The sequence below is a fragment of the Mycobacterium sp. 852002-51961_SCH5331710 genome (assembly GCF_001665535.1).
Taxonomy (GTDB): Bacteria; Actinomycetota; Actinomycetes; order Mycobacteriales; family Mycobacteriaceae; genus Mycobacterium.
Window position 1 is genome coordinate 1 of the sequence record NZ_LZSQ01000117.1, and the last position, 111,559, is coordinate 111,559.

A 111,559-nucleotide genomic window follows, 5' to 3' on the forward strand; every position below is an offset into this window, starting at 1 on the left:
CTCAAAAGCCGAGAATCAGACGAAGGGGGTCAAAATTCGGGCGTCGACACGGGGTCAGTTTTCAGGCGACGCCGACAGGGTGAGGAAGGTAGACCCGCGCCCAGACGCCGCAAGCAGTGATCAGCCCCGGGGATTCGGTGGAGAAAATCGGCTCTCCGCCAGTAGTGATCTTGGCATAGATGCCCGTCCACGGTGGCTCGGGGAGAAGCCCCGCATGACGCACCGCATCCTCGGCCGCCTTCGGAGCAACATCCCCCACCTCTGGATTGCCGACCCGCGCATCCTGCGCAACCGCCGCGAAGGTACTCGGCCACTTCCGCGCCATCGGCCCTCCTATCACCCCGAAGCACTCGTCGAGCGGTTAGTTGAAAACGTAGAAGAGCGGACCGGAGTGCTCGACGGACCACAGCTCACGAGGACGACCAAAGGATCTCGTAGTCCAACCTCAACCCCGACCCGGCAACGATCCCTCTCCGCAAACCGAGCACATCGTGTTCTGATCACGATACTGGGATCGTCGGAAGACGCACGAATGTGCCGTAGACGGGCAAATGGGGTGAGCCGCATAAGCTGCACCTGACAGTGGCTGGCTGTATCGCGTGGTCAGCAGAGCTGGTGTTCAGCAGCCTCGACGAGGAACATGCCGTCGGGCATCGACAGGGACAAGCCCATCTGGTTCTGCGCGCGCCCAACCGCCCGATCAGCGTTGGCTCGCGCAGAGCCAAAGGACAGCCCAGAATCCACCCCGTCGCGGATAGCCTCACAGGCGACTTGGCCGAGGCGGAACGCTTGGGCGTCGGTCAGCGAAGCCTTGACCTTCTTACGCACCTCGGTTAGGTACATGTTCTCGTCGGCGAAAGCCGGAGGAGGCGCGCTAATCGCTACCCCCACGCTGGCCAACAGCACGAGCAAGAATTTGGTCACTGCCATCCCTCCCTACGCTGAGTTCACGACCCAACGGCCACTGCCACATACCATCGGCAGACCGTCGGGCGATTGCGCGGCAAGACCCGTCTCCGTGCAAGGAGATCCCTGTGGGCGAACACCCACCAGAGGAACTGCCGGACCCCAGATGCCGCCGCCGTCAAGAGCGTGACCGCAAGCCATCGGCTGACCGGCGGTGCTCACACCGAAGATGTACTTCTCGGTGTTGCTGCACGGCTGGCCGGTAGCCACACCCACTGTTATGCCCGGGATGGTGCTGGAGGCCCCGGAGTTGCCGGTTAGCGGCGCGGGACACTGGCCAGTACTCGCGCCGATCGAGTTGATCTCGGCGTTCGACCGGGGGTCACCCGCGTAATCAATCAAATTCGTACACCGCTCGGCGGAGGCGGTTGGCGGACACACAACAGCGCCCACCACGATCATCGCTCCTGCCGCAAACACAGTCCTAGACACGCGAATGCCACCCGACAAGTACCTCATCGATCCCCCAAATAAGCGCCCCCACCCGCTTAGCAAACTACCGCACCGAGGCCGAACTAGGGCAAGAACGGACTGGTCAACCTGTACACGCTAGGTGGACGGGTTAAGAAGACGACGATTAATGAGTTCCTTCGTCAAGGGTTACGCGGTCGAGCACGCGACACCAGTTGATCCGCGCTAAGCCGCCGCATGAGTTCACCCCATTTGCTGGAAAGGCATTGCTACAAAGCGGTTGAACCCATAATGATCCCTATCCACCTGTTTGCCGTACGCGAGGGGAGACCGGCGATCATGTTCGGATACAACGTCCACAAGCATCTCGGACGCGTCATTGCCGCTCTTGCCGCTGTCAGCATCCCGCTGTTCGGAGCTGCTGTCGCGGGTGCCGACGATCCCGACCCACACATGCCCAACATGCAATCCGGGTACTGCCCCGGAGGAGGGATGGGGTCGCAAATCTCAATGGCCTACTGCGACGGGGTGAAGTATCCGGATGGCTCTTACTGGCACATCATCCAGTACGGGGCACCGATGATCGGCCATCCGTATGGCCTGTTATCGCCGGGCATGCAGTGTGTTATCAACCCGGACAACGGACCTATTCCACAACCAGCGCCGCCGGGCGGATGCGGCGGCGCGGTTCCACAGCCACCCTCATAGAGCTGGGGATTGGCATGCCTCGGTTGAGGATCTGTTCAGGCATAGCTGCCGCGTTGAGCAGCGTCAGCATCCTCGTCTCGATGCCGACTGCCTTCGCGCAGACACCGGGTGAGGCGTTCTGCGCGGAGAACCAGCGCCGCCTTGATAGGACCAGCGGAGAGATGCCGTTCGAGGTCAACGAAGCTGTCGCATGGCTAACGCAGCAATTTAACATGTCTGAGACTGAAGCCGTCCGTCTCATCGACAATGTAGGCGAGACGTACTGGTCAAGCATGAACGGGCGATGGGAGGTCAAGTGTCATGATCAGTGATCTTGTCTCGCCGAGAACATGTTCTGCACTCGTCGCCGCCCTCTGTCTCATGCCGGTAATCGCGCTACTACCGACCGCGCACGCCGCGCCCAGCGTGTATCAGGAGGCTTGCGAGCTGGTAGCCAGCCAGGAGTACAACTACTACTCGGCGGGCGGTTACGACCATTTGGACGTCACTGAGGTGCGCTGGGAACTGCAGCGCCGGGGGTGGCCTGAGGACGCAGCTCAACTAGGCGCTCAGTACGGCGCTGATGAGTGCATCAATCTTCGACCTGTCCGTGAACCGAATTGGTGATCACGCTGAGCGGAAGGACAGCGAGAATCCCATGAGGCGCAGACGGGCACCACTCGCAAGATGACCTAGCGGCAACGACGGCCTCGATGCCGCCCGCTGACGTGTCGAGGAAGAGTCTCATCAGGCGATGGCCGCTCTTGTTCAATCTGCCTGTAGAGCAACTACTCCTACTGATCGCGTTCTGACCTCAGGCGGGAAGCTCGCCCCCGAGGGCCATCTGCGACAGTGCCGCCGCGATCTGACGGTCGCGACCCTGGGCCGCGTGCTGGTACCTCATCGCTGCCGTTGGCGTGGAGTGACCCAACCGCGCCATGAGTTCGGCAAGTGTGGCCCCGGTCTGCGCGGCGAGGACCGCGCCGGAATGCCGGAGGTCGTGGAACCTCAGATCAGTACGGGCCGCCGCTGTGCGTGCCTTATAAAACTGCCTGTACAGCGTGGCTGGGGCGAGGTGCCCGCCGTGGGCCGCCGGGAACAGGAGCGCGTCGGCACCCTTACCCACGTGCGTGGCCAGGTGGGACTCCAACACAGGGACGAGGTGCGGGGGGATGGCCACGTCACGGATGCCCGCGTCACTCTTCGGGTCGCCCACCACGAACCCTCCCTCGGCGCGCACCACAGCGCGTTCAACGTGTACAACGCCCTCGTGCCTGGTGACCCCTGCGCCGTGCTCGTCGTGCACTACGCGGGTGGTCAGCTCAACGTCTCTGCGGCGCAACTCGGTCAACTCCCCGAACCTCAGCGCACACCACGACGCGAGCAGAATCATGGCCTGATACTGCTCGGGCATGGCCTTGGTCAACACCCCCAGTTCCGGCAGTGTCGCGGGCCGGATCTTCTTCACCCGCCGGGAAGTTCCCGCACCCCGGATCACGCACGGGCTGAGTGCGGCCTTGCCGTCGCTCACCGCCGTATTCATGATCGCGTTGAGCAGCCCATAGGCATGCGCCCGCGCTGTCGGCGTCGCCTTACCCATCTTGTCGTGCCAGGCCCGCACGTCGTCGCTGGAGACCGACGCGACAGGCAAGGCACCAAACGTCGGCAACAGATGCTCGTCGAGCAGCCACTGGTAGTGCTCGCGGGTGCGCACCTTCAACGGCTCACCCCTCACGCGCCGGTCGGTCAGCCAGGCCTTTGCGTAGGTGCGGAACAACAACTTGTTGTCGACCTTTGGCGTGGCCGTCGGGGGCATCCACTCCCCCTTGATGATGTCGGCTTGGCGCAGGGACAACCAGGCCCTGGCGTCCTTCACCGTGAGGAAGGTCGTGGGTGCCTTGTACCGGCGTCCATCGGGGCCGGTGTACCGGGCACGGTGATGCCCTCCGGACAATTGCTCGACGCTGCCGAACGTGCCTCTGGTCCGCGCCACTGGGTGGTCCTTCCCGCGATACTGAGATGGGCAGACAGTGGACTGGAGACCGCCCACGGGCTATGAATGGGCAAAAACTAGCACACTCATTTCCGCAGCCTTCCGCAATCTTCCGGTACGAAAGTACTTGTCTACCATCATGATAGCTGCATCAACCCTGATCACGCCTTGATACCAGCAAACGGTAGATGAGATTCAATCCCAGTATCGCGCACCACAGTTTGTGCAGGGCTACCGCTATATCTAGTCAGCCAATATAAATGCCATGCGATAAATCGAGATGTCCCCCAATGTTGCGCGCGCGCCACACCCAGTAGCGCAGCCCGGCAGGGGCCGACACACTCGCAGCGGAAGTCGTCGTAAACGCGCTCGCGTTCTGGGGGTTAACCCCCAGAAACTTGGAGGTCAACCTCGTGTTGTCACGCGGCCGCACTTCGTAGTTTGAAGGTATGGCTGACATGAATACCGACCGGGATGTGATCGAGGGCGCCCTGTCGCTTATCGAGGCTGACGGCGGGTGGACCCAAGGCGCCTACTACCGCGACGTCGATGGCACTCAGGTGCACCCGGTAGCCGAGTCGCCGGGCAGCTGGGTGCGGGTGCGCACCGAGCACGTCGGCGCGGGAGGTTACCGGACACGCACCGAGCCCGTGGCCGCCCCATGCAGCTTCTGCCTGGGCGGGGCCATACGTGCCGCGGCGGGTTACTGGCACAGCGGGCAGCCTTACGCGGTGCAAGAGCAGATCGATCGGCTGGAATTACTACTCGTGCGGCTGGCCAATTCCGACGGCGCGATGGACTGGCCGGACCTAGACGCCTTCAACGATGACGCGCATACCACCGCGGCCGACGCGGTGCTGCTTCTAAAGCATGCCGCCGCATACGCGGGCGACAGATAGTCGACCTGCCGATCACCTTCTTCTGCGCGGCCAAAAGCCGGGCCTCGCAATAAGTTTCGCAAAGTCGCCAGGACATCCCCTCATCTGGCGGGCCGTTCAGTATGCGCGTTACCCCGCTGCGAGATGTCGTGCTCACCAGAGCCCGGCACAGGCGTTTGTCCTCGATGCGACCGCCACCGCGCCGCTAGCCCACGCTGCCAGGTGTACCGATTGGAACCTGCACACCTATCCAGTTGCACGGCGTCCAGGTTCGCCATGCAACCAGCGCGCACTGCTGCTGAGGACTGAGCGACGGCGCACACGGCGGCATCCCAGGCGCCCCACACACAGCCGGGTCAGCGGACGCAGCACCTCCACCCATGAAACCGCCAGTACCGATCGAAACCGCGACGGTCCCGATCATCAGCAATCGTCTTAACACGTCAAGTCCTGCGTTTTCTCGTTCTTGTCAAAGGGTGCTACACGTAGCGCCAAACCGCCCCCACGGCTATGGCCGTCACCGCTACGCTGACGCAACTCGGGTTCGAACCGCCTGGAACACTCCACTTTTGCTCTCGAGATGGGACGTCGGCGCCTGGCCAGAGTCCTCCCCCCGCAGCCAGTCTGCGCGTGAGACGAGGTATTTGAATCAGGTGTTTCCCTATGTTCTCGTAAATCGCAACAGCTAACTGTCGCCCCCGGTACTTCCATCGTCAGCGACGGGATGCCGGCCGTGTTGGGCCTACGCAATGCGCCTGTCCCGGGCAATAGCTGTCTCACGTGCACTTTTCGACACTGCTCTCGTCAGACGCTCACCCGAACGAGATTGGGCCATTTCGACCTATTTGTAGAAGCAGTGGCGGCTCGAAAGGCGTTTGCAAGGGGCCGATTCGGTCGCCCAGGTCGTTGCGATCGACAACGGTCGCGGCGCACCCATTGCGACCTTGGTTGCGCCGGAGTAAATATTCTTCCAATGCTACTGGGGGAGGACACATTTCATGCGCGGCATCCTGTCGATTGCAAATATGCTTTTCGTTGTCGAGGACTGACACTTGGTCTGCTCGGCTTCTCAGGCCCGACGACGGCTTCGCCGACCTGCTGGGGCGCCATCCCGCCGGGATCAGCACATCAACCATTTTCGAATGGCTCGGCCGGTGATGCCGGCTGCACACATCAGCAAGACACCAGCGACACGAGCATGGCCGACCTCGGCGAGGCTGGCTCGTGGCCCGGCAGTGGGCCTGAGCTGGCTGCGGCCCCGTGGACGACGGTTCCCTAAGGGCGACACGGGTGGCCGTCGGGCTGATCTCCACTTGAACGAAACTCTCCGGCCGCCTACTCCGGCCTACTAGGCTTGCGAAGACCGACCGGTCACGACACGAGGGTGGGACATGATTCGCCAACTGCTCGCCGCTGCCGCCATCGCCGGCGCCGCCATCTGCGCGGCACCGTTCGCCTCCGCGGACGACAACGACTATCCCGACACCCCCGGCCGGTATGCCTCCGACGTACCCGGCATGAACTACGACGCCCACCTCACCGGGCCGTGCTTCAACCTCGAGCGGTTCACCTTCGGGCGTGGCCCGGGCGGCGAAGTCCTGCAGTGCCGCTGGATCGAGAACCAATGGCCGCCGATCCCCACCAACCAGGGATTCTGGCAAGCCTCCTATGAACTCTTTGGCGTTCAGGACGTCGGCGCCCCGTGCCCCAAGCCTCAATCCGCCGCCCAATCCCCCGACGGTCGTCCGATGTTGTGCCTCGGCGCCCGAGGATGGCAGCCGGGCTTCTTCACGCGCGAGGGCTTCTTCCCGAGATAAGCCGTCAGGCGCGCAACGTCTCGCTCGGCGGGGTTCCGTAGGTGCGTTTGTAGACACCGCTGAAGCGGCCCGCGTGCGTGAAACCCCACCGCCCCGCGATCGCCATCACGGTGTCGCTGCGCGGGTCCGCTATTTGCAGTTCGCGGTGCGCTCGGTCGAGTCGCACGCGGCGCAGATACTCGAGCGGCGTCGTCCCGAGGTGCCGACGGAACGCGTACTGGACCGAACGCGGCGTCACATTGACGGCAGTGGCAATATCTTTGAGTGTTATTTCCCTGTTGGCGTTCTCGTTGATGAACGTGATCGCGCGTCGCAGCAGGGCGGACTGAACGCGAGCCGGGTCCACATGGTTGCGCATAGCAATCCGTGGATACCCCGGCGCCGATAACCGAAACGGCTTACGACGCGTTTCACATCCAAGGCATGATTTGCTGATGAACGATCGCATCGAGGTCCAGCGCACCATCGCCGCACCGGCGTCCGACGTCTTCGCCGTCCTGACGGACCCCCAGGGCCACGTCGCCATCGACGCCACCGGGATGCTGCAGGACGCGGAGGGCGAACCGGTTCGCGCGGCCGGCGACAGCTTCGTCGTCCACATGGATCGCGAAGCTCTCAACGACTTCCCCATGGGCAAGTACGACGTCACCGTCTCGATCCGCGATTTCGAGCGGGACAGCCTGATCTCGTGGACGGTCCTCGGTCGAATCCGGCCGCAAGTCGGCCACGTCTACGGCTATCGCCTGGAGCCCGCCGCCGACGGAACGCTGGTGACGTCGTTCTACGACTGGTCCGACATCGACCCGCACTGGCGCGAGGCGGGCATCCTCCCCGTCGTCTCCGAAAGCGCGTTGCGCGCGACGCTGGGCATTCTCGACCGCACGGTCAGGCGCGGCTACCCGCGATCGTCAACCCAAGGTTGACGCACACCATTCGTCAACCTACGGTTGACGGTATGACGCAGTCCGCCAAGATCACCAACCCGGTCCGGCTCGACGACCTCATCGACGTCATCAAGACCGTGCAGTCCGAACCCCTCGACCAGCTCACCGACGCCGTGCTGGCGGCCGAGTCCCTCGGCGAGATCGCCGACCACCTGATCGGCCATTTCGTCGACCAGGCCCGCCGCTCCGGCGCGTCCTGGACCGACATCGGCAAGTGCATGGGCGTTACCAAACAGGCCGCGCAGAAACGATTCGTCCCCAAGACGCCGACCGACGCCGAACTCCTCGACCCAAACGCAGGATTCGGCAGGTTCACTCCCCGCGCCCGCAACGTCGTCGTCGAGTCTCAGAATCTCGCCCACGCGGCCGGCAACGCCGAGATCGGATCCGATCACCTTCTGCTGGCACTGTTCAAGGACCCGAACGGACTGGCCGCCAAGCTACTCGCCGCCCAGGGCGTCGACTCCGACGCCGTGACGAAGATGGTGTCACTTCCGGCGCGGGCCGAAGGCGACCTTCCCGCCCTGATTCCCTTCACCAGCGGCGCGAAGAAAGTTCTCGAACTGACCTTCCGACAAGCACTTCGCCTGGGGCACAACTACGTCGGTACCGAACACATCTTCTTGGCGCTATGGGAGGCCGAGGACGACGACGGCCCTCTGCACCGCATCGGCGTCGACAAGGACCGATTCGAAGCCGAACTGCTCGATGCGTTGCAGGCCTTCACCGAGGAGTGATCTCACAACGGCCGGCCCGGGGGCGTCTTCATGATGTGAGGGTGCGACCGTTCGAAGACGTAGTGGCCGAGCACGGTCCGACCGTGCTGCGCGTCTGCCGCGCCGTCGTCGGTCCCGTCGACGCCGAGGACGCCTGGTCCGAGACGTTTCTGTCGGCACTTCGCGCCTACCCGCAGTTGCCTGCCGACGCCAACGTAGAGGCCTGGCTCGTCACCATCGCCCACCGTCGCGCGCTCGACGTCGGCCGGGCTCGGTCGCGAAGACCCACACCCACCGACGACATGCCCGATCGCGCCGCGCCGCGGGCGGATCCGGCGTCGCACGACCCCGACCTGTGGGACGCGCTCGCCCGCCTGCCCGCCAAGCAGCGCCAGGCCGTCGCCTACCACCACGTCGCCGGCCTACCGTTCGCCGAGATCGCCGACCTGCTCGGCAACTCTGCCGACGCCGCCCGCCGCGCCGCGGCCGACGGCATCAAGACACTTCGCAGGATCTACCGTGAGGACCAATGTCGATGACCACCAACATCTTCGACGAGCTGACCCCCGATGATGAGACGCTCGACCGGTTGCACCGACGGCTGGAACGCGCCGCCGACCACGACGGCGTCCTCGACGTCGCCTACCGCACGATCGACAGCCCCGTCGGCCCACTCCTGTTGGCCGCCACCACCGTCGGACTGGTCCGCGTCGCGTTCGATGTCGAAGACCACGACACGGTGCTCACCCGCCTGGCGCAGACGGTGAGCTCTCGCATCCTGCGCGCACCGGCCCGTCTCGACACCGTCGCGTACCAACTCGACGAGTACTTCGCCAAGCGCCGCACCACATTCGAGGTACCGGTCGACCTTCGGCTCGCAGCGGGCTTTCGCCGCAGCGTGATCGAGCATCTCCGCGACATCGGCTACGGCCGACGTGAGAGCTACGCGGCCGTCGCCGCCGCGGTCGGCAACCCTCGCGCCGTACGCGCAGTGGGTAGCGCCTGCGCCCACAACCCGCTGCCGGTGGTGATTCCGTGCCATCGTGTCGTGCGCTCGGACGGTTCACCCGGTCAATACGTCGGCGGGCCGGACGCGAAGTCGGCGCTGCTGAGCCTCGAGGCGGCCTGAGGGAATGAATCGGCGCGCCGGGCGGTAGAACCTCGCATGAAACTCAACGACGCCGCCCGCGCCCTCATCGGGCAGGGTGCAGACGCCACGCTGGTCACCCTCAATCCCGACGGCAGCCCACAGGTGACGTTGGTGTGGGTGGCGCTGAAGTCGACGCCCGAGGGCGACGAACTCGTCACCGCACACCTCGCCGAGCATCAGAAGGTCCGCAACGTCCGCCGCGACCCCCGCGTCGCGGTGACGATCCTGTCGCCGCAAGGTGTCGGGCAGGCGATGCGGCCGTACCTGGCGATCAACGGCACCGCCCGCGTCGTCGAGGGCGGTGCGCCCGAACTGCTGAAGGAACTCGCCCAAACGCTGTCCAGCCCGGATTCGGGGTTTCCGCCCCAGGACGCTCCGCCCGGGTACCTGACCCGGATCTGTATCGACAAGGTCGGCGGCGTCGGGCCGTGGACGTCCTGACCGGGAAGCGTCTGTAACACGTTTCAGTGTGTGCGATCATTCGGTGATGCGTCGCTGGTTCGTGCTGCTCGTGGTCGCCATGGCGACCGCCGCCGGGATAGTCGCTGCACCCGCCTCGGCGGTGACCGCTCCGATCGGCAGACTGGGCGACACCCTGCAGGTGAAGTTCGAGGGCCTGGTTGCCGACATCACCGTTCACAGCGTCGACCCGTCGCCGATCCCGCCCGGGTTCGGCTATCCCCCGCGGCCCCCGCGTCAGCAGGTCTGGCGAGCCTGGGTGACGGTGCATTCGATTCAGGTGCCGACGCCGTATGCGCAGTCGATCACCTACAGCTTCCGCGGTGTCACGCCGACGGGCGACAGCTACGAACCCCGCAACACCGACGCCCCGGACGCGCTGCAACCGCAACTGAACAACGCGCCCGCCGGTTCGACGGTCAGCGGCGCGGTGTTCTGGGACTGCTACCGCGACCTGGTGTCCAACGTGGTGCTGCTCGACAAGGTCACCGGCGAGCACCTGGCTCAGTGGAACGTGTAGTTGCCGTTGGGCATTGACGTCACGGCGGCCGTCGAAGCCGACCTGCCCGAACTCGCCGACGTCGCCGCCCGCACCTTTCCGCTCGCCTGTCCCCCGGCAGCCACACCCGACAACGTCGCAGCGTTCATCGAGGAGAACCTGTCGCAGTCCCGCTTCCGCGACTACCTCGTCGACCCCGACCGGGCGGTGTTCGTCGCGCGCGCCGGCAGCGCAATCACCGGCTACGCCATGCTGATTCGCGGTGTCCCCGACGACCCCGACGTCCAGCGTGCCGTCGGATCCCGCGCCGCCGTCGAGGTGTCGAAGATCTACGTGCTGCCCGACCACCACGGCGCCGGTGTCGCCACTGCCTTGATGACCGCGGCGGTGCAGGAGGCCACCGATCTGGGCGCTGCAGCGGTGTGGCTCGGCGTCAATCAGCAGAATCGACGCGCGCAACGGTTCTACGCCAAGCACGGTTTCGTCGTCAGCGGCACCAAGACATTCCGATTGGGTGCGGCCATCGAGCACGACTACGTGATGGTGCTCGACCTTCGACCGCGAACAGACGCAAAACTGACGTAATCGGCCCGAAAGTAGGCAGGTTTACGTCTGCTCGCGCGAAGAAGGCGAGCCCAGTTCGCTGCCTTCCCTCGACAGCGCCAGTAGTCGCGACGTCGCGCGCAGATACTTCTTGCGGAATCCACCCGCCAGCATCTCTTCGCTGAAGAGGGTGTCCAGTTTCGCCCCCGACGCCACCACCGGGATTCCCGCGTCGTACAGACGGTCGGTCAACGACACCAGGCGCAGGGCCACGTTCTGGTCGTCGACCGTGTGCACGCCGGTGAGGAACACCGCGCCGATCCCTTCGATCAGTGTCAGGTAGCGCGACGGGTGCATGGTGGCCAGATGCGCGCACAGCGCGTCGAAGTCGTCGAGGGTCGCATTCGCCGACCGTTCGGCGCGCTCACGGACCTCGGTGTCGCTCAACGGTTCGGGCGCGGGCGGGAGATCGCGATGGCGATAGTCCGGTCCGTCGATGCGCACCGTCTCGAAAATGGCTGCCAGCGTGTTGATCTCACGCAGAAAGTCCTGCGCCGCGAATCGCCCCTCCCCCAGTTGCTCAGGCAGCGTGTTCGACGTCGCAGCCACCGATACCCCGCGCTCGACGAGTTGCGACAGCAGCCGCGAGATCAGCGTTGTGTTGCCGGGGTCGTCGAGTTCGAATTCGTCGATGCACACCACCACGTAATCGGCCAACAGTTCGATGCACTCGACGAACCCGAAAACGCTTGCCAGCTGGGTCAACTCGCCGAAGGTCGCGAACGCCTTCGGTTCCGGCAGCCGGTAGTACGACGACGCCAGCAGGTGGGTCTTGCCGACACCGAAACCCCCGTCTAGATACAAGCCGACCCCGGGCAGCACCTCCCGGCGCCCGAACAATTTCTTCTTGCCCGCCCGACGCTGCTCCGCCTGGTCGCAGAACCGGGCGCAGGACTGCACGGCTGCGGCCTGTGACGGCTCGGCGGGGTCGGGGATGTAGCTGTCGAAGCTGACGTCGGAGAACGTGGGTGGCGGCACGAGTTGGGCGATCAGCCGGTCCGGTGTGACGTCGGGGTGCCGATCGACCAGATGTTGCACCGCTCCGGACCCGTCCATGCAGGCACCTTATCGACGTGCTGCAATCGTCTTCATGCCCGATACCGCCGCTGCGGCGCAGTTCACAGTGCTCGGGGCTGACGGCGCCCCGATCGACGGCGCCGACGGGAGGCTCGCCGACTTCTACGCCTACCCGGCCGACCTGCGAAGGTGCTGGGTGCGCGGCAACATGATCGCCACCGTCGACGGCGGAGCGACCGCCGACGGTAAGACCGCGGCGCTGGGAGGCGTCGGCGATCGCACCATCTTCGAGCAGATGCGCTACGCCGCCGACGTGATCCTCGTCGGCGCCGCCACCGTGCGCACCGAGAACTACTCCGGCGCGCAGGTGCCCGTGCCGCAACGCGGCGAGCGACAGGTGCGCGGCCAGGCCGAGGTGCCGCCGATCGCCGTCGTCACGCGGACGGGCAACCTCGACCCGGATGCCCGCTTCTTCACCCGCACCGAGGTGCCACCGCTGGTCTTGACGAGCTCCGCCGCCTGTGACGACACCCGCCGCCGTCTCGGCGGGCTCGCCGAGGTGATCGATGCCTCCGGCGCCCGGCCCGACGAGGTCGATGCCGCGAGTGCGCTCGACGCGCTGGCCGCACGCAAGTTGTTTCGGGTGCTCACCGAGGGCGGTCCGCTGATCCTGAGCCTGCTCATCGAGAGCGATCTGCTCGATGAGCTGTGCCTGACGATCGCGCCGTTCCTGGTCGGCGGCAAGGCGCCGCGAATCGCGACCGGCCCCGGAGAGGTGCTGACGCGGATGCGGCCGGCGCATGTACTGACCGACGACGACGGCTATCTGTACACGCGCTACGTCCGGCTCGGCTGAGGCACGCATCAGTACTGTGGTCGGCATGCATCGGCGTGGTCAGCTGGTTCGGCTCCTCAGCCTGGCATCCGTCGTCGCCTTCGTCGCGGCGTGTTCGCCGGGCCTCGCCGCCAATCCCCGCTTCGCCACCGACTCCGGCGCGGGCCCCCAGGGCGAGCCGGAAACGACCAAGGCGGCCGAGGGTCCGCCGGCCGTCGAGGCGCCGAAGAACGACCTGGCCTGGCGGGAGTGCACGTCGCGGGTGTTCACCGACGCCGCTGTACCCGCCGTACCCGGTGTGACGCTGGACTGTGCCACCTACGACGCCGACCTCGACCCGATCAACGGTGCGTCGGGCTCGGTCAGCATCGGCGTGGTGCGGGCGCGCGGTCCGCAAACTCCCGAGGACGCCGGCCCGCTGGTGATGACGACCGGCACGGACCTGCCGTCGTCCATCCAGTTGCCGGTGTGGCTGTCGCGCGCAGGCACCGATGTGCTCAACACCCATCCGATCGTCGCCGTCGACCGCCGCGGTATGGGCATGTCCGGCGCGCTGGACTGCCGCGACCTGTTCGACCGCCAGGAGATGCTCGACCAGGCGCAGTTCCAGTCCGGCGACGACCCGGTGGCCAACCTGGGCGCCATCGTCCAAACCGCGACGACGAGCTGCACCGACACCATCGCCCCCGGCGACTCCGCCTACGACAATTCGCACGCCGCCGAGGACATCGAGCGGCTGCGAAGCACATGGGACGTGCCCGCGCTGGCGCTGCTGGGTGTCGGGAACGGAGCGCAGATCGCGCTCGCGTACGCCGGATCGCACCCCAACAAGGTCGCGCGCCTGGTGCTCGATTCGCCGCTGCCACTGGGCATCGCCGCCGAAGCCGCGATGGAGCAGCGCGTCAAAGGCGAGCAGGCCGCGCTGAACGCCTGGGCCGCGCAGTGCGCCGCGACCAACTGCGTGCTGGGCCCCGATCCCAAGGCGGCGGTCGACGCGCTGTTCTCGGCCGCCCGCCAGGGCCGAGGTCCCAACGGCGCCGCTGTCGCCACGGTGGCCAACGCGATCGCCACCGCACTCGCTTATCCGCGCGGCGACCGGGTCGAGTCGGTCAATGCGCTGGCCGCCGCCATCGCGGCCGCGCAATCGGGAGATCCGGCTCCGTTCACCGACCTGATCGCCCGCGCCGAGACCCTGCGCGACACCGACGGTCAGTTCGTCAACAGCTGCAGCGATTCGCTGAACCGACCCACTCCGGACCGGGTGCGCGAGCTGGTCGTGGCCTGGGACAAGCTCTATCCGCAGTTCGGCACGGTCGGTGCGCTGAGCCTGGTCAATTGCCTGAACTGGCCGAGCGGTTCAACGCCCGAGGAGCCGAAGAACCTGAAGATCCCCGTGCTGCTGCTCGGCACGCAGAACGACCCGATCGTGGGCAACGAAGGCGTCGCCGCGGTCGCGGCGACGGCGATCAACGCCGGCTCGGCCAACAGGCGAGTCATGTGGCAGGGCATCGGACACGGCGCCTCGATCTACTCGCCGTGCACACTGCCTCCGGTCGTGGGTTACCTCGACAGCGGCAAGCTGCCGGACACCGACACGTTCTGCCCTGCCTGACGCCTCACGCGTTCGGCGGTCGGGTACCGTGCGGTCGTGCGCGATCTTGTGACCGCCCCATTCCGGCCCCGGACCTCCCCGCCCAACGTGGCGTCGGTGTTGAGGCTGATCCTGTGGCCGCTGGCGATCCTGTTCATCATCCACCGCAGCTACGTCCTGGCCACCAACGGCTACATCACCGACGATTACGGGCCCGTGTACCGGGCGGTCGTCAATTTCAAGATGGGCTGGGACATCTACAACGAGCACTTCGACCACGTCGATCCGCACTACCTCTATCCTCCCGGCGGCACGTTGTTGATGGCGCCGTTCGGCTATCTGCCCGTTGACGCATCGCGCTACTGGTTCATCACGTTCAACACGATCGCGATCGTGCTGGCCGCCTACTTCCTGGTCCGGCTGTTCGGCTTCGGCTTCCGTTCGGTCGCGCTGCCCGCGCTGCTGGCCGCGATGTTCTGCACCGAAAGCGTGATCAACACACTGGTTTTCGGCAACATCAACGGATGCATCCTGCTGGCCGAGGTGTTGTTCTTCCGCTGGCTGCTGGACGGCAAGCGCAACCACGAATGGTTGGCGGGCGCGGCGATCGGATTGACCCTGGTGGTCAAACCGCTTCTGGCGCCGCTGTTGTTGCTGCCGCTGCTGAACCGGCAATGGCGAGCGTTGGTGACCGCCGTCGCGGTGCCACTGGCGTTCAACGTCGCGGCATGGCCGTTGATCAGCGACCCGATGAGCTTCTTCACCCGCACCGTCCCCTACATCCTCACCACCCGCGACTACTTCAACAGCTCCATCGCCGGCAACGGCGTCTACTACGGCCTGCCGACCTGGCTGATCCTGTTGTTACGCATCGCCTTTGCCATCATCGCGGTGATCTCGCTGTGGCTGCTGTACAAGTACTACCGCACCCGTGACCCGCTGCTCTGGATGACGACGTCGTCCGGCGTGCTGCTGATCACGTCGTTCCTGGTGTTGTCGCTGGGGCAGGGCTACTACTCGATGATGTTGTTCCCGTTCCTGATGACGGTGGTGCTGCCGAATTCGGTGCTGCGGAACTGGCCTGCGTGGCTCGCGATCTACGGGTTCATGAGCGCCGACCGCTGGCTGCTCGGGCACTGGCCGACGACGGGTCGGTTCCTCGAGTACATGAAGTTCACCTACGGGTGGGGCCTGATGTTGGTCGTGGTGTTCTCGGTGCTGTACTTCCGCTATCTGGACGCCAAGGCAGAAGGCCGTCTCGACGACGGAATCGACCCGGCATGGCTGAACAAGTCGCGATCAGATCCGGGTGCCTCGACCGAGCCGGCACCGCCGGTTGCGCCCCCGATCAGCTGATACCGATTTCGGCTCCGACAGTATTTGCCAACGCAAGGTTATGACGGGCAGCACGCCCGTTATAACCAGTGCTGACGCGCCTTCGATCTCGTACGATTGATTCGCTCGCGGGGTCTGAAGGGGAGGCGCAACATGCCGAGAATCCCGGTAGACCCGCAGTCCATCACGGCGGAGTGGTTGAGCGAGGTTCTCGACGCCGACGTGCGGGTCTGCAAGCTCGAGCAGTTCGGAATCGGCTACGGCCTTCTCGGTCGCCTCTATCGGGCCCATCTCGATGGCGACCCTGACCTGCCGCCGACGGTCGTGGTGAAGCTTCCGACGCTGGACACGACCGCACGGACCCACCTGTGCGAAGACCTGGAGTTCTATCGACGAGAAGTCCGGTTCTACCAGGAAATCGGCCTGTCCAATCCGCTGCCACCCGCCCGGCCGTATTTCGCGGCCATCGACGAGGACACCCACGATTTCGTCCTAGTGCTCGAGGATCTGGGTCGGCTCCGCAACGTCGACCAACTCGTCGGCTGCTCGGTCGCCGACGCTGAAACCGTCATCGACGCCATCGCCCGCCACCACGCCTACTGGTGGGAGAACGATCGCCTCGCGTCGCTGCCATGGCTGACGGTATACACCGATCCGCCCTTTCCTCCGGTGATCATGAGCAACTACCACGCCGCCTGGCCTAAGTGCGTCGAGCGTGTGGGCTCTGAACTGACTCCCCCGGTCCGTGAGTACGGCGAGCGCTTCGCGACGCTGATGCCTTGGTTCCTCGAGGAGGTCTCTCGTCGGCCCCAAACTTTCCTGCACGGGGATCTGCGGTTGGATCAGATGTTTTTCGCCGTGGACGCGGGCGATCCGCCGCTGACGGTGCTGGACTGGCAAGTCACGAATAGAGGTCGAGGCGCCTTCGACGTCGGCTACTTCATCAGCCAGAGCCTGACCCCCGACACACGTCGTGGTTGTGAGGACGAGTTGCTGAACCGCTATCGGAAGCGTCTCGCCGAGCACGAGATCGACTACCCCACAGAACAATTGCGGCACGATTACCGAATCGCCATTGCCTGGTGCTTCCTCTACCCCGTCATCGCCGAGGGCCGGATCGAGGTCGTCAATGATCGCAGCGCACGGTTGGCCCGCACAATGTTTCATCGCGCGGTCGCGGCGGTGGAAGACCACGACGTTTTTACCTTGAGCCCGGACTGACCATGGCCGAAAACCGCCGCACCTGCGCCTCCTGCGGGACGGCGAACGAAGAGGACGCACGCTTCTGCGAGGGCTGCGGTGGCTCACTGGCGCGGGTGTGTGCGACGTGCGGCCTGGAGGCCAGAGCGACCGCTCGGTTCTGCCGCGGCTGCGGGGCGCCGCTCGACGAACTGGCCGCCCCCGCATCCGAACTGCCGATCGCGGGTCCGGCACGCAAAACCGTCACGGTGATGTTCGCCGATCTGGCGGGGTCGACCACCTTCGAGGAAAGGGTCGACGCCGAGACCGCTCGCGAGGTGATCGGTCGCTACCACGAGCTGCTGCGGTCGACCGCGCAGCGACACCGTGCGGGCGTCACCAAGTACATCGGCGACGGCTTCATGGCCGTCTGGGGTGTTCCCGAGATCGGCCCCGAGGACGCGCTGCGCGCTGTCGATGCCGCGGTCGAATTGCAGGACCGGTTCGTCGACCTGGCCGCCCAGGTCGCCGAGACGCACCGCACCGAACTGGCGCTGCGCGTCGCCGTGAACACCGGTGAGGTCGTCGTCGGAGCGGGTGACGCCGATCTGGTGGGCGACGCGCTCAACGTCGGCGCTCGTCTCGAGGCCGAGTGTCCGCGCGGGCGGGTGGTGGTCGGTGAGGAGACCTGGCGGGCCACGCGAGGGCGATACGGCTACGAGTCGCTCGGGCAAGTGCAGGTGAAGGGCCGCCACGCGCCGGTTGCGGTGTACCAGTGGGTCGGACGGCATTCGGATGTCGCGGACGCGGCACCGTTCGTCGGCCGGTCGCAGGAAGTAAGGCGGCTTCAAAACGTTCTCGACGACGCGATCGCGGCGCGTGCAGCCCGGCTCGTGACCGTGATCGGCGACCCCGGCGTCGGCAAGAGCCGGCTGGCGACCGAATTCCTTGTAGCCCAATCGGATGCGTGCGTTCTCCAAGCTCGATGTGCCGTCGAGGGCTCGGTCGCACTCGCGCCGATCGTCGAGATGTTGCGGGCCCGGGATCTCGAATCCGGCATCCCGGCAGGAGTCTCGGAGCGAGATCGTCTGCTGCGCGACCTCAATGGCCTCGCGACCGGCGTACCGGGGTCGGTCGAAGAGAACTTCTGGGCGCTGCGCCGATTCGTCGAGGTGCTGGCGTGGCGCGGGCCAGTTGTGTTCGCGGTCGACGACATTCAGTGGGCCGACACCTTGCTGCTGGATTTCATCGAGCACCTGGTCGAGTGGATCAAGGACGTGCCGGTGCTCGTGCTGGCCTTGGCACGGCCCGAGCTGCGTGAGATTCGGCCCGACTTCGTCGCCGCCAGCCGGTGGGTCGCCGACACGCTGCACCTCGACGGCCTCGATGCGCGGGCGACGGCGGAGCTTGCCGCCAAGGTGTTGGGTGCCACCGAACTCCCGGCCGAGCTGCTACATCGCCTGCCGGCCTCTACGGGCGGCAATCCCCTGTTCGTCCGGGAATTCGTCGGGATGCTCGCCCACGACGGTGTTCTGGTGGAGAATCCGAACGGCTGGCGACTGACCATCGACGTCGACGCCATCACGATTCCACCGACGATTCATGCCCTGCTCGCGTCGCGGCTGGAACGGCTCGATACCGGTGACCGACGCATACTCGAGATCGCGTCCGTGGTCGGCAGCGACTTCTCCGTCGGTACGGTTCGCGCACTCGCCGGCGGTCATGCGGACGCGATCAAGTCCTCGCTCAACCGGCTTCGGCGTCTCGAACTCGCTCAACCCACGGGGACGTACGTCGGCGACGAGGCGGTCTGGCGATTCCACCATGTGCTCATCCGCGACGTGGCTTACCGGCGGCTGCTGAAGTCCGAACGCGCAGACCTTCACGAGCGTCTCGCCGACTGGGTCGAATCAGGCGGGGCGAGTGTGGCATTCGAGGCCGACGAGATGATCGCCCGCCATCTGGAGGCCGCATACACCTATCGGCGCGAATTGGGCACTCTCGACGAACAAACCGACTATCTCGCCCTGCGTGCCGCCCGCCATTACTCGGCATCCGCGCGACGCGCACTCGACCGCGACGAGTTGGTCTCCGCCGGCGCTCAGGCCGCGCGGGGTGCCGCGCTCGCGGCCGCCGACGAGTCCGTACACGCCGAGCTTTTGTTGACGGGGTGCGAGGCGCTTCTGTCCGCAGGCGACGTCACGGCCGCGGCCGCCCTCGTCGAGGATCTCGAACGCATTGCAGGCGAGGCATTGGCGCCGTGGGCCACGTGCTATCGGTGTCAGTTCGGCGTGTACACCGACCCGGAGCGGCTGTTGGAATACGACGCGCGGCTGCAGGCCGCCATCGACGAATTCGCCCGCCGCGCGGACTCTTCGGGCCTCGCGAAGGCGCACCGGGTACGCGCGAGCGCGCGGCTGCGTCTGGGACGGGTCGGCGACGGTGAGGTCGACCTGTTCGAGGCGCTGATCGCGGCCCGACAGAGCAGAGATCACCGGCAGATCACCGCGGCGTTGGGCGCGGCGCCGGGCGCGGCGCTGTGGGGGCCGAGCCCCGTGCCGAAGGCCGGCGGCCGGTGTCTGGACGTGGTTCGAATGCAACGGATGACAACCGCTGCGCCTTCGCTCGAGGCGACGTCGTTGCGGCATCTGGCGGTGCTGGAGCTGCTGCGCGGGCGGCCGGACAAGGCGCGCAAGATGCTCGGCGAGGCTCGCCAGATCGTCGCCGACCTCGGTCTGCGGCATGGATTGATGGAGACGGAGTTGTTCGCCGGGATCATCGAGTCCATGAGCGGCGACCCCGTCGCTGCCGAACCGCACTTCCGCATGGCCCTGGAAGGGTTGGGTGCGTTGGGCGTCGGCGCCGACGCGGGCCTGGCCGCTGCCCTGCTCGCGAGATCGGTTCTTGCGCAGGGCCGCATCGACGAAGCGGATCGCTATGCGACCGAAAGCGAGCGGCTGGCAGGGCACAACCTCAAGACGGCGATCGCGTGGCGCGCGGTGCGAGCCGAGATTCTCTCGGCGCAAGGGCGCCACAGTGAGGCGGCAGCGATCGCCCGGGATGCGGTGGCGGTAGCCAGCGGAACCGACATCGTGCTCGATCACGCCGAGGCCTGCCTGGCACTGAGCCGTGTGCTGGACCAGGCGGGAGATACGAACGGGACCTCAACAGCCCGAGCGGATGCCAAAGCGCTCTACGCGGCGAAGGAGGTGTCGATCCCGGTCGGACTCGTCGACGAACCCGTCGTCGCGCAACCGGAGGAATCCGTTCGGGCAGCACTCGGCCCCGTGGGGGCAAGCGCGCCCGCGACGGCCGGCCGACTCGCGGTCGACAACGATTCCTGCCGACTGCTGCCCATGTTCATCCAGGCGACCAAGGACGGCGATGTCGAGGGTGCCCTCGCCTGGCTCTCAGAGCAGTTCGTCTACGACGACCGGCGGCGACTGAGCGGCGATCCTGTCGTCGGATTAGACGCGATGCGGACTGCCCTGGAGCGTGTTCATGAGCAGTACACGCAGTTCGAGTTCCGCGTCTTGGCGGTCCGCGGCCGGCATCTGCATCTCCTGTGGAGTCGCTGGGCCGACGACGACGGCAATACCGCCACGACGCTGTATGTCAACGAAACCGGAGACGACGGGCGCATTCTCTACCACATTCGGTTCGATGAGGACGATTTCGCGAGCGCCTACCGAGAGCTTGAACGCCGGTTCTATGCCGGAGAAGGTGAGGCCTTCGCCGACGTCGGCGCCGTCGGAACGGAATATATCGTAGCGCTCACTGCGGGTGATCTGAACCGTGCGTTCAATGAACTCAGTTCCCCAGGGTTGCGGTTCGAGAACCGTTCCCGGATCGCGTTCCCCGATCCCGTTGTGAGTGATGCGAAGACAAGTTGGGGTCAACTCAACGCAATGATGCTGTCGACGCGGACGTGGGCGTCGGTCGGTTTCTGGCTCTCTTCTCGCTGCCTCATTGCCCGTATCGAGCGGGAGGCGATCGGCTCCGACAACGAACGCTATTCGTGGGCATGGCTGATCGTGAGCGAGATCAGCGAGGGCGTTTTCGTATCCAGCTGCGTGTTCGACGTCGATGACGAGGCAGCGGCTTTCGCCTACGCCGACGAGCGAGTGCGGGCGACCACCAGCCGGCTTGCCGTGGAAAACCGTGCATCCCGGTCATTGCCGCGCTTCGTCGAAGCGCTGCGGTCACATGATGTCGACGGCGTCCTCGCGGCCTATGCGGACGAGTTCGTCTACGACGATCGCAGACGACTCAGCGGCGCGCCGATCGTCGGACGCGACGCAATGCGGGCCGCGGTCGCCCGAATCTGTGATCAGTACACGCAATTCGATGTTCGCGTGTTGGCCGTTCGCGGAGAACGGCTTTTCATGGCCTGGAGTCGCTGGTCCGACGAGTCCGACAACGCCACGGAGTACCTCCATGTCACCGAGGTGAACGACCTCGGCCAGGTCATCTACGACGGTCGGTTCGATGCGGACGATTTCGAAGGCGCCTACCGAGAACTGGAACGCCGCTACTACGTCGGAGAAGGCGCCGCTTATGCGGAAGCAGCGGCTGTGACGACGGACATCACAATCTCACTGAATCGGAAAGACTATGACCGCGCGTTCGGTGAACTCTTAGCTTCGGACTTCCAGCTCGAAAATCATTCGCACGCTTCATTTCCCGAACTTTCCGCCAGCGAATTCCGCGGCACGCTGGAAGAGCTCGACGACATCGTTGCTTCCTCTCGTGTGTGGACTTCAGCCGTCGAATGGTTGTCACCGAATTGGCTTGTATTCCGCTTCGCACGAGACGCTGTGGGACTGGATGACGAGAACTACGAGTGGTCCAGCATCCACACAGCCGAGATTCGAGGCGGTCGACTGTCATCGATATGCCAGTTCGAAATCGACGATGAGGCCGCTGCATTCGCGTATGCCCAGGAGCGGATGCGGGCAACCAGCAGTCGGCTCGCGGTGACGAATCGCGCCAGCCGGGCCGCCAAGGTCGCGTGGCGCGCATTCCAAGTCGGCGATCTACGGGCGGCCATGGACGGGTGCTCGGATCGGTTCATCTATGACGACCGACGCCGGATGAGCGGCAGTGCGATCGAAGGCCTCGACGGGTTGCGGAACGCCTCAGTTCGGATCCTCGATCAATACCCACATTCCGAATGGCGAACCTTGGCGGTCCGCGGTGATCGACTGGAGCTCGGCTGGAGTCGGTGGTGGGATGACGCGGGAAACGAAACGAGCGGTTTTCACGTCCTGGAGACCGACAGCGATGGCCTGACCATCTATCACGGTCGGTTCGACGAAGTCGACTTCGAAGAAGCGCTCGGTGAACTCGAGCGAAGGTACTACGCCGGCGAAGGCGTGAAGTTCGCCGAGGGTGGTGCGGTGTCGGCGGCGACGTTCGCCGCTATCAATCGTGGCGACTACGACAAGGTGGTAGAAGAACTCAGCACTCCAGCGATGCGCATCGAGAATCGTTCGCGCTCCGGACTTCCCGACCGGTCAGCGGACGATCTACGCTCTGGCTGGGGCCACTTGGACGCTTTGGTCTCCTCTTCGCGGAGCTGGCCCTCGGTCGTCTGCTGGTTGTCACCGCAATGGAGCGTCAGCCGCGTCGAACGCGAGGCGACCGGTGACGACGGCGAGTTGTACACCTGGACATTCGTGCTCGTCGCTGAAGTGCGAGATGGCCGTACGAATTCCCTGTGCCAGTTCGACATCGAGGAAGAGGAGGCCGCGTTCGCGTACGCCGAGGAGCGCGTTCGCGCCGCCCGCAGCCGGCTGGCGGTCAAGAATAGAGCTACCGACGCCGTCGAAGCCGGTTGGCAAGCAATGCGGAGTCACGATGTCGAGGGCCTGGTGTCAACCTACGCCGACAGCTTCGTCTACGTCGATCGACGCCGTCTGAGCGGTGACCCTATCGTTGGTCGCGACGCGATACGCGCAGCGATCCAGCGGGTTCTCGATCAATACAGCCGATTTGAGGTCCTTGTGCTGGCGGTACGGGGAGACCGACTGGCGATGGGGCGTAGTCGCTGGTGGGACGAGGCGGGTAACGAGACGACACAGCTTCATGTTTCCGAAATCGGCGACGACGGTTTGTGTGTCTACGACTGCCGCTTCGACGGAGACGACTTCGAGGGCGCTTATCGAGAGCTCGAACAACGGTACTTCGCGGGAGAGGGTGCGGCGTTCGCCGAGACAGGCGCCGTCGGAACCGAAATGACCCTCGCGTGGAATCGCGGAGATTTCGACCGGGTGTTTGGTGAGTACTTGGCGCCCGACTTCCGGATCGAATCGCGAACGCAGTCGGTTTTCGGCGATCGTTCGGCAGCCGAGCTTCGGTCCACATACGAAAAACTCTGGGATATGGTCGCCTCGACGCAGGTCTGGATCTCGTGGGCGTACTGGCTGTCCCCGACGGTCGGGATAGGCCGCAACGAACGCGAAGCAATCGGCCATGACGGTGAGAAGTACACGTGGACCAAGCTCTACGTCTTCACACTTCGTGACAACCGCTTCACGTCGATGTGCGAGTTCGCTGTGGACGACGAGGACGCGGCGTTCGCGTATGCCGAAGACTGCGTCCGCGCGACGACGAGCCGGCTGGCAATCACAAATCGTGCGTGCGAAGTAGGAGATCGAGTCCTCCAGGCGAGCGAGAGCGGGGACGTCGACACCGTCGTCGCCAATTTCGCCGAGCACTTCGTCTATGACGATCATCGGCGCCTCAGCGGCGACCCCGTCACAGATCGTGTGGAACTCAGGGCGGCCGTGCAACGAATGCTCGGTCAGTACAACCACTTCGACGCCCGCGTGCTGGCTGTTCGCGGCGAGCGCCTTCAACTCGCCCATACCCGGTGGTCCGACGACGCCGGAAATGAGACGTCATATCTCCTCGTGATCGAGCTCGACGCCGATGGACGAATCGCTTTACAGGCCAGCTTCGACGAAAACGATTTCGACAGCGCATATCGCGAACTCGAACAGCGTCACTACGCCGGTGAAGGTGCAGCGTTCAGCGATGCGGGCACGACAACGACCGAATTCGCGATCGCCATCAACGAACGCGACCTGAACCGTGCGTTCAATGACCTCATCGCACCAGACTTCCGTGTTGAAAATCATTCGCGCTCCGGCTTTCCCGAGCGTTCGGTCGAGGGGCTCAGGGCGAGTACGGCCGAACTGAATTCGATGTTCGATTGCGTGCGCGCGTGGAACTCAGCCGTATGTTGGTTGTCACCGATGCATGCCGTCGGCCGCAACGAACGCGAGGCGATCGGTCACGATGGTGAACGGTTCACGTGGTCACGGCTTTTCTTGATGGAGATCAAGCAGCGTCGGATCACGTACTTGTGCATATACGAATTGGATGACGAAGAAGCCGCATTCGCTCACGCCGAAGAGGTCGCCCACGAGGCCGCGACTCGCTTGCCGGTCACCAACATGGCCACCCGAACGTTCCTCGTCGGAGGCCAGGCTGCGAACGCGCACGACGTCGACGCAATGGTCCGACAGTATTCGGAGCACTTCGAGTACGACGATCGGCGGAAACTGGCGGGGAACCCACTACCCGATGTGCGCAGCGGCGCGGAACGCATCTTGGCCCAGTACGACCACTTCGAGGGGCGCATACTGGCCGTCCGCGGTGACCGGCTGCACCTGGCTTGGAGCCGCTGGTCCACCGACGCCGGATATGAGACGGCTCACCTGATTCTGCAGGAGGTCGATGGCGACGGGCGCATCACCTACGAGGGTCGTTTCGACGAGGACGACTTCGAAGGCGCCTATCGCGAACTCACGCGCCGATACTGCCTGGGTGAGGGTGCAACAATCGCTGAGGCAGAGGCGACGCTCGCGGAGTATCCGATCGGGTTCATGAACGGAGACATCGACGGCGTCTTTGATCGCCTCACTGCTCCGGGATTGCGTGTCGACGACCGGTCGCGCTCCCTTTTCGGCGAGCGCTCAGTCGGCGAGTTCCGGTCAACCTATGACGAACTGCTCGCCAGGACCACCTCGCTGCGGGTGTGGCACGCCGCGGTCTGTTGGTTGTCACCGGCGGTGGTGATCGCCCGCTTCGAGCAGACCGCCGTCGGGGCGGACGGCGAGCGGTTCGCGTGGACGCACATCGACGTCGTCGAGATCCGTGACGGGCGGTTCAGCTCGGTCTGCTTGTTCGAAACCGACGACGAGCAAGCTGCATTCGCGTACGCCGAGGAGCTCGCCCATACCGTCCACAGCAGATTCAGACTGACCAACCGGTCCTGCGAGACGGTCGCCGCCCTCCAGAATGCCCTGTGCGCCGGAGATCTCGAGGGAGGTATCGGCTGCTACGCGAACCCATCCGTGTACGAAGATCGACGCCGGCTCAGCGGGGATCCCATTCGCAACGCCGCAGGGCTGCGGCTGGCCGGGGAACGGATCCTGGCTCAGTACAGCCAGTTTCAGTGGCGAACTCTGGCGATCCGTGGCGATTATCTGAGCATGCACTCCAGCGTCTGGTCGGACGACTCCGGCAACGCAACCTCCTATCTCCACGTCTACGAGGTCGACTCCACTGGGCAATTCATCTATGAGGGCCGCTTCGACGAGGACGACTTCGAGAGTGCCTACCAAGAGCTCACGCGCCGGTACTGCGCCGGTGAGGGATCCGCCGTCGCCGAGGGCACCGCACACAACGCCAGGTATCTCGCGGCCATCAACCGACGGGAATGGGACCGAGTGTTCGACGAAATGACGGAGCAGGACATCGAAGCCGTGAGCCGATCGAGCGCAGGCTTCCCTGACCGTTCGATTTCCGAACTGCGCGCGAGCTACGAAGACCTCTGCGCGATGGTCGCCTCGGTCCGTTCGTGGCACTCGATCGAACGATGGGTTTCACCGATGGTGGCGGTGACGCTTCACGAACGCGAGGCGATCGGCCACGACGGCGAGCGATACGAGTGGAGCCGACTCATCGTGGGCGAGTTCAGCGACGGGCTCACCAGGCACATATGCGAATTCGATGTGGACGACGAGGACGCGGCCTTCGCGTACGCGGAGGAGGTTGTTCGTCGTGCCGGCACTAGTAGCGTGGAGTCATGACCACACCGGCTCCCAAACTGCAGCTGACCGATGACGAGTGGCGCAAGAAGCTGACCCCCGAGGAGTTCCACGTCCTGCGCGAGGCCGGCACCGAGCGCCCCTTCACCGGCGAGTACACCGACACCAAGACCGAGGGCATCTACGAGTGCCGCGCCTGCGGCGCCGAGCTGTTCCGCAGCACCGAGAAGTTCGAATCGCACTGTGGCTGGCCGTCCTTCTTCGATCCCGCCGACTCCGACGCCGTCATCCTGCGCACCGACGACTCGCTCGGGATGCACCGCGTCGAGGTGCTCTGCGCCAACTGCCACAGCCACCTGGGCCACGTCTTCGAGGGCGAGGGCTACCCCACCCCGACCGACCAGCGCTACTGCATCAACTCGATCTCGCTGCGACTGAAGCCGTCCTCCTGACGCGTTCGGCGCAACGAGGGCCAGAAGGCTACGCCGGATAGACCGCGAACTCGGCGCGGTCCTCGGTGTCGGCGACGCACTGAAACAGCAACGGCGCGGTCATCGCGTTGCCCGAGTAGCACGTGAACGGGCCGATCACCTGATACTTGTCGCCGTTCAGGTCGTACTTCACCGCGTAGTCCGACGCGGTGATGCAGTCGATGTCGCCTGCCGTGATGTCGATGACCTGACCGAAGCGCGGCGCGCACTTCTCACTGTCGGGGTCCTGCGCGAAACCCGTCGGCGCCGTCGCGAGCGCGCCAACCAGAAAGCCGGCGCCGACCAGCACCTGTGTCCTCATAGGACCATGATGAACGACGCGCTCCCGCCCGCGAGGCCCTTTAGGGCAGGCGATCGATCAGCTGCTCGGCGCTGATCCTCGGCCCGGTGAAGAACGGCGTCTCCTCGCGGACGTGCCGACGCGCGTCGGTGGCGCGCAAATCTCGCATCAGGTCCACGATGCGGTGCAGTTCCGGCGCCTCGAACGCCAGGATCCATTCGTAGTCCCCCAGCGCGAACGCCGGAACGGTGTTGGCCCGGACGTCCTTGTAGCCCCGCGCCGCCATGCCGTGCTCGGCGAGCATGCGGCGGCGCTCCTCGTCGGGCAGCAGATACCAGTCCAGCGACCGCACGAACGGATACACGCAGATGTAGTTGCCCGGTTCCTCACCCGCGAGGAACGCGGGGATGTGGCTCTTGTTGAACTCCGCCGGGCGGTGCAGCGCAACGTTGCTCCAGAACGGATTGCTGACGCGGCCCAAGGTGGTGGTGCGACGGAAGTCGGCGTAGGTGGCCTGCAGAGCCTCGACGTTGTCGGCGTGCGTCCAGATCATGAAGTCGGCGTCGGCGCGCATGCCCGCGATGTCGTACAGGCCGCGCACCACCACACCGCGTTCCTCCTGCTGTTTGAGGAACGTCGCGGTCTCGTCGGCGACGGCCGCGCGGTCCTCGCCCAACTCCCCCGGACGCACGGAGAACACCGAGAACATCAGGTAGCGCAGGGCGGAGTTGAGGGCGTCGTAGTCGAGCTTGGCCATGGTTCTATCGTGCCACGCGCGAGGTGACCAACGCCGCCGCCGCCCTCGTGGCCGCCGACACACACGCCGGAACGCCGATACCGTCCAGAAATCCGCCCGCCACCGCGATCGTCGGCGGCAGTCCCGCCCGCAGTTCGGCCACCAGTGCCCCGTGCCCGGGGCCGTACTGCGGCATCGCGTCGATCCAACGCTGCACGTGGAAGTCGACCGGCTCCGTCCTGACCCCGAAAAGCGTCGCGAGATCCTCCGCCGCCCACGTGAGCAGCTCTTCGTCGCCCACATTGCGGGCCAAATTGTCGCCGAAGCGGCCGAACGACAACCGGACCAGCTCGACGCTGCCGCGTGGACCCCATTTGCGCGACGTCAGCGTGACCGCCTTCGAGCGCAGCCGTTCACCGCTGGCCGCCAGCACACCGGACTGTTGCGGCAGCGGTGTGCCGCCCGGCAGCGCCAGCGCCACCAACGCCGTCGACGCCACCGGAATGCGACCAGCCGCGGCGGCGCTCTGGGGAGCCACCTCCGCAACCAGCCGGGCCAGGCGTGGCGCAGGCACCGCGAGCACCACCGCATCGGCGTGGTAGCAGGCGCCCTCGTCGTCGACGAGTTCCCACCCCCGTGCGTCGCGGTGCAAACCTTGGACCGTGACCTGCCGCCACTGCATCCCCGCGCGGCGGACGAGTTCGTCGACCAGCACCCGGTAACCGCCCTCGACGGCACCGAAGACGGACCCGGTGACCGGCGGTGGCACCGCCTCGCGGACGGCGTCGGTCAGGCTGGGAGCGCCACGGTCGAGGAGGACGGCCAGCGTCGGGACCGCCGAGCGGACGCCGATCGTGCCCGCGTTGCCGGAGTAGACACCGGTCAGGAGGGGTTCGACGGACCGGGTGACCACCTGCTCGCCGAACCGGTCACCAACGAGGTCGGCCACGGACGGATCGGCACCGGGACGCCAGGCGAACGGCCGGTTACGTTCACCCTGCATCCAGGCGATCGTCGCGTCGTCCACCAGGCCCGCCAGCGCCGACGGCTGCGCAGGGATCCCCTGCAGCGTGCCCGAAGGCAGCGGGTGCAGCCGGGCCTGGCTGTAGATCAGCGGTCGTGCGCCGGTCGTGCCGATCTGCCGGTTCGCCAGGCCCAACTCGGCCAGCAACGCGGGCACCTCGGGGCGTCGCGCGACGAACGCCTCGGCGCCGACATCCATCGATTGGCCGCCGATCCGCTCGGTGCGCAGCACGCCGCCCAGCCGGTCCGCGGGGTCGAACAACGTGATCGACGCGTCCGGGCCGGCCGCAACACGCAGCCGATACGCGGCGACGAGACCCGAAATACCGCCGCCGACAACGCAGTACGACGCAGTCACAGCGAGTGCACCAACGCCACCACTTCGGTGATCACCTCGGGGTCGGTCGCGGGTAGCACGCCGTGGCCGAGGTTGAAGACGTGTCCCGCGGCTCCGGCGTCGATCGCCCGGCGACCGTCGTCGACGACCGCACGCGCCGCACGCTCGGCCACCGGCAGGCCCGCCAGCAACACCACCGGGTCCAGGTTGCCCTGCAACGCCGTCCCCGGGACCACCCGGGCGGCGGCGTCGGGCAGCGACGTGCGCCAGTCGACCCCGACGACGGCTGGGGCGCCGTGCCCGGAAGCGGCCTGAGACATTGCCCCCAGCAGTTCGGCGGTGCCGACGCCGAAGTGTGTCATCGGCACACCGGCGGCGGCCAGCGTGGCGAACACCCGGGTGCTGTGCGGCAGCACATAGCTGCGGTAGTCGGCAAGCGACAGCGTGCCGGCCCACGAGTCGAACACCTGGATCGCGTCGACGCCCACGTCCACCTGGACCTGCAGGAACGCGATCGTCACATCGGTCAGCGCCGCCATCAGCGCGTGCCAGGTCTCGGGTTCTCCGAGCATCATCGCCTTGGTGCGCTCGTGGTTGCGGCTCGGTCCGCCCTCGACGAGGTAGGACGCCAGCGTGAACGGCGCGCCCGCGAAACCGATCAACGGCACGTCACCGAGTTCGGAGACCAGCATCCCGACCGCCGCGGCCACCGGCGCGACTTGCTCACGCTGCAGTGGTTGCATGGCTGCGACGTCGGCGGCGGTGCGAATCGGGTGCTCGATCACCGGGCCGACGTCGGGCACGATGTCGAGGTCGATACCGGAGGCCCGCAGCGGCACCACGATGTCGGAGAACAGGATCGCGGCGTCGACGCCGTGCCTGCGGACCGGCTGAAGCGTGATCTCGGTGATCAACTCGGCGTCAAAGCAGGCCTGCATCATCGTGTTCTTGGCCCGCAGGGCGCGATACTCGGGCAGCGAACGGCCCGCCTGCCGCATGAACCACACCGGTACACGGCCGGGTTTGCGGCCGCTCGCGGCGGCCAGATATGGCGAGTCGGGCAGGTCACGGCGTGTGTTCATCGCTGTCAATGCTGCCATGACGACCCGTCGGCGCCCGCTTCGCCTCGATGGACCGGTCGTCCGTACAAGATCGGCGCGCCACGCGCACAGACCTGCTCGAATGGTCTAGCGTCAAACGTCGTGACCACCGCCGAACCGGCTCAGTTCCGCGAAGCGGTGGCGGCGATGAATGCCACCACCGTCCGACCGGAGATCGAGCTCGGCCCGATCCGCCCGCCGCAGCGGCTGGCGCCGTTCAGTTATGCGCTGGGCGCCGAGGTCCGCCATCCCGAGACGGCGATCGTGCCGGAGCGCTCCGAAGGCGACGCATTCGGCCGCCTGATCCTGCTGCACGACCCCGAGGGCGCCGACGCGTGGGACGGCACCATGCGGCTCGTCGCCTACATCCAGGCCGACCTGGACTCCAGCGAGGCCGTCGACCCGCTGCTGCCCGAGGTCGCGTGGAGCTGGCTCGTCGACGCCCTTGCCGAGCGCGCCGAACACGTCACCGCGCTGGGTGGCACTGTCACCGCCACGACCTCGGTGCGCTACGGCGACATCTCCGGCCCTCCCCGCGCCCACCAGCTGGAGCTGCGTGCCTCGTGGACGGCGACGACGCTCGAGTTGGGTCCGCATGTCGAGGCGTTCTGCGAGGTGCTCGAGCACGCTGCCGGGCTGCCGCCTCAGGGCGTGACCGACCTCGGCTCCCGCACCCGCGCCTGACGATGCCGGAATCCGACGAGGCCATCCCGGAGGCGGCCGAGGCCGAAGCGGGCGAACCGGAGGCCACGCCGCTCCTCACGCCCTGCGACGGTGTGCCCCCGCTGTCCGCCAGCGTCAGTGAAATCCGAAGGGCCGCCGAACTTCTGGCGTCCGGCCACGGTCCGTTTGCGGTCGACGCCGAACGGGCCTCGGGATTCCGCTACTCCAACCGCGCCTACCTCGTGCAGATCCGGCGCGCCGGCGCCGGCACCGTGTTGATCGATCCGGTGAGCCACGGCGCCGACCCGGTGGAGGCGCTGGCACCCGTGGCCGAGGTGCTGCGCACCGACGAGTGGGTGCTGCATGCCGCCGACCAGGATCTGCCGTGCCTGGCCGAGCTCGACATCCGTCCGATCAGCGTGTACGACACGGAGTTGGCGGGCCGGCTCGCCGGCTACGAGAAGGTTAACCTCGCCGCGATGGTGCAGCGCCTGCTCGGGCTGCAGCTGATGAAGGGGCACGGTGCGGCCGACTGGTCCAGACGTCCACTGCCCGACGACTGGCTCAACTACGCCGCCCTCGACGTCGAGGTGCTGATCGACCTGCGTGACGCCGTCGCCGCGGTCCTCGAGGAGCAGGGCAAAACCGACTGGGCAGCACAGGAATTCGAGCAGCTGAAGAACTTCGAGGCCGCTCCGACGCGACGCGACCGCTGGCGTCGTACATCGGGGATCCACAAGATCCGCGACGCGCGGGCGCTGGCCGCCGTGCGCGAACTGTGGACCACCCGCGACCACATCGCCCAGCGCCGTGATATCGCGCCGGGCCGCATTCTGCCGGATTCGGCGATCATCAACGCGGCCACCACCGACCCCGACACCGTCGAGAAGTTGACCGCACTGCCGGTGTTCGGCGGTAACCGGCAGCGCCGCAGCGCGAAGGTGTGGCTCGACGCGCTCGCCCGGGCCCGCGCGACGCAGGATCTACCCAAATCGCAGGAGCCGTCGAACGGGCCTCCTCCGGCATCCCGCTGGGCCAGGCGCAAACCCGAAGCCGCCGCTCGGCTAGAGGCGGTGCGCGCGGCGCTCACCGAAGTGTCGCAACGGGTTTCGGTGCCGACGGAGAATCTCCTCTCCCCCGACACCGTGCGCCGGTTGTGTTGGGACTGGGAGCCCGTTGACGACCGAGCCGCGGTGATCGAAGCGTTCCTGCGCGACGCGGGTGCGCGGCCCTGGCAGCGTGAGCTCACCGTGGCCCCGCTTGCCGAGGCGCTGGCCGCGGCCGACGCCAAGCTGGCCCAGCAGCCGGCAGCTCCCGACGAACAATGACCTCTGGGCCTAGCTAGCGGCCCACCTTCTCGACGTGGGCGAGGAAGTGCCGCAACACTTCCCGCGGCGCCTCCAACTGCGGCCAGTGGCCGATGTCGTCGGCGAGCATCACGACGTCGGCCTCGGGAATCACCTCGGCGTACCGCCGCGCCATGTGAGCGCCGGAATTCGGGTCGACGGGCCCGTCGATCAGCCGCATGGGGACCGCGGTTTGACGCATCGCGCGCACCCAGCGGTTGCGATGTGTATAGCGGTCGGCCAGGAAGCGTCCGACCTTGTGCAGCACGCGTTTACCGTCGTTGAACTCGAGGATCTCGTGAAACCGCGTCATCAGATCGCGTGATGGTTTGGTGTTGGGCCCGAACATCTCGTTGATCGTCGACTCCAGCACCTTGCGCGACAACGAACTGCGACCCTGCAAGGGGCTCATCAGGTCGCCCAGCGGGGTCCCCGACATCAACTTCTGCATGGTGCGTGGCGTGTAGGCCTCGTTGAACAACCCGCCGTTGAGCCAGGTGATCGACTGGTACCGCACCGAACCGTACGACTGGTCACCGAATTCGCTGCGCGCCAACAGTTCCTGGCCCACTGAATCGCCCAAGTCGTGCGCCAGGACGTGACACCGCTCGACGTTCAGATGCTCCAGCAGAGCCTCATGCATGTCAGCGTGATCGAGCACCGAGTAGTCGTAGGCGGCCGGTTTCGCCGAGAAACCCATCCCGATCATGTCGGGCGCGATGACGGTGAAGTGTTCGATGAGCGTCGGCCAGATCAGCGACCAGTCCCACGAGTTGAACGGATAGCCGTGGACGGCCAGCAGCGTCGGCGACTGACCGAGTGGCGGGCCGTCGACACGGTAGAAGATCTCGAAGCCCAGGTAATCGAAGTAGTGGCCCGCAGCTTTCCAGCGCTCCAACTCGGCGTCCATCGTCGCAGCCTAGCGGGATTGCCTTGATCGACGGCGCGGCTGTCAGCCGAACTGGCGCGCCAGAAACGGCGTTGAATCCGGCAGCGAGGCCAGCACGGTGCCGCTGTGATCCTCGTCGGGGTAGACCTCGAGCGTGACGTCTTGCCGGTTGGCGGTGAGCTCATCGGCGAATCGCAGCGTGAGATCCGGCGGGACGTCACGATCGAGCAGTCCGACGCCCAGGAAGATCGGCCTGTCGTAGCCGTCGGCGGGGATGCCCATGTAGGCGTCGATGGCTTCCGTCGCCGCGGGGATCGATGCCAGGGGTGCGGAGAAGAACGACGGCAGCGTCGCATCCGTCAACGCGGCGGAAAGCTCGGCCAGACACTCGGTTTCGGCGCGATCGGCGGCGTCGCGGCCGACCGGGGTGAGCATGCCGTCGAGGTCGAGCTCGGGGTGCGCTTCGCGCAACGCCGCGACGATGTAGGCGGTGTAGGCGTTGGCCACCGGTCCCAGCTGCGGGGGCACCGCCATGTCCGGGCCCGCTTGTTTGACGATGTTCTCGACGTGCGCCGGCGTCCCGGTGGCGACGACACCGCGGAAGTCCAGGCCCGCACCGGCGCTGAACTCGGTGGCCCACCGGGCGGTGGCGACCGCGGCGGCCCCACCCTGCGACTGGCCGATCACCGCCCACTTCGGGGACAACGGCAGACCCAGTCCGTGCGCAGCGATCACCGAATCCACCACGCTACGTGCGGTTGTGACGCTGTTGAGGTAGCTCATCAGGCCGGGCGTGCCGAGGCCGGCGTAATCGCTGGCGACCACCACGTAGCCCTGGTCGAGCCAGTGGGTGAGGTACGCGTTGTCCCGGTCACTGCGCGGACGCGCCGACGGCGTGCAGTCGTCGCCGAGGCCGACCGTGCCGTGTGCCCACGCCACGACGGGCCACCCGCCCGGCGGCGGAGGCGTTTTCGGGGTGAAGACGGCGGCGGTGCTCACGGCGGGGCGGTCATGCTGGTCGATCGTGGCGTACAGCATCCGGTAGGCCGACTCCGCGCCGTCCACCGCCAGCGACGGGTCAAGCGGAATCGATTCGATCAGTGCGCCGGGCGCCGGGATCGGCCCGGCGTAGCTTCGTACATCCAGGTTCGACCACTGCGGCGCGTCCGCGGGTGCTACGCCGGGGGTCGCCACCAGGCCGATCGCGATCAGCAGCACGACCGCCAAAACACGAACCACCGCAGCGAGTTTCATTGCCACAGCCTATCGAGCGAGCACGCACGCTCGCCGGACAGGGGGCGATGGCTAGTCGAGTCGCTCGCTGACTTCGGTTTCGTTCACGGCGGCGCCCTGCGCGGCGACCCAACCCGTGATCTGACGTGCCACCGTGCGATCGGTCAGTCCGACCTCGGCGAGCACCTCGCCGCGCGACGCCTGCGCGAAGAACTCCTGCGGCAGTCCGACGTCGCGGCAGGGCACGTCGATCTCGTTGCGGCGCAACGTCGCCGAGACCGCCGACCCGATGCCGCCGCTGACGCCGTTGTCCTCGAGGGTGACGACGAGCTTGTGCTCGCTGGCCAGCGCGGTGATCGCCTCGGGCACCGGCAGCACCCAGCGCGGGTCGACGACCGTCACACCGATGCCCTGGTTGCGCAACAGCTCCGCGACCGCCAACGCCATCGACGCGAACGGTCCCACCGCCACCAGCAGCACGTCGTCGCCGAGACCCTCGGCGGGCACGGCCAGCAGGTCGACACCGTCACGCCGTTCGACGGCCGAGATGTCCTCACCGACATCGCCTTTCGGGAAGCGAATGGCGGTCGGGCCGTCGTTGACCTCGAGCGCCTCGCCGAGTTCCTCGCGCAGCCGGGAGCCGTCACGCGGCGCGGCGACCCGCATACCGGGCACAATGCCCAGCATCGACAGGTCCCACATGCCGTTGTGGCTGGCACCGTCGGGGCCGGTGATGCCCGAGCGGTCCAACACCATCGTCACCGGCAGCTTGTGCAGGGCCACGTCCATCATCAGCTGGTCGAATGCCCGGTTCAGGAAGGTCGAGTAGATCGCGACGACCGGATGCAGACCGCCCATCGCGAGCCCGGCCGCCGACGTCATCGCATGTTGTTCGGCGATGCCGACGTCGAAGAACCGGTCAGGGAAGCGCTGGCGGAACGCGGTCAGCCCTGTTGGGCCGGGCATCGCCGCGGTGATCGCCACGATGTCGCGGCGCCGTGACGCGTATCCGATCAGCGCCTCGGAGAACGTCGACGTCCAACCGGGACCGGGGACCGACGTCGCCAGCCCGGTCTCGGGGTCGATGACGCCGCACGCGTGCATCTGGTCGGCCTCGTCGTTCTCGGCGGGCGCATATCCCATGCCCTTGCGAGTGACGACGTGCACGATCACCGGCATGTTGAAGCCGCGGGCGCGGCGCAGTGCAACCTCGACGGCGTGTTCGTCGTGACCGTCGATGGGGCCGACGTACTTCAGGCCCAGGTCGGTGAACATCACCTGCGGCGCCAGCGCGTCCTTGATGCCGGCCTTGATGGAGTGCATGCACTGGTAGCACACCTCGCCGATGACGGGGACCCCGCGCACGGCCTTGCGGCCCTCCTCGAGCACGCGTTCGTACCCGGGCTGCAGTCGCAGGCCAGCGAGATGCTCGGCGAACCCGCCGATGGTCGGCGCGTAGCTGCGCCCGTTGTCATTGACGACGATCACGACCGGCCGCCGGGCCGCCGCGATGTTGTTCAGCGCCTCCCAGCACATGCCGCCGGTCAGCGCGCCGTCACCGACGACCGCCACCACGTGGCGGTTGCGGTGCCCGGACAGCTCGAACGCCTTGGCCAGACCGTCGGCGTAGGACAGCGCCGAACTGGCGTGGCTGGATTCCACCCAGTCGTGCTCACTCTCCTCGCGCGAGGGGTAGCCCGACAGGCCGCCCTTCTTGCGCAGGGTGGCGAACTCGTGGCTGCGGCCCGTCAGCATCTTGTGCACGTAGGACTGGTGTCCGGTGTCGAAGATGATCGGATCGTGCGGCGAGTCGAACACCCGGTGCAGCGCGAGCGTGAGCTCAACAACACCGAGATTGGGACCGAGATGCCCGCCCGTGGCAGCCACCTTGTGGATCAGGAATTCGCGGATCTCACGTGCTAGATCGCTCAGCTGCGACTGCGATAGGTGCTGCAGATCAGCGGGCCCGCGGATCTGTTCAAGCATTCGTTCAGTCTACGCACGGCCGTCGTAGTCAGTCCTGCCGAGCTTGGTAGACGTCGGGCACACCGTCGTGGTCGGCGTCGGCGGTCTCCTGCTCGTAAATCGCACGATATTGCCTGTTCCGCAGCCTCAACAGGACCGCAGCCAGGGCCGCGGAGGCCAGCGATCCCGTCAGCACCCCGATCTTCACGAATTCGTCACGTTCGGACCCGATCCCGTAGGCCAGGTCGCCGATCAGCAGGGACACGGTGAAACCGATACCGGCCAACATGGCGATGCCGAGCACGTCGATCCACCGGATCGCCGAGTCGAGGTTGGCGCGCGTGACGGCCGCCAGCACCCGGGTGGTCAGGAAGATCCCGACCGGTTTCCCGACGATCAGGCCCAGCACGATGCCGAGCGTGATGGGGTCGGTCATGGCCTCGGTGAACCCGGTGTAGCCGCCGATGTTCACCCCCGCGGCGAAGAAGGCGAACACGGGCACCGCGACACCCGCCGACAGCGGGCGCAGGCGGTGTTCGAAGTGCTCGGCGAGGCCCGGTCCCGCGTCGGGGCCGCCCGCGGCCTCGGAGCGGACCACGGGCACCGTGAAGCCGAGCAGCACGCCCGCGACGGTGGCGTGGATGCCCGATTCGTGCATCAGGGCCCAGGTGGCCAGCGCGAGCGGGATGAGCAGCCACCACGACCGGATGCGGCGCTGCACGCACAGCGCGAACAGGGCGAGCGGCGCCATTGCCGCCGCCAACGCGGGCCAGTTGATGCCTTCGGTGTAGAAGACGGCGATCACCAGCACCGCGAGCAGATCGTCGACCACAGCGAGCGTCAACAGGAACGTGCGCAGCGCGGACGGGAGGTGGGTGGAGATGACGGCGAGCACCGCGACGGCGAAGGCGATGTCGGTCGCGGTCGGGATGGCCCAGCCACGGAGGGCGCCGTCGCCGACGTGGGCGGTCACCGCGACGAAGATCAGCGCGGGCACGACCATCCCGCCGACGGCGGCGGCGATGGGCAGCGCGGCGCGCGCGGGGTCACGAAGATCGCCGGCGACGAACTCGCGTTTGAGCTCCAGCCCGACGACGAAGAAGAACAGCGCCAGCAGCCCGTCGGCCGCCCAGGTGCCGACCGTCAGGCTCAGGTGCATGCCGAACGGTTCGCCGCCGACCTCGAGATCGCGCAGCGCGAAGTAGCTCGCCGACCACGGGGAGTTCGCCCAGACGAGGGCGACGGCTGCGGCCGCCAACAGCAGCGCGCCGCCGACGGTTTCCTTGCGCAGGATCGAGGAGATGCGATCGGTCTCGGACCACGATCCGCGCGAGAACAGCGTCCGCTGTGCGAACCGGCGGAGTGGGCTAGAGGTCACTGCGGGTCCCGATCTGTGTTTCGCGGTCGACAAAAAATCGCCGACCAGACTTCCCGGCACACCTGTCGCCCAACGTATCAACGCGACGTGCGCCCCGCAGCGGTGGGCGTCTCGGCTAGCTTGAACCGGAATGATCGTCGAACGTCAGAGCACCATCGACGCGCCCGCCGCGCGGGTGTGGGAGCGCATCGTCACGCCGGAGGGCATCAACGACGAACTGCGGCCGTGGATGACCATGTCGATGCCCCGCGGTCGCAAGGATCTGACCGTCGACACCATTCCCGTCGGCGAGCCCGTGGGCCATTGCTGGATCCGGTTGTTCGGTGTGCTGCCGTTCGACTACGACCACCTGACAATCGTCGAATTGTGGCCCGGCCGTGGGTTTCACGAGGAGTCGACGATGTTGAGCATGCGGCTGTGGCGGCACGAACGCACGCTGGAGCCGGTGGGCGAAGGGCGAACCGCGGTGCGCGATCGGCTCACCTTCGAACTGCGCACCCCGCTGCGAGTGCTCACTCCTGTGATCGCAGCGGGTATCGGGGCGCTGTTCGGGCACCGCCAGCGTCGGCTGGCGCGGTACTTCGGCTGATCGTCAGATCGCGATGCGGCGCGGTCGGTCGGATCCGGGCCAGACGTAGTCGAGATCGTCGGGCACGTCCGGAAAGAACCGGCGGTAGTGCTGCGGGTCCTTGCGGACGAGCACCGACTGATGGCTGCGGTGAAAGCCCGGATCGCCGAGCCACGGCGGCACCTCCCCCGCCGTCGCCAATTCGTCCTGGGTGCGCGGGCTGCTGATGCCGATCGCGCGGGTGAGGTCGGTGACCATCGTCGTCGCGCACGTGTCGGCGTGCCCCAGCCGGCACCATCCGGCGCAGATGTCGAGCCCGTAGCGGACCAGGGCCTCTTCGTAGCCCGCCCACATCGCCGCCGCGGGGTGATGACGCCAGCCGTAGCCCGGCACGGTCAGCGCGCGCACCACCTGTATCGCCTCGACCCGCTGCTTGCCCAGCCGCTTCGTGTCCAGGACGCGGGCGGTGTCGTCGAAGCCCGGGCAGGGCAAAAACGTCTGCATTCTCGGCGGGATACCCGTTTAGCCGCGCGCGAGTACCGCGATGCACTCGACATGGTGCGTCAGCGGGAACGAGTCGAACACCCGCAGCTCTTCCACCGCGTAGCCGTGCCCGCGATACAGCCCGACGTCTCGTGCGAACGACGCTGCCTCACAACCGATGTGGACGATCCGCGGCACCTCGGCGGCCGCCAGCAGATCGATCACCTCACGACCCGCCCCCGTGCGCGGGGGATCCAAGACCGCGACGTCGGCGCGATCGCGCTGGGCGGCGACCGCTCGGCGCACCGAGTCGGTGATCACCGACACCCAGCCCATGTCGCCGAGCGCCGCCCGCGCCGCGCGCGACGAGCCGCGCGAAGTGTCGACCGTGACGACCTTGCCGCTCTCCCCGACGGCTTCGGCCAGCACGGACGCGAACACCCCCGCGCCGCCGTACAAGTCCCACGCCGTCATCCCCGGGCTCAGCCGGGCCCAGCCGGCCACCAGCTCGCTGTAGAGCCGAGCGGCGTCGCGATGCGACTGCCAGAACGCGGTCACCGGCACGCGCCATGTCCGGTCGCCGACCCGCTGCACCGCTTCGTAGTCCCCCTCGACCACCCGGGTCGGGGCCTTGTGGCCGCCGTTGCGCCCTCGCGGGCCGGACTGCACGACGTGACGTGTGCCCTCGTCGTCGATCGCGACGTGCAGCTGCGAGCCGGGCGGCCAGGTCCGATCGGCCAGCCCGTCGACCATGCCGTGGGGCAGCTGCGCGCAGTTCAGGTCGGTGACCAGCTCTGCGCTGTGGAAGCGGTGAAAACCGGGCCGTCCGTCGCCGGTGGTGTCCAGCCGCACCCTCGTCCGCCACCCGGTCGCGGCGCCGTCACCGACGGGTTCGGCCGTGGCGTCTTCCTCGTCGCGCCAGTGGAATCCGCCCAGCCGCGCCAACTGGTTGGCGACGACGGCGCCTTTGAGTCCGCGGACCGCCGCCGGGTCGGCGAAGGCCATATCGCAGCAGCCGGCGCCGTCGGCTCCCGCGATCGGGCACAGCGAGTCGATACGGTCCGCCGATGGCTCGATGACCTCGACGGCGTCGGCATGCAGGTACTTGCCGCGGTCGGCGACGACCCGCACCCTGACCCGTTCGCCGGGCAGCGCGTAGCGGACGAACACCACGCGGCCGTCGTCACGCGCCACACAGCTGCCACCGTTGGCGGGCGGGCCGGCGATGACGGTCAGCTCGAGGCCCGTCGATCCACCCTTGTCTTCGGTCAATCCAGAAATCCCCTACGCGCGTCGCCCGGCGCCGAATGCGGTTGCAGCGTCTTGAGCCGCTCCGAGGAACTCAACTGCCACGGCACCGACGTCACCATCACATTGGGCTCGAACAGCAGTCGGCCCTTGAGTCGAAGGGCGCTCTGATTGTGCAGCACCTGCTCCCACCAATGGCCGACGACGTACTCGGGGATGAACACGGTGACAACGGTGCGCGGCGATTCCCGGCTGATGCGCTTGACGTAGTCGAGCACCGGGCGGGTGATCTCCCGGTATGGCGAAGCGATCACCTTCAACGGGACGCTGATGTCGCTGGCCTCCCACTTGTGCACGAGCGCGCGCGTCTCACCGTCGTCGACGCTGACGGTGATCGCCTCCAACGTGTCCGGCCGGGTGGCCCTGGCATAGGCCAACGCACGCATCGTGGGCAGGTGCAGTTTGGACACCAGCACGATCGCGTGGTTGCGGCTGGGCAGGACCAAATCGGTCGCCTCGGCGGCCTGCTCCTCGAGTTCTCTCGCCACCGTGTCGTAGTGCCGGTGGATCAGCTTCATCGTCACGAACAGAACGCTCATCGCCAAGATCGCGATCCACGCTCCGGCGGCGAATTTCGACACCACGACGACCACGAGCACCGTTGCGGTGCAGGCGCAACCGAGCGCGTTGATCACCCGGGACCGCACCATCTTGCGCCGCAGCGCGGGCTCGGTCTCGGTGCGCAGCAGCCGCGTCCAGTGCCGCACCATGCCGACCTGGCTGAGGGTGAACGACACGAACACCCCGACGATGTAGAGCTGGATCAGCGCCGTCACTTCGGCGCGGAACGCCACGACGAACGCGATCGCGGCGAAGGCCAGGAACAGGATGCCGTTCGAAAACGCGAGCCGGTCCCCGCGGGTGTGCAATTGCCGTGGCAGGAAACGATCCTGGGCGAGGATCGAACCGAGCACCGGGAACCCGTTGAACGCGGTGTTGGCGGCCAGCAGCAGGATCAGCGCCGTGACGGTGGCGATGAGGTAGAGCCCGGCGCTGAAGTCGTGGAACACCGCGTCGGCCAACTGCGCGATCAACGTCTTCTGGTGGTAGTTCGGCGGGGCGCCGACGAGCTGTTCGTGCGGCCGCTCCGCGATCTGCACACCGGTTTCCTTGGCCAGCATGATGATGCCCATGAACAGGGTGACCGCGAACAGACCAAGCAGCGCCAGCGTCGTTGCGGCGTTGCGCGACTTCGGCTTTCGAAAGGCCGGCACCCCGTTGCTGATCGCCTCGACACCGGTCAGCGCCGCACTGCCCGACGAGAACGCCCGCGCCACAAGGAAAACCAGCGCGAAGCCGAGGATCTCGCCGTGTTCTGCATGCATCTCGAAGTCGGCCGATTCGGCCCGTAGCGAATCGCCGAGCACGAAAATCTGGAAGAACCCCCAGCCGAGCATCACGAACATGCCGACCATGAACGCATACGTCGGAATGGCGAAAGCGGTTCCGGATTCCCGGATGCCGCGCAGGTTCAACCCCGCGACGAACAGGATCGCGATCACGGCGAACAACACCTTGTGGTGGTTGACGAACGGCACGGCCGAGCCGATGTTCGACATCGCCGAGGACATCGACACCGCGACCGTGAGCACGTAGTCGACCAGCAGCGCACTCGCCACGGTCAGTCCGGCCGTCGGCCCGAGGTTGGTGGTGACCACCTCGTAATCCCCGCCTCCCGACGGATACGCGTGCACGTTCTGCCGGTAACTGGCGATGACGACCACCATCACCCCCGCCACGGCCAGGCCGATCCAGGGAGTCATCGAGTATGCGGTCAGACCCGCCACCGACAGCACCAGGAAGATCTCCTCGGGCGCGTATGCCACCGACGACAGGGCATCGGAGGCGAAGACGGGGAGCGCTATCCGCTTCGGCAGCAGAGTGTGCGAAATCCTGTCGCTGCGAAACGGCCTGCCGAGGACCACCCGCCGCGCGAACCTGGATAGCTTGGACACGAGTGCCAAGGGTAAGCCCAGCAGCAATTGCCCGTAGGAAAGCTGTAGCGTTCGACTGCGCGGGTTCGACAGCAGGAAGGACCGTGGAGTGCGTGTAGTGGTGATGGGCTGCGGCCGGGTGGGCGCGTCGCTCTCGGACAGCCTCTCCCGAATCGGCCACGACGTCGCGGTCATCGACCGGGACAGCACGGCGTTTCACCGGCTCTCGCCGGAGTTCTCGGGAGAGCGGGTGCTGGGTATGGGCTTCGACCGCGACGTGCTGCTGCGGGCGGGCATCGAGGAAGCGGGCGCATTCGCCGCGGTGTCATCGGGCGACAACTCCAACATCATCTCGGCGCGGGTGGCCCGCGAGACGTTCGGAGTCGAGCGCGTGGTGGCCCGCATCTACGACGCCAAGCGCGCCGCGGTCTACGAGCGACTGGGCATCCCGACGGTGGCCACCGTGCCGTGGACCACGGATCGCCTGCTCAACGTGCTGACCCGCGAGACCGAGACCACCAAGTGGCGTGACCCCACCGGCAACGTCGGCGTCACCGAATTGGCGCTGCACGAGGCGTGGGTGGGCCGGCGGATCACCGACCTCGAAGCGGCCACCGGCGGCCGGGTCGCGTTCCTGATCCGGTTCGGCGCCGGTCTGCTGCCCGACGCCAAGACCGTCATCCAGGCCAGCGACCAGGTGTTCATGGCCGCGATCGCCGGGCACATCGCCGAGGCCCTGGCCATCGCGGCACTGCCGCCGAGCGAGGAGCCCGAGGGATGAAGGTCGCCATCGCCGGAGCCGGTGCCGTCGGCCGGTCCATCGCCCGCGAACTCGTCGACACCCACGAGGTCACGCTGCTCGAACGCAATCCCGACCACATCGACGTCGACGCGATTCCGGCGGCACAGTGGCGGCTGGGTGACGCGTGCGAGCTGACGGTGCTCGAGTCCGTTCAGCTCGAACAGTTCGACGTGGTGATCGCGGCCACGGGTGACGACAAGGTCAACGTGGTGGTCAGCCTGCTGGCCAAGACCGAGTTCGCCGTGCAGCGGGTGGTGGCCCGCGTCAACGATCCGCGCAACGAGTGGTTGTTCGACGAGAGTTGGGGCGTCGACGTGGCGGTGTCCACCCCCCGCATGCTGGCGTCGCTCGTCGAGGAGGCGGTCGCCGTCGGCGACCTGGTGCGGCTGATGGAGTTCCGCAAGGGGCAAGCCAACCTCGTCGAGATCACGCTGCCCGACGACACCCCGTGGGGCGGAAAACCGGTCAAGCGCCTCGAACTTCCGCGTGACTGTGCACTGGTGACGATCCTGCGCGGCCCGCGCGTGATCGTGCCCGAATCCGACGAACCGCTCGAGGGCGGCGACGAGTTGCTGTTCGTCGCGGTCGCGGAGGTCGAGGAACAGCTGCAGGACCTGTTGCTGCACCCGCAGCAGCGCTGATCTCAGCGCGCGACGTGCGCCGGCGGGGGCGTCGCGCGATCGTGACAACCGGCGGTGGATTCCGGCCGCACCCGAGCGACGTCGCATTGCTCGTTGCGGATGCCCACCGCCGCGATCAGTCCCGCCACCGCGAAAAGCGCCGCGGTGACCAGTGCGCCTCGCGGGAAACCGTCGAAATCGACTGCGGCGCCGACGATCACGCCGGTGAGTGCCACCGCGATCAGTCCGGCGATCCGCGAGATCGCATTGTTGACCGCCGATCCGATGCCACTCTGCGCCGGATCGACGGCGGCCAGCACCGCGGCCGTGAGCGGTGAGACGGTGATCGTAAGCCCGAGACCGAACACGACCAGCCCCGGCACCAACTGGGTCCAGATGTCGACCGGAGGGTGGGCCGCCGACATCCACAGGAAACCCGCCGCTGCGACGATCGGCCCCACCGCCATGAACAACCGCGGACCATGCACACCGGCCAGGGTGCCGAACCGCCGCGCCAGCAGGAACGACAGCACGGGGATCGGCAGAGTCACCAGGCCGGCCCGCGTCGCCGACAGTCCGACGGTCTCCTGGAGAAACAGCGCCACGATCAACATGCCCAGCGACACCCCGGCGTAGAGGAACACGGTCGCCAAATTGCCGACCGCGAAGTTGCGGACGGCGAAGATCGCCGGCGGCATCATCGGATTCGCTGCGCGGCGCTCCCAGATCGGGAAGATCGCCAGGCAGATCCCGCCGAGCACCAATCCGGTTGCCACCGCCGGATGCGTGAAACCGAGGCGCTGGCCCTCGATGAGCCCGTACACCACACCGCTGAGCCCGACGGCGTTGAGCGTCGCCGCCACGCCGTCGACACGTCCCCGGCCGCCCTCCCGATCGCGATCCTCGGGCGGCAGTTTGGTCATGAGATACAACGTCACCGCGAGCGGGGCGAGATTCACCCCGAAGATCCATCGCCAGTTCAAGGCGTCGACCAGGACCCCGCCGAGCACCGGGCCGATGACAAACGCCGTACCCGTCCACGCGGTCCAGGTGCCGATCGCCCGTGCCTGGGCGGCGCCGGAGAACCGCGCGTTGATCATGGCGAGCGAACTGGGGACCAGGAACGCCGCCCCCACGCCCTGCAGCACACGCGCGGCGACGAGCACCCACCCCGCGGGTGCCGCGGCGCACAGCAGCGACGAGACCGCGAAGATCATCAGGCCCACCCGCAGAACACTGAGCCTGCCGAACTGGTCGGACACGGCGCCGGCGACCAGGATCAGGGCGCCCAGCGTCAACAGATAACCGTCGAGGACCCACTGCTGCAGTACCAGCCCGCCTCCGAACGTCCGGCCGATCGCCGGAAGCGCAAGGTTGACGACTGAGCCGTCGAGGAACGCCACGAACGAGGCGAGCACCGCGACCGCGATCAGCGGCCGGTCGGTGGCCTCAGCGGGCATCCGGTTGGGTCGCGTCGCCGAGCTCGGATGGCGATCCCTCGTCCGCGGTGACGGAGGACTCCCGCGCCTCGACGGCCTTCTGTGCGGACCGGATCGCCAGGTAGGTCACCACCGCGGCGACGGCGGTCAGCGGCCAACCCATGGAGATGCGCGCGACGCCGAGCCACCCGGTCTGGTCGGCGTCGTAGAGGTGCCGTTGCACGATGAAGCGCGAGGCGAACACCGCCACCCAGAACAAGGTTGCGACGTCGAACGCCGTGACGGCCCTACGGACATGGCGCCAGTCACGACCGTGCCCGTTGACCCAACTCCAGACGTAGCCGACGACGGGCCGGCGGATCACCACCGACAGCGTGAACACCGCCGCCCAGAGCAACGATGACCAAATGCCAAGCAGAAAGTAGCCTTTCGACTCCCCCATGACGTAGGCGATCAACGCGCAGATCCCCACGCCGAAGAAGCCGGAGACGGCGGGTTGCGCCGATTCCCGCCGAGCCAGCCGCCACGCCAGGATGATTCCGGCCACGCCGAGCGCGGTGACGATGGCGGGGATCAGTCCGACGAGTTGGGATACCGGAACGAACGCGACGACGGGTAGCGACGAATAGATCAGGCCGCTGATCCCGCCCATCTGGTCGAGGACGGCGTTCGCCTTGGTCGGCTGCTGGGTTCTGGGCTGCCCCGGTTCGGTTCCGGGGTCGCTCACTTCTGGATCTCGTAGTGCGGGTTGTAGATGGCCTTGGCGCCGTTGTCGAGCTTGCCGACGCGGCCGTGCACCTTCAGGGTGCGGCCGGATTCGATTCCGGGGATGCGCCGTTGGCCGAGCCAGACGAGCATCACCGAATCGGTGCCATCGAACAGTTCGGCCTTCACGCCTCCGGCGCACGCCTTGCCGTTGCACTCCACGCTTCGCAGGGTGCCGATCATCGTGACTTCTTGGCCGCGTTCACAGTCGATCGCCTTCTGGGCGCCGGTCATGGCGGCTTCGTCGCTCAGCTCCTCGACGTCCAGTTGCTCGGGGTCTTCCGTCAACCGCCGCGTGAGCCGGCGCAGATAACGTTCGGCCGTCGCCATGGCCTCTCCTGACTATCCGCAGATCCACCTTGGACCTACCCCGATAATCGCCACGGTAACCCTCTCAGTTACGAGATGCCACGCGGGGTCACCTCGCCACGCCGAGGGGTTTTCGCCCACGGCAGGATCGAGTCATGACGGTCACTCTGCGCGGCGTCACCGCGGTGCTGCTACCTGGCACGGGCTCGGATGACGACTTCGTCTACCGGGCCTTTTCCGGCGCCCTGCACGCGCAGGGTGCGACGCTTGTCACACCGCCGCCACAGCCGCACCGTCTCGTCGACGGCTACCGTGACGCACTCGACAACGCGGCGCGGCAAGGACGCATCGCGGTGGGAGGCGTGTCGATCGGCGCGGCGGTCGCAACGGCGTGGGCGTTGGCGCATCCGAGCCGGGCGGTGGCGGTGCTCGCCGCCCTTCCGGCGTGGACCGGTTCGCCGCAGCACGCCCCAGCGGCGGCCGCGGCGCGGCATTCCGCGGAACTACTGCGCCGCGACGGGCTCGCGGCCACCAGCGCGGCGATGCGGGCGTCGAGCCCGCGGTGGCTGGGCGACGAGCTCACCCGGTCGTGGCTCGGGCAGTGGCCGTCGCTGCCGGAGGCGATGGAGGAGGCGGCGAACTACGTCGCGCCCACGTGTGAGGACCTGGAGCGGCTGGCCGTCCCGCTGGGCGTGGCCGCGGCGTCCGACGATCCGGTGCATCCGATCGAGGTGGCCGCCGAGTGGGTGACGGCGGCGCCGCAGGCGGCGTTGCGCACGGTCACGCTCGACGAGATGGGCGCCGATCCGGGAGTGCTGGGCGCCGCGTGCGTGACCGCGCTACTGGAGGTCTGACGCCGCTCCCCGGGGTCGGGGTCACCGACGGGTGGATCGCACGCACCGGGTGCGTGGAATCAACCCGTTAACGGGGTCTCCGATCAGCCGCCGGTGATGGTCCGCAGCTGCTGCATCGCCGAGCCCTGTTCGCTGCGGCGCGCGACCGGTTCTGGCTGGCCGGCCTGCTGGGCTTCCTGCGCCTGCTCGGCGGCGGCCTGCTGGGCCGCGGCGGCCTCGCGCAGTTGGTTGGCCATCGGCTCGGGCAGCTCGACCGCCAACGGGGTGCGCACCGGCAGCGGGGTATCTCCGCGCCGAACAACGGTGTCGGCCAACGCTTCTCGAGCTTCGGTGGCGAGCGTGTCGATGTGTTCCTGCGGGCCGTTGACGACGCAGCGGATCATCCACCGGTAGCCGTCGACGCCGATGAAACGCACCACGCCCGGCTGACCCTGCTGGGCGGCCTGGGCCTGCTTGGCGGACGCCACGCCGACGACCTCGCGACCCCACGGACCGTCCTGGATCGAAACGTCGGCGCCGTCCTTGCGCAGGGAGTCGGCGAGTTCGGAGGCGATTTCGCGCCACAGGCCGCTGCTCTTGGGGGCGGCGTAGGCCGCGACGGTGAATCGGCCGTGTGGGGTAACGACCCATACCGCGCTGGGCACTCCCTGCGGGGTGAGCTCGACCTGCACCTGCCCGCCCGCGGGCAACGGGATCAGGACCGAGCCCAGGTCCAGCCGGCCGGCGGCAGCGGTCTCGGCGTCGTCGAAGTCTTCGATGTCGAACGGCCCGTCCAGTTCGTCGTCGACGGCGCCCTGCCCTACGGCATCCTCGACGTCGTCGGGTGTCCCGTTGTCTTTGCGTTTACCGAATGCCATTTCACAAACTCGCATGTCCGCCGGAGGAACCGTGGCCGCCTTCGCCACGGGTGGTTTCACCGAGACCGGCCTCGTCGAACGACGTGACCTCGACCAGCTCGGGCAATTCGACCCGTTGAACCAGCAACTGTGCGATGCGGTCGCCGCGGTGCACGATGATCGGTTGCTGTGGATCGAGGTTGATCAGCGACACCTTGATCTCGCCGCGGTACCCCGCATCGATGGTGCCCGGGCTGTTGACGATCGAAAGCCCAACGCGCGCAGCCAAACCCGAGCGCGGATGCACCAATCCGACCATCCCATGCGGGATCGCCACCGCGACGCCGGTAGGAACCAGCGCACGCTGACCGGGTGCCAGTTCGACATCGAGCGCACTGAAGAGGTCGACGCCCGCATCGCCGTCGTGGGCACGGCTGGGCATCGGCAGATCAGGGTCGAGGCGCACGACCGCCAGAGAAGTGGGCACGACGTCAGAGATTACTCTTGGCCGCGTGTCCGACACGCGCGCCACGACGCAATCCGTGCGCTACCGCGAGCGGCTCTGGGTGCCGTGGTGGTGGTGGCCGCCGGGCCTGGGTCTCGCGGCGCTGATTGCGGTCGAGATCGACATGGGTGTTCCTGCCATTCCCGGATGGTTGCCGTTCGCGCTGCTGTTGCCGGTCGCCGGGGTCGTCCTGCTGTGGCTGGGCCGCATGGAGGTGCGGGTGGTCAGCGGGCCGCAGGGCACCGAGCTGTGGGCGGGCGCCGCACACCTGCCCGCCGAGGTGATCGCCCGGTCGGCCGAGGTGCCTCGCAGCGCCAAATCCGCGGCACTGGGACGTCAGCTGGATCCGGCCGCCTATGTCGTACATCGGGCATGGATTGGCCCGATGGTTCTGGTCGTGCTCGACGACCCGGACGATCCCACGCCGTATTGGCTGGTGAGTTGTCGTCATCCGGACAAGGTCCTGGCGGCGCTCAGCAGCTGAGCTGCGAATTCAGGTAACAAGCGGCTGCAAATCGGGGCGGGTGGTTGAACTGCGATGGGCTGGACCAATTAGGCGGCGCAGTCCGAACAGATCATCAAGCCGTTCTTCTCGCTGGCCAGGCGGCTGCGGTGGTGGACAAGGAAGCAACTCGAGCAGGTGAACTCGTCGGCCTGCTTCGGGATCACCCGCACCGACAACTCCTCGCCGGACAGGTCAGCGCCAGGCAGCTCGAAGGACTCGGCGGATTCCGACTCGTCGACGTCCACAACCGCCGACTGGGCCTCGTTACGCCGCGCCTTCAGCTCCTCGAGCGAATCTTCCGAGACATCGTCGGTCTCGGTACGCCGTGGGGCGTCGTAATCGGTAGCCATCGTGGTCCCCTCCGGATAAACCTTGTGCAGCAGAGCTTTGTACCAGCGTCGAACGCATCCACCAAACGATTCGTGCCCGTATGTGTACCCGTTGCACTGTGATTTATGTCACATACCGGATCATCCCACGCGAAGAACCCGGGAGCAGGGGCTTTAGAGTGCAGGCGTGGTCGCGCAAATCACAGAGGGAACCGCGTTCGACGAACACGGTCGCCCCTTCCGGCGGCGGAACTACCTGCCGGGCATCTTGTTGTTGGTCGCGCTGTCGGTGGTGACGCTGTTGGTGTGGGTCATCGCGCTGAGCCGACCCGCCGACGTGCCGGAGGCCGCCATCTGCAATCCGCCGCCCGCACCCGCCGACCCGAACGCCCCCGCCCCGAGGCTGGGTCAACAGATCTCGAGCGCCGACATGGTCGAGGTCAGCCCCGCCCGACTCGCCGACACCAAGATCCGGGTGCTCAACGCCAGCGGCCAGGGCGGGCAGGCCGCCGAGGTCGCAGGCGCCTTGAAGGACCTCGGGTTCGCCGAGCCGACCGCGGCCAACGATCCGATCTACACCACCGCCCGACTGGAATGTCAGGGCCAGATCCGATTCGGCGAGGCCGGACGGGCCGCGGCCGCCGCGGTGTGGCTGGTCGCGCCCTGTACCGAACTGTTCCAGGACGACCGCGAAGACGACACCGTCGACCTGGCCCTCGGGACCGATTTCAGCGAACTGAGCAGCAGCGACGACATCGAAGCCGTGCTGGCCAGCCTGCGGCCCGACGCCACCCAGGCCTCCGACTCGTCGCTGTTGACCAAGGTTCACTCGGGAACCTGCTGAACTCCGATCTCGCTGTCCGACAGCAGATTTCGGTCCGTTACGGTGCGCCGGCGCGCCGCAGCACGTCATCGAGCGCAGCAGCTATGCCCGGTGCGGCGGCCGTGATGAACCCCGGCCCGCCGGCCGCGCCGCTCCCCTGCGGCAGCGCCAGCGCGGCACCCGCCTCCGCCGCGATGAGCGCTCCGGCGGCCCAGTCCCACAGGTGCACGCCGTCCTCGTAGTAGGCGTCGAGTTGACCCGCCGCGACCATGCACAGGTCCAGGGCGCACGATCCGATCCGTCGCACGTCGCGCACCTCGGGCAGTACCCGCGTCAGCACCTCCGCCTGGCGGGCGCGCTGGTCGCGGTCGTAGGAAAACCCGGTGCCCAACAACGACATTGAGAGATCGACGGCGGCGCTGGCGCGCAGCGGCGTGGTGCCGTCGGCGCCCCGCAGATGTGCGCCGTGGTCGAGGGCGGCCGAGTACACCGTGCCGGCGGGGACGTTCGCGACGGCGCCCGCCACCGAATTTCCGTTGCGCTGCACGGCCACCGACACCGCGTAGGCCTCCAGTCCGTACACGAAGTTGACCGTGCCGTCGATCGGATCGAGCACCCACGTGAGGGCGTCGCCGCGCGCGGGCGCACCGCCTTCCTCCTCGCCGAGGACATGCTCACCGGGCCGCAGTTCGGCCAGCCGGTCGCGGATCAGCCGCTCGGTCTCCGTGTCGACGATCGTGACCGGGTCGGTCGGTGAGCTCTTGGTCCGCACCCCGGGGGCGTCGTTCGACGGGCCGTCGAAAACCTCTGCGCGACGCCGTCGCACGAAAGCGGCCGCTTCGGTGGCGAGCCGCTCGGCGACCGAGCGCAGCTGGACGGGATCGGCGTCGTGTTCGGGCATCCATCCATCGCAGCACGTTCGCCCGGCGTTGTCGCCGACTGTCTGCCCCGACAGGCCCGCGTAGCCTCTGCTGAGCCACTAATGTGTGGGGCGCATACCTGGCTGCGGCACGCCTGCCCGAAGTAGAGGAGCGCACATGACCGCGACCAATTCGCCCGCCGTCGCCCCGAGTGTCAACGGCAGCCAACGGCGCGGGTTCGGCATCGACGTCGGCGGCAGCGGTGTCAAGGGCGGCATCGTCGACCTGAACACCGGGCAGTTGATCGGCGATCGGTTCAAGCTCGCAACGCCGCAGCCCGCGACGCCCGAGGCGGTCAGTAAGACCGTGGCGGCTGTGGTTCGCGAGTTCGGCTGGACGGAGAAGGTCGGCGTCACCTACCCCGGGGTCGTCACCGACGGCATCGTGCGCACCGCCGCCAACGTCGACAAGGGCTGGATCGGCAGCAATGCCAGCGAGTTCTACAGCAAGGCCCTCGATGGGCAGCCCGTCACGGTCCTCAACGACGCCGACGCCGCCGGGTTGGCCGAGGAGAGGTTCGGCGCGGGGCGGGACAACACGGGCCTCATCGTGCTGCTGACCTTCGGCACCGGCATCGGCTCGGCGGTGATCCACAACGGGGCACTGCTGCCCAACACGGAGTTCGGTCACCTCGAGGTGGGCGGTAAAGAAGCCGAGCACCGCGCCGCGTCGTCGGTCAAGGAACGCAAGGGCTGGAATTACGAGCGGTGGACCGTCGAGGTGACGAAAGTGCTGGTAGCGATCGAAAACGCGATCTGGCCGGATCTGTTCATCGCCGGTGGTGGAATCAGTCGCAAGGCCGAGAAGTGGATCCCGCTGCTGGAGAACCGCACGCCGGTGGTGGCCGCGGCGCTCCAGAACACCGCGGGCATCGTCGGCGCCGCGATGGCCGCTGAGGTGGACGTCACAGCTACCGCCAAGTAGCCACGCCGAAGTCCGATATTTGCCGCTGGAGGCGGCGTTATCCCACACTGTCGTTACAATGGTCGATGGCGGCCGCAGCCTGGATAGCGGCGATTATCAACCGCCAATATTCGACAGCCAACGCTCATCGATGGGGCACACCTCCCCCGCGCTTCGCGGTGGGCCCAGCCCGCGATGAGTAGCACAAGGAAAGGGTGTTCGTGGCAGCGACAAAGGCAAGCCCGGCAACCGATGAGCCGGTGAAGCGCACCGCTACCAAAACCGCCCCCGCCAAGAAGACCGCGGCGAAGTCGGCCAATGGGACGGCGCCGGCCAAGAAAGCCACCAAGACCCGCGCCGCCACCAAGGCGCCGGCCAAGAAGGCCGCCAAGGCAACCACCTCAGGCAAGGCACCCGCCAAGGCGGCGAAGGCCGCCAAGACGGCAGCACCGCGCGGACGCGCCAAGAAGGCCGCCGCGGGCGAACCCGACAACACCAAGCTCGACGGCGAGACCGACGAACTCGAGACCGACGACCTCGAAGCCGAACCGGACGAGGATCTCGCGGCCGAGGACGCCGACATCGACCTGGAGGATCTCGAGGTCGACGACGAGGCCACCGAGGAGACCGCGGAGGCCGCCGAGGGCGATGCCCCCGCCGCCGAAGCCGGTGAGGAAGCCGTCGCCGAGGACGACGAGATCGCCGAGCCGACCGAGAAGGACAAGGCGTCCGGCGACTTCGTCTGGGACGAAGAGGAATCAGAGGCGCTGCGGCAGGCCCGCAAGGACGCCGAGCTCACCGCGTCCGCCGACTCGGTGCGTGCGTACCTCAAGCAGATCGGCAAGGTCGCGCTGCTCAACGCCGAAGAAGAGGTCGAGCTGGCCAAGCGCATCGAGGCCGGCCTGTACGCCACCCAGTTGATGGCCGAGCTCGCCGAGAAGGGCGAGAAGCTGCCCGCCGCGCAGCGCCGCGACATGATGTGGATCTGTCGCGACGGTGACCGCGCGAAAAACCATCTGCTGGAAGCGAACTTGCGTTTGGTGGTATCGCTGGCCAAGCGCTACACCGGCCGCGGCATGGCGTTCCTCGACCTCATCCAGGAAGGCAACCTGGGTCTGATCCGCGCCGTCGAGAAGTTCGACTACACCAAGGGCTACAAGTTCTCGACCTACGCCACCTGGTGGATCCGTCAGGCGATCACGCGTGCGATGGCCGACCAGGCCCGCACCATCCGCATTCCGGTGCACATGGTCGAGGTGATCAACAAGCTGGGCCGCATCCAGCGTGAGCTGCTCCAGGATCTGGGTCGCGAGCCCACGCCCGAAGAGCTGGCCAAGGAAATGGACATCACGCCGGAGAAGGTACTGGAGATCCAGCAGTACGCGCGTGAGCCGATCTCGCTGGATCAGACCATCGGCGACGAGGGCGACTCGCAGCTCGGCGATTTCATCGAAGACTCCGAGGCCGTCGTGGCCGTCGACGCGGTGTCGTTCACGCTGCTGCAGGATCAGCTGCAGTCGGTGCTGGAGACGCTGTCCGAGCGCGAGGCCGGCGTCGTGCGTCTGCGGTTCGGGCTCACCGACGGTCAGCCGCGCACGCTCGACGAGATCGGTCAGGTGTACGGCGTTACCCGCGAGCGGATCCGCCAGATCGAGTCGAAGACGATGTCAAAGTTGCGCCACCCCAGCCGTTCTCAGGTGTTGCGCGACTACCTCGACTAGTCGCATCACGCCGGCGGCGGGGGCGGCGGTGGTCCGACCCTGTTGAGCTGGAATTCGTTGGCGCCGTTGTAGGCGTCCCCGCATATCCCCGGTTCGTGGTAGGAGCGCACGCCCTTTCCACTGGCCGCGTCCCAGGCGTAGTTCATCGGCAGGTCGTGCTGCGAGCCGTCCTCACAGGTGAGCGCATCGGGTGTCAGGGCGTCTCGCATGATCCACCAGCCGACCTGCCAGTAGGCGTTCGCGCTCCATCCCGGCGACTTCCGCTCGGTGTCGCCAGCGCCGTACTCGGTGACGTGCACGCACTGGAACGCATCGCCGTCACAGGGCGTGACGACCCACGTCGTCGGGCCCCACTCGTAAACGGCTTCGTAGGTGCCGAGCGCATTCTGTGTGATCTGGTCCGTGCCGTACGCCGGGGCGGCTACACCGATCGCCACCATTCCTGCCGCGACGACGGACGCCGCAGCGGTCACCCCCCTGCTTCCCATGCCCACTCCTTCGTGTCCGGCTCCCGTGTCAGCAGTATGCAACGCGGGCGACCGGGCCTGGACGCATTTGCTGTCAACCGGGTGCCCGCGAGTGTTGGGGCGGATGACGCGATCTCACGGGACGGCCCGTCGCGACACGTTCCCGTTCGTCTCGGGCTAGCAAACACATCGGGCGTAGAACCTGTAGTGTTTCCCGCCGTGCCGAATAAGCCAGCGAAGGTTCCGCCCATGCCCGTGGTCCGCGTCGTCAACCGCGTGCGCGCAACCCTGCAACATCTTCACCGCTCTACGGTGCCCGCGAGCGTCGCCATCCTCGAGATGGCGACCGGTGCGTGGCAGACGCAGACGATGTACGTCGCCGCGAAACTCGGCGTCGCCGACGAGCTCGCGAGCGGGCCGGCACGCGCCGCCGACATCGCCGAGCGGGTCGGGACGGACCCCGACGCGTTGTACCGGCTGATGCGGGCACTGGCGTCCAAGGGTCTTCTCGACCATCGCCGCGACGACACGTTCAGCCTGACCAAGGTCGGAGACGCGCTGCGCTCCGACCACCCGGAGTCGATGCGCGACATGGTGTTGTTCATCGGGCACCGTGCCCGCTGGGAGGACTGGGGCAGCCTGCTGCATTCGGTGCAGACCGGCGAACCGTCGGTCATCAAGTTGCGCGGCATGCCGTACTTCGACTACCTGGACACCGATCCCGACCTGGCCCAGGTGTTCAACAAGGCGATGACGGCCACGAGCGGCATCACCAACGAAATCGCGCTCGGCCAATACGATTTCAACAACTTCAAGCTGATCGTCGACGTCGGGGGCGGCCACGGCCTGCTGCTGTCGACCATCCTGAACGGCGCGCCCAACGCCCGCGGCATCGTCTACGACCTGCCGTCGGTGGTCACCGACGCCCCCACGACGTTCAAGGCCGCGGGAGTGGCGGACCGTTGCATCGCCGAGGGCGGTTCATTCCTGGACCGTGTACCCGAGGGCGGCGACGCCTACGTGATGAAGAACATCATCCACGACTGGGACGACGCCAACTCGCTGACGATCCTGCGTAACGTTCGCACCGCGATCGCTCCTCATGGCAAGCTGCTGCTGCTGGAAATGGTTCTGCCGGAACGGGCTACGCCGTTCATCGGCTTCCAGCTGGACCTCGAGATGCTCGTCACCGTGGGTGGCAAGGAACGCACTCGCGCCGATTACGCAGATCTGTTGCAAAACGCGGGTTTCCGGCTCGACCGCATCATCGACACCGTCACGCCGATCTCGATCGTGGAAGCCTCCCCGATCTAGCGGTCACCGCTTCTTGTCGCGCACCTTGTACGTCGACGGCCAGGACTCGCGCGTCTCGTCGCCGGTCAACGGAATGCCTTTGCTTCCGATCTTGATGTCGAAGGCCTCCTTGCCGGGGCCAACCTCCCGGTTGGCGTGCTCGGTGGCCAGATAGATCAACTGGTCGATCTCGGCTTCGGCGAACGCGACGAACGACGTCTTGCGGACGATGTCGTCCGCGCCGGCGGCGATCCGGTCCGGCAGCACCCGCGTCGCGAACGCCGCGGCCGCCACCAACGCGAACGGGATGACCCAGTAGCAGAGGAAGGACAGCGGCGTCTCGGTGTCCAGGACCGTCGCATCGCGGTCGACGATCGGCGGGATCGCCGACGCCACCGTCATGCCACCGAACGCCGCCACCCATATCCAGGACAGCTGCGAGGTGATGCGAGCGAACAGGTCGCTCTTGACGACATGAGCCTGCTGACCCGCTTCGGCGAACTCCCGCACAAACGGCTTGCCGATCAAGACGCCGGTGAGCGCGACGAGGAAGATCCCCAGGTTGCTCAGCGGAAAGATCCAGCGTTCGAGGAACGATTCGTCGAGCGCAAAAGTCAGCACCGTCAACACCAGAAATGTTGCCACAGCGCCGATTTCGAGTATCCGGCCGGGACCACCCCGCAGCTGCCCCAGCGTGAAACCGGCAACCGCGACCGCCAGAGCGATCAGCACCGCGACGGTGAACGGAACATTGCCGACGAGCACCCAGTAGACGATCCACGGTGCCAGACCTAACAAAATGCCCATGATTTGTAAGTGTACGTAGGGCTGGTCCGGCCTCGTGAGTGATCTAGTTTGGAGCCGTGCCAGAGCGGCGCGACATCTCTTCCATCTCGCAGTATGAGGCTGCGGTGGGCTACTCGCGGACGATGCGCAGCGGCCCCTACGTCGCCGTGGCCGGCACCGCGGGCGCTGGAGATCGAGGCCAACGCCTACGTCGAGGACCCGGATCCGGGCGCCAGCGGAGCGAACCGTCCGTCGGCGTCGGGCAGATAAGAAGTGACGCGGATCACAGCCCGGATTGGCAAAGGCCCGTACAGATGTGGGAACTCCATCCCCACGGGATCAGCGGGTACACCGGGTTCCCAGCGAACCGGAGAGGACAGTCGTGCGGCGTCGATGTGCAGCAGCACCAGATCGGTGCGACCGGCGTACAGCCGGTTGGCCGGCAGGTGCACCTGCTCGGGTGTCGAGAGATGCACGAAGCCGACTGCGGCCAACGAATCGGGGCGATGCTCGCCGTGCGCTCGAGCGGACCGCCATTCGTCTTTGCTACACAAGTGGACCAGAACGGTGGGCGCCGAGTTCATATCGCCAGCCTGCCGTGTCGGCAACTCGAGGTAACGGTGAGACACGACACACCGGTAAAGCCTTTGGGAACAACGCCGAAGGTCAAAACGTCTGAGACAGTAGATGCACGCGACAGTACGGAGGTCCGCAATGACGAACGCAACGCTCACCAGTCCCCCACTGACCCGGGCTGACCGCTGCGATCGTTGCGGCGCCGCTGCACGGGTTCGTGCGAAGCTCCCCTCCGGAGCGGAGTTGCTCTTCTGCCAGCACCACGCGAACGAGCACGAGGCCAAGCTGATCGAGCTGGCCGCCGTCCTCGAAGTCAGCCCGGTGGAGGCATAGCGTCCGACACGGCTGACAGCCGCTCTGGGCAGGAGCACCTTTCGTCAGTAATGCTGGACTGGTCATGAGTGACCAGCCCCGGCCGCTGCCGACGAAGCCGTCGCGCCACCACATCCGGCACATCGTGCGGCGCACCTTGTCCAAGAGCTGGGACGACTCGATCTTCTCGGAGTCCGCGCAAGCAGCGTTCTGGTCGGCGTTGTCGCTTCCCCCGCTGCTTCTCGGGATGCTCGGCAGCCTGGCGTACATCGCCCCGCTGTTCGGGCCCGAGACGCTTCCGATGATCGAAGACCAGATCATCGACACCGCCGCGCGGTTCTTCTCCACCAACGTGGTGACCGAGATCATCGAGCCGACGGTGCGCGACATCGTCAAGGGCGCTCGCGGCGAGGTGGTCTCGGTGGGGTTCGTGATCTCGCTGTGGGCGGGGTCGTCGGCGATCTCGGCGTTCGTGGACTCGATCACCGAGGCGCACGACCAGACGCCGTTGCGCCATCCGGTGCGCCAGCGGTTCTACGCGCTTGGCCTGTACGTGGTGATGTTGGTCGGCGCGATCCTCGCGGCGCCGTTCATCGCTTTGGGGCCGCGCAAGATCGCGACATTCATCCCCGACAGCTGGGATCACATCCTGCGCTTCGGGTACTACCCGGTGCTGATCCTGGGCCTGATCGTGTCGGTCAACATCCTCTACCGGGTCTCGCTGCCCAAACCGTTGCCGTCGCATCGGCTGCTGCTGGGCTCGATCCTGGCAACCGTGGTGTTCCTGCTGGCGACGTTCGGGCTGCGCTTCTACCTGACGTGGATCACCGCGACCGGCTACACCTACGGCGCGCTGGCGACGCCGATCGCCTTCCTCTTGTTCGCGTTCTTCCTCGGGTTCGCGATCATGATCGGGGCAGAACTCAACGCCGCCGTCCAGGAGGAGTGGCCGGCCGCGGACACCCACGCCAAGCGGTTCCGGTGGTGGCTGAAGGAGAAAGCGGACTCACTCAACGGCGTCTCCGCCGACGACCCGGCGCCCGCCCCGGGCACCTCAGCTGACCGCGCTACTTCTTGAGCTTCTCGTAGATCCGCTTGCACTCCGGGCACACCGGCGAACCCGGCTTGGCCGACTTCGTCACCGGAAACACCTCACCGCACAGGGCGACGACGTGAGTTCCCATCACCGCGCTCTCGGCGATCTTGTCCTTCTTGACATAGTGGAAGAACTTGGGGGTATCGCTGTCAGTCCCGTCGTCGACGCGTTCGTCGGTGTCGGTGCGCTCGATCGTCTGGGTTTGCATGACAACCATTTTGCCCGTAAGAAAACCGACCCGTACAGCGGAGCCACAATGTGGAACAGTGGAGTTATGAAACAAAGCCCCGAGCTGAGTTTCGATGACGACGGTCGGCCCATCCTGATCACTCGCGCCGCCCCCGCCTACGAGGAACAGCACCGCCAACGGGTTCGGAAATACCTGACGATCATGTCGTTTCGTATCCCGGCCCTCGTCCTGGCCGCGGTCGCCTACGGCATCTGGCACAACGGGCTGATCTCGCTGGCCATTCTGGTCGGTTCGATTCCGCTGCCGTGGATCGCCGTTCTCATCGCCAACGACCGCCCGCCGCGCCGTCCCGAGGAGCCGCGTCGCTACGACAACCGGCACCGCTCCGCCGAGGTCGCGACCGCCGAGCGGCCGGCGCTGGAACACGGCAACATCGCCGCGCCGCAACCCGAGGGATGCGCCCCGAACGGTGATGTTCCCAGCTGAGACGCTTCTATCGCTTTTCTAAGGACATTCTCAGGTCCTCGCCGAGAAACCGCTGATCAGAAGGTGTGAACCAGCCAATGGCTGGGAACTCTTTGGACCTCGTGGGCGTTGTAGCTCATGACAGTTCGACTTGATCAGGAGGCCGTCATGGCAAATGCCAGCACCATCCGCGTCGACCAAGACCTGGACGCCCAGAGTCCAGCGGCTGACCTCGTGCGCGTGTACCTCAATGGCATTGGCAAAACGGCCTTGCTCAACGCCGCCGACGAGGTGGAGCTCGCAAAGCGCATCGAGGCAGGGCTTTACGCCAAGCACCTGCTCGAGACGCGGAAGCGCTTGGGAGAGAACCGCAAACGTGATCTTGCCGCGGTGGTCCGTGACGGTGAGGCGGCGCGACGCCACCTCCTCGAGGCCAACCTGCGCCTCGTGGTGTCGCTGGCGAAGCGCTACACCGGTCGCGGGATGCCGCTGCTCGACCTGATCCAGGAAGGCAACCTGGGCCTGATCCGGGCGATGGAAAAGTTCGACTACACCAAGGGATTCAAGTTCTCGACGTACGCCACGTGGTGGATCCGACAGGCGATCACCCGCGGCATGGCCGACCAGAGCCGCACCATCCGGCTTCCTGTGCACCTCGTCGAGCAGGTCAACAAGCTGGCTCGAATCAAGCGCGAGATGCATCAGAACCTCGGACGCGAAGCCACCGATGAGGAACTCGCGGCCGAGTCGGGCATCCCGGTCGAGAAGATCACCGATCTGCTCGAGCACAGCCGCGACCCGGTGAGCCTCGACATGCCGGTCGGCAGCGACGAGGAAGCCCCCCTGGGTGACTTCATCGAAGACGCCGAGGCGATGTCCGCCGAGAACGCGGTCATCTCCGAGCTGCTGCATACCGACATCCGGCACGTGCTCGCCACGCTCGACGAGCGCGAGCAGCAGGTGATCCGGTTGCGGTTCGGCCTCGATGACGGCCAGCCCCGCACCCTCGACCAGATCGGCAAGCTGTTCGGGCTCTCCCGCGAGCGGGTCCGCCAGATCGAGCGCGAGGTCATGGCCAAGCTCCGCAACGGCGAACGCGCGGATCGGCTCCGCTCCTACGCCAGCTAGAAGCCCCGATGACGATCCCCGCCGGCAACAACCGGCGGGGATCGTGTCGTCTCGAGCCGGTGTCGCGGACGTAACAACGCAGTTCAGGCCCTCAAGCCGGTAGACTCACCTTCGACGGAGGGTTAGCGCAATGAATGATCTGGTCGACACCACAGAGATGTACCTGCGGACGATCTACGACCTCGAGGAAGAGGGCGTGGTGCCCCTGCGTGCACGCATCGCGGAACGTCTCGATCAGAGCGGCCCGACCGTCAGCCAGACGGTGTCCCGCATGGAGCGCGACGGCCTGCTGCACGTCGCCGGGGACCGCCACCTCGAGCTGACCGAAAAGGGCCGCGCCCTCGCGGTCGCCGTGATGCGCAAGCACCGACTCGCCGAGCGGCTGCTCGTCGACGTCATCGGCTTGCCCTGGGAGGAAGTCCACGCCGAGGCGTGCCGCTGGGAGCACGTGATGAGCGAGGACGTCGAGCGCCGGCTGGTTCAGGTGCTCAACAACCCGACCACTTCCCCGTTCGGCAACCCGATCCCCGGACTGTCCGAGTTGGGCTTGATCAGCACCTCCTCCGACCGTGACCCCCTGAACCTCGTGCGCCTGACCGAGCTGCCCGCGGGGATGCCGGTCGCGGTGGTGGTCCGGCAGCTGACCGAGCACGTCCAGGGCGACGTCGACCTCATCGGCCGGCTCAAGGACGCGGGCGTGGTGCCCAACGCCCGAGTGACCGTGCAGACCAACGACCACGGCGGGGTGATGATCGTGATCCCCGGCCACGAACAGGTCGAACTGCCCCATCACATGGCGCACGCCGTCAAGGTCGAGAAGGTCTGACCGGCCGATTGGGCCCAACGGCCGGCGATCAGCCGGCCCGCCTCCCGAACGCCTGCCGCGGCGGTAACCGCACCCCCAGCTGGTCGGCCAATCGGTAACCGGTAGCCGCCAGCTCTCGAATCTGCTCCGGCCGCAGGCCGGACTGCAGCGCGGTGTCGAGCATGCCCGCCATCCGATGCGTCCCGTCACACCGCAGCGCCGCCTCCAGGGACACTCCGGCCAGCGGACCGTCGCCACGCGCGTACGCCGAGAACGCCAGCAGCACGAGGGCCTCGGCGCGCCACTGCTCCGGGAGCCGCCGCGAGAGCTCCGCCCACAACGCCTCGGCCTGGGGCGCGCGCTCGCCGACCGCGAGAGCGTAGAGCGTGTCACGGACCTGCAGATCGGTCAGAGCCGCCGCGATCCGGACCAGCGTCTCGTCGGGCAACTCGGCGCCGTCGGCGACACGGGTGGCCGCCGCCATTACCGCCTCGATGTCGCGGCAGGCGTCGGCGTCCGATCGCGCCGCTCGCGCATCGTCGATGCGGCCGGCCAGCGTGTCCGCATGGGCGGGGTCCCTGACCGCGATGACGTCCTGAAGTTCGCCGCGCCGGGCATAGAGCCTGCGCCCGTCCAGCACAGCGGCCATGGCCAGCGGCGACGCGGCCGGGTCGTCCACGGTGCCCGTCGCGCCGCAGCCGTCGGCACAGTGCCAACGGCCGCCGGCCGCGATCCGGTCGACGACATGGGCCGCGAGCAGTTCTATGCCCCGGTCGGCGAGTGCGGAGGCCAGCATCGCGGCCAGCTCGCGGTACTCGTCGTTGCAGAGCCGGCAACCCGCGCCGTCCTCGTCCACGACGACGGCGATCGCCGCGTCCGGTCGTGCGGACGCGGCGACCTCGGCGATGTGCTCCACCGATTCGGGCAGCTCGTCGGAGAGGTCGACCCGCATCACGCAGCCCAGGGCGCCGCGGTCCACAGTCACGAGCACGAGGGACTTCTCCGGGACGAAGCCGAGGACGGCGGGCAGGGCGGCGATCAGGACCGCCGGGCGGTCGAGGTGGAAATCGGGTGATGGTGAGGTCGTCATGGGCCGACCCTCCCCGCCCACTCGGACGACGATCGCCCATCGACGGCCCAGGTCCGCCCCGCTGTGGATCAATCCCGTGTTGGGGATGATTTCGGCCTCGGTTGAGGCCAGTCGGCGTGCGGAAATCGTCCAACCGGCGTACATCTTGTTGCCATGGCTTCCATGCTCGAATATGACCTCGTCGTCATCGGTTCGGGACCCGGCGGGCAGAAGGCGGCGATCGCCGCGGCCAAGCTCGGTAAGACAGTCGCGGTCATCGAGCGGGGCCGGATGCTGGGCGGCGTCTGCGTCAACACCGGGACCATCCCCTCCAAGACGCTGCGCGAGGCGGTCGTCTACCTCACCGGCATGAGCCAGCGCGAGCTGTACGGCGCCAGCTACCGCGTCAAGGAGAAGATCACACCGGCCGACCTGCTCGCGCGCACCAGCCACGTGATCGGCAAGGAGCAGGACGTCGTCCGCTCGCAGCTGATGCGCAATCGCATCGACCTCATCCAGGGCCATGGCAGGTTCATCGACCCGCACACCGTGCTGGTCGAGGAACCGACCCGCGGTGAGCGCACCATGGTCAGCGGCGAGTACATCATGATCGCCACCGGCACCAAGCCCGCCCGGCCGGCAGGCGTCGAGTTCGACGAGGACCGCGTGCTGGACTCCGACGGGATCCTCGACCTCAAGTCGCTGCCCTCGACGATGGTCGTGGTCGGCGCCGGCGTGATCGGCATCGAGTACGCCTCGATGTTCGCCGCACTCGGCACCAAGGTGACCGTCGTGGAGAAACGCGACAACATGCTCGACTTCTGCGACCCCGAGATCGTCGAGGCGCTCAAATTCCACCTGCGCGATCTCGCGGTGACGTTCCGGTTCGGCGAGGAGGTGACCGCTGTGGACGTCGGCGCCGCGGGAACGGTCACCACGCTGGCCAGCGGTAAGCAGATCCCCGCCGAGACGGTGATGTACTCCGCGGGCAGGCAGGGCCAAACCGAGCACCTCGACCTGGAGAATGCGGGCCTGCAGACCGACGCGCGCGGCCGCGTCGACGTCGACAGCAACTTCCAGACCAAGGTCGATCACATCTACGCCGTCGGCGACGTGATCGGTTTCCCCGCGCTGGCGGCGACGTCGATGGACCAGGGCAGGCTGGCGGCCTATCACGCGTTCGGCGAGCCGGCCAAGGGCATGACCGACCTGCAGCCGATCGGCATCTACTCGATCCCGGAGGTGTCCTACGTCGGTGCCACCGAGGTCGAGCTCACCCGCAACGCGATCCCCTACGAGGTCGGGGTGTCCCGCTACCGCGAGTTGGCCAGGGGCCAGATCGCCGGCGACTCGTACGGGATGCTCAAGCTGCTGGTGTCCACCGATGACCTCAAGCTGCTCGGCGTGCACATCTTCGGCACCAGTGCCACCGAGATGGTGCACATCGGCCAGGCGGTGATGGGGTGCGGCGGGACCGTCGAATATCTTGTCGACGCGGTGTTCAACTACCCCACCTTCTCCGAGGCCTACAAGGTCGCGGCGCTGGACGTGATGAACAAACTGCGCGCACTCAACCAGTTCCGCACCTGACCGGCCGATCTCGGCAAACAATTTCGTCGCTTCCGGCATGGGATGCCCGGCAGTGGGAACGCAACGTGCGCGAGACTAGTTGTCACTGTAAGAAGACGTTCACGGTCTGGCACCACTGCGAGGAGGCGAGGCTCATGGCTGACAACGCTGGTAACCCGGAGCAGCACTACCAGCCTGACCAATCAGGCATGTACGAGTTGGAGTTCCCCGCGCCCCAGCTGTCGTCCAAGGACGGCCGCGGGCCGGTGCTCATCCACGCCCTCGAAGGCTTCTCCGACGCCGGGCGCGCCATCCGGCTGGCCGCCCAGCATCTGAAGGACACCCTCGACACCGAGTTGGTGGCGTCGTTCGCGATCGACGAGCTGCTCGACTACCGGTCACGGCGCCCGTTGATGACGTTCAAGACCGACCATTTCACCAACTACGAGGACCCCGAGCTCAACCTGTACGCGATGCGTGACAGCGTCGGAACCCCGTTCCTGCTTCTGGCGGGCATGGAACCGGACCTGCGTTGGGAGCGGTTCATCACCGCCGTGCGCCTGCTGGCCGAACAGCTCGGTGTGCGCCGCGTCGTGGGCCTGGGCACCATTCCGATGGCGGTGCCGCACACCCGTCCCATCACGATGACCGCCCACTCCAGCGACAAGGAACTGATCTCCGATCACCAGCCGTGGGTCGGCGAGGTACAGGTCCCCGCGAGCGTGTCCAACCTGCTCGAGTTCCGGATGTCGCAGCACGGGCACGAGGTCGTCGGCTTCACCGTCCACGTGCCGCACTATCTGGCGCAGACCGACTATCCCGCGGCGGCCGAGGCGTTGCTGGCCGAGGTCGCCAGGAACGCGTCGCTGCAGTTCCCGCTCGACGCGCTGGTCGCGGCGGGCGCGGAGGTGCTCACAAAGATCAACGAGCAGGTCGAGCAGAGCCCCGAGGTCGCGCAGGTCGTTGCGGCGCTCGAGCGCCAGTACGACGCGTACATGACGGCCCAGGAGAACCGGTCGCTGCTGGCCAGCGACGAGGACCTGCCCAGCGGAGAAGAGCTCGGCGCCGAATTCGAGCGGTTCCTCGCCCAGCAGGCCGAGAAGAAGGGCAAGGACCGCTTCGAGGACGGCGACGACGCCGGATGACGAACGTCGCCCGGTGAATGGGCGACTCGAGGCGCGAGGTTGACGGCGGCCCGCTAAGTTGGCGCAATGGCGCCGCGAAAGCCGAACCTTCGCCCCGTGCGGGATCTGACGCCCGTCCTGCAGTTTCGCACCATCCACGGATACCGGCGCGCGTACCGCGTAGCGGGCTCCGGACCGGCGATCCTGCTGATCCACGGCATCGGCGACAACTCCACCACGTGGGAGACGGTCCAGTCGAAGCTCGCTCAGCGATTCACGGTCATCGCGCCGGACCTGTTGGGCCACGGCAAATCCGACAAGCCGCGCGCGGACTATTCGGTCGCCGCCTACGCCAACGGAATGCGCGACCTGTTGAGTGTGCTCGACATCGACCACGTCACCGTGATCGGCCATTCGCTCGGCGGCGGGGTGGCCATGCAGTTCGCCTACCAGTTCCCCCAGCTCGTCGACCGGCTGATCCTCGTCGGTGCCGGCGGCGTCACACGGGATGTGAACATCGCGCTGCGGTTCGCCTCGCTGCCGATGGGCAGTGAGGCGCTGGCGCTGCTGCGGCTGCCGTTCGTGCTGCCCGCATTACAGGTGGTAGGCCGCGTCGCCGGTGGTGTGATCGGATCGACCGGTCTCGGTCGCGATCTGCCTCAGGTGTTGCGCATCCTCAACGATCTTCCCGAGCCCACGGCGTCTTCGGCGTTCGCGCGGACGCTGCGCGCGGTCGTCGATTGGCGCGGCCAGGTGGTGACCATGCTGGATCGCTGCTACCTGACGCAGTCGGTTCCGGTTCAGCTCATCTGGGGCAGCTGCGACGCCGTGATCCCCGTCAGCCACGCGCGGATGGCCCACGCGGCGATGCCGGGGTCGCAGTTGGAAATCTTCGACGGCTCCGGCCATTTCCCGTTCCACGACGACCCCGAACGCTTCGTCGAGGTGGTCGAGGAGTTCATCGACGGCACCGAACCGGCGGTCTACGACCAGGAGTATTTGCGCGGGCTGCTACGGGCGGGGATCACCGAGAACGCGATCTCCGGTTCGGCCGACACGCGGGTCGCGGTGCTCGACGCGATGGGCACCGACGAGCGCAGCGCGACCTGATCTTCCCGCCCACCGCGACCGCGCCACCCTCACGCCGATAGCAAGTAGCATCGGCCCCATGGCCATCGACGTGACGGTGTTGCGAGTCTTCACCGACCCTGACGGCAACCACGGAAACCCTCTCGGTGTCGTCGACGCCAGCACCGTCGACTCGAATGATCACCAGCGGATCGCGACCCAATTGGGTTACAACGAAACCATATTCGTCGATCTGCCGGCCCCCGGCACGAACACAGCACACGCACGCATTTACACGCCGGCCGTCGAACTGCCCTTCGCCGGACATCCCACCGTCGGCGCGGCGTGGTGGCTCCGCGAGCAGGGCGCACCCGTGCACACCTTGCGCGTTCCCGCCGGCATCGTCCAAATCGCCTACAGCGACGACCTCACCTCTGTTCAGGCCCGCGCGGAGTGGGCACCCGAATTCGCCATCCACGACATCGGCTCGGTGGACGAGCTTCTCTCCCTCGACCCGTCGGACTATCCCGACGACATCAACCACTACGTGTGGACGTGGACCGACAGGGACAAGGGTGAGCTGCGGTCCCGGATGTTCGCGACCGACCTCGGCGTGCCCGAAGACGAAGCCACCGGCGCCGCCGCCGTGCGGATCACCGACTACCTGAGTCGCGACCTGAGGATCGTGCAGGGCAAGGGTTCACACATCTACACCGAGTGGAGCCCCGAGGGCTGGGTGCGTGTCGCCGGTCGCGTGGTCAGCGACGGCACCAAGCAGATCGACTGACCAACACACACCGTGCGGTGGGTTGTTAGACAACCCGGTCGGCTCAGCTGGCCGTGGGTTGCGGCGAGTTTCGATGCGCCCGCAGGTCCTCGATCTCCCGCTCGAAGTCCTCGGCCGACGTGAACCCGCGATACACCGAGGCGAAGCGCAGGTAGGCGACCTCGTCGAGATCGCGCAGCGGCCCGAGGATGGCGAGGCCGACTTCGTGGCTGGGCACCTCGGGCGATCCCGAGGCGCGCACGGCGTCCTCAACCTGCTGGGCCAGCAGGTTTAACGCGTCCTCGTCGACCTGGCTGCCCTGGCAGGCCCGGCGCACTCCTTTGATGACCTTCTCGCGGCTGAACGGCTCGGTGACGCCGCTGCGCTTGACGACGGCCAGGACGGCGGTCTCCACCGTGGTGAACCGACGACCGCATTCCGGACAGGACCGTCGGCGCCGGATGGCCTGGCCCTCATCGGTTTCACGCGAGTCCACCACGCGCGAATCCGGGTGACGACAGAACGGACAGTGCATCACCGCTCCTTCGCCGCGCCAACAAACGACCAACTCGAACCTCTCCGAGCGTACCTGCGAGGGGTTGCGATGGCCCAGCACCGCGCTGAACGGCACGTAGTCGAGCGATCTGTCGGTGAACACGTCTGCGCACCAAGTCGTTTGCCGGCGACCCTGACGTCAGCCGACCGGGGCGATCAGCGTCTGCCCGGCATCGACCGACGACGAGTCGAGCTGGTTGAGCTCGCGGATCCGGTCCATCACCTGGCCCACAGGAGCGTCGGGCGCCACCCGCAGCGCCACCTGCTGCAGACTCTCCCCTGACTGGACCTGCACCACCGCGAGCCGGCTCGGCACCGCGGCCGAGGTGGTCCCCACCACGCCGCCGAACTGTGCGACGAGGCCGAGCCACACCGTGATTCCCGCCGCCACCAGGGACAGCAGCACCGTGGTGACCGGGGTGATCGGCCGACGCCGGTGCGAAGCACGCGACATCATCACGCCGGTTCCGCGATAACGCACCGCGGCCCCTGCCGGTCGGACCGTAGAGGGCCGCCGACGGGCGCGAACCGGCCGGTAACCGGTGCTGACCACGCGTGTGGGCTGAAATTCGTGGGTGTCGAGAACGGTCATCTTCCTGCCTTCCGGTCCGCTGCCTTCGCTCCTGTGTTCGAACATACTCGATCACATGTTCGAAAGATAGAACGTGTGATCGAACTGTTGTGAAACGATAAATCGGCCCACCGACAAAAAATCGCCATGGAATCGCGCAGGCCGCACCGGGGCGACACGCCTCGAACAAATGTTTGATTAATCGGATGTCGCGGGTTACATTCGGCGGCATGGACTCGAGCAGCGATAACCCGGAAGGCGCCGGCGGGGCCCGAACCCTGGACCCGGGGCTCACCGAACGCCAGCGCACCATCCTCGACGTGATCCGCGCCTCGGTCACCAGTCGCGGCTATCCCCCGAGCATCAGGGAGATCGGCGACGCGGTCGGATTGACCTCCACCTCTTCGGTCGCCCACCAACTGCGCACGTTGGAGCGCAAGGGCTATCTGCGCCGCGACCCCAACCGACCGCGCGCCGTCGACGTCCGCGGTGCCGACGACCACGTGACGCCGATCGTCGGCACCGATGTCGCCGGCTCCGACGCGCTACCGGAGCCGACGTTCGTGCCTGTGCTGGGACGCATCGCCGCCGGCGGGCCGATCCTGGCCGAGGAGGCCGTCGAGGACGTCTTCCCGCTGCCGCGCGAACTGGTCGGCGAAGGCTCGCTGTTCCTGCTCAAGGTCGTCGGCGACTCCATGGTGGACGCCGCGATCTGCGACGGCGACTGGGTGGTCGTGCGTCAGCAGAACGTCGCCGACAACGGCGACATCGTGGCCGCGATGATCGACGGCGAAGCCACGGTCAAGACGTTCAAACGCACGCGCGGCCAGGTCTGGCTGATGCCGCACAATCCGGCGTTCGATCCGATCCCCGGTAACGACGCCGCGGTGCTGGGCAAGGTCGTCACCGTCATCCGGAAGATCTAGTCGGCTCGGACGAATCCGTTCGTCCGGGCGAATTCCTCACTCGAGAACCAGATCTCGGCGTCTACCTCGTCGTAGTCGGCGGCGGTGGGCAGCCAGTAGCGACCCGACTGGGTGTCCGCCTTGATCGGATATCCCTCGGGCGCCTCCCCTGAATCGCCGACCGGTAACCGGAAGGCCGGGCTGGGTACCTCGGGCTCGTCGATGACGATCCTTGCGTGGCGGCCCGTGTCGGTCAGCGAATCCCGTTGTCGCGGTGCGGGTTCACTTGGCTCGGCCGGGACATCGACGTCTTCGGCGACATCGAGGTCTTCGGCCGCGGTATCGAATTCGTCGGGCTCCTCGTGCTCGCCGGTCGTCTCGTCGGGGTCGGCAGTCAGACGCCCCGCGGCGATCGCGGCTTCCTCCGAAGCCGGAATGCGTGTGGGCGCGGTGTCGACGTTGTCGGGGTTCTCCTCGTCTTCAGCGATGCCGGCCAATTCCGATGGCTCGCCGAAGCCCTGGGACGGCGCCTCCCATGGGCTACCCGGCGAGTCGGCCGACTCCCCCGGTGCGGAAAGCGCGCCCAAACCCTCTGTGGCGTACCGATCACCGAACATCGCGGCCGACGGATCGCCACGGTTGGACAGTTGATCGTCCGAACCCGGTGTGGCGTAGGCGTGTTCGGCGTCGGAGCCGTACGTGTCGTCGTACCGGCCGTCGACCGCTCCCGGGCGATCGACATCCGGGCGGCGCCTGTTGCGCATCGTCGCGAACGCGACCAGGCCGACCAGCACGATCACCGGCACGATCGCCAGCAGCCACCACCAGCTGAAGGTGAACCAGTTCCTGTCTCCGCCGGAATCCGAGGAGCGTTGAGTGCCCGGCGTTTCGGACTTCTGCTCGGCAGGCACCTCGAGGCCGGCCAGCTCCCCGGCGAGATTGGGTGGTTCTGTGCTGAACTCGCCGGTCTTGCGATTCCAGGAGACGACCCCACCGCTGAACCGCTGCGTGACGACGTCACCCTTCTCGGTCTGGTCTGCCATCGGCGCGCCGAGCGTGCCCTCCGCGCCGTCGAGCTTGTCCCAGGCCGCACTCATCGCACCGCGCACCAGTACCGCGCCGTAGTCGGGCGTCCAGAAGATCACCGGCTTGTCGTCGGCGGCGAAACGGGACATGCGGCTGGCGGTGGACAATCCGCCGTCGCTCTCGCTGGAGACCGGGAACCCGAGGTCTCCTTCGGGGCCGCCGAGGCTCTCGTACTTGGCCAGGACCTGACCGGTGACGACCCGCGCGCCTGTCTGCGGGCTGTAGAAGATCTTGCCGCCGGCGAAGTTCTGGCCCAGGCCATCCTTGCCGATCGGATACGCGGGCCCCTCCGCGGCGCCCAACGGCCCCAGTGGGCCGCCTGCCGCACGGCGCGCCGCGTTGATCGCGGAAGTGGCATCACCCGGTACCTGCAGGTCCGCCAACTGTCCCGCGAGATCGGGCGGCACGGTGGTGAACTTCTTGTCGCGAGTGTTGTAGGTGATCTCGCCGCCCGTGAACTTTTGGGTGACGAGATCACCGCGGTACGACTCGTCGTCGGCAGGCACACCAAGCGTCCCGGTGGACCCGCCCAACTTGTCCCACGCGGCGTTGATCGGTCCGCGGACGACCCGCGCGCCGGTGTCGGGCGTCCAGAAGATCACCGGATTGTCACTGGCGCTGAACGTGACGTTGAAGCTGCCCGGGGCGCGCCCGGGGCCGTCGTCCATGGTGGGGAATCCGAGGTCGCTGTCGGCGGGGCCGCCGAACGATTCGTACTTCTCCAGGATCGCACCCCGCATGACGTGAGCGCCGGTATCGGGGGTGAAGAAGATCTTGCCGCCGGCGAAGTTCTGCGCGAATCCGTCGCCCACTTCGTACACGTCGCCCTGCCGTGGGCCCAGGGGGCCGCCGTCTCCGCCGCTGGCGTCGAACGCCGCCGTGATCGCGGCGTTGGCCGCATCGGATTCCGGCGACGCGCTCACCACCGGCGCCAGCAGTAATGCGACGGCGCCCACGAGCAGACCGATCGCCATTCGACCCAACACCGAGGTGCCCCGGCTGTTCTGCCCGATCATTCGACCTCCCGGGTCGGCACGAAATTTCGCTCGAAGAATTCGCACCCGTCCTCTATCTGTCGTCAGACGCCAATAACCAACGAACACGCCGATCTTGGGAAGAAAATACCTGCCGATACTCCATTCGCTGTGGATAACCCCGCCGTGCCGCCCGGATTAATCGCGGCGCCACCAAGGCTATTTGCATCCACAACGGTCGTGACGGCATCGCAAATAGTTTGCACACCGCAGACGAGAATGACGGACGGCCGCCGAGTATTTACCCAAATATCGGTAGCCACCAGGCAATGTCTGCGCCGATCGATGCGACCTGCGCGCGCGATTGCGGCACTAATGACATTCGCTATCGCTGGGGCGGTTCACGCCGACCCGGCCGTTTCCGAGCCGCAGGTCGCCCGCACCTAAACTGACGCCATGCCCGCCCCGGTCAGCCTGACGCACTGGGGAGCCTTCGCCGCCGAGATGCGAGACGGCGACATCGCCGCGGTCAGTCCGTTCGAGGGCGACGCCGACCCCTCACCTCTGCTGGGCAATCTGCCCGGATCTCTTCGACATCGGGCACGGATAGCGACACCCGCCGTTCGGCGGGGTTGGTTGCGCGGCGGGCCGGGTCCGACCACGCGTCGCGGGAACGACGAATTCGTGGCCGTCACATGGGACGAGTTGACCGAACTGCTCGCCGATGAATTGCGCCGCGTCGTCGATTCGCACGGAAACGAGGCGATATTCGGCGGCTCGTACGGCTGGTCCAGTGCAGGCCGGTTCCACCACGCCCAGAGCCAGGTGCACCGGTTTTTGAACCTCCTTGGCGGATACACGTTTTCCCGGCACTCCTACAGCCTCGGTGCCACAGGGGTGATCATGCCGCGCGTCGTCGGCACGCACGACGACCTGTTCAAGCGGTCGACCTCCTGGGAGGTCATCGTCGAGCACACCGAACTCCTCGTGTGCTTCGGTGGGTTGTCGCTGAAGAACACGTCGATCAACCACGGCGGCACCACCACCGCCCATCCGGCGCGAGATGCGCTGCGGCGGTACCGCGCCCGTGGCGGACAGATCTTGTCGTTCTCACCGCTGCGCGACGACGTCGACGGAGACTGCGAATGGTTCGCGCCGGTGCCCGGGACCGATGTGGCGATCATGCTGGCGCTCGCATACGTACTCGCGACCGAGAGACTCGCCGACCGAAACTTTCTGAGCACGTATTGCACCGGTTACGAACGTTTCGAGCGGTATCTACTCGGGGCCGACGACGGTGTGCCGAAGACTCCGCGGTGGGCGTCGGCGATCTCCGGCATCGCCGCCGACGACATCGCCCAATTGGCTCGGCGAATGTCCGAGCACCGCACGATCGTCACTGTCAGCTGGTCGCTGCAGCGAGTGCGGTACGGCGAACAAGCGCCGTGGATGGGCTTGACGCTGGCTGCGATGCTGGGGCAGATCGGCCTTCCCGGCGGCGGTTTCGGGCACGGCTACGGCTCGATGAACGAACCCGGCCTGCCACCGCTGCGGTGCCGACTGCCGAGGCTGCCGCAGGGCATCAACCCCGTACGGTCGTTCATCCCCGTGGCCGCAATCAGCGATCTGTTGTTGCGCCCCGGCGAACAGTTCGACTACAACGGCCAGCGGCTTGTCTACCCCGACATCCGGTTGGTGTACTGGGCGGGCGGAAACCCGTTCCACCACCACCAGAACATCCCCCGGCTGCGGCGGGCCCTGGGTCGTGTCGACACCCTGGTGGTGCACGAACCGTATTGGACCGCAATGGCCAAACACGCCGACATCGTCGTGCCGTCGACGACGTCGTTCGAGCGTGACGACTTCTCGGGGTCCCGCAACGACCCGATGCTGATGGCGATGCCAAAACTGGCCGAGCCATACGCCGAATCACGCGATGACTACACGACTTTCGCTGCGCTGGCAGATCGACTGGGTTTCGGCGATCGATTCACCGAGGGTCGCACGGCGTGGCAGTGGCTGGCCCACATGTACGACAAGTGGGCGACTGAACTGGATTTCGGCGTGCCGAGCTTCGACGAGTTCTGGAGCCGCGGGCGGTTACGGCTACCCGTCGAGAAGGGATTGACCCTGCTGGCGGACTTCCGCGCCGATCCGGTCGCCCACCGACTCGGCACCCCCAGCGGACTGATCGAGATCTTCTCCGCCGACATCGACGGATTCGGCTATGCCGACTGCGCGGGACACCCGAAATGGCATGAGCCCGCCGAATGGCTGGGCGGCCCACGGGCGACCGACTATCCCCTACACCTGCTGGCCAATCAACCGGCATCTCGGCTCCACGGTCAGTTGGACGGCGGTGAGGTCAGCCGGAAATCGAAAGTCGCGGAGCGCGAACCCATCCGGATGCACCCGCGCGACGCCGCCGACCGTGGCCTCACCGACGGTGATGTGGTGCGGGTGTTCAACGATCGCGGTGCGTGCCTGGCCGGATTGGTGATCGACGATCGCCTGCGGCCCGACGTCGTGCAGTTGGCGACGGGCGCCTGGTTCGATCCCGTCGACCCCGTCGACCCGGACTCCATGTGCGCCCACGGAAATCCCAACGTGCTCACCGACGATGCGGGCACTTCGTCGCTTGCGCACGGTTGCACCGGTGCGCATGTGCTGGTGCAGGTGGAGAAATACACCGGCACGCTGCCGCCGGTGCGGGCTCACGAACCGCCGGTGATCGGTCCGAGATGACCGACGTTCTCGAGATCCGTGAGCGGGGACGAACGCTCACGTTCACCTTCGAGGACATCAATCGTTACCACGGCGGCCATTCCCCCGCCGGCGTCGCGATCGCGTTCAAGGCCATGCAACTCGGGTTTTCCGTCGTGAGCCCGGGCAATCCGCCTGAACGCCGATCCGTCGTGGTGCGCACCGCGTTTCGCGGACCGGGCGCCCGCGACGCCTTCGAGGCGGTGACGCGCGGCGTCACCGACGACCGCTACGTCGTCGACCGTTCCCTGGTGCGAAGTGACCGCGGCCGCCTGCTCGAAGACTTCGTTTTCGTCGTCGAGCACGCCGGCAGTACGGCCACACTGCTGCTGCGCGACGGGTTCGTCACCGACGAGTTCGTCGACCTGGCCCGTGCCGCAAACCGGACGCCACCGCAGGAAGAGCGGCTCGACCGCTTGAAAGCGCAACTCGCGCAGCAGGTGATGGCGGTGCCCGCTACTGAGGTCTTCGAACTCGGCTAGCGCCGCGCACAATCCGGGCCCGCTGTGAGGTGCCTCACCGGCGCATCGTTTGTCCGATTAGCGAAACGGCGTTTCGGGTATTGGACCGTCACACCGTTCGACCGGCAAGGAGGAAGCCGCAGTGTCCGACAAGAACAACAGTGGGCCCGAAGAGGCCGTCAAGGGCGTCGTTGAGGGCGTGAAGGGCAAGGCCAAAGAGGTTTTGGGCGCCGTTGCCGGCCGAGACGACCTGTACCGCGAGGGTCAGGCCCAGCAGGACAAGGCAGACGCGCAGCGCAACGCCGCGCAGAAGGAAGCCGAGGCCGAAAGCGCGCGGGCCGCGGCCAAGACGGCCGAGAAGCGTCAAGAGGCCGAGCAGGAGTAACAAACACCGTCGCGAGAGGCGCAGGGGTCGAGGACCTCTGCGCCTCTTCGCTGCTCGTGGACGCTCGAAACGTCAGAACGTCGCGTATTCACGCAGCGCCGCCGCCAGCGGAACCGGCACCCTGGCCTTGATCCTGGTGCCCTCGGCGGTGTGCTCGGTGGCGTCGATGCGGCCGTCGGCGTGCACGCGGTTGACGAGATCGCCGCGCTCGTACGGGATTGTCACGTCGACAACCGTGTCGGTCGGCGTGATCAGCTCGGCCATTCGCTGCTGCAGGCGCTCCAATCCCTCCCCGGTGCGCGCCGAGACGAATACCGCATCGGCCAGCGCGCGGCGCAACTGCGCCAGCGTCAGACCGTCGGCAGCGTCGATCTTGTTGACCACCAACAGTTCCGGCGCCCGAGTGCCGTCGTGCTCAGCTATCACCTCGTTGACGACCGTGCGCACGGCGTTGATTTGCGCGAGTGGATTGGCGTCCGATCCGTCGACGACGTGGACCAGCAGGTCGGCGTCGACGACCTCCTCCAGTGTGGAGCGGAACGCCTCGACCAACTGTGTCGGCAGGTGGCGGACGAACCCGACCGTATCGGTCAGCACGAACGGCCTTCCGTCGGCGAATTCGCCTCGGCGCGTTGTGGGTTCGAGCGTTGCGAACAACGCGTTCTCCACCAGGACGCCGGCACCGGTGAGCGCGTTGAGCAGACTGGACTTACCCGCGTTGGTGTAACCGACGATCGCGACCGAGGGCACCTCGCTGCGCCGCCTGCCGCTGCGCTGCGTGTCACGGATCTTCTTCATGTCCTTGATCTCGCGGCGCAGCTTCGACATCCGCTCGCGGATGCGACGGCGATCGGTCTCGATCTTCGTCTCACCGGGACCGCGCGTGCCCACCCCGCCGCCGGCGCCGCCTGCGCGGCCGCCCGCCTGACGGGACATCGACTCACCCCAGCCACGCAGCCGGGGCAACATGTACTCCATCTGGGCCAAGGTGACCTGCGCCTTGCCCTCCCGGCTGGTCGCATGCTGGGCGAAGATGTCGAGGATCAGCGCGGTGCGGTCGATGACCTTGACCTTGACCGCCTTCTCCAAGGCCGTCAGCTGGGCGGGGCTGAGCTCACCGTCGCAGATCACGGTGTCGGCACCCGTCGCGAGCACGATCTCGCGGAGCTCGGCGGCCTTGCCCGAGCCGATGTAAGTGGAAGCGTCCGGCTTGTCGCGGCGCTGGATCACACCTTCGAGAACCTCCGAACCCGCAGTCTCGGCCAGCGCGGCCAGTTCGGCCAGGCTCGCCTCGGCGTCGGCCGCGCTTCCTTCGGTCCACACCCCGACCAGCACCACGCGTTCCAGGCGGAGTTGGCGGTATTCGACCTCGGAGACGTCGGCGAGCTCGGTCGACAAACCGGCCACACGGCGCAGCGCCGTGCGGTCTTCGAGGGCCAGCTCACCCGCGCTCGGGGTGTTGCGAATAGGAGAATCGGGATACGTCATAGGCGAATAAAGATTCGCACGGAGATCACTTTTCATGCACCCCAATTAACGTTGAGCAACGCTCCACCATTCCTCGGACAACTCCCCGTGCGCCACCAGGATCGACGGGCCGCGCAGAAAACTGCTGGCCTCGGTGACGGTGACCGAGACCTCGCCGCCCGGAATCCGGACGTCGAGGCTTCCCGTGGCGGCACCGGAGTACGCCAGCGCGGCGACCGCGGCCGCGACGGTGCCCGTCCCGCACGACCGGGTCTCGCCGACGCCGCGTTCGTGCACACGCATGGACACCGCGCCGTCGACGGGCGCGGTCAGCACTTCGATGTTCACGCCCTCCGGGAACTGGGTGGTGTCGAAGGACACCGGCGCCCCGACGTCCAGCGCGGACAGCTCCTCGGGTGTCAGGTCGGGATCGACGCACGCCAGGTGGGGGTTGCCGACGTCGACGGCCAGGCCCGCGAACGGCCTGCCGCCGACGATCGCCTCGCCGGTGCCCAGCTGGTTCACCTTGCCCATCTCGACGGCGACGTCGGCGCTTGTCGAATCCCAGTGGTGCAGCACCACCGGCCGCGGCCCGGCAAGCGACCCGACGACGAATTCGTCGCGGCTCTCCAGGCCGCTGGCCCGCAGGTAGTGCGCGAACACCCGAACCCCGTTGCCGCACATCTGCGCGATCGATCCGTCGGCGTTGCGGTAGTCCATGTACCAGTTCTCGCCCGCAACGCCCTCCGGCAGTTGTTCGAACAGCCCGGCCCGCTGCGCTGCCGCCGCAGTGGTCACGCGCAGCACACCGTCGGCGCCCAGGCCGCGGCGCCGGTCGCACAGCGCCGTCACGACCGCCGGGGCAAGCGTCAGCTCGAAGTCGAGGTCGGGCAGCAGCACGAAATCGTTCTGCGTGCCGTGTCCCTTGGCGAACCTCACGTGTTCAGGGTACGTCCCGCCACACCCGCAGCGTCTCCTCGACGAGGCCCGAGCCGGCGCCGTCGAGCCACACGATGCGGTGGTCGCGGCGAAACCAGGACCGCTGCCGGCGCACGTAGCGGCGGGTGCCGACGAAGGTCGGCTCGCGCGCTGCGGACCCGTCGCCGCCGGCGTCGAGGTCGGCGAGCACCTGCGCGTAGCCCAGCGCCCGCGAGGCGGTGACCCCGTCGCGCAGCCCGCATCTCAACAGCGCGCGCACCTCGTCGACCAGTCCGTCGGCGAACATCTTGTCGGTGCGTTTCGCCAGGCGATTGTCGAGATGTGTTGTGTCCCAGTCCAGCCCGATGATGACGGTGTCCCAGCGCGGTGCGCCGATGGCGGGGAACGAGGCGGCGAACGGCTGACCGGTCAGTTCGACCACCTCGAGCGCGCGCACGATGCGCCGGCCGTCCGTCGGTTGAATGGAGGCGGCGGCATCGGCGTCCACGCGCGCCAGTTCCCCGTGCAGGGCGGTCGCCCCGATTTCGGCGAGCCGCTGCTCGAAGCGGGCACGAACGGCCGGATCGGTGGCCGGGAAGGTCCAGTTGTCGAGCAGCGATTGGACGTACATCATCGACCCGCCCACGACCACGGGGACCGCGCCGCGTTCGAGGATGGCTTCGATGTCGGCGGCGGCCGATTGCTGGTATCGGGCCACGCTCGCGGTCTCGGTCACCTCCCAGACGTCGAGCTGGTGGTGCGGGATTCCACGACGCTCGTCGACGGTCAACTTCGCGGTTCCGATGTCCATGCCGCGGTACATCTGCATGGCGTCGGCGTTCACGATCTCGCCGCCCACGCGCTCGGCGACGTCCAACGCCAGCGCCGATTTGCCGGTCCCGGTCGGTCCGATGACCGCGATCGGACGCGTCATCGTTGGCGTGCGCTCATCGCGGCTGCCAGAGGCCGGCGAAGTAGCCGACGCCGTAGGGTGCGCCGCGGTACAGCTCCTTGGCCGACCGGGGTCCGGTGCCGACGAGGCCGGCCAGCACCTGGTACGCGACCCGGCCGACCACGGCGTCGGGCAGCCGGGTGAGCGGTTCGGTCCGGCCACCGGCCAGCGCGTCGTCCAGCGCGGCTTGTACGGGGACGGAGTCGGGGTCGAAGCCTCCCGGCGCGGCCGGGGTCAGCGTGTTGGCGCCGTCGGCGACCACGACCACCCCGACGGCGTCACCGGCGTCGTCGATCTCGGCGCGTAACCGCTCGCCGCGGGCCAACGCGGCGTCGGCGCCGTGGTCATCGGCGAACACTCGCACCTCGACGGACGCGTCGGCGCGGGCCGCACCGCGCACCCAGCCGGCGATCAGCGCGCACAGCGGCAACGCGACCGGGTCGCTCGCGGCCTCCGAGGACAGCGTGACCTGCAGGTCGACGCCGTAACCGGCGAAGGTCCCGCTGTGGTGCGGACCGAAACTCTGATCCGAGCGCCCCACCCCGACGGCGATCCACCGCGCCGGGAGCCCCGCCACGGCCGTGAACACGGCGTCGCGCAGATCGGCCAGCTCGGGCGCGGGGCCTGCGGCGAGTTCGGGCACCATGACCGGTGCCGACGGGACGATCGCGATGGCGCTCAGCACGCCGTCCACGCTAATGCGGTGCGGGCTGGGCGGCGGTGGCGGCTTCACTGCGGGCCAGCGCGGCCGTCGAAATCACCATCACCCCCACCGCGATGATCAACGTGAGCAGTCCGGCCTCGCCCGGCCGCAGCATCTCGCCGAGCACGACGACGCCGAGCACCGACGCGACCACCGGTTCGGCCACGGTCATCGTCGGCAAGGACGCGGTCAACGATCCGGCCCGGAACGATGCCTGCTGCCACGCCGTGCCCGCCACCGCCACGGCCGCCCAGACGTAGAGCTCGGGGGTTCGCAGCACGGCTTCCAGCCCGTCGTCGAGACGGTCGACGACGCCCTTGGTCAGCACCGCGAACAGCCCCCACAGCGCGCCGGACACCAGCGCCAGCAGCACCGCGCTGACCGGCCCCTTCCAGAGGTTGGCGCCGATGACACACAGCACCAACGCCGGCCCCAACACCACGACCACCGCGGTCCAGGTCTCCCAGGAGGCCCGGGACTGGCCGGCGGTCGGGTTGCCGACGGTCACGATCACCGCCACCGATGCGGCCAGCAGCACCGCCCACATCCACTGCCACCGGGTCACCCTGCGATGCGAGAGCCGGGCGTTGATCGGCAGAGCGAACAGCAGCGAGGTGACCAGCAGCGCCTGGACCAGCAGCACCGAGCCCAGGCCGAGCGCGGCGGCCTGCAGCCCGAACCCGGCGGCGGCCACGAAACTCCCCAGCCACCACTGCCGGTCGCGCAGCAGCCGGGTGAACAGCTCGAGGTGGCCGACGGGTTCGTCGGTGACCTCGTGGGCCTGCCGCTGGTGGATAACGTCGCCGATCGCGATGAAAACGGCGGCGCCGAGCGCGAGGACGACGGCCAGATCCACCCCATCGCCGACACCGGCCATCGCAGTCCTTCCGTAGGTTGTCGCACGAGCCTAGGCAGGTCATCGCGGAAAGCTGTGCGCACGTGCCCCGGCGACCTGTTTCAATAGCGTCGGACAGCGAACAGGCGCCGCGTTGCGCGGCAGGTACGCGGCACGCCGCGGAGGGCACGAGGATTACGGACATGACGACCAGCCAGCCAGGGGGCCAGTCCTCCGCGCCGAAACCCGCTCCTCGGCCCGGGCCGCCGCGTCCGGGACCCGTGCCGCGGCCGGGCCGACCCATACCGCCGGTGGCCGCGCCGCCGTCGAGCGACCCGCATCGGTTCGGTCGCGTCGACCCTGACGGCACGGTGTGGCTGATCACCGGCTCGGGCGAACGGATCATCGGATCGTGGCAGGCCGGCGACACCGAGGCCGCCTACGCGCACTTCGGCAGGCGCTTCGACGATCTCCAAACCGAGGTCGCGCTGATGGAGAGCCGGCTCGAGTCCGGTACCGGGGACGCCCGCAAGATCAAGGCGGCCGCCCAGTCGCTGGTCGAGACCCTGCCGACGGCGCACGTGCTCGGCGACGTCGACGCGATCGCCGAACGTCTGCAGGCGATCATCAACCACGCCGACGAGACCGCTCAAGCCGAGAAGGCCCGGCGCGAGGAGTTGCGCGCCGCCCAGACCGCCCGCAAGGAGGCGCTGGCCGCCGAGGCCGAGGACATCGCCGCCAACTCCACCCAGTGGAAGGCAGCAGGCGACCGGCTGCGGGAAATCCTCGACGAGTGGCGCACGATCACCGGGCTGGACCGCAAAACCGATGACGCCCTGTGGAAGCGGTATTCGGCGGCGCGCGAACAGTTCAACCGCAGGCGCGGATCGCATTTCGCCGAACTCGACCGTGAACGTGCCGGTGCCCGGCAGGCCAAAGAGGCGCTGTGCCAGCGTGCCGAGGGGTTGGCCGACTCGACGGACTGGGGTCCCACGAGCGCGGCGTTCCGCGAACTGCTCAACGAATGGAAGGCGGCGGGCCGCGCGGCCGAAGACGTCGACGACGCGCTGTGGCAGCGGTTCAAGGCGGCCCAGGACAAGTTCTTCGGGGCCCGCAATGCCGCCAGCGCCGAGCGCGACGCCGAGTTTCGTGCCAACGCGGAGGCCAAGGAGGCGCTGCTGGCCGAGGCGGAGAAGATCGACACCTCCGATCTCGACGCGGCGCGCGCTGCGCTGCGGGTGATCGGCGACAAGTGGGACGCCATCGGCAAGGTGCCCCGCGAGCGCGGCGCCGATCTGGAACGGCGTCTGCGCGCCATCGAGAAGAAGGTCCGCGAGGCGCCGACGCACGGTGTGGATCCCGAGGCCCAGGCACGAGCCGACCAATTCCGGGTCCGCGCAGAGCAATACGAGCGTCAAGCGGAGAAGGCCGCGGCCGCCGGTCGCGACAAGGACGCCGCCGAGGCGCGGGCCAACGCGGAGCAGTGGCGGCAGTGGGCGGACGCGGCCGCCGAGGCGCTCGGCAAGACCCGCTGAACGCTCAGCAGTCGGTGGAGATCTCGAACGGCGCGGTGGTGCGTTCGCCCGGATCGTCGTGGAAGAACCCGACCGCGGTGCCGGTGATCGTGAACTTGCCGTCCACCAGGCTGGCTTCGGCCTCACCGGTGGTCTTGTCCCAAAAGCTGCCCGTGAACCCGCCCAGGTTGTTGATCTGCACCGATCGCGCGACGACCGGATCCCCGGTGCGAACCTGGGCGATCAGGCCGGGCGTCTGCTCGAGCGTCTCGAGATTCCACAGCCAGCCCACCTGGGTGCAATCGACGGGGTGCCCGCCGGCGTCCTTCCCGTCGATGCTCACGTGGACGAGGTGCTTGGCCAGCAGTTCCGGGCCCGACGCGCATCCCGTCGGGATCATCAGCACGGCTGCTGTTGCAACGGCAAATCGTTTGTCCATGGTGCCGCCTCGATGAACTCCCGGCTACTCGTCTTCGCCGGGCGTTGACATTCGCGTTCCCCACGGAGATTTGCTGTATACCTCCGGCGTATGGCCGGCAGCCATTGCGGGTATCACTTTGACCCGATCCCGAAGGTCCGGTCATGGTCGAAGATGTCAGCGTCGCGCGCACCGCGGCAGCGCTGTTGCTGACCGTAGGGCTCGCCGGCTGCTCTTCCGCACCGCCGGCTTCACCCGACCCCATGGGCGGCACCGCGACGGTGTCCATCAACTCGCATCCCACCGGTGATCGGTACTACGTCAGCTGCGCCAAGGTGAAGTGGCTGCTGACCATCGAAAGCGGGGACACCGACACGGGTTTCACGGCCATCGTCGATACGGACGACGGCCCCGACGCGCAGGTCGTCAAGATCCGCGACCTCGGCGGGTTCACCGGTTCCGCGTGGACGGGTGGCGTCGGTCAACTGCGGGCAACCCGCGACAACGGCCGAATCACGATCAGCGGCACCGGCTACGGGTACTTCGCCGACGACCCTCACCGCCCAGCGACAGCGGCCTTCGACATCACGGCCGGATGCTAGCCCGGTTGCGAGAGTGAGCCCGTGCGCGAACCGATCGTCACCGTCGTTTGTTCACGGTCACCCCCGCGCATGAACACCATCGATTGCTCGGACCCCGGCTGCGTCTGGCGCAAGCCACCCAGTAGGTCCTCGACAGAATGCACCGGCTTGCCGGCGAACTCGACGATCACGTCGCCGGGCCGAAGCCCCGCGAGGGCAGCCGGTGCGCCGGGATCGACGCTGGTCACCAACGCACCGCGGTCGACCTGCACACCCCGCAGCTGCTGGATCGCCGGGGTCAGCCGGCCCAGGGAGATACCGAGGTACGGGTGCGTGGCTTCGCCGTCGGCGAGGAGTTGATTCGCCACGTCGAGCACCGTTGCCGCGGGAATCGCGAACCCCAACGACACCGCGCCCACTGCCGGCGGAATGTACGCCTCGTTGATCCCCACGACCCGTCCCTCAGCGTCGAGCAAGGCGCCGCCGGAGTTACCCGGCGAGATGGGCGCGTCGGTCTGGATCAAATCCACCAACGACTGAGTTTTCGCCGCCGAGCCGGGGATGTCTCGGTGCAGACCCGAGATGACGCCGACGGTCACGGAGTTCTGGAACCCCAGCGGACTCCCGATTGCGACGGCGACCTCGCCGGGCCGGGGCAGATCTTCGCGGAACTGCGGCACCGGCATGTCCTGGCCTTGCGTGCGCACGACGGCCAGGTCGGTCACCTCGTCCGTGCCCACCACGACGCCGGGCGAACGTTCCTCGTCGGCGGTTATGACGGTCACTTCGCGGGCGTCGCCGACGACATGGGCATTGGTCACCACGACGTCGGGGCGTAGCACCACACCGCTGCCGACGCCGCCGTCGCGCTCGACGGTCACCACGCTCGGACTGACGCGTTCCACCAGATCGGCGTAGCCGGTGCGGTCCAGCGCCGAAGGCGGGGAAGTCTCGGTCAACGGCGTCGCTGCCGGGATCGGTGTCGACGCCGGAGTCGATGTCGACGCGTCCTGTGGATTGGACTGCAGCGTGCATCCGGCGACGGCGACGAGAGCTGCCGCGGCGGCCGCTCCGACACGAAAATGCCTGCCCTGCAAAGGTTTACCTCCTGAATTCAGTATGCACACGGCACGGATCGGCCGCCGGCGATAAGCAGCGGCTCGGACTGCCGAAGCGGTGCACGGGCCGGCTAGGGGGACCGCTTGGCTCGCTTCCAGCGGGCACCCAGCACGAGCGCGCCGGCGGCAGCAACGACACCGGCGCCCGCCAGCGTGATCGTCCATATCCGCCGATCTTCGAGATTCATCTGACACAGCCGCGTGAAGTCGGTGTCGGCGACCACCCCACCGGGAACCGGGATGTTGGCTGCGCTGCCGTCGTCGTGCGCGCGAGCGGCGGACAGGTCGGGCGCCACGGCGCTGCCGCACTCGATCGTCAGATTCTCGGGTGATGCCGAAACCGGAGTGAACAAGCCCGCGACGCCGACGATCGCCGCGACGACACCAACGAAAAGCACTATCCGAAGCACAATCATGCGCCTGACATACCCATTGCCGCGGATTCCTCGCGGCAGGATTGCCGCAGCCGCTCCAGCGTCGCGCCGAGCAGCCGCGATACCTGTACCTGCGAAATGCCGAGGCGCCGGCCGATTTGGCTCTGCGGCAGGTTCTCACAGAACCGCAGCCGCAGGATCAGCCGTTCACGCTCGGTGAGCGTGCTCACCAGTCCGGCGACGGTCAGCGCGTCCTCGACGCTGCTGTAGCGCGGGTCGTCGAGGCCCTGTCGCGCGGCGGCCGGTTCGGATTTCCCATCACCGGGTGCCGCCGCGTCGAGTGACGACGGTCGGTACGCGACAGCCGCGTCGACCGACTGCACCACCTCGTCTCGGTCGACACCGAGCTCGGCGGCCAGTTCGGTGGCCGTCGGTGCTCGGCCGAGACGCTGTGACATCGGACCGATCGCGGCGCAAACGCGCTGGCGGGTGTCCTTGATCCTGCGGGGCACGTGCATGACCCACGTGTGGTCGCGGAAGTGGCGGCGAACCTCGCCCATGATCGTCGGTACGGCGTAGCCGAGAAACGGCCCCTTGCCTGGGTCGTAGCGGTCGATCGCCTTGATCAGGCCCAGCCGGGCCACCTGCCTCAGGTCGTCGGCCGATTCGCCGCGGCCGGCGAAGCGGCCCGCGATATGGTCGGCCAGCGGCAAACATCTGGTGATGATCTGGCAACGAAGCGAATCCCGTCGCGCCCCCTCCGGCGTGCGGCGCAGCTCGCAACACTGCGGGTGCACGTCGTCGTAGTCGTCTTCGTGAGTCCCCACCGCGCCCGTGCCGCCCGTCGGTTCCACGAAATCGACGCGATTGCCAGCCTCCATCAGGGCCGATACCATGACAGCCTCCCCTCTCGGTATTGACGTCGGACCAGCCCGCCCACCGTTCGGCTGGGCGCTGTCGACCGGCCTGTACGTGCAGACTATCGGCGCAGGAATACCGCAACCTGAAAGGACTCTAATAAGAACCCGTGAACCCGGACTCGCAAATTCAGCAAACAGAAGTAGGCGCAGTGGGCCCGGTGCGCCGGTCGGCTGCCGAACGTATAGGGACGCGGTTCGCGGGCAACTCTTCTCACCATGCAAGCTCTCACCGTTGACCCGACCAAAGCCCAGTCTCTGCGAGTGGAAGACCTCGCCGATCCCACTCCCGGGTCGACTGGCTGTGCCTGCCGCGCTTCGACTCGCCGGGATGCTTTGCCGCGAGATCGGCAACTCAGATGAAGACACTTACCGTTTCACGGCGTCGCGTTGCGGCGGCCGGTTTGGTGACGAGCGTGCTGGTCGCCGGTTGCGGCGGCGATCCGAACATGGACTCGTCGAACCGGGGCGCGGGTTCGGAGACCGAGACGACGTCGGTCGAGAATGCCTTCATCGTGCCGCGCTTCATACCGGGGTCGTGCGCCATTCAGGTCGGCGATGCGGCGGCGCTCACGTTCACGGTGACGAACAACCGGATCACCGAGCCCGAACGCCTGCTCGGCATCGAGACACCCGCCGCCGAGGCGATTCGGCTGTCTCCCGATGCGACGCTGGAGATTCCGCCCGAGACGTCGATCGCCGCCGGCCAACCGATCGAAGACGTCACCGACGGCGCCGCAGACCAACCCTTCACGGCCAGAGTCGAGGGGCTTCGGGAATCGGCGACGCCGGGCAAGTCGGTGGACATGACGTTTCACTTCGACAAGCAGGGCGACCTCGTGATGAAGGTTCCGATCGAGGCCTGTCCCACTCAGAAATAGGCCATTCGGTGCGGCCGCCGAGGGGTAGGTCAGCCGTCGGTCGAGCCGTTGTCGTCGTCGAGGTTCTCGAGCAGACCCTTCTTCTGTTGCTCCGCGGCGGCCCTGCGCCGTTCCTCCTCGGCGGCCAACTGCAGCGCGGTGCGCGCCCACACCGCCCTGGCCCAGTGGAACGTCACCACCGCGACCGCGATCCAGGCGATGATGAGCCCGATTCCGGGACCCGGGTAACGGTCGGGGGCGGTTTGGCGCGACCACACCGCCAACAAACCGAGAAGCGTCGCCACGGTCGAGCCCGCCAGCGCGATCCAGGCCAGCGCCCAGCGCCGGGTGAGCAGCGCGAGCATCGAGAAGCCGACGCCGAATACCAGTACCAGCCAAGCGAATACCCGTAACGGCAGGGTGATTCCCTCGCGGAGCGCGGTTTCGCCGCCGACGAGCACATCCAGACCGCGCGCGTCGCCGGTGTGCGGCAGGATGAACGACACCAGCAGTACGAACACCCCGATGGCGATCACCAGGGCTCGTGCGCCGGGGTCGATCTCGCCCGCGACGCGTCGCTCGGCGGCCTCGATGTCGCCCTTGAACTCCTCGAAACCGTTGTCGCCGGGCGTCGTCACTGTGTGCATCCCGTCGCGGTAGCGGGTGTCGTCGGTGCGCCGATGCCCGGCATGCCCAGGCCCACTCCGGTGCGTGGGCGCCGACCTTCGGCGTGGGCGTCGCCCGCCCGGGTGCGCCGATGGCTGTGCACGGCCGAATCGGCGATCAGATGGTGCGGTGCGGCGCCGGTCACGGTCGTGGTCACGACGTCGCCGGGGCGGATGTCGAGTCGCTCCGGGTTGAAGTGCACCAGGCGGCCGTCGCGGGCACGGCCCGACATTCTGGCCGTCGAGGCGTCCTTGCGGCCCTCCCCGGCAGCCACCAGGACTTCGACGGTGCGGCCGACCAGCGCGCGGTTCTCCTCGAGCGAGATTCTCTCCTGGAGGTCGATCAAACGCTGATAGCGTTCGCTCACAACGGCTTTCGGAATCTGATCGGGTAACTCGGCGGCGGGGGTGCCGGGCCGCTTGGAGTACTGGAAGGTGAACGCGCTGGCGAACCTCGCCTGCTCGACGACATCGAGCGTCGCCTGGAAGTCCTCCTCGGTCTCACCCGGAAAGCCGACGATGAGGTCGGTCGTGATCGCCGCATGCGGTATCGCCGCGCGGACGCGGTCGATGATGCCGAGGTAGCGCTCGGCGCGGTAGGACCGTCGCATCGCGCGCAGGATGTGGTCGGACCCGGACTGCAGCGGCATGTGCAGCGTCGGGCACACATTCGGCGTCTCGGCCATCGCGGCGATGACGTCGTCGGTGAACTCCGCGGGGTGTGGTGAGGTGAACCGCACCCGTTCCAGTCCGTCGATGCGCCCGCAGGCGCGCAGGAGTTTGGCGAACGCGCCGCGGTCCCGCGGCTCTTCGGGGTCGACGAAAGAGACGCCGTAGGCGTTGACGTTCTGGCCGAGCAGCGTGATCTCGAGCACGCCTTGTTCGACGAGCGTCTGCACCTCGGCGAGCACGTCGCCGGGCCGGCGGTCGACCTCCTTGCCGCGCAGCGCGGGCACGATGCAGAACGTGCAGGTGTTGTTGCAGCCCACCGACACCGACACCCAAGCGGCATATGCGGATTCGCGGGCGGCGGGCAGCGCGGACGGGAACTCCTGCAGCGCCTCGACGATCTCGACCTGGGCCGCCTTGTTGTGCCTGGCCCGTTCGAGCAGCGTGGGCAGGGACCCGATGTTGTGTGTGCCGAACACCACGTCGACCCACGGTGCCCGGCGCAGCACGGCGGCCCGGTCTTTCTGCGCCAGGCAGCCGCCGACGGCGATCTGCATATCGGGATTGGCCTGCTTGCGCGGCGCCAGGTGGCTGATGTTGCCGTAGAGCTTGTTGTCGGCGTTCTCGCGCACGGCGCAGGTGTTGAACACGACGACATCGGCGTCCTCGCCCTCGGCGGCGCGTTGGTACCCGGCGCCTTCCAGCAATCCCGCGAGTCGCTCGGAGTCGTGCACGTTCATCTGGCAGCCGTAGGTGCGGACCTGGTACGTGCGGATTGTCGCCGGCGCGCGTGAGGACTCGTCGGTCGCGTGTGGGCGAACGGCCACGTCGGCCGCTCCCTGTCGCGTCACCATCGAAGTCACGGCCCCATGGTACGGACCCGGCGGTGCGCCGACCCGGGCGGATTGACGAGTTCCGGGCAGGCATGCCCTTCCCTCGGTAAGGTCTGCACCCATGAAGACCAGCGAGTCGGACGGAAAAGAGGTCAATCCGACTCAGTCAAGCGTGCCGATGATCTCGATCTCGGATGTCAACAAACACTTCGGCAGCCTGCATGTGCTCAAGGACATCAACCTCGACGTGGAGCGCGGTGAGGTGATCGTGGTGCTCGGTCCGTCGGGCTCGGGCAAGTCGACGTTGTGCCGCACCATCAATCGGCTCGAACCCATCGATTCGGGCACGATCACGATCGACGGTGAAGTGCTTCCCGAGGAGGGACGCAAGCTCGCCGAGTTGCGGTCCGACGTGGGCATGGTGTTCCAGTCCTTCAACCTGTTCGCCCACAAGACGATCCTCGAGAACGTCACTCTGGCTCCGATGAAGGTGCGCAAAAAATCGAAGAACGAGGCCCGCGAGAAGGCGATGCAGCTGCTCGAGCGGGTGGGCATTGCGAATCAGGCCGACAAGTACCCGGCGCAGTTGTCCGGTGGCCAGCAGCAGCGGGTGGCCATCGCGCGATCTTTGGCGATGAACCCGAAGGTGATGCTGTTCGACGAACCGACCAGCGCGCTGGACCCCGAAATGATCAACGAAGTGCTCAACGTCATGACGTCGCTGGCCAAAGACGGGATGACGATGTTGGTCGTGACGCACGAGATGGGTTTTGCCCGGGGCGCGGCCAACCGGGTGGTGTTCATGGCCGACGGCGCAATCGTCGAGGCGGCCGAACCCGACCAGTTCTTCACCAACCCCCAAAGCGACCGTGCCAAAGACTTTCTCGGCAAGATCCTTCACCACTAGTCGAAAGGAATCTCCAATGCCATCGATCTCCAGGCGCGTTCTGGGAGCGCTCGCTCTCGCCGTCGCGCTGCCTCTGTCCGCCACCGCCTGCGGTGGTGGGAGCGACGGCGACACGATCGTCATCGGCACCAAGTTCGACCAGCCCGGGCTCGGAATGAAGAATCCCAACGGCAGCATGAGCGGCTTCGACGTCGACGTGGCGAAGTACGTCGCCCAGCAGCTCGGCTATCCCGAGGACAAGATCGAGTGGAAGGAAGCGCCGTCCGGTCAACGCGAGACGCTGATTCAGAACGGGCAGGTGAAGTACATCGTTGCGACGTACTCGATCACCGAGGCGCGGGAGAAGAAGGTCGATTTCGCCGGACCGTATCTGATCACCGGCCAGAGCCTGTTGGTGCGCGCCGACAACACCGACATCACCGGTGAGGCATCGCTGGAGAACAACAAGAAGCTCTGCTCGGTGTCGGGATCCACACCCGCTCAACGCATCAAGGACAAGTACCCCCGCGTACAACTGCAGCAGTACGACACGTACTCGGCCTGCGTCGAGGCGTTGAAGAACGGCGGCATCGACGCGGTGACGACCGACGAGGTGATCCTGGCCGGCTATGCCGCGCAGAACCCCGGTGCGTTCAAGGTCGTCGGCGGCACCTTCTCCGAGGAGCGCTACGGAATCGGTTTGAAGAAGGGCGATTCCGAGCTCCTGACGAAGATCAACGACGCGCTCGCGAAAATGATTCAGGAAGGCGCCTGGAAGAAGGCCTGGGACGACAACCTCGGGGCGGCGGGGATTCCCGCGCCGCAGCCCCCGCAGATCAACCAGAGCTGACGGACCTCCCCCGCGCTAGGAGGTCATGTGGAGGTTCTCCCCGGCTACACCGTCGGCCAGATCGTCGAGGCGTTCTGGACGACCATCCAGCTGACGGTCTACTCCGGCATCGGCGCGCTGGTGCTCGGCACGGTGCTGGCCGCGATGCGGCTGGCACCGGTGCCGGTGCTGCGTTGGCTCGGAACGACATACGTCAACGTGGTGCGCAATACGCCGCTGACGCTGATCATCCTGTTCTGCTCGTTCGGGTTGGCCGGGACCATGGGGATCACGCTGGTCGACCCGAACTCGCGTACGTCCATCGAAGACAGCAACTTTCGTCTGGCGGTGCTCGGCCTGGCGCTGTACACCGCGGCATTCGTATGTGAGACGGTGCGCTCCGGGGTGAACACCGTGCCGCTGGGCCAGGCCGAGGCGGCGCGGTCGTTGGGGTTGACATTCGGGCAGAATCTGCGGCTCATCCTGATGCCACAGGCTTTTCGAGCCGTGATCATTCCGCTGGGGTCGGTATTGATCGCCTTGACCAAGAACACCACGATCGCCTCGGCGATCGGCGTGGCCGAGGCGGCGTTGCTGATGAAGGAGATGATCGAGAACACAGCGGCGATCCTCACCATCGGTGCGATCTTCGCAGCCGGCTTCGTCGTCCTCACACTGCCGACCGGACTGTTCTTCGGCTGGCTCGGCAAACGGATGGCGGTCAACCGATGAGTTCGGCTTCTGTCCTCTTCGACGCTCCGGGACCGCGGGCGCGGGTTCGTAACTGGTTCGTGTCGGCGATCGTCATCGTCGTCACCGCGCTGGTCCTGGTCGCGGTGCTCGTGCAGATGGCGGCCAAGGATCAGCTCACGGCGGCCAAATGGAAGCCGTTCCTGACGGCCGACCTGTGGAGGACGTACGTACTGCCCGGCGTGCAAGGCACGTTGACCGCCGCGGCGGTGTCGATCGTGCTGGCGCTGATACTCGGTCTGCTGCTCGGTGTGGGCCGACTCTCGACACACGGCCTGCTTCGGTGGCCGTGCGCGGTCATCGTCGAATTCTTCCGTGCCGTACCGGTTCTGATCATGATGCTGTTCGCGTTCGCGCTGTACGCCGCCTACGACATGTTCCCGTCCAGGCATCTGGCGCTCGCCGCGGTCATCACCGGGCTGACGCTCTACAACGGCGCAGTCATCGCCGAGATCGTGCGCGCCGGCGTCCACGCCCTGCCCCGCGGCCAGTCGGAGGCGGCCTATGCCCTCGGCATGACGTGGGGCCAGACGATGCGCTCGATCCTGTTGCCGCAGGCGATCACGTCGATGCTGCCGGTGCTGATCTCGCAACTCGTCGTCGTCCTCAAGGACACCGCGATCGGCTACATCATCACGTTCCTCGAACTCGTGCGCCAGGGCGTGCAGATGGGTACCGCCTACAGCAATCTGCTGCCAGCGCTGATCGTGGTCGCGTTGTTGATCATCACCGTGAACTTCACGCTGTCCTGGGTGGCGACCCGGGTGGAAGCGCGGATGCGGCGTTCGCGTCGTGGTCCGACGCCGCTTGAGACCGAGGCCGTCGAGCAGGAGGGCGCACCTGGCGCTAAAGCCGTGTGATCAGGCCAGTTCCGCGCATCGGGCCAGCAACTCGTCGTCGGGCGGCTGATAGAAGGACAACACGACGTGCTGGCAGCCGAGTCGGCCGTAATCGGCCAGGGAGTCCAGCTGGGCGTCGACCTGATCGGGCTGCTCCGGATGCAGGAACAACTGCACGCCCCGTCGGATCGACGCTGGGTCACGGCTTTCGGCCGCGCACGCCTCGTCGAGACCGTGGCTGGCGGCCGCCCATTCCTGGGGCGAGGTACTCGGCATGTTCCATTCGTCGGCGTGGCGTGCCGCGACGCGCAACATCTTCGGCTGCGACGCGCCAACGACGATCGGCGGATGCGGACGTTGGAGCGGCTTGGGATCGCAGAGCGCCTGCTGCAGCGTGAAGAAACGGCCGATGAAGTCGACCGTCTCCTCGGTCCACAGCCTGCGGATGACCGTCAGCGCCTCGTCGACCATCGCGACCCGCTGTCCCGGCGGCGGAAAGTCGATCCCGTAACCGCGATGCTCGGCCTCGTGCCAGCCGGCCCCGAGACCGAAGTCCAGTCGCCCGCCGGAGATGTGGTCCACGGTGACGGCCATCTTCGCCAGCACCGCGGGGTTGCGATAGGTGACACCGCTGACCAGGCAGCCCACGCGGGCGCGCCGCACGACGACCGCCATCGCGGCGAGACTGGTCCACCCCTCGTGGGTCGGCGTCGTGGGATCGACCAGGCCGTAGAAGTGGTCGTAGTTCCACACCGCCGGGAATCCGAGGTCGTCGGCGGTCCGCCAGAACCGCTCGAGGACCGGGTAGTCGAAGGTGGGCGCCAGCTTGACGGACAACTGCATGCAAAATGCTTACGCGGTCGGCTATTTCCTTGCAACCGGCCACGCTACGTGCGCCGAGGACTCGACTTCTCGACCACGGTCTGGAGTCCTAGACCTGGCGACGCTCGCGTTCGTTGGCCAAAGCGACCTTGACGACGTCGAACGCCATCGTTTGGTTGTAGCCGCGCCGGGCGAGCATCCCGACGAGCCGACGGGCCAGCTTGGCGTCGTCGCCATCGGCCAGCTTTTCGCGGCGCAGCTTGTCGGCCACGAGTCGCTCGGCGCGGGCGCGTTCGGCACCGGGTTCGTCGTCGGCCAGCGTCGCCTCGATGATGTCCGTGTCGACGCCTTTGGTCCGTAGCTCGGCAATCAACGCGCGCCTGCCTTTTCCGGCGTTCACCCGCCGGGATCGGACCCACTGTTCGGCGAAATTAGCGTCATCAACGAGGCCGACTTGTTCGAGCCGGTCGAGCACCTTTTCGCTGACGTCGTCTGGGTATCCACGCTTGGTGAGCTGGCCGGCCAGTTCGGCCCGAGAGCGCGCTCGCGCGGTGAGCAGACGCAGACACACATTTCGCGCCTGCTCCTCGCGCGAGGCCTCAGAAGTCGACGGGGGCGGGCAGGACTTCGTCATCGGTCACCACGGCGCCAATGCCGAGCTTCTCTTTGATCTTCTTTTCGATCTCGTTGGCCACCTCGACGTTCTCGAGCAGGAAGTTGCGGGCGTTCTCCTTGCCCTGGCCCAACTGCTCACCTTCGTAGGTGAACCACGAGCCGGACTTGCGGATGAAGCCCTGCTCGACACCCATGTCGATGAGTGAGCCTTCCTTGCTGATGCCCTTGCCGTAGAGGATGTCGAACTCGGCCTGCTTGAACGGCGGCGACACCTTGTTCTTGACGACCTTGACCCGGGTGCGGTTACCGACCGCGTCGGTGCCGTCCTTGAGGGTCTCGATCCGCCTGACATCCATCCGGACCGAGGCGTAGAACTTCAAAGCCTTTCCGCCCGTTGTGGTTTCGGGCGAATTGTGCACCATGACGCCGTCGACGAAATAGTTGTGGTTACCCTCGACCTCGATGTCGAATCGATTCATCGATCGAGTATGTGGCTTGACGTGGACATCGAGGACTCGCGCCGGAACCAACCGCTGCGTGGGCTCGACGAACTGCGGTGTTACCGCGCCCTGACCGCGGAACCGAGGCAGCAACTTGTACTCCATCGAGGGCGTGATGTACGGGGCCACCAATTCCTGAAACTTCGCGCTGGACGCGGTGGAGAACACCAGCACCGACTTTCCGGCCGCACCGGACAGCCGCAACCGTACGTCCAGACCGTGTGTATCGCGCAGATAATCACGCAGCCGGATCCGAGTGCCCTCACTCATGGCCTCGACACAAATCTCGATACGCCCGCTGCCACCCGCGGTGCGCTCCTGCAGCCCCTTGGAACGGACGGTGAACGTCCCGTCATCCATGTACCAGATAGCAAGCGCCAGCGGAGTGAGCGCCTTGAGGTACTCCTCGGACAAGAACTTCTTACCGTCACCGAGATACACCGCCCGCTGCAGTTCAGCCAACTCGGGCAGCGGGGTGAAGTCGACGAACGTTGCGCCCTCGTCATTTACGTGGGTCGAGTGCTTGATATTGCCCAGAAGCGCTGTCTTCCACTGCAAATAGTCGACCTGCTTGGCGCCGTGGCCCATTCTAAAGCGAACCCCATTACGGTCCCGGCGATTCGGCGACAGGTTGCCATCGCCCATCAAAGACCCGAGTACGACCTGAAACTGCTGATCGCTGAGTCGATGCGGCTCCGCGGCCATCACTCGATCACCGGCGACGAGGTCGCCCGCTTCCGTCCAGCCGGCGGGAGTGCGGATCAGGTGGTTCGGGGTAGCCGCGAACTGCGATTTGCCGTTGCCGCCCGACTTCTCGACGGTGAACTGAAGAAATTGCTCGGCGGGACCGTTGTTGAACCAGTTCACCACCTTGCGGGGCACAACCTGATCGGTGTCCGGGTCATAGGACATGACCTCAACGTCCATCTTCTGGTTGACGATCTTGCCGATCTTCTCGGTGGTGCCGTCGGCCAACTGCACCCGGGTGCCATAGGCAAAACACCCGAACATCACACCGATTTTTTCGCGGAGCTGGTTGATGAAGATCGCGGTGGTGCCCGAGTTGCTCAACGCGCCGGTCATCTTGCGCAGCGCCTGGCTCATCAGCCGGGCCTGCAGGCCGACGTGGCTGTCGCCCATCTCCCCCTCGATCTCGGCGCGGGGCACCAGCGCCGCCACCGAGTCGATGACCAGGATGTCCAGCGCGCCCGAACGGATCAGCATGTCGGCGATCTCCAGCGCCTGCTCACCGGTGTCGGGCTGGCTGACCAGCAGCGCGTCGGTGTCCACCCCGAGCTTCTTGGCGTACTCCGGATCCAGCGCGTGCTCGGCGTCGATGAATGCCGCGATACCGCCGGCGGCCTGCGCGTTGGCGACCGCGTGCAGCGCGACGGTGGTCTTACCCGACGACTCCGGGCCGTAGATCTCGATGACCCTGCCCCGCGGCAGGCCGCCGATGCCGAGGGCCACGTCCAGCGCGATCGAACCGGTCGGGATGACCGAGATGGGCTGGCGGACCTCTTCGCCGAGCCGCATCACCGACCCCTTGCCGAAGTTCTTGTCGATCTGCGCGAGTGCCAGCTCGAGGGCCTTCTCGCGGTCGGGTGCCTGCGCCATGGGGTTCTCCGTCCTTCGGATGTCTAGCTGTTCGGTGATCGGTTTCGATCTGTTGGCCGTGACGCTAGAGGCAGCCACCGACAAGTTCCGGGACAAGTCGGCCTGACCAGCAGCATCTAGCCGTCGAACACGACCCACAGTAGACGAACACCTGTTCGACTCAAGGGAGACACGCCGTGCGGTGGGCAGCGTGTCGAATAGTCCGCTCCCTGCGGGGGGTCGCGGGGCCTATCGTGAAAGTCATCCCGGCCGAAACGGGGTCCGCGTGCACGAGATGGCGATAACGCAGAGTGTGGTCGATGCGGTGTGCGAGCACGCCGCGGGACGCCGGGTGCACTGCGTCAAGCTGGAGGTCGGCGCGCTGTGCGCCGTCGTACCGGACTCTATGCGGTTCTGCTTCGAACTCGCCACCGCGGGCACCGTCGCCGACGGCGCGCGCCTGGACCTCGATGTGCAACCCGGCGCGGCGCGCTGTCACACCTGCGGCCAAAGCTTCGAACTACCCGATCTGATTCTGTTGTGTCCCTGCGGCAGTGCCGATGTCGAGGTGACCGCCGGTCGGGATCTGAGGATTCTCTCGATGGAGGTGAGTTGAGCATGTGCGCGACCTGCGGCTGCGGCGACGACGGTGCGACCATCACCACGCCGGGACACACCCACCTCCACCCTCACGAGCATGACCATCTCCACGAAGGCGAACACGTCCACACCGAGACCATCACGCTCGAACAGAGGGTCCTCGCCAAGAACGACGAGCTCGCCGAACGGAACCGCGCATGGCTGGCCGCCCGCGACATCCTGGCGCTCAACCTCACCAGCTCTCCGGGCGCCGGTAAGACCACCCTGCTCGAGCGCACCATCCGCGATCTCAACTCGGCTCGCCCGGTCGCGGTCATCGAGGGCGATCAGGAGACACTGCTGGACGCCGAACGCATCACGGCCGCGGGAGCACGCGCCGTGCAGATCAACACCGGCGCAGGTTGCCACCTCGACGCCGAGATGGTGCACCGCGCGCTGCACGAGCTCGACCCTGAGCGTGGCTCGGTGCTGTTCATCGAGAACGTGGGAAATCTCGTCTGCCCCGCGCTGTTCGATCTCGGCGAGCACAGCAAAGTCGTCATCATCTCGGTGACGGAGGGCGACGACAAACCGTTGAAGTACCCGCACATGTTCGCGGCGGCCGGGCTGGTGATCGTCAACAAGATCGATTTACTGCCATACGTCGACTTCGATCTTGAAAAATGTTGCGGTTACGTGCGATCACTGAATCCCGACGCGCAGATACTGGCGATGTCGGCCGCCACGGGTGATGGTAGCTCGCACTGGTACGACTGGATCGACGATTGCGCAAACTCAGCTTCTGCCCTGTCAACCGTTGACAAGACATAACCCCGGGAGTAAACCCAGACTCAGCGCCGGAATTCGGCGCCACGGCACAACGTGAGGTTGGGAGCCCCAGCCCGGCTCCCGGTCGTGAGGGCCCCAGCCCGGCCCCCAGAAAGCTGTGACCTATGCCAACGGAGGCAGCAGTCAAAGCGGAAGAGGCCTTGATCCACGTGCTGTGGATCAACGCCGGATTGAGTTGTGACGGTGATTCGGTGGCGTTGACTGCCGCCACCCAGCCCAGCATCGAGGAGATCGCCCTTGGCGCTCTTCCCGGGCTGCCCAAGATCGCCGTCCATTGGCCCCTGATCGATTTCGAGTGTGGACCGAACGGGGGCGCCGACGATTTCCTCGAGTGGTTCTTTAAAGCCGACAGAGGCGAATTGGAGCCGTTCGTTCTGGTCGTCGAGGGGTCGATCCCGAACGAGAAGATCAAAGCCGAAGGCTACTGGTGCGGGTTCGGCAACGATCCGGCCACCGGCCAACCGATGACCACCAGCGAGTGGCTGGATCGGCTGGCGCCCAAGGCCACTGCCATCGTCGCGGTCGGAACGTGCGCCACCTACGGCGGCATCCACGCGATGGCGGGCAATCCGACAGGTGCCATGGGCGTGCCCGACTATCTCGGCTGGGAGTGGAAGAGCAAGGCCGGCATTCCGATCGTCTGCGTGCCCGGTTGCCCGATACATCCGGACAACCTCGCCGAAACGCTGACCTATCTGCTGTACATGGCCACCGATCAGGCCCCGATGATCCCGCTCGACGATGCGTTACGGCCCCAGTGGCTGTTCGGTGCGTCCGTGCACGAGGGTTGCGACCGGGCCGGCTATTACGAGCAGGGTGATTTCGCGACCGAATACGGATCGCCGAAATGCATTGTCAAGCTGGGCTGTTGGGGTCCCGTCGTCAAATGCAACGTACCCAAGCGGGGCTGGATCAACGGAATCGGCGGCTGCCCGAACGTGGGCGGCATATGCATCGGTTGCACCATGCCCGGATTCCCCGACAAGTTCATGCCGTTCATGGACGAACCCCCCGGCGGCAAGGTGTCCACCGCGGCGTCGGGACTGTACGGATCGGTCATCCGCAGCCTGCGCCATATCACCGGCCGCACCGTCGACAAAGAACCGAAGTGGCGCCATCCCGGCACGCAACTCACGACCGGAGCGACCCGCACCTGGTAGGTGCGGCTCGCCCCGCGGCGCGCAGGCGTGCTTTCGGGCTTCGAAACTGCCTGTGACGCTTCTCATCTGAAGAAAGAGAAGAGTTCGATGACAACCATCATCCCCGAGCCGTCACACGTGAAGCGCGACCCCGGCCAACTGGTGGAGATGGCGTGGGATCCCATCACCCGGATCGTCGGCAGCCTCGGCATCTACACCAAGATCGATTTCGACAACCGCGAGGTGGTCGAGTGCCACAGCACCTCGTCGATCTTCCGCGGTTATTCGATCTTCATGAAGGGCAAGGACCCTCGCGACGCCCACTTCATCACCAGCCGCATCTGCGGCATCTGCGGTGACAACCACGCGACGTGCTCGTGCTACTGCCAGAACATGGCCTACGGTGTCAAGCCGCCACATCTCGGTGAGTGGCTGATCAACCTCGGTGAAGCCGCCGAGTACATGTTCGACCACAACATCTTCCAGGAGAACCTGGTCGGTGTCGACTACTGCGAGAAGATGGTTTCCGAGACCAATCCCAGCGTGTTGGCCAAGGCCGAGAATACCCAGGCGCCGCATGCGGACATGCACGGCTACCGCACGATCGCCGAGATCATGCGCGCGCTCAACCCGTTCACCGGCGAGTTCTACCGCGAGGCCCTGCAGGTCAGCCGGTGGACCCGAGAGATGTTCTGCCTCATGGAGGGTCGCCACGTCCATCCGTCGACGCTGTATCCCGGCGGCATCGGCACCACCGCGACGGTCCAGCTGATGACCGACTACATGACGCGGCTGATGCGTTACGTCGAGTTCATGAAGAAGGTCGTGCCGATGCACGACGACCTCTTCGACTTCTTCTACGACGCGCTGCCCGGCTACGAGCAGGTCGGGTTGCGCCGCACGCTGCTGGGCTGCTGGGGCTCGTTCCAGGATCCCGAGGTGTGCAACTTCTCCTACAAGGACATGGAGCGCTGGGGCGACGCCATGTTCGTCACGCCCGGGGTGGTGATCGACGGAAAGCTGCACACCCACTCGCTGGTCGACATCAATCTCGGCATCCGAATCCTGTTGGGCCACTCGTACTACGACGACTGGACCGACCAGGAGATGTTCGTCAAGACCGATCCGCTCGGCAATCCGATCGACCGGCGCCATCCCTGGAACCAGCACACCAACCCCCGGCCGCAGAAGCGCGACTTCGACGGCAACTACAGCTGGGTGATGGCACCGCGCTGGTTCGACGGCACGGATCACCTGGCACTCGACACCGGCGGCGGCCCGTTGGCGCGGCTGTGGTCCACCGCGCTCGCCGGGCTGGTCGACATCGGCTATGTCAAGGCGACCGGCCAGAGCGTGCAGATCAACCTGCCCAAGACGGCCCTGAAGGGTCCGGTCGAACTCGAGTGGAAGATCCCGCAACACGGCAGCAACACGCTCGAACGCAACCGCGCCAGGACGTACTTCCAGGCCTACGCGGCCGCCTGCGCCCTGCACTTCGCGGAGAAGGCGTTGACCGAGATCCGGGCCGGCCGGACCAAGACCTGGGAGAAGTTCGAGGTGCCCGACGAAGGCATCGGCTGCGGGTTCACCGAGGCGGTCCGCGGAGTCCTCAGCCACCACATGGTGATTCGCGACGGCAAGATCGCGAACTATCACCCGTATCCGCCGACGCCGTGGAACGCCGCCCCCCGCGACAGCTACGGCACACCCGGGCCATACGAGGACGCGGTCCAGGGCCAGCCCATCTTCGAGGAGAACGACAGGGAGCATTTCAAGGGCATCGACATCATGCGCACGGTGCGCAGTTTCGACCCGTGTCTGCCGTGCGGCGTGCACATGTACCTGGGCAAGGGAAAGTCACTCGACCTGCTTCACTCCCCCACCCAGTCCGTCACCGGGGAATAGGGAATGGCCCCGCCGATCCGAGACGACGCGCAGTGGCGTACGGCGGGCGACCGAATACAGGCCCTGCTCGACGCGTCCGCCGCGGGCGGCCCCGCCGCGCACGAACGGGCGGTTCAACTCGTCGGCGAGGTGACCGATCTCTACGGCGCCGGACTCGAACGGATCCTGCGGATCGCGGTGAGCGCCGATGCCACGCTGGCCGAACGGCTGGCCGACGACGACCTCGTCGCCAGCCTGCTGCTCGTACACGGGCTGCACCCGCACGGCATCCACCGGCGCATCGAGGATGCCCTGGACAGGGTCCGCCCGTATCTCGGTTCACACGGCGGTGACGTCGCGCTTCTCGAAACAGTCGACGGCCCAGACGGATTCACCGTTCACCTGCAGTTCTCCGGCAGCTGCAAGAGCTGCCCCTCGTCGGCGGTCACGCTGGAGTTGACCGTCGAAGACGCCATCCGGGCGGCGGCTCCGGAAGTCAGCGCGATCGAGGTGGTCGCTCCGCAGTCGAGCCCGACGGTGATTCCACCGGCGACGCTCTTTCGCCGCGTCCAGCAACGGGCGCCCGGGCAGGCCTCGTGGCACCCCGTACCGGAATTCACCGACCTGATGCCCGGTGAGGTCGGCGGCTTCTCCGTGGCGGGAACCACCGTGCTGGCGTGCCGCATCGGCGACGAGGTGTTCGCCTATCGCGACCGGTGCGGTGTCTGCCGCGAGTCGCTGGCCGGTGCCGCGTTGCACCGTCGCATGGGTTCTCCGACCGGCGACGCGGTGTTGCGCTGCCCGCGCTGCCACGCCCATTTCGACGTCGTGCACGCCGGGACCTGTGTCGACGAGGGCGCCGATCCGCTCGCCCACCTCGAGCCGATCCCGCTGCTGGCGCGCGACGGCGTGCTGTCGATCGCGATGGCCGCGCAACCCACCGAAGCAGGTGTGGCATGAGCAGCGCCTACGACGTGCTCGCGATGATCCGGGCCAACCGCGGCGTCCCCGCGCGCGCGGGTGAACGCTGTGAGATGTGCGCCGAGCCGATCGCCGACGAACACCAACACGTCGTCAACGTCGAGGCGCGAGCGCTGATGTGTGTGTGCCGCGGCTGTTATCTGCTGTTCACCGACACCAAGGCCGAACTCCGCTATCGCGCGGTCCCCGACCGCTGGTTATCGTTCCCGGATTTCGCCCTGGCGCGCCGGGATTGGCAGCTTCTGCAGATCCCGGTCGGGCTGGCGTTCTTCTTTCGCAACTCGACGCTGGATCGCGTCGTGGCCTTCTATCCCGGACCTGCGGGCGCGACCGAGTCCGAACTGGACCTCTCCGCATGGGAGGGGGTCCGTTCGGCGGACCCGAGGGTGGACCTGCTCGCCGACGACACCGAGGCCCTGCTCGTGCGGGTTCCCGATGACGACGGTCGAGACCCGGAATGCTTCCTGCTGCCCATCGACGCCTGCTACGAGTTCGTCGGCAGGCTCCGCCAGCTGTGGCACGGCTTCGACGGCGGTCAGCGGGTGCGCGGCTACCTCGACGAGTTCTTCGAGCACGTCCGTGACCGGGCGAAGGTGGTGGCGCCGTGCCAGAGCTGACCTTCGCCGTGCTCGACATCCGCGCCGAACCGTACGCGGTGGCACCGGTTCTCACCGCCCGGATCGGCATCGCCGCCGACGGCGACGACCCCGTGCACGCGATCGCACTGCGGTGCCAGGTCCGCATCGAACCCTTGCGTCGCCGATACTCCGATGACGAGGCGCTCGGACTGCTCGATCTGTTCGGGCCCCGCGAGCGATGGGACACCACACAACACAATTTCCTCTGGCAGCATGCCAGCACCATGGTGTCCGGCTTCACCGGAACGACGCAGGTGGACCTGCCGCTCGAGTGCACCTACGACTTCGAGGTGACCGCGGCCAAATACTTCCATGCGCTGGCTGACGGTGACATCCCGCTGCAATTTCTGTTCAGTGGAACGGTTTTCACCCGCAGTGAAAGAAATCTGCGCGTGCAGCAGGTGCCATGGGATCGCGAGGACCACTACGACCTACCGGTGTCCACGTGGCATGACCTGATGCGCCTGCACTACCCCAACACCGGCTGGCTGCGCCTGGGGCACGACACCATCGACATGCTGTCTGAGTTCAAATCAGCCCGCGGCCTTCTGAACTACGACGACGCGATCGTTTCGCTATTGGCCACTCACACCGCAGAGGAGATTCGATGACCGCGGACTGGGATCACGCACGAGCTGTCGCCGATGCGGTGCTCTACGAGGGATATTTGCTGTACCCCTACCGCGCCAGCTCGAGCAAGAACCAGTCCCGTTGGCAGTTCGGCGTTCTCGGACCGCGCGGCGCCGCGCAGGCCACCATCGGCGAGGACGCCTCGCTGTCCACCCAGGTGCTGCTCGACCCGCACGGCATCCCGATGGTCACCGGAGTGATTCGCTTCCTGCAACTGCAACGCCGCAGCGTCGAACGCGACGCCGGCGGCGGCCGGTTCGAACCGGTCGGCGAACTGCGTTCGGGTGCCGATGCGTGGGTCAGTTGGGACGAGGCGGTCGAGTGCGAGATTCCGATCGACCCGTTCCCGGTCATGAGCCTGCCTGCCACACTGGACATTTCGGCTCCGTCGGCGAGAGAGATCGAACCCGTCGCGGGTGGCAGGCTGGTGCGGACCCGACGCGAGCTGAGCGGTCGGCTCGACATGTCCGCCGAGCAGGACGGCGACCTGCTGCGTCTCACGTTCGATGTGTGCAACACGGCTGCACCGGCCGACGACCAGGACGAGGCGATCGCCGTGTCGCTGATCGGGACCCATCTGTTGCTGGAGGTGGCCGACGGCGAGTTCGTCTCCCTGCTCGAACCGCCGGACTGGGCCGCCGGCGCCGTGGCGCGGTGCCGTCAGCACCGCTGCTTTCCGGTGTTGGCCGGCCCGGCGCCGCATCGCGACCTCGTGCTCGCGTCGCCGATCATCCTCTACGACCACCCCGAGATCGCCGAGCAGAGCAAGGGTGCGCTCTACGACTCGACCGAGATCGACGAGATCCTGACGCTGCGGGTCATGACCATGACCGACGAGGAGAAGGCTCAAGCCAGAGCCACCGATCGACGCGCCGCAGCGATCATCGAGCGCTGCGACTCGATGTCGCCCGAGGCGATGCTCGATCTGCACGGCGTGCTGCGCAATCCGCACGCGCCGTGCCGCGAACCGGGCCTGATTCCCGACATCCCCGCCGGCGTCGAATGGTGGGACCCGACGGCGGACACCGCTGTGCGGCCGGACTCGGATGCCGTGCTGGTCAACGACACTCGCGTCGCGCGCGGCAGCCGTGTGCGGTTGCACCCCTCCCGCCGGGCCGACGCGCAGGACGTCTTCTATGCCGACAAGATCGCGCGCGTCACCTCGGTACATGAGGACGTCGACGGCGAACACCATATCGGCGTCGTCATCGAAGACGATCCCGGCGCCGAACTGCACGACTGGTACGGCCGGTACCTGTACTTCGCACCCGACGAGGTCGAACCTCTGGTTGAAGGGAGTCCGCAATGGAAGTGATCGGCTGGATCGCAGTAGGAATCGTGGCGGTGGTGGCCGTGGCGGCGGCGGCTGTGGGCATCCGCTCCGTGCCGGATGCCCGGCGCTACATGAGAATGCGCCGGATGTGACGGCGAACGAGGTGTCCTGATCTCCCGAATCCTGGTAGCCGGTCTCGGCAACATCTTCCTCGGGGACGACGGCTTCGGCCCCGCGGTGATGCGCCGCGTGCCGCCCGACCTCGCCGGATCACACGTTGCGGTCGCCGATTACGGGATCGGCGGCATGCACCTGGCCTACGATCTGCTCGACGGTTGCGACGCCCTGGTCCTCGTCGACGCCATCCCGAACCGCGGAGCGCCCGGCACGCTTCACGTGTTCGAGGCCGACCTCACCGACGCCTGTGGCGCAACGGGTCTGGACGCGCACGCGATGGATCCCGCGGCGGTGTTCGCCAGCCTCAACGCGCTCGGCGGCACCCCTCCCTTCACCGTGGTGATCGGTTGCGAGGTTGACCGCGTCGAGGAGGGTATCGGGCTGTCGGATGCCGTCGCGTCGGCCGTCCCGCAAGCGGTGCGGGTCATCGGCGAGGTGGTCGCCGGACTGTCAACCCGCGTCACGGTGGCGGAGGGCTGACCGATGTGCCTGGGAATTCCGGGGCGGGTCGTGACGATGCTGGAGGGCTACGGCGACCAGTTGGCCCTCGTCGACGTCGCGGGTGAGCACCGCAAGGTCAACGTCGGCATGCTGCCCGAGGAGACGTTCGCACCGGGCGACTGGGTCATCATCCACATGGGCTTCGTCGTGGAGAAGACCGACAAGGCCGGGGCCGACGCGGCACTCGCCGGTCTGCAGTTGATGGGCAGCGGCGAAGCCCTTCCGGGCTCGGAGGATTCGCCGTGACCTCGCGTTGCCGGCTGCGCGTGCGGGTCCGCGGGGTGGTCCAGGGAGTCGGCTTCCGGCCCTTCGTGTACACGACGGCGGCCGCGTTGGGGCTGAGCGGAAGCGTCCGCAACGACAGCGCGGGCGCGCTGATCGACGTCGAGGGAGACACCGTCGACGTCGAGACGTTCCTGATCCGGCTGCGCGACCGCCCACCGCCGCTGGCGGTGATCGAAGACCTTGACACCGAAGCGCTTCCGGTGGCGGGCGGTACCGGCTTCGTCATCGCCGATACCTCCCGGGCCGACGGTGGCCGCACGCTGACCTCGCCCGACGTCGCCATGTGCGCCGACTGCGCCGCCGAACAACGCGATCCACGCAACCGACGCTTCCGACACGCGTTCATCAACTGCACCAACTGCGGCCCGCGCTTCACCATCATCGCTTCGCTGCCCTACGACCGGCATGCCACGACCATGGCGGACTTCGACACGTGCGAGGCCTGCGCGCGCGAATACCACGATGCCGCCGACCGGCGGTTCCACGCCCAACCCGTCTGCTGCCCCGACTGCGGTCCGACCTTGACCTACCGCGACCACGGGGGCGCCACCACGACCGGCGAATCCGCGCTGGGGCGCGCACGCCGATTGCTCGCCGACGGAGGCATCCTCGCGGTCAAGGGCATCGGCGGCTACCACCTGGCCTGCGACGCCGCCGACGAACGTGCGGTCGCCGAGTTGCGCGGCAGGAAGCGCCGCGGCGACAAACCGTTCGCGGTGATGACACCCGACCTCGCGACGGCTCGCAACCTGGTCGAGGTCGACGCGCCGTCGGCCCGGTTGCTGACCGGACCTCAACGCCCCATCGTGTTGATGCCGCGGCGTGACGGCGCCCCGGTCGCCGAGGCCGTCGCACCCCACAACCCCGACCTGGGCATCCTGCTGGCTTACACCCCGCTGCACGCGCTGTTGTTCGGGCTGCCCGGCGACGCCCCCGGACCGACCGCGTTGGTGATGACCTCGGCCAACCTCGCCGGCGAGCCGATCTGCTTCACTGATGACGCTGCGCTGGAACGGCTTTCACACATCGTCGACGGCTGGCTCATGCACGACCGTGAAATCCTGGTGTCCTGCGACGACTCCGTCATGCGGATGATCACCCTCGACGGCGGAGCCGAGCCGGCGGAGTTGCCGGTCCGGCGCTCGCGCGGCTATGCGCCGCTGCCCGTGGCGTTGCCGGTGCCGGTAGCGCCCTCGCTGGCGGTCGGCGCCGACCTGAAGAACACCATGGCGGTCGCGGATGGCCGGTACGCGTGGCTGAGCCAGCACATCGGCGACATGGACGATCTGGCGACGCTGTCGGCGTTCGACTCCGCGCAACGTCATCTGCGGGAGCTGACGTCCGTCGCGCCGCAGGTGTTGGTAGCCGACGCGCATCCGCTGTACCGGTCGACCGAGTGGGCCCGGCGCAACGCGGCGGACCGGCCGGTCAGGCTGGTCCAACACCACCACGCCCACATCGCCGCGGTGATGGCCGAACACGGTCTGGACGGATCCACGCAGGTGCTCGGATTCGCCTTCGACGGAACGGGTTACGGGCCCGACGGCGCGGTCTGGGGCGGTGAGGTGCTGCTGGCCAATTACAAGGGCTACCAGCGGCTCGCACATCTGAAGTACGTCCCCCTCCCCGGCGGCGACGTCAGCGTTCTGCGCCCTTATCGAATGGCCCTGGCGCACCTGTGGTCGGCTGACATCGCGTGGGATCCCGATCTGCCTCCGGTCTCGGCCTGTCCGCCCGAGGAGCGTCAAACGCTCGCCCGACAACTTGAGACCGGCCTCGGCTGCGCGCCGACCTCCAGCATGGGCCGGTTGTTCGACGCCGTGTCCTCGCTGGCCGGGGTGCGCCACGTCGTGGACTATGAAGCCCAGGCCGCCATCGAGCTGGAGGGCGTCTCACGCGGTACCGAATGCGGCGCAACCGCTTACGCATTCGCCGTCGACGCATCCGGCCCGACGGCGGTGATCGATCCCGCGCCTGTACTGCACGCCATCGTCGCCGATCTCCGAGCGGGGGTGTCCTCGTCGGTCATCGGCGCCCGGTTCCACCGCGCGGTCGCCGAACTCGTCGTCGAACTCGCATCCACACACGCCGATTCGTCGCGGCCCGTGGCCCTGTCCGGCGGTGTTTTCCAGAACGCGCTGTTGCTCGAATCGACCCTGAGGGGGCTGCACGACAGGGGCATCGACGCGATGACCCATCGCACGGTGCCACCCAACGACGGCGGTATCGCCCTGGGCCAGTTGCTGGTGGGGAACGCATCATGAACGGCGCGGACGGCCGCACGGTGTTCGGCCGCTATGCCTACCCGCCGAACGAGCTCGGCTACTGCGGTCCGGCCGACGGCGGCGGATCCTCCGGTCTGGCCTCGCACGCACGCGAGTTCGACGGGGCCTGGCCGTACCTGAGCGCCATCGCCGAAGCCCTCGGGGCATCCGACGCACTCGATGACGAAGTCGTCCACAGTTACTGGATCGGTGGTCCGGCGCTGTCCAAGGTGGACCCCGGTCATCTGCTGGCACGGTTGCGCGCGGCGTTCACCGGTCAGGTCACCGGAATGCTCGACGCGGTGCCCACCACCTCCGACGTCCTGGCGCACCACAGCTTTCACGTCTTCGTCGTCTACCCCTGGGTCAAGTTCCTGGGGCGCGACGCCGACACCGCGGTGGGCGTCATGCAGGCCTGCCGCATCCGCTGGGGCAGTGTCACGTCAGTCGCCGACGACCAGGCGGAGATCGCGTCGCGTCCACTGCAGTACCGGCACGGTCGGCTGGCGTTGGGCGAGCCGCGCGCCGAGCGGATCGCATGGAAGCGCGGCGAACTCTCCCTGGCGCCCGCTCCGCCGCACGGAGCGGTGGTCTCGGCCCACTGGGACTGGATCTGTGGGACGTTGACCGACGAGGAGGCCGCCGACCTCGAATCGGCCACGCTGACCACACTCGACCTCGTGAACAGCGTTCTCGGACAGGGGGGATCACGATGACGACCGCGCAACGCCCGTATGTCGGCGAGGAACTGTCGGCCGACCTCGCCGCCGCCGCGCTGGATCTGGCCCGTCGGTTCAACGACGGCGCGACCCTGTGGGTGATCTCGCCGCAGTGGGAACCACACGCCCACCACATCGCCGTCGAATTCGTGCATCCGGTGGTCATGGGCAAGCGGGCCCTCCCGTCCGTCGCCCTCGTGGAACCGGACCCCGTCGCGCAGGCGCGGGTGGCCAGCCGACCCGGCGACCTGCTGATCGCGGTGGCATCGGCGAACGAACCGTCGGTCCTCGACGCGATGCGGCGCGCCGACGCGTGGGGCGTCCTGACGTTGTGGATCGGGTCCGGACCGCGTCCGCCGGCGGGAGCGGCGAACCACATCCTCTGGATCGACACCGAGGATCCGATGGTGCCGGCCACCGGAGCATTCGTGCTGCTGTATCACCTGCTCTGGGAGTTGACACACGTCTGCTTCGAGCATCCGGGATTGCTCAAATCCGCCGAGCCCGCGACCGTCTGCGTGACGTGCAGCGACGAGGGGCGACTCGGTGAGGTGCTGGCGTCCCCGGTTGATGCGATGAGCTCGGCGCTGGTCCGCACCGCCGACGGCGAGGAGTGGGTCGACGTCACGCTGATCGGTGACGTCGCGGTCGACGACCTCGTTCTGCTGCACGCCGGCGCGGCCATCTCGCGCATCGAGCCCGAGGAGGTGAGCCGATGACCGACTCCGATGCCACCGGTTTCCTGTATCCGTTCATCGAGTCCGAGGAGACGGACGCCACGAGCCTGCTCGATGATCTCGCGGCATCGGCCCGCGGTAAGGCGGCTGAAAGTGCTCGACTGCAACGGGAATCACTCGACGAGTACGGCGACGCGTTGACCGCGGCCGGAACGCAGATGGCCGAGCGGTTCCGCCGCGGCGGGCGGCTGTACACGTTCGGCAACGGCGGAAGCTCCACCGACGCCGCGACGTTGGCCTCGCTGTTCAGCCGACCGGCGCGCGGAAGGCCGGTCGCCGCATGGTCTTTGGCCGCCGACAACGCGGTGGTGACCGCGCTCGGCAACGACGTCGGGTTCGAACTGATCTTCAAACGCCAGATCATCGCCCACGCCCGCGACCGCGACGTCGCGATCGCGCTGTCCACGTCTGGCAACTCCGACGACCTGATGACCGCGATCACCGAGGCCAAGCGTCGCGGCCTGCTGACCGTGGGCTTCTCCGGCCACGACGGCGGACGGATGGCGGCCGCCGACGACCTCGACTTCTGTTTCACCGTCCACTCGCAGAGCATCCACCGCATCCAGGAGAGCCACGCGATGCTCGGCTACCGACTCTGGTCGGTGGTCCAGGAAGAGCTGCACGCCAATTCGGCCCGCGCACTGAACGGAGCACATTCCCCATGACACGAGCTGCGAGCGCGTCCGAACGCGAAGACCGGGTGCTGGAACGGATCGACAAGTTCCGTCAGCGACGACCGCGGCTGCTCGACGATGTCGTGACGCTCGCGCACGGGGCGGGCGGCAAGTCGTCGGCAGCGCTCGTCGACGCGGTGTTCCTCGAGGCCTTCCGCAACGATGAACTCGAACAACTCGGTGACGCGGCCGCGGTGCTGACGCCGTCGGGCGAACGGCTGGCCTTCTCCACCGACTCCTACGTGGTGTCGCCGCGGCGCTTCCCCGGCGGCTCCATCGGACACGTCGCGGTGCACGGCACGATCAACGACCTGGCCGTCTCCGGTGCCCGCCCACAGTGGCTTTCGGCGGCGTTCGTGATCGAGGAGGGCTTCCCGATCGCCGAACTGCGCGAGATCGTCGCGGACATGGGCGAAGCCGCGTTGAATGCGGGCGTGCAGATCGTCACCGGCGACACGAAGGTCGTCGGCAGGGGCGCCGCCGACGGCGTCTACATCTGCACCGCGGGCATGGGATTGATTCCCGAAGGCCGGCGGCTGTCCCGCGACAGCGTGCAGCCCGGCGACAAGGTCGTGCTGTCCGGCACGATCGGCGAACACGGGATGGCCGTCATGCTGGCGCGCGGCGATCTGGCCATCGACGCCGACATCGCCTCGGACACCGCGCCGGTGCACGAACTGGTCGAGCAACTGCTGACCGCGGCGCCGTCGACGAGGTGGATGCGCGACGCGACCCGTGGCGGGGTGGGCACAGTGGCCAACGAACTCGTCAAGGACGCACCGTTCGCGATGATCTTGGACGAGGACACGCTGCCCGTCCTGCCGCAGGTGCTCGGGGCGTGCGACATGCTCGGCATCGACCCGCTCTACGTGGCGAACGAAGGCAAGTTCGTCGCCGTCGTGCCCGCCGACGAGGCCGATGCGGCGGTGTCCGCGTTGCGCGGCCACCCGCAGGGCGCACAGGCCGCGGTGGTCGGCGAGATCGTCCCCGAGCCTCACGGAATCGTCGCGCTAAGAACGTCTTTCGGCGGTAGCAGGATTGTCGACATGCTCGTCGGCGATCCCCTGCCGCGGATCTGTTGAGAGGAGACCGACATGTGCCTCGGCATTCCCGGTCAGGTGGTCGACATCGTCGACACCGAAGAGTCGCTGGCCAAGGTGGACGTCAACGGCGTCCGCAGAACCATCAGCGTGCGCCTGCTGGCCGACGACAACCTGCAGGTCGGCGACTGGGTACTGGTCCACGTCGGGTTCGCGATGGCCAAGATCGACGAGCACGAGGCCACGCTCACCCTCGACCAGGTGCAGAAGATGGGCGCCGACTACGCCGCCGAGATCGAAGCGTTCAACTCGTCCGAAATCGCCTGAGGGGCAAGCCATGAAATTCGTCGACGAATTCCGCGACCCGGCCGCCGCACGCGCGCTGGTCAGATCCATCACCGACCTCGCCGGCGACGACGAGTTCAAGTTCATGGAGGTGTGCGGCGGCCACACCCACACCATCTACCGCCACGGTATCGAGCATCTGCTGCCCGAGACGGTCGAGCTGGTGCACGGGCCCGGATGCCCGGTGTGCGTCATCCCGATGGGACGCGTCGACGACGCGATGTGGCTGGCCGAGCAGCCCGATGTCATCTTCACGACGTTCGGCGACATGATGCGGGTGCCGGGATCGCGGGGCAACCTCATAGAAGCGAAGGCCCGCGGCGCCGATGTGCGGTTCGTGTACTCGCCGCTGGACGCGCTCAAGATCGCGCTCGACAATCCGGACAAACGGGTCGTGTTTTTCGCGGTGGGCTTCGAGACCACCGCGCCGTCCACCGCCGTGACGCTGGTACGGGCGAAAGCGTTGGGCGTGGGCAACTTCAGCGTGTTCTGCAACCACGTCACCATCGTTCCGCCGATCAAGGCGATCCTGGAGTCTCCCGACCTGCGCCTGTCCGGATTCCTCGGGCCCGGACACGTCTCGACGGTGGTGGGGCTGCGCCCGTACCGGTTCGTCCCGGATGTGTACGGAAAACCCATTGTGGTGGCGGGATTCGAGCCGCTCGACATCCTCGCGTCGGTGCACATGCTGCTGCAGCAGATCCGCGACGGCCGCTGCGAGGTCGAGAACCAGTACACGCGGGTGGTACGCCCAGAGGGAAACACCCAGGCGCTCAAGCTGATGGCCCAGACGTTCGAGCTGCGACCGCATTTCGAGTGGCGGGGGCTGGGGTTCATCTCGCAGAGCGCGCTGCGCCTGCACCCCGACTACGCCGACTTCGACGCCGAACGCACCTTCGCCATGCCGGGTGTGCGGGTGGCCGATCCGAAGGCGTGCCAGTGCGGCGAGGTGCTCAAGGGTGTCATCAAACCGTGGGAGTGCAAGGTCTTCGGGACAGCGTGCACACCGGAGACACCGATCGGGACGTGCATGGTGTCCCCCGAGGGCGCCTGCGCGGCGTATTACAACTTCGGCCGGCTGCACCGGGAAACGGCGTTGGTCCTGGGTCAGCGCGCCTGAGGCCGTCGATGCGTCGCCGCCGATCCGCGGCGACAAGTGAGGAGTGATTGCCATGACAGAGCCGGAGGAACGAGGAAAGCGCGGAACCGGATCCGATCAACCCTCGGGCGGCCCCGCGGACCGCCCGTCGGACACCTATCGCGGCGACGAATCCGTTCCCGCCCACGACGACGGCGGAAAGCCGGACTTTCAGACGGGATTCACCAACGAACCGCCTAAGGATGTGAAACCCGAGGTCCCCCCGTACGAGGGCCGGCAGACCTCGGCCAAACCGGAAGGCTCGGGCGAAGACGGCGCCACGCGCCCGTCGCACACCGCGGGCACCGGTCGCACCGAGGACAACCGCTAGCGGCTCACCACTGATCACGCGGGACGTCGAAGTCCGAGCACAGCGCGCGCCAGACGTCCCGCGGTTCCACGCCGTCCTCAATGGCTTGTGCGGCCGTGCGCCCGTCGCACCCGCTCAGCACGTGGTCCACGAGCAGCGACGCGCCGCGCACCGAGCCGAACTGTTCCTCGACAAGCTGATGAAATTCCGTCAACCGCACGGGGCCCAAACTACGCCGGGCTCCGCAGTGCTTCATGGCACACCCGTACCGGATCCTCGACGTCGGCGACCGTCGCCCCGGCCCGCCGCGCCGCATCCCGGTACCGTGGTGTGTCCAACACCTCACGCACCGCGCTGGTCAGCGCCTCCGCGGTGAGCGGACGCACCAGCTGTGCACTGCCCTGCCGCACAACACGATTCGCGATCTCCCACTGGTCGCCGCCGCCGGGGACCACGACCATCGGAACGCCCGCCAGCAGCGTCTTGGCCACCATGCCGTGACCGCCACCGCAGATCACCAGGTCGGCGTGCGACAGCAGCTCGTCCTGCCGTCCCAGCCCGACCACCGCCCACGGCGGCACCGCGACCTGCGTGCCGCCGAGGCGCGACACGACGACCCGCGACTGTGGCGGCAGCACCTTTCCCGGTGTCAGGGTCGCCAGGGCGATCTTCGCCAGGCCGCCCTCCCCCGTCGTCGCGGTGGACGGCGCGACCACCACGACCGGTCCGCCGCCTGCGGGTATGTCCAGCGTCGCCGTCGTCGGCTCGAAGTGCAGTGGGCCGACCACCACGGCCTCGGCAGGCCAGTCCGGCCTCGGCACCTCCAGCGCCGGCAGCGTGGCGATCAACCGCCGGCGTGGGCCGGGATCGGCTGCGGGCAGCCCGATTTGCACCCGCGCGGCCGCGCGTTGCCGGATGCCCTGCCGCCACGACCGCGCGGAGAGGGCGCGCAGGACCGCGTCGCGCAGTCGACCGCGGACACCGACTCCCGGCGCGAGACCGCTGCCGATCGGCGGAAGCCCCTTCGACGGCCGGTACAGCGGATGTGGGTTGAGTTCGACCCACGGCAGCCCGAGCAGTTCGGCACAGAAGCCGCCCGCGGTGGTGATGGCGTCGGAGACCACCAGGTCCGGCGCGAGCCGGCGCATCTGCGGCGCGTTGAGCACGGCCATCCGAGCGCCACGCTGGTGGACCTTCGCCCCGGCATCCGCGTCGTCGTCGGCGTCCTCCGGGTCGAGGCCGAGTAGTTCGGCGGCGGGGACGCCGGCGTCGCGGGCGGTGTCGAGCCACTCCGTTCCGGTCAGCAGCGTGGGCGAATCGCCGTTGACCAGGAAACGAAGGCACAGCGCGATCGCTGGAAAGGCATGCCCCGGATCAGGTCCGGCGACGACCGCGACGCGCATTGGGCCTACCCTGCCACAGCGGCGCGGCACTAGGCTGGCCGCATGACCGACCAGGCTTCCGAACTGAAAACCGACGTCGACAACATCCGGGCGGTGGAGACGTTCCTGTACGCGCTGCAGGACGAGGACTTCGACACCGCCGACGGATTACTCGCCGACAACGTGGAATGGCAGAACGTCGGCTACCCCACGATCCGCGGCCGCAAGCGCATCATGAGCATCTTCCGGCGGGGTCAGGGCCGGGCGCGCTTCGAGGTGAAGATCCACCGCGTCGCCGCCGACGGCAACTCCGTGCTCACCGAACGCACCGATGCGCTGATCTTCGGGCCGGTACGCCTGCAGTTCTGGGTGTGCGGGACGTTCGAGGTGCACGCCGGCCGAATCACGTTGTGGCGCGACTACTTCGACACCCTCGACTTCGTCAAGGCGACGGTGCGCGGGCTGGTCGCGACGGTGGTTCCGTCGCTGCGGCCGACCATGTAGGAGGGTTATGCCCCGCGGACGTGGCCCAGTTCGTTGAACGCCTGGGCCCAGCCGACGAGGCGGTCGGTGGCGTTCGACAGCTCGTCGCGGTAACGCTGCTGCCACATCGGGGACGTGGACGTCGGGCCGGTGTTCGCGGCCGACACCAATTGCGCTGCGGCATTGACCATTTCGCCGTACTGATGCGCGCCGTGGTCGAGCTGTGCGGTGAACGCCCGGATGGTGGGGGTC

At 67.1% G+C, this 111,559-nt stretch carries 117 protein-coding genes and 1 pseudogene (1 of these 118 cut by a window edge); 70 read left to right on the plus strand and 48 right to left on the minus strand.

Annotation, left to right across the window (positions count from 1 at the left end; genetic code table 11):
- Window positions 1–61 precede the first annotated feature (61 nt).
- Both A5752_RS21230 and A5752_RS21235 read right to left on the minus strand, forming a co-directional pair.
- Window positions 62–325: a hypothetical protein gene (locus tag A5752_RS21230; RefSeq protein WP_067089786.1), complete on the minus strand. Its 264-nt coding sequence runs from the start codon at window positions 323–325 to the stop codon at window positions 62–64.
- A gap of 278 nt (window positions 326–603) precedes the next feature.
- Window positions 604–930 carry a hypothetical protein gene (locus tag A5752_RS21235; RefSeq protein ID WP_067089789.1) on the minus strand — a complete coding sequence of 109 codons (327 nt, stop codon included), beginning with the start codon at window positions 928–930 and terminating at the stop codon, window positions 604–606.
- 190 nt (window positions 931–1,120) lie between these two features.
- Here A5752_RS21235 and A5752_RS27800 point away from each other — a divergent pair, with 190 nt between their 5' ends.
- The 3 genes from A5752_RS27800 to A5752_RS21250 all read left to right on the plus strand — a co-directional run bounded on the left by A5752_RS27800 (window position 1,121) and on the right by A5752_RS21250 (window position 2,396).
- On the plus strand, window positions 1,121–1,300 hold the full coding sequence (locus A5752_RS27800) for a hypothetical protein (protein WP_067089791.1): 180 nt from the start codon (window positions 1,121–1,123) through the stop codon (window positions 1,298–1,300).
- A 314-nt stretch (window positions 1,301–1,614) separates the two neighbouring features.
- Window positions 1,615–2,085 (plus strand): hypothetical protein, encoded by a 471-nt coding sequence (locus tag A5752_RS27235; RefSeq protein ID WP_231983481.1) that lies wholly within the window; start codon window positions 1,615–1,617, stop codon window positions 2,083–2,085.
- 53 nt (window positions 2,086–2,138) lie between these two features.
- Window positions 2,139–2,396, plus strand: coding sequence for a hypothetical protein (locus A5752_RS21250; RefSeq protein ID WP_156614074.1), 258 nt, complete (start codon window positions 2,139–2,141; stop codon window positions 2,394–2,396).
- 482 nt (window positions 2,397–2,878) lie between these two features.
- On the opposite strand, the gene A5752_RS21260 is transcribed toward A5752_RS21250, so the two are convergent.
- A complete protein-coding gene (locus tag A5752_RS21260) occupies window positions 2,879–4,057 on the minus strand; it encodes a tyrosine-type recombinase/integrase (RefSeq protein ID WP_067089802.1) in 1,179 nt (392 codons plus the stop codon).
- Between the two features lie 449 nt (window positions 4,058–4,506).
- Between A5752_RS21260 and A5752_RS21265 the strand changes: the two genes are divergently transcribed.
- Complete coding sequence (locus A5752_RS21265; protein ID WP_067089804.1) at window positions 4,507–4,956, plus strand: DUF6197 family protein; 450 nt, start codon at window positions 4,507–4,509, stop codon at window positions 4,954–4,956.
- A 1,370-nt stretch (window positions 4,957–6,326) separates the two neighbouring features.
- On the plus strand, window positions 6,327–6,752 hold the full coding sequence (locus A5752_RS21270; protein WP_067089807.1) for a hypothetical protein: 426 nt from the start codon (window positions 6,327–6,329) through the stop codon (window positions 6,750–6,752).
- Window positions 6,753–6,756: 4 nt separating this feature from the next.
- Here A5752_RS21270 and A5752_RS21275 read toward each other — a convergent pair whose 3' ends face one another.
- Complete coding sequence (locus tag A5752_RS21275; RefSeq protein ID WP_067089809.1) at window positions 6,757–7,110, minus strand: helix-turn-helix transcriptional regulator; 354 nt, start codon at window positions 7,108–7,110, stop codon at window positions 6,757–6,759.
- 76 nt (window positions 7,111–7,186) lie between these two features.
- On the opposite strand from A5752_RS21275, the gene A5752_RS21280 reads away from it, so the two are divergent.
- The 7 genes from A5752_RS21280 to A5752_RS21310 are packed head-to-tail and all read left to right on the plus strand — an operon-like array spanning window position 7,187 to window position 11,105.
- Window positions 7,187–7,675 (plus strand): SRPBCC family protein, encoded by a 489-nt coding sequence (locus tag A5752_RS21280; RefSeq protein WP_067089812.1) that lies wholly within the window; start codon window positions 7,187–7,189, stop codon window positions 7,673–7,675.
- A gap of 32 nt (window positions 7,676–7,707) precedes the next feature.
- Window positions 7,708–8,433, plus strand: coding sequence for a Clp protease N-terminal domain-containing protein (locus A5752_RS21285; RefSeq protein ID WP_067089814.1), 726 nt, complete (start codon window positions 7,708–7,710; stop codon window positions 8,431–8,433).
- 41 nt (window positions 8,434–8,474) lie between these two features.
- Entirely contained in the window at window positions 8,475–8,951 is a 477-nt protein-coding gene (locus tag A5752_RS21290; protein ID WP_067090190.1) for an RNA polymerase sigma factor, read from the plus strand.
- Complete coding sequence (locus A5752_RS21295) at window positions 8,948–9,541, plus strand: methylated-DNA--[protein]-cysteine S-methyltransferase (RefSeq protein ID WP_067090193.1); 594 nt, start codon at window positions 8,948–8,950, stop codon at window positions 9,539–9,541. Before A5752_RS21290 ends, A5752_RS21295 begins: the two co-directional genes overlap by 4 nt.
- A 36-nt stretch (window positions 9,542–9,577) precedes the next feature.
- Complete coding sequence (locus tag A5752_RS21300; protein WP_067089817.1) at window positions 9,578–10,003, plus strand: PPOX class F420-dependent oxidoreductase; 426 nt, start codon at window positions 9,578–9,580, stop codon at window positions 10,001–10,003.
- 46 nt (window positions 10,004–10,049) lie between these two features.
- A complete protein-coding gene (locus tag A5752_RS21305) occupies window positions 10,050–10,541 on the plus strand; it encodes a hypothetical protein (RefSeq protein ID WP_067089821.1) in 492 nt (163 codons plus the stop codon).
- A gap of 6 nt (window positions 10,542–10,547) precedes the next feature.
- Window positions 10,548–11,105, plus strand: coding sequence for a GNAT family N-acetyltransferase (locus tag A5752_RS21310; RefSeq protein ID WP_502686775.1), 558 nt, complete (start codon window positions 10,548–10,550; stop codon window positions 11,103–11,105).
- A gap of 21 nt (window positions 11,106–11,126) precedes the next feature.
- On the opposite strand, the gene zapE is transcribed toward A5752_RS21310, so the two are convergent.
- Window positions 11,127–12,179: a cell division protein ZapE gene (zapE, locus tag A5752_RS21315; protein ID WP_067089825.1), complete on the minus strand. Its 1,053-nt coding sequence runs from the start codon at window positions 12,177–12,179 to the stop codon at window positions 11,127–11,129.
- A gap of 34 nt (window positions 12,180–12,213) precedes the next feature.
- Between zapE and A5752_RS21320 the strand changes: the two genes are divergently transcribed.
- The 6 genes from A5752_RS21320 to msrB all read left to right on the plus strand — a co-directional run bounded on the left by A5752_RS21320 (window position 12,214) and on the right by msrB (window position 26,591).
- The gene (locus tag A5752_RS21320) at window positions 12,214–12,996 is read left to right on the plus strand and encodes a pyrimidine reductase family protein (RefSeq protein ID WP_067089827.1); all 783 of its coding nucleotides are present in this window, start codon (window positions 12,214–12,216) and stop codon (window positions 12,994–12,996) included.
- Between the two features lie 25 nt (window positions 12,997–13,021).
- Window positions 13,022–14,587: an alpha/beta fold hydrolase gene (locus tag A5752_RS21325; protein ID WP_067090195.1), complete on the plus strand. Its 1,566-nt coding sequence runs from the start codon at window positions 13,022–13,024 to the stop codon at window positions 14,585–14,587.
- A gap of 36 nt (window positions 14,588–14,623) precedes the next feature.
- Window positions 14,624–15,922 carry an arabinofuranan 3-O-arabinosyltransferase gene (aftC, locus tag A5752_RS21330; protein WP_197500697.1) on the plus strand — a complete coding sequence of 433 codons (1,299 nt, stop codon included), beginning with the start codon at window positions 14,624–14,626 and terminating at the stop codon, window positions 15,920–15,922.
- A 132-nt stretch (window positions 15,923–16,054) separates the two neighbouring features.
- On the plus strand, window positions 16,055–17,122 hold the full coding sequence (locus tag A5752_RS21335) for an oxidoreductase family protein (protein WP_067089832.1): 1,068 nt from the start codon (window positions 16,055–16,057) through the stop codon (window positions 17,120–17,122).
- Between the two features lie 2 nt (window positions 17,123–17,124).
- Window positions 17,125–26,181: a nuclear transport factor 2 family protein gene (locus A5752_RS21340; protein ID WP_067089836.1), complete on the plus strand. Its 9,057-nt coding sequence runs from the start codon at window positions 17,125–17,127 to the stop codon at window positions 26,179–26,181.
- Window positions 26,178–26,591: a peptide-methionine (R)-S-oxide reductase MsrB gene (gene msrB, locus A5752_RS21345; RefSeq protein WP_067089839.1), complete on the plus strand. Its 414-nt coding sequence runs from the start codon at window positions 26,178–26,180 to the stop codon at window positions 26,589–26,591. The genes A5752_RS21340 and msrB overlap by 4 nt, the downstream gene beginning before the upstream one ends.
- Before the next feature lie 28 nt (window positions 26,592–26,619).
- On the opposite strand, the gene A5752_RS21350 is transcribed toward msrB, so the two are convergent.
- Genes A5752_RS21350 through hemE form a run of 4 tightly spaced genes read right to left on the minus strand, consistent with a single transcriptional unit; the run spans window position 26,620 to window position 30,088 of the window.
- The gene (locus A5752_RS21350; RefSeq protein WP_067089842.1) at window positions 26,620–26,931 is read right to left on the minus strand and encodes a hypothetical protein; all 312 of its coding nucleotides are present in this window, start codon (window positions 26,929–26,931) and stop codon (window positions 26,620–26,622) included.
- 40 nt (window positions 26,932–26,971) lie between these two features.
- Complete coding sequence (gene hemQ / locus A5752_RS21355; RefSeq protein WP_067089845.1) at window positions 26,972–27,667, minus strand: hydrogen peroxide-dependent heme synthase; 696 nt, start codon at window positions 27,665–27,667, stop codon at window positions 26,972–26,974.
- Between the two features lie 4 nt (window positions 27,668–27,671).
- A complete protein-coding gene (locus A5752_RS21360) occupies window positions 27,672–29,027 on the minus strand; it encodes a protoporphyrinogen oxidase (RefSeq protein ID WP_067089849.1) in 1,356 nt (451 codons plus the stop codon).
- Window positions 29,024–30,088, minus strand: coding sequence for a uroporphyrinogen decarboxylase (gene hemE, locus A5752_RS21365; protein WP_067089852.1), 1,065 nt, complete (start codon window positions 30,086–30,088; stop codon window positions 29,024–29,026). Before hemE ends, A5752_RS21360 begins: the two co-directional genes overlap by 4 nt.
- Before the next feature lie 165 nt (window positions 30,089–30,253).
- On the opposite strand from hemE, the gene A5752_RS21370 reads away from it, so the two are divergent.
- On the plus strand, window positions 30,254–30,790 hold the full coding sequence (locus A5752_RS21370) for a DUF3000 domain-containing protein (RefSeq protein ID WP_231744895.1): 537 nt from the start codon (window positions 30,254–30,256) through the stop codon (window positions 30,788–30,790).
- 2 nt (window positions 30,791–30,792) lie between these two features.
- A complete protein-coding gene (locus A5752_RS21375) occupies window positions 30,793–32,097 on the plus strand; it encodes an HRDC domain-containing protein (RefSeq protein WP_067089854.1) in 1,305 nt (434 codons plus the stop codon).
- A gap of 13 nt (window positions 32,098–32,110) precedes the next feature.
- On the opposite strand, the gene A5752_RS21380 is transcribed toward A5752_RS21375, so the two are convergent.
- The 4 genes from A5752_RS21380 to nhaA are packed head-to-tail and all read right to left on the minus strand — an operon-like array spanning window position 32,111 to window position 37,580.
- A complete protein-coding gene (locus tag A5752_RS21380) occupies window positions 32,111–33,025 on the minus strand; it encodes an alpha/beta fold hydrolase (RefSeq protein WP_067089858.1) in 915 nt (304 codons plus the stop codon).
- Window positions 33,026–33,067: 42 nt separating this feature from the next.
- On the minus strand, window positions 33,068–34,258 hold the full coding sequence (locus tag A5752_RS21385; RefSeq protein ID WP_067089861.1) for a prolyl oligopeptidase family serine peptidase: 1,191 nt from the start codon (window positions 34,256–34,258) through the stop codon (window positions 33,068–33,070).
- Between the two features lie 51 nt (window positions 34,259–34,309).
- Window positions 34,310–36,223 (minus strand): 1-deoxy-D-xylulose-5-phosphate synthase, encoded by a 1,914-nt coding sequence (gene dxs, locus A5752_RS21390; protein WP_067089863.1) that lies wholly within the window; start codon window positions 36,221–36,223, stop codon window positions 34,310–34,312.
- A gap of 28 nt (window positions 36,224–36,251) precedes the next feature.
- A complete protein-coding gene (nhaA, locus tag A5752_RS21395) occupies window positions 36,252–37,580 on the minus strand; it encodes a Na+/H+ antiporter NhaA (protein ID WP_067089866.1) in 1,329 nt (442 codons plus the stop codon).
- Window positions 37,581–37,710: 130 nt separating this feature from the next.
- Between nhaA and A5752_RS21400 the strand changes: the two genes are divergently transcribed.
- The gene (locus tag A5752_RS21400) at window positions 37,711–38,169 is read left to right on the plus strand and encodes an Rv1443c family protein (protein ID WP_067089867.1); all 459 of its coding nucleotides are present in this window, start codon (window positions 37,711–37,713) and stop codon (window positions 38,167–38,169) included.
- 3 nt (window positions 38,170–38,172) lie between these two features.
- Here the strand turns inward: A5752_RS21400 and A5752_RS21405 are convergent, their stop codons facing one another.
- Genes A5752_RS21405 through A5752_RS21415 form a run of 3 tightly spaced genes read right to left on the minus strand, consistent with a single transcriptional unit; the run spans window position 38,173 to window position 41,894 of the window.
- Window positions 38,173–38,652, minus strand: a complete 480-nt coding sequence (locus A5752_RS21405) for an MSMEG_6728 family protein (RefSeq protein WP_067089870.1) — start codon at window positions 38,650–38,652, stop codon at window positions 38,173–38,175.
- A gap of 18 nt (window positions 38,653–38,670) precedes the next feature.
- Window positions 38,671–39,903 carry a class I SAM-dependent RNA methyltransferase gene (locus A5752_RS21410; protein WP_067089873.1) on the minus strand — a complete coding sequence of 411 codons (1,233 nt, stop codon included), beginning with the start codon at window positions 39,901–39,903 and terminating at the stop codon, window positions 38,671–38,673.
- Window positions 39,900–41,894, minus strand: a complete 1,995-nt coding sequence (locus A5752_RS21415) for an APC family permease (protein ID WP_067090198.1) — start codon at window positions 41,892–41,894, stop codon at window positions 39,900–39,902. Before A5752_RS21415 ends, A5752_RS21410 begins: the two co-directional genes overlap by 4 nt.
- Window positions 41,895–41,982: 88 nt before the next feature.
- On the opposite strand from A5752_RS21415, the gene A5752_RS21420 reads away from it, so the two are divergent.
- Window positions 41,983–42,654 carry a potassium channel family protein gene (locus A5752_RS21420; RefSeq protein ID WP_082964010.1) on the plus strand — a complete coding sequence of 224 codons (672 nt, stop codon included), beginning with the start codon at window positions 41,983–41,985 and terminating at the stop codon, window positions 42,652–42,654.
- The gene (locus A5752_RS21425; protein WP_067089878.1) at window positions 42,651–43,316 is read left to right on the plus strand and encodes a potassium channel family protein; all 666 of its coding nucleotides are present in this window, start codon (window positions 42,651–42,653) and stop codon (window positions 43,314–43,316) included. The genes A5752_RS21420 and A5752_RS21425 overlap by 4 nt, the downstream gene beginning before the upstream one ends.
- Before the next feature lie 2 nt (window positions 43,317–43,318).
- Here the strand turns inward: A5752_RS21425 and A5752_RS21430 are convergent, their stop codons facing one another.
- Genes A5752_RS21430 through A5752_RS21440 form a run of 3 tightly spaced genes read right to left on the minus strand, consistent with a single transcriptional unit; the run spans window position 43,319 to window position 45,829 of the window.
- Window positions 43,319–44,755 (minus strand): MFS transporter, encoded by a 1,437-nt coding sequence (locus tag A5752_RS21430; protein WP_067089881.1) that lies wholly within the window; start codon window positions 44,753–44,755, stop codon window positions 43,319–43,321.
- Complete coding sequence (locus A5752_RS21435; protein WP_067089883.1) at window positions 44,745–45,461, minus strand: DUF3159 domain-containing protein; 717 nt, start codon at window positions 45,459–45,461, stop codon at window positions 44,745–44,747. The genes A5752_RS21430 and A5752_RS21435 overlap by 11 nt, the downstream gene beginning before the upstream one ends.
- Complete coding sequence (locus tag A5752_RS21440; RefSeq protein WP_067089886.1) at window positions 45,458–45,829, minus strand: OB-fold nucleic acid binding domain-containing protein; 372 nt, start codon at window positions 45,827–45,829, stop codon at window positions 45,458–45,460. The genes A5752_RS21435 and A5752_RS21440 overlap by 4 nt, the downstream gene beginning before the upstream one ends.
- Before the next feature lie 134 nt (window positions 45,830–45,963).
- On the opposite strand from A5752_RS21440, the gene A5752_RS21445 reads away from it, so the two are divergent.
- Window positions 45,964–46,662 (plus strand): hypothetical protein, encoded by a 699-nt coding sequence (locus A5752_RS21445; RefSeq protein WP_067089889.1) that lies wholly within the window; start codon window positions 45,964–45,966, stop codon window positions 46,660–46,662.
- Window positions 46,663–46,745: 83 nt separating this feature from the next.
- Here the strand turns inward: A5752_RS21445 and A5752_RS21450 are convergent, their stop codons facing one another.
- Both A5752_RS21450 and dut read right to left on the minus strand, forming a co-directional pair.
- Window positions 46,746–47,519, minus strand: a complete 774-nt coding sequence (locus A5752_RS21450; protein WP_067089893.1) for a DUF3710 domain-containing protein — start codon at window positions 47,517–47,519, stop codon at window positions 46,746–46,748.
- Window position 47,520: 1 nt separating this feature from the next.
- A complete protein-coding gene (gene dut / locus A5752_RS21455; RefSeq protein ID WP_067089896.1) occupies window positions 47,521–47,985 on the minus strand; it encodes a dUTP diphosphatase in 465 nt (154 codons plus the stop codon).
- A gap of 25 nt (window positions 47,986–48,010) precedes the next feature.
- Between dut and A5752_RS21460 the strand changes: the two genes are divergently transcribed.
- Window positions 48,011–48,487, plus strand: coding sequence for a DUF3093 domain-containing protein (locus tag A5752_RS21460; RefSeq protein ID WP_067089899.1), 477 nt, complete (start codon window positions 48,011–48,013; stop codon window positions 48,485–48,487).
- A gap of 68 nt (window positions 48,488–48,555) precedes the next feature.
- Here the strand turns inward: A5752_RS21460 and A5752_RS21465 are convergent, their stop codons facing one another.
- Complete coding sequence (locus A5752_RS21465; protein ID WP_067089901.1) at window positions 48,556–48,858, minus strand: DUF4193 domain-containing protein; 303 nt, start codon at window positions 48,856–48,858, stop codon at window positions 48,556–48,558.
- Window positions 48,859–49,024: 166 nt separating this feature from the next.
- Here A5752_RS21465 and cei point away from each other — a divergent pair, with 166 nt between their 5' ends.
- Window positions 49,025–49,681, plus strand: a complete 657-nt coding sequence (gene cei / locus A5752_RS21470) for an envelope integrity protein Cei (protein ID WP_067089903.1) — start codon at window positions 49,025–49,027, stop codon at window positions 49,679–49,681.
- Between the two features lie 37 nt (window positions 49,682–49,718).
- On the opposite strand, the gene A5752_RS21475 is transcribed toward cei, so the two are convergent.
- Window positions 49,719–50,561: an inositol monophosphatase family protein gene (locus tag A5752_RS21475; protein WP_067089908.1), complete on the minus strand. Its 843-nt coding sequence runs from the start codon at window positions 50,559–50,561 to the stop codon at window positions 49,719–49,721.
- A 136-nt stretch (window positions 50,562–50,697) separates the two neighbouring features.
- On the opposite strand from A5752_RS21475, the gene ppgK reads away from it, so the two are divergent.
- Window positions 50,698–51,504 carry a polyphosphate--glucose phosphotransferase gene (gene ppgK, locus A5752_RS21480; RefSeq protein WP_067089911.1) on the plus strand — a complete coding sequence of 269 codons (807 nt, stop codon included), beginning with the start codon at window positions 50,698–50,700 and terminating at the stop codon, window positions 51,502–51,504.
- 200 nt (window positions 51,505–51,704) lie between these two features.
- The gene (locus A5752_RS21485; protein WP_067090201.1) at window positions 51,705–53,204 is read left to right on the plus strand and encodes an RNA polymerase sigma factor; all 1,500 of its coding nucleotides are present in this window, start codon (window positions 51,705–51,707) and stop codon (window positions 53,202–53,204) included.
- A gap of 5 nt (window positions 53,205–53,209) precedes the next feature.
- Here the strand turns inward: A5752_RS21485 and A5752_RS21490 are convergent, their stop codons facing one another.
- Window positions 53,210–53,692: a hypothetical protein gene (locus tag A5752_RS21490; RefSeq protein ID WP_156614076.1), complete on the minus strand. Its 483-nt coding sequence runs from the start codon at window positions 53,690–53,692 to the stop codon at window positions 53,210–53,212.
- A 228-nt stretch (window positions 53,693–53,920) separates the two neighbouring features.
- On the opposite strand from A5752_RS21490, the gene A5752_RS21495 reads away from it, so the two are divergent.
- Window positions 53,921–54,985, plus strand: a complete 1,065-nt coding sequence (locus A5752_RS21495) for a methyltransferase (RefSeq protein ID WP_082964011.1) — start codon at window positions 53,921–53,923, stop codon at window positions 54,983–54,985.
- A gap of 3 nt (window positions 54,986–54,988) precedes the next feature.
- Here A5752_RS21495 and A5752_RS21500 read toward each other — a convergent pair whose 3' ends face one another.
- Window positions 54,989–55,771 carry a hypothetical protein gene (locus tag A5752_RS21500; RefSeq protein WP_067089917.1) on the minus strand — a complete coding sequence of 261 codons (783 nt, stop codon included), beginning with the start codon at window positions 55,769–55,771 and terminating at the stop codon, window positions 54,989–54,991.
- Window positions 55,772–55,827: 56 nt separating this feature from the next.
- On the opposite strand from A5752_RS21500, the pseudogene A5752_RS28090 reads away from it, so the two are divergent.
- A pseudogene (locus A5752_RS28090) lies at window positions 55,828–55,944 on the plus strand (RidA family protein); the annotation flags it as partial.
- A 12-nt stretch (window positions 55,945–55,956) separates the two neighbouring features.
- Here the strand turns inward: A5752_RS28090 and A5752_RS21505 are convergent.
- Complete coding sequence (locus A5752_RS21505; RefSeq protein WP_067089920.1) at window positions 55,957–56,334, minus strand: DUF952 domain-containing protein; 378 nt, start codon at window positions 56,332–56,334, stop codon at window positions 55,957–55,959.
- Between the two features lie 130 nt (window positions 56,335–56,464).
- Here A5752_RS21505 and A5752_RS21510 point away from each other — a divergent pair, with 130 nt between their 5' ends.
- Window positions 56,465–56,659 carry a DUF7455 domain-containing protein gene (locus tag A5752_RS21510; RefSeq protein ID WP_064350917.1) on the plus strand — a complete coding sequence of 65 codons (195 nt, stop codon included), beginning with the start codon at window positions 56,465–56,467 and terminating at the stop codon, window positions 56,657–56,659.
- Between the two features lie 64 nt (window positions 56,660–56,723).
- Window positions 56,724–57,716, plus strand: coding sequence for a YihY/virulence factor BrkB family protein (locus A5752_RS21515; protein WP_067089923.1), 993 nt, complete (start codon window positions 56,724–56,726; stop codon window positions 57,714–57,716).
- On the opposite strand, the gene A5752_RS21520 is transcribed toward A5752_RS21515, so the two are convergent.
- Complete coding sequence (locus A5752_RS21520; protein WP_064350987.1) at window positions 57,706–57,942, minus strand: DUF3039 domain-containing protein; 237 nt, start codon at window positions 57,940–57,942, stop codon at window positions 57,706–57,708. The two genes, A5752_RS21515 and A5752_RS21520, sit on opposite strands and share 11 nt — an antisense overlap.
- A 66-nt stretch (window positions 57,943–58,008) precedes the next feature.
- Here A5752_RS21520 and A5752_RS21525 point away from each other — a divergent pair, with 66 nt between their 5' ends.
- From A5752_RS21525 to A5752_RS21535, 3 genes are all read left to right on the plus strand, one after another.
- Entirely contained in the window at window positions 58,009–58,410 is a 402-nt protein-coding gene (locus tag A5752_RS21525) for a DUF3099 domain-containing protein (RefSeq protein WP_156614078.1), read from the plus strand.
- 147 nt (window positions 58,411–58,557) lie between these two features.
- The gene (sigB, locus tag A5752_RS21530) at window positions 58,558–59,517 is read left to right on the plus strand and encodes a sigma-70 family RNA polymerase sigma factor SigB (RefSeq protein ID WP_067089929.1); all 960 of its coding nucleotides are present in this window, start codon (window positions 58,558–58,560) and stop codon (window positions 59,515–59,517) included.
- Between the two features lie 130 nt (window positions 59,518–59,647).
- Window positions 59,648–60,343: an iron-dependent transcriptional repressor DtxR gene (locus A5752_RS21535; protein ID WP_067089931.1), complete on the plus strand. Its 696-nt coding sequence runs from the start codon at window positions 59,648–59,650 to the stop codon at window positions 60,341–60,343.
- A 28-nt stretch (window positions 60,344–60,371) separates the two neighbouring features.
- Here the strand turns inward: A5752_RS21535 and A5752_RS21540 are convergent, their stop codons facing one another.
- A complete protein-coding gene (locus tag A5752_RS21540) occupies window positions 60,372–61,412 on the minus strand; it encodes a DUF4192 domain-containing protein (RefSeq protein ID WP_067090207.1) in 1,041 nt (346 codons plus the stop codon).
- Window positions 61,413–61,574: 162 nt separating this feature from the next.
- Between A5752_RS21540 and sthA the strand changes: the two genes are divergently transcribed.
- From sthA to A5752_RS21560, 4 genes are all read left to right on the plus strand, one after another.
- Window positions 61,575–62,981 (plus strand): Si-specific NAD(P)(+) transhydrogenase, encoded by a 1,407-nt coding sequence (gene sthA, locus A5752_RS21545; protein WP_156614089.1) that lies wholly within the window; start codon window positions 61,575–61,577, stop codon window positions 62,979–62,981.
- A gap of 134 nt (window positions 62,982–63,115) precedes the next feature.
- Complete coding sequence (locus tag A5752_RS21550) at window positions 63,116–64,105, plus strand: proteasome assembly chaperone family protein (protein ID WP_067089937.1); 990 nt, start codon at window positions 63,116–63,118, stop codon at window positions 64,103–64,105.
- A 66-nt stretch (window positions 64,106–64,171) separates the two neighbouring features.
- Complete coding sequence (locus A5752_RS21555; RefSeq protein WP_067089940.1) at window positions 64,172–65,194, plus strand: alpha/beta fold hydrolase; 1,023 nt, start codon at window positions 64,172–64,174, stop codon at window positions 65,192–65,194.
- A 58-nt stretch (window positions 65,195–65,252) separates the two neighbouring features.
- A complete protein-coding gene (locus tag A5752_RS21560; RefSeq protein WP_067089943.1) occupies window positions 65,253–65,939 on the plus strand; it encodes a PhzF family phenazine biosynthesis protein in 687 nt (228 codons plus the stop codon).
- A 43-nt stretch (window positions 65,940–65,982) separates the two neighbouring features.
- Here A5752_RS21560 and nrdR read toward each other — a convergent pair whose 3' ends face one another.
- Entirely contained in the window at window positions 65,983–66,453 is a 471-nt protein-coding gene (gene nrdR / locus A5752_RS21565; RefSeq protein ID WP_067090211.1) for a transcriptional regulator NrdR, read from the minus strand.
- A gap of 159 nt (window positions 66,454–66,612) precedes the next feature.
- Window positions 66,613–67,065 carry a LysM peptidoglycan-binding domain-containing protein gene (locus tag A5752_RS21570; RefSeq protein ID WP_067090213.1) on the minus strand — a complete coding sequence of 151 codons (453 nt, stop codon included), beginning with the start codon at window positions 67,063–67,065 and terminating at the stop codon, window positions 66,613–66,615.
- A gap of 209 nt (window positions 67,066–67,274) precedes the next feature.
- On the opposite strand from A5752_RS21570, the gene lexA reads away from it, so the two are divergent.
- Window positions 67,275–67,970, plus strand: a complete 696-nt coding sequence (gene lexA, locus A5752_RS21575; RefSeq protein ID WP_067089946.1) for a transcriptional repressor LexA — start codon at window positions 67,275–67,277, stop codon at window positions 67,968–67,970.
- Here the strand turns inward: lexA and A5752_RS21580 are convergent.
- The gene (locus A5752_RS21580; RefSeq protein WP_067089949.1) at window positions 67,967–70,051 is read right to left on the minus strand and encodes a sunset domain-containing protein; all 2,085 of its coding nucleotides are present in this window, start codon (window positions 70,049–70,051) and stop codon (window positions 67,967–67,969) included. The two genes, lexA and A5752_RS21580, sit on opposite strands and share 4 nt — an antisense overlap.
- 414 nt (window positions 70,052–70,465) lie before the next feature.
- On the opposite strand from A5752_RS21580, the gene A5752_RS21585 reads away from it, so the two are divergent.
- From A5752_RS21585 to mbp1, 3 genes are all read left to right on the plus strand, one after another.
- Window positions 70,466–72,754 carry a molybdopterin guanine dinucleotide-containing S/N-oxide reductase gene (locus A5752_RS21585; RefSeq protein ID WP_067089952.1) on the plus strand — a complete coding sequence of 763 codons (2,289 nt, stop codon included), beginning with the start codon at window positions 70,466–70,468 and terminating at the stop codon, window positions 72,752–72,754.
- Window positions 72,751–73,254 (plus strand): hypothetical protein, encoded by a 504-nt coding sequence (locus A5752_RS21590; protein WP_067089955.1) that lies wholly within the window; start codon window positions 72,751–72,753, stop codon window positions 73,252–73,254. The genes A5752_RS21585 and A5752_RS21590 overlap by 4 nt, the downstream gene beginning before the upstream one ends.
- Before the next feature lie 121 nt (window positions 73,255–73,375).
- Entirely contained in the window at window positions 73,376–73,618 is a 243-nt protein-coding gene (gene mbp1, locus A5752_RS21595) for a microaggregate-binding protein 1 (RefSeq protein WP_067089958.1), read from the plus strand.
- Between the two features lie 72 nt (window positions 73,619–73,690).
- On the opposite strand, the gene hflX is transcribed toward mbp1, so the two are convergent.
- From hflX to A5752_RS21620, 5 genes are read right to left on the minus strand one after another with little or no spacing between them, the layout of a single operon-like run.
- Window positions 73,691–75,106, minus strand: a complete 1,416-nt coding sequence (gene hflX / locus A5752_RS21600) for a GTPase HflX (RefSeq protein WP_156614080.1) — start codon at window positions 75,104–75,106, stop codon at window positions 73,691–73,693.
- A 45-nt stretch (window positions 75,107–75,151) separates the two neighbouring features.
- Window positions 75,152–76,024 (minus strand): diaminopimelate epimerase, encoded by an 873-nt coding sequence (gene dapF, locus A5752_RS21605; RefSeq protein ID WP_067089963.1) that lies wholly within the window; start codon window positions 76,022–76,024, stop codon window positions 75,152–75,154.
- Between the two features lie 4 nt (window positions 76,025–76,028).
- Window positions 76,029–76,937 (minus strand): tRNA (adenosine(37)-N6)-dimethylallyltransferase MiaA, encoded by a 909-nt coding sequence (gene miaA / locus A5752_RS21610; protein ID WP_067089966.1) that lies wholly within the window; start codon window positions 76,935–76,937, stop codon window positions 76,029–76,031.
- A 13-nt stretch (window positions 76,938–76,950) separates the two neighbouring features.
- Window positions 76,951–77,640 (minus strand): class III extradiol ring-cleavage dioxygenase family protein, encoded by a 690-nt coding sequence (locus A5752_RS21615; RefSeq protein ID WP_067090215.1) that lies wholly within the window; start codon window positions 77,638–77,640, stop codon window positions 76,951–76,953.
- A gap of 10 nt (window positions 77,641–77,650) precedes the next feature.
- Window positions 77,651–78,535: a DMT family transporter gene (locus A5752_RS21620; protein ID WP_067089969.1), complete on the minus strand. Its 885-nt coding sequence runs from the start codon at window positions 78,533–78,535 to the stop codon at window positions 77,651–77,653.
- 161 nt (window positions 78,536–78,696) lie between these two features.
- Between A5752_RS21620 and A5752_RS21625 the strand changes: the two genes are divergently transcribed.
- A complete protein-coding gene (locus A5752_RS21625) occupies window positions 78,697–80,028 on the plus strand; it encodes a DUF349 domain-containing protein (protein WP_067089972.1) in 1,332 nt (443 codons plus the stop codon).
- A 4-nt stretch (window positions 80,029–80,032) separates the two neighbouring features.
- On the opposite strand, the gene A5752_RS21630 is transcribed toward A5752_RS21625, so the two are convergent.
- The gene (locus tag A5752_RS21630; RefSeq protein ID WP_064402425.1) at window positions 80,033–80,446 is read right to left on the minus strand and encodes a lipoprotein LpqH; all 414 of its coding nucleotides are present in this window, start codon (window positions 80,444–80,446) and stop codon (window positions 80,033–80,035) included.
- 143 nt (window positions 80,447–80,589) lie between these two features.
- On the opposite strand from A5752_RS21630, the gene A5752_RS21635 reads away from it, so the two are divergent.
- Window positions 80,590–81,027, plus strand: a complete 438-nt coding sequence (locus A5752_RS21635) for a lipoprotein LpqH (RefSeq protein WP_064402426.1) — start codon at window positions 80,590–80,592, stop codon at window positions 81,025–81,027.
- On the opposite strand, the gene A5752_RS21640 is transcribed toward A5752_RS21635, so the two are convergent.
- The 3 genes from A5752_RS21640 to A5752_RS21650 all read right to left on the minus strand — a co-directional run bounded on the left by A5752_RS21640 (window position 81,024) and on the right by A5752_RS21650 (window position 83,394).
- Window positions 81,024–82,103, minus strand: a complete 1,080-nt coding sequence (locus A5752_RS21640) for a S1C family serine protease (RefSeq protein ID WP_231744884.1) — start codon at window positions 82,101–82,103, stop codon at window positions 81,024–81,026. The two genes, A5752_RS21635 and A5752_RS21640, sit on opposite strands and share 4 nt — an antisense overlap.
- A gap of 92 nt (window positions 82,104–82,195) precedes the next feature.
- Window positions 82,196–82,522, minus strand: coding sequence for a hypothetical protein (locus A5752_RS21645; protein ID WP_231744885.1), 327 nt, complete (start codon window positions 82,520–82,522; stop codon window positions 82,196–82,198).
- Between the two features lie 14 nt (window positions 82,523–82,536).
- Complete coding sequence (locus A5752_RS21650) at window positions 82,537–83,394, minus strand: SigB/SigF/SigG family RNA polymerase sigma factor (RefSeq protein WP_231744886.1); 858 nt, start codon at window positions 83,392–83,394, stop codon at window positions 82,537–82,539.
- A 380-nt stretch (window positions 83,395–83,774) separates the two neighbouring features.
- On the opposite strand from A5752_RS21650, the gene A5752_RS21655 reads away from it, so the two are divergent.
- Window positions 83,775–84,296 (plus strand): copper chaperone PCu(A)C domain-containing protein, encoded by a 522-nt coding sequence (locus A5752_RS21655; RefSeq protein WP_067089976.1) that lies wholly within the window; start codon window positions 83,775–83,777, stop codon window positions 84,294–84,296.
- A 29-nt stretch (window positions 84,297–84,325) separates the two neighbouring features.
- Here the strand turns inward: A5752_RS21655 and A5752_RS21660 are convergent, their stop codons facing one another.
- Window positions 84,326–84,922, minus strand: a complete 597-nt coding sequence (locus A5752_RS21660; RefSeq protein WP_067089981.1) for an Rv2732c family membrane protein — start codon at window positions 84,920–84,922, stop codon at window positions 84,326–84,328.
- Window positions 84,910–86,463 carry a tRNA (N6-isopentenyl adenosine(37)-C2)-methylthiotransferase MiaB gene (gene miaB, locus A5752_RS21665; RefSeq protein WP_064402434.1) on the minus strand — a complete coding sequence of 518 codons (1,554 nt, stop codon included), beginning with the start codon at window positions 86,461–86,463 and terminating at the stop codon, window positions 84,910–84,912. The genes A5752_RS21660 and miaB overlap by 13 nt, the downstream gene beginning before the upstream one ends.
- A 157-nt stretch (window positions 86,464–86,620) precedes the next feature.
- On the opposite strand from miaB, the gene A5752_RS21670 reads away from it, so the two are divergent.
- From A5752_RS21670 to A5752_RS21685, 4 genes are read left to right on the plus strand one after another with little or no spacing between them, the layout of a single operon-like run.
- Complete coding sequence (locus A5752_RS21670) at window positions 86,621–87,349, plus strand: amino acid ABC transporter ATP-binding protein (protein WP_064402858.1); 729 nt, start codon at window positions 86,621–86,623, stop codon at window positions 87,347–87,349.
- 16 nt (window positions 87,350–87,365) lie between these two features.
- A complete protein-coding gene (locus tag A5752_RS21675) occupies window positions 87,366–88,178 on the plus strand; it encodes a glutamate ABC transporter substrate-binding protein (protein ID WP_064415888.1) in 813 nt (270 codons plus the stop codon).
- Between the two features lie 27 nt (window positions 88,179–88,205).
- Window positions 88,206–88,889: an amino acid ABC transporter permease gene (locus tag A5752_RS21680; protein ID WP_064415889.1), complete on the plus strand. Its 684-nt coding sequence runs from the start codon at window positions 88,206–88,208 to the stop codon at window positions 88,887–88,889.
- A complete protein-coding gene (locus tag A5752_RS21685; protein WP_064402439.1) occupies window positions 88,886–89,767 on the plus strand; it encodes an amino acid ABC transporter permease in 882 nt (293 codons plus the stop codon). The genes A5752_RS21680 and A5752_RS21685 overlap by 4 nt, the downstream gene beginning before the upstream one ends.
- Here A5752_RS21685 and A5752_RS21690 read toward each other — a convergent pair whose 3' ends face one another.
- From A5752_RS21690 to recA, 3 genes are all read right to left on the minus strand, one after another.
- The gene (locus A5752_RS21690) at window positions 89,768–90,589 is read right to left on the minus strand and encodes a TIGR03560 family F420-dependent LLM class oxidoreductase (protein WP_064402441.1); all 822 of its coding nucleotides are present in this window, start codon (window positions 90,587–90,589) and stop codon (window positions 89,768–89,770) included. It lies immediately after the preceding gene.
- A gap of 88 nt (window positions 90,590–90,677) precedes the next feature.
- Window positions 90,678–91,202: a recombination regulator RecX gene (gene recX, locus A5752_RS21695; protein WP_067089984.1), complete on the minus strand. Its 525-nt coding sequence runs from the start codon at window positions 91,200–91,202 to the stop codon at window positions 90,678–90,680.
- On the minus strand, window positions 91,168–93,300 hold the full coding sequence (gene recA, locus A5752_RS21700) for an intein-containing recombinase RecA (protein ID WP_067089987.1): 2,133 nt from the start codon (window positions 93,298–93,300) through the stop codon (window positions 91,168–91,170). The genes recX and recA overlap by 35 nt, the downstream gene beginning before the upstream one ends.
- A gap of 265 nt (window positions 93,301–93,565) precedes the next feature.
- Here recA and A5752_RS21705 point away from each other — a divergent pair, with 265 nt between their 5' ends.
- The 19 genes from A5752_RS21705 to A5752_RS21790 all read left to right on the plus strand — a co-directional run bounded on the left by A5752_RS21705 (window position 93,566) and on the right by A5752_RS21790 (window position 109,463).
- Entirely contained in the window at window positions 93,566–93,895 is a 330-nt protein-coding gene (locus tag A5752_RS21705; RefSeq protein ID WP_064350943.1) for a hydrogenase maturation nickel metallochaperone HypA/HybF, read from the plus strand.
- Between the two features lie 2 nt (window positions 93,896–93,897).
- Window positions 93,898–94,689 (plus strand): hydrogenase nickel incorporation protein HypB, encoded by a 792-nt coding sequence (gene hypB, locus A5752_RS21710; RefSeq protein WP_067089990.1) that lies wholly within the window; start codon window positions 93,898–93,900, stop codon window positions 94,687–94,689.
- A gap of 122 nt (window positions 94,690–94,811) precedes the next feature.
- A complete protein-coding gene (locus A5752_RS21715; protein WP_067089993.1) occupies window positions 94,812–95,867 on the plus strand; it encodes an NADH-quinone oxidoreductase subunit B family protein in 1,056 nt (351 codons plus the stop codon).
- An 87-nt stretch (window positions 95,868–95,954) separates the two neighbouring features.
- Entirely contained in the window at window positions 95,955–97,751 is a 1,797-nt protein-coding gene (locus A5752_RS21720; RefSeq protein WP_067090218.1) for a nickel-dependent hydrogenase large subunit, read from the plus strand.
- Window positions 97,752–97,754: 3 nt separating this feature from the next.
- Window positions 97,755–98,690: a NifU-related iron-sulfur-binding protein gene (locus A5752_RS21725; protein WP_067089996.1), complete on the plus strand. Its 936-nt coding sequence runs from the start codon at window positions 97,755–97,757 to the stop codon at window positions 98,688–98,690.
- On the plus strand, window positions 98,687–99,328 hold the full coding sequence (locus A5752_RS21730; RefSeq protein WP_067089998.1) for a DUF5947 family protein: 642 nt from the start codon (window positions 98,687–98,689) through the stop codon (window positions 99,326–99,328). The genes A5752_RS21725 and A5752_RS21730 overlap by 4 nt, the downstream gene beginning before the upstream one ends.
- A complete protein-coding gene (locus A5752_RS21735) occupies window positions 99,316–99,960 on the plus strand; it encodes a DUF6084 family protein (RefSeq protein ID WP_067090001.1) in 645 nt (214 codons plus the stop codon). Before A5752_RS21730 ends, A5752_RS21735 begins: the two co-directional genes overlap by 13 nt.
- Complete coding sequence (locus A5752_RS21740; protein WP_067090004.1) at window positions 99,957–101,294, plus strand: hypothetical protein; 1,338 nt, start codon at window positions 99,957–99,959, stop codon at window positions 101,292–101,294. The genes A5752_RS21735 and A5752_RS21740 overlap by 4 nt, the downstream gene beginning before the upstream one ends.
- Window positions 101,285–101,404 carry a DUF6893 family small protein gene (locus A5752_RS28350; RefSeq protein WP_502686770.1) on the plus strand — a complete coding sequence of 40 codons (120 nt, stop codon included), beginning with the start codon at window positions 101,285–101,287 and terminating at the stop codon, window positions 101,402–101,404. Before A5752_RS21740 ends, A5752_RS28350 begins: the two co-directional genes overlap by 10 nt.
- 16 nt (window positions 101,405–101,420) lie before the next feature.
- On the plus strand, window positions 101,421–101,909 hold the full coding sequence (locus A5752_RS21745) for a hydrogenase maturation protease (RefSeq protein ID WP_082964012.1): 489 nt from the start codon (window positions 101,421–101,423) through the stop codon (window positions 101,907–101,909).
- Between the two features lie 3 nt (window positions 101,910–101,912).
- Window positions 101,913–102,176: a HypC/HybG/HupF family hydrogenase formation chaperone gene (locus A5752_RS21750; RefSeq protein ID WP_067090009.1), complete on the plus strand. Its 264-nt coding sequence runs from the start codon at window positions 101,913–101,915 to the stop codon at window positions 102,174–102,176.
- Window positions 102,173–104,479 (plus strand): carbamoyltransferase HypF, encoded by a 2,307-nt coding sequence (gene hypF, locus A5752_RS21755; protein WP_067090012.1) that lies wholly within the window; start codon window positions 102,173–102,175, stop codon window positions 104,477–104,479. Before A5752_RS21750 ends, hypF begins: the two co-directional genes overlap by 4 nt.
- Window positions 104,476–105,195: a DUF6390 family protein gene (locus A5752_RS21760; protein WP_067090015.1), complete on the plus strand. Its 720-nt coding sequence runs from the start codon at window positions 104,476–104,478 to the stop codon at window positions 105,193–105,195. Before hypF ends, A5752_RS21760 begins: the two co-directional genes overlap by 4 nt.
- Window positions 105,192–105,917 carry a HypC/HybG/HupF family hydrogenase formation chaperone gene (locus A5752_RS21765; protein ID WP_067090023.1) on the plus strand — a complete coding sequence of 242 codons (726 nt, stop codon included), beginning with the start codon at window positions 105,192–105,194 and terminating at the stop codon, window positions 105,915–105,917. The genes A5752_RS21760 and A5752_RS21765 overlap by 4 nt, the downstream gene beginning before the upstream one ends.
- Window positions 105,914–106,600, plus strand: a complete 687-nt coding sequence (locus A5752_RS21770; RefSeq protein ID WP_067090027.1) for a D-sedoheptulose-7-phosphate isomerase — start codon at window positions 105,914–105,916, stop codon at window positions 106,598–106,600. Before A5752_RS21765 ends, A5752_RS21770 begins: the two co-directional genes overlap by 4 nt.
- Window positions 106,597–107,691: a hydrogenase expression/formation protein HypE gene (gene hypE, locus A5752_RS21775; protein ID WP_067090029.1), complete on the plus strand. Its 1,095-nt coding sequence runs from the start codon at window positions 106,597–106,599 to the stop codon at window positions 107,689–107,691. Before A5752_RS21770 ends, hypE begins: the two co-directional genes overlap by 4 nt.
- 12 nt (window positions 107,692–107,703) lie before the next feature.
- On the plus strand, window positions 107,704–107,976 hold the full coding sequence (locus A5752_RS21780) for a HypC/HybG/HupF family hydrogenase formation chaperone (RefSeq protein WP_067090031.1): 273 nt from the start codon (window positions 107,704–107,706) through the stop codon (window positions 107,974–107,976).
- Between the two features lie 10 nt (window positions 107,977–107,986).
- A complete protein-coding gene (gene hypD, locus A5752_RS21785) occupies window positions 107,987–109,114 on the plus strand; it encodes a hydrogenase formation protein HypD (RefSeq protein WP_067090035.1) in 1,128 nt (375 codons plus the stop codon).
- A 52-nt stretch (window positions 109,115–109,166) separates the two neighbouring features.
- Window positions 109,167–109,463 (plus strand): hypothetical protein, encoded by a 297-nt coding sequence (locus A5752_RS21790; RefSeq protein ID WP_067090221.1) that lies wholly within the window; start codon window positions 109,167–109,169, stop codon window positions 109,461–109,463.
- 4 nt (window positions 109,464–109,467) lie between these two features.
- Here the strand turns inward: A5752_RS21790 and A5752_RS21795 are convergent, their stop codons facing one another.
- A complete protein-coding gene (locus tag A5752_RS21795; protein ID WP_067090038.1) occupies window positions 109,468–109,662 on the minus strand; it encodes a DUF3046 domain-containing protein in 195 nt (64 codons plus the stop codon).
- A gap of 10 nt (window positions 109,663–109,672) precedes the next feature.
- Window positions 109,673–110,845 (minus strand): glycosyltransferase, encoded by a 1,173-nt coding sequence (locus A5752_RS21800; protein ID WP_067090040.1) that lies wholly within the window; start codon window positions 110,843–110,845, stop codon window positions 109,673–109,675.
- Window positions 110,846–110,887: 42 nt separating this feature from the next.
- On the opposite strand from A5752_RS21800, the gene A5752_RS21805 reads away from it, so the two are divergent.
- Window positions 110,888–111,328 (plus strand): limonene-1,2-epoxide hydrolase family protein, encoded by a 441-nt coding sequence (locus tag A5752_RS21805; RefSeq protein WP_067090043.1) that lies wholly within the window; start codon window positions 110,888–110,890, stop codon window positions 111,326–111,328.
- A gap of 5 nt (window positions 111,329–111,333) precedes the next feature.
- Here A5752_RS21805 and pspM read toward each other — a convergent pair whose 3' ends face one another.
- Window positions 111,334–111,559 carry the final stretch of a phage shock envelope stress response protein PspM gene (gene pspM, locus A5752_RS21810; RefSeq protein WP_197500698.1) on the minus strand. The gene runs 605 nt beyond the window's last position, so only the last 226 of its 831 coding nucleotides appear in the window; the start codon falls outside the window, past its right edge; its stop codon occupies window positions 111,334–111,336.

Coding starts and splice junctions, on each gene's coding strand:
- A5752_RS21440 (WP_067089886.1), bottom strand. CDS start 45,829: ATGGCGACGGCCGAACGTTATCTGCGCCGGCTCACGCGGCGGTTGACG.
- A5752_RS21370 (WP_231744895.1), top strand. CDS start 30,254: ATGAATGCCACCACCGTCCGACCGGAGATCGAGCTCGGCCCGATCCGC.
- A5752_RS21780 (WP_067090031.1), top strand. CDS start 107,704: ATGTGCCTCGGCATTCCCGGTCAGGTGGTCGACATCGTCGACACCGAA.
- A5752_RS21540 (WP_067090207.1), bottom strand. CDS start 61,412: ATGACGACCTCACCATCACCCGATTTCCACCTCGACCGCCCGGCGGTC.
- A5752_RS21690 (WP_064402441.1), bottom strand. CDS start 90,589: ATGCAGTTGTCCGTCAAGCTGGCGCCCACCTTCGACTACCCGGTCCTC.
- A5752_RS21515 (WP_067089923.1), top strand. CDS start 56,724: ATGAGTGACCAGCCCCGGCCGCTGCCGACGAAGCCGTCGCGCCACCAC.
- A5752_RS21635 (WP_064402426.1), top strand. CDS start 80,590: ATGGTCGAAGATGTCAGCGTCGCGCGCACCGCGGCAGCGCTGTTGCTG.
- recX (WP_067089984.1), bottom strand. CDS start 91,202: ATGACGAAGTCCTGCCCGCCCCCGTCGACTTCTGAGGCCTCGCGCGAG.
- hypD (WP_067090035.1), top strand. CDS start 107,987: ATGAAATTCGTCGACGAATTCCGCGACCCGGCCGCCGCACGCGCGCTG.
- A5752_RS21400 (WP_067089867.1), top strand. CDS start 37,711: ATGATCGTCGAACGTCAGAGCACCATCGACGCGCCCGCCGCGCGGGTG.
- A5752_RS21305 (WP_067089821.1), top strand. CDS start 10,050: ATGCGTCGCTGGTTCGTGCTGCTCGTGGTCGCCATGGCGACCGCCGCC.
- A5752_RS21285 (WP_067089814.1), top strand. CDS start 7,708: ATGACGCAGTCCGCCAAGATCACCAACCCGGTCCGGCTCGACGACCTC.
- A5752_RS21620 (WP_067089969.1), bottom strand. CDS start 78,535: ATGGCCGGTGTCGGCGATGGGGTGGATCTGGCCGTCGTCCTCGCGCTC.
- A5752_RS21425 (WP_067089878.1), top strand. CDS start 42,651: ATGAAGGTCGCCATCGCCGGAGCCGGTGCCGTCGGCCGGTCCATCGCC.
- A5752_RS28350 (WP_502686770.1), top strand. CDS start 101,285: ATGGAAGTGATCGGCTGGATCGCAGTAGGAATCGTGGCGGTGGTGGCC.
- miaB (WP_064402434.1), bottom strand. CDS start 86,463: ATGGTGACGCGACAGGGAGCGGCCGACGTGGCCGTTCGCCCACACGCG.
- A5752_RS21555 (WP_067089940.1), top strand. CDS start 64,172: ATGGCGCCGCGAAAGCCGAACCTTCGCCCCGTGCGGGATCTGACGCCC.
- A5752_RS21350 (WP_067089842.1), bottom strand. CDS start 26,931: ATGAGGACACAGGTGCTGGTCGGCGCCGGCTTTCTGGTTGGCGCGCTC.
- A5752_RS21760 (WP_067090015.1), top strand. CDS start 104,476: ATGAACGGCGCGGACGGCCGCACGGTGTTCGGCCGCTATGCCTACCCG.
- A5752_RS21625 (WP_067089972.1), top strand. CDS start 78,697: ATGACGACCAGCCAGCCAGGGGGCCAGTCCTCCGCGCCGAAACCCGCT.
- hemQ (WP_067089845.1), bottom strand. CDS start 27,667: ATGGCCAAGCTCGACTACGACGCCCTCAACTCCGCCCTGCGCTACCTG.
- A5752_RS21270 (WP_067089807.1), top strand. CDS start 6,327: ATGATTCGCCAACTGCTCGCCGCTGCCGCCATCGCCGGCGCCGCCATC.
- A5752_RS21660 (WP_067089981.1), bottom strand. CDS start 84,922: ATGCACACAGTGACGACGCCCGGCGACAACGGTTTCGAGGAGTTCAAG.
- A5752_RS21325 (WP_067090195.1), top strand. CDS start 13,022: ATGCATCGGCGTGGTCAGCTGGTTCGGCTCCTCAGCCTGGCATCCGTC.
- A5752_RS21430 (WP_067089881.1), bottom strand. CDS start 44,755: ATGCCCGCTGAGGCCACCGACCGGCCGCTGATCGCGGTCGCGGTGCTC.
- A5752_RS21265 (WP_067089804.1), top strand. CDS start 4,507: ATGGCTGACATGAATACCGACCGGGATGTGATCGAGGGCGCCCTGTCG.
- A5752_RS21560 (WP_067089943.1), top strand. CDS start 65,253: ATGGCCATCGACGTGACGGTGTTGCGAGTCTTCACCGACCCTGACGGC.
- hypE (WP_067090029.1), top strand. CDS start 106,597: ATGACACGAGCTGCGAGCGCGTCCGAACGCGAAGACCGGGTGCTGGAA.
- sthA (WP_156614089.1), top strand. CDS start 61,575: ATGCTCGAATATGACCTCGTCGTCATCGGTTCGGGACCCGGCGGGCAG.
- ppgK (WP_067089911.1), top strand. CDS start 50,698: ATGACCGCGACCAATTCGCCCGCCGTCGCCCCGAGTGTCAACGGCAGC.
- hypB (WP_067089990.1), top strand. CDS start 93,898: ATGTGCGCGACCTGCGGCTGCGGCGACGACGGTGCGACCATCACCACG.
- msrB (WP_067089839.1), top strand. CDS start 26,178: ATGACCACACCGGCTCCCAAACTGCAGCTGACCGATGACGAGTGGCGC.
- sigB (WP_067089929.1), top strand. CDS start 58,558: ATGGCAAATGCCAGCACCATCCGCGTCGACCAAGACCTGGACGCCCAG.
- A5752_RS21800 (WP_067090040.1), bottom strand. CDS start 110,845: ATGCGCGTCGCGGTCGTCGCCGGACCTGATCCGGGGCATGCCTTTCCA.
- A5752_RS21520 (WP_064350987.1), bottom strand. CDS start 57,942: ATGCAAACCCAGACGATCGAGCGCACCGACACCGACGAACGCGTCGAC.
- A5752_RS21720 (WP_067090218.1), top strand. CDS start 95,955: ATGACAACCATCATCCCCGAGCCGTCACACGTGAAGCGCGACCCCGGC.
- A5752_RS21670 (WP_064402858.1), top strand. CDS start 86,621: ATGATCTCGATCTCGGATGTCAACAAACACTTCGGCAGCCTGCATGTG.
- A5752_RS21295 (WP_067090193.1), top strand. CDS start 8,948: ATGACCACCAACATCTTCGACGAGCTGACCCCCGATGATGAGACGCTC.
- A5752_RS21510 (WP_064350917.1), top strand. CDS start 56,465: ATGACGAACGCAACGCTCACCAGTCCCCCACTGACCCGGGCTGACCGC.
- zapE (WP_067089825.1), bottom strand. CDS start 12,179: ATGGACGGGTCCGGAGCGGTGCAACATCTGGTCGATCGGCACCCCGAC.
- A5752_RS21715 (WP_067089993.1), top strand. CDS start 94,812: ATGCCAACGGAGGCAGCAGTCAAAGCGGAAGAGGCCTTGATCCACGTG.
- A5752_RS21675 (WP_064415888.1), top strand. CDS start 87,366: ATGCCATCGATCTCCAGGCGCGTTCTGGGAGCGCTCGCTCTCGCCGTC.
- A5752_RS21740 (WP_067090004.1), top strand. CDS start 99,957: ATGACCGCGGACTGGGATCACGCACGAGCTGTCGCCGATGCGGTGCTC.
- hemE (WP_067089852.1), bottom strand. CDS start 30,088: ATGAACACACGCCGTGACCTGCCCGACTCGCCATATCTGGCCGCCGCG.
- A5752_RS21770 (WP_067090027.1), top strand. CDS start 105,914: ATGACCGACTCCGATGCCACCGGTTTCCTGTATCCGTTCATCGAGTCC.
- hflX (WP_156614080.1), bottom strand. CDS start 75,106: ATGACGTATCCCGATTCTCCTATTCGCAACACCCCGAGCGCGGGTGAG.
- A5752_RS21300 (WP_067089817.1), top strand. CDS start 9,578: ATGAAACTCAACGACGCCGCCCGCGCCCTCATCGGGCAGGGTGCAGAC.
- lexA (WP_067089946.1), top strand. CDS start 67,275: ATGGACTCGAGCAGCGATAACCCGGAAGGCGCCGGCGGGGCCCGAACC.
- A5752_RS21335 (WP_067089832.1), top strand. CDS start 16,055: ATGCCGAGAATCCCGGTAGACCCGCAGTCCATCACGGCGGAGTGGTTG.
- A5752_RS21505 (WP_067089920.1), bottom strand. CDS start 56,334: ATGAACTCGGCGCCCACCGTTCTGGTCCACTTGTGTAGCAAAGACGAA.
- A5752_RS21725 (WP_067089996.1), top strand. CDS start 97,755: ATGGCCCCGCCGATCCGAGACGACGCGCAGTGGCGTACGGCGGGCGAC.
- A5752_RS21385 (WP_067089861.1), bottom strand. CDS start 34,258: ATGAAACTCGCTGCGGTGGTTCGTGTTTTGGCGGTCGTGCTGCTGATC.
- A5752_RS21630 (WP_064402425.1), bottom strand. CDS start 80,446: ATGGACAAACGATTTGCCGTTGCAACAGCAGCCGTGCTGATGATCCCG.
- miaA (WP_067089966.1), bottom strand. CDS start 76,937: ATGACGCGTCCGATCGCGGTCATCGGACCGACCGGGACCGGCAAATCG.
- A5752_RS21570 (WP_067090213.1), bottom strand. CDS start 67,065: ATGACCGTTCTCGACACCCACGAATTTCAGCCCACACGCGTGGTCAGC.
- A5752_RS21500 (WP_067089917.1), bottom strand. CDS start 55,771: ATGGGCATTTTGTTAGGTCTGGCACCGTGGATCGTCTACTGGGTGCTC.
- A5752_RS21465 (WP_067089901.1), bottom strand. CDS start 48,858: ATGGCTACCGATTACGACGCCCCACGGCGTACCGAGACCGACGATGTC.
- A5752_RS21450 (WP_067089893.1), bottom strand. CDS start 47,519: ATGGCATTCGGTAAACGCAAAGACAACGGGACACCCGACGACGTCGAG.
- A5752_RS21655 (WP_067089976.1), top strand. CDS start 83,775: ATGAAGACACTTACCGTTTCACGGCGTCGCGTTGCGGCGGCCGGTTTG.
- A5752_RS21580 (WP_067089949.1), bottom strand. CDS start 70,051: ATGATCGGGCAGAACAGCCGGGGCACCTCGGTGTTGGGTCGAATGGCG.
- nrdR (WP_067090211.1), bottom strand. CDS start 66,453: ATGCACTGTCCGTTCTGTCGTCACCCGGATTCGCGCGTGGTGGACTCG.
- dxs (WP_067089863.1), bottom strand. CDS start 36,223: ATGCTTGAACAGATCCGCGGGCCCGCTGATCTGCAGCACCTATCGCAG.
- A5752_RS21730 (WP_067089998.1), top strand. CDS start 98,687: ATGAGCAGCGCCTACGACGTGCTCGCGATGATCCGGGCCAACCGCGGC.
- A5752_RS21340 (WP_067089836.1), top strand. CDS start 17,125: ATGGCCGAAAACCGCCGCACCTGCGCCTCCTGCGGGACGGCGAACGAA.
- A5752_RS21475 (WP_067089908.1), bottom strand. CDS start 50,561: ATGCCCGAACACGACGCCGATCCCGTCCAGCTGCGCTCGGTCGCCGAG.
- A5752_RS21790 (WP_067090221.1), top strand. CDS start 109,167: ATGACAGAGCCGGAGGAACGAGGAAAGCGCGGAACCGGATCCGATCAA.
- recA (WP_067089987.1), bottom strand. CDS start 93,300: ATGGCGCAGGCACCCGACCGCGAGAAGGCCCTCGAGCTGGCACTCGCG.
- A5752_RS21375 (WP_067089854.1), top strand. CDS start 30,793: ATGCCGGAATCCGACGAGGCCATCCCGGAGGCGGCCGAGGCCGAAGCG.
- A5752_RS21525 (WP_156614078.1), top strand. CDS start 58,009: ATGAAACAAAGCCCCGAGCTGAGTTTCGATGACGACGGTCGGCCCATC.
- A5752_RS21585 (WP_067089952.1), top strand. CDS start 70,466: ATGCCCGCCCCGGTCAGCCTGACGCACTGGGGAGCCTTCGCCGCCGAG.
- A5752_RS21650 (WP_231744886.1), bottom strand. CDS start 83,394: ATGGTATCGGCCCTGATGGAGGCTGGCAATCGCGTCGATTTCGTGGAA.
- A5752_RS21280 (WP_067089812.1), top strand. CDS start 7,187: ATGAACGATCGCATCGAGGTCCAGCGCACCATCGCCGCACCGGCGTCC.
- A5752_RS21380 (WP_067089858.1), bottom strand. CDS start 33,025: ATGGACGCCGAGTTGGAGCGCTGGAAAGCTGCGGGCCACTACTTCGAT.
- A5752_RS21490 (WP_156614076.1), bottom strand. CDS start 53,692: ATGGGAAGCAGGGGGGTGACCGCTGCGGCGTCCGTCGTCGCGGCAGGA.
- A5752_RS21590 (WP_067089955.1), top strand. CDS start 72,751: ATGACCGACGTTCTCGAGATCCGTGAGCGGGGACGAACGCTCACGTTC.
- A5752_RS21235 (WP_067089789.1), bottom strand. CDS start 930: ATGGCAGTGACCAAATTCTTGCTCGTGCTGTTGGCCAGCGTGGGGGTA.
- A5752_RS21765 (WP_067090023.1), top strand. CDS start 105,192: ATGACGACCGCGCAACGCCCGTATGTCGGCGAGGAACTGTCGGCCGAC.
- A5752_RS21535 (WP_067089931.1), top strand. CDS start 59,648: ATGAATGATCTGGTCGACACCACAGAGATGTACCTGCGGACGATCTAC.
- A5752_RS21230 (WP_067089786.1), bottom strand. CDS start 325: ATGGCGCGGAAGTGGCCGAGTACCTTCGCGGCGGTTGCGCAGGATGCG.
- A5752_RS21805 (WP_067090043.1), top strand. CDS start 110,888: ATGACCGACCAGGCTTCCGAACTGAAAACCGACGTCGACAACATCCGG.
- A5752_RS21275 (WP_067089809.1), bottom strand. CDS start 7,110: ATGCGCAACCATGTGGACCCGGCTCGCGTTCAGTCCGCCCTGCTGCGA.
- A5752_RS27235 (WP_231983481.1), top strand. CDS start 1,615: ATGAGTTCACCCCATTTGCTGGAAAGGCATTGCTACAAAGCGGTTGAA.
- A5752_RS21495 (WP_082964011.1), top strand. CDS start 53,921: ATGCCCGTGGTCCGCGTCGTCAACCGCGTGCGCGCAACCCTGCAACAT.
- A5752_RS21320 (WP_067089827.1), top strand. CDS start 12,214: ATGCCCGATACCGCCGCTGCGGCGCAGTTCACAGTGCTCGGGGCTGAC.
- A5752_RS21445 (WP_067089889.1), top strand. CDS start 45,964: ATGACGGTCACTCTGCGCGGCGTCACCGCGGTGCTGCTACCTGGCACG.
- A5752_RS21550 (WP_067089937.1), top strand. CDS start 63,116: ATGGCTGACAACGCTGGTAACCCGGAGCAGCACTACCAGCCTGACCAA.
- A5752_RS21685 (WP_064402439.1), top strand. CDS start 88,886: ATGAGTTCGGCTTCTGTCCTCTTCGACGCTCCGGGACCGCGGGCGCGG.
- A5752_RS21405 (WP_067089870.1), bottom strand. CDS start 38,652: ATGCAGACGTTTTTGCCCTGCCCGGGCTTCGACGACACCGCCCGCGTC.
- A5752_RS21750 (WP_067090009.1), top strand. CDS start 101,913: ATGTGCCTGGGAATTCCGGGGCGGGTCGTGACGATGCTGGAGGGCTAC.